Consider the following 97,139-nt stretch of genomic DNA (forward strand, 5'->3'; position numbering starts at 1 on the left):
GACCGCGTTGAAGTCGCGATGGCTGTACTGCACGCCGCTCGCCCCGCGCCAGCCGCCACGGTCGTTCTGGGCCAGCTCGATCCGGCTTTCGACGCCCTGGTTGGTGAAGATGGTACCGACCTCTTCGCCCTCGAACTCGGTGTGCTTGTAATCGGCAAAGCCGGCACGGATGCGCAGCTTGTCGAAGAATCCGTCGCCCAGCTCAACCTCGCCGCGCAGGTCGGCGCGCCATTGCTTCATGCCGATGGTGACGGGCCCCTCGCCATGGTCGTGGCCGCCCTCTTCGTCCTCGCCGCCATGATCATGCGCGGTGTCGGGGCGATCGGGCACGCCGTAATCGGTGTCGAAATAGCCGATCGAAATACCGAGCTGACCGCCGTCGTTGATCAGCGACAGCCCGCCCCCGGCGGTCCAGGTCTCGCTCTGCGTGTTGTCGATCTTGCCGCGCTTGTTCGCCTGGGCGGTGAGTTCGGCCGCTTCGTCGGCATGGCCATCCTCGATCGCATGCTCGGCAAGGTGGAGCAGGTCGCCGCGAATGTCGGGAGCGTAGACGAAGCCGCCGCTGCGCGTATCGCCGGTCTTGCGCCAGCTGCCGTCGACATGCGCGACGATCTGCGGGCTCAGCGCGACGTCGATCGAGCTGCCGATATTGCGGTCGTTCGCCGCGGTCGCATAACCGCCGATCGCGTCGACATGGACATGGTCGGCAGGGACCTTGCGCGGGATGCGGCGGTCGAACAGGTTGACCGCGCCGCCGATCGCCTGGCTGCCGAACAGCAGCACGGCGGGGCCGCGCAGGATTTCGACGCGCTCGACTGTCAGCGGGTCGATCGTCACGGCATGGTCGGCCGAGGTGTTGGAGGCATCGATCGATCCGATGCCGTCGGTCAGGATTTTCACGCGCTCGCCCGAAAAGCCGCGAAGGACGGGACGCGATGCGCCGGGGGAAAAGCTGGTCGCCGACACACCCGGTTGCCGGGTGAGCGTGTCGCCGATCTGGCCGCGGATGTCGCGCGCCAGCTCGTCTCCTTCCACCACCGACACATTGCCGAGGATGTCGAGGCTGCGGACATAGGGCGCCGTGACGACGATCGCATCGCCCGTGTGGACGTCGTCGTCGCTCGCACCGTCCTGCGCGAAGGCGGGGGCGGACAGCATCAGGGCGAGGGTCAGCGAGGCGGAGGGGAGAAGGCGCATGCGGGGGAAGTTCCTGTTGCTTGGGGTCGGGCTGTGCGGGGCGCAGTAATGATATACTGTTACAAAAGCAAGCCTCGCGCCGAGGCCGGGGCGGGCGTTGGTCGGCGCTGGTGCCCCGTTGGTCGACAAAGACAGGGCTTGGCCGCGGCAAGCGAAGCTGTCTTGCGATGCCCGGTGCGCAGCCTTAGATCAGGGGCATGATCATTGCGGAAAACAGCCTGGAGCTGATCGGCAACACGCCGCTGGTGCTGCTCAGGGGGCCGAGCGAAGCGACCGGCTGCGAAATCTGGGGCAAGTGCGAATATGCCAACCCCGGCGGATCGGTGAAGGATCGCGCCGCGCTCTACATCGTCCGCGATGCCGAGGGGAACGGCAGCCTGCGCCCCGGCGGCACGATCGTCGAGGGGACGGCGGGCAACACCGGCATCGGCCTCGCGCTCGTGGGCAATGCGCTCGGCTACAAGACGATCATCGTCATGCCCGACAACCAGAGCGCCGAGAAGATGGCGACGATCCGCGCCCTCGGGGCCGAGCTGGTGCTCGTGCCGCCCGCGCCCTTCGCCAACCCCGGCCATTTCGTCCACACCTCGCGCCGCATCGCCGAGGAAACCGACAATGCGATCTGGGCCAACCAGTTCGACAATATCGCCAACCGCAAATCGCACATCTTCGGCACCGCCGAGGAAATCTGGGAGCAGATGGACGGGCGGATCGACGGCTTCACCTGCGCCGCGGGGACCGGCGGCACCATCGCGGGAACCGGGCTGGGGCTGAAAGCGAAGGACGAAAAGATCACCGTCGCGCTGACCGACCCGCACGGCGCCGGCCTCTATAATTATTACCAGTGCGGCGAACTGAAGCCCGAAGGGTCGAGCGTGGCCGAGGGAATCGGTCAGAACCGCATCACCGCCAACCTCGAAGGCGCGCCGATCGACACCCAGTTCCGCATCTCCGACGCCGAGGGGCTGGCGGTCGTGCGCCAGTTGCTCGACGAGGAGGGGCTGTGCCTCGGCCTGTCGTCAGGGATCAACGTCGCGGGCGCGATGGCGCTCGCGCGCCAGCTCGGTCCGGGCAAGCGCATTGCAACCATCTTGTGCGACAGCGGGTTTCGCTATCTCTCGACGCTCTACAATCCCGAATGGCTGGCGAGCAAAGGGCTGGCGGAGGACATCGCGTGAAACGGACGACCGATGGCTTGATCGAAACGGCGGCGGCGGGCACGGTGGTTGCCGCGGCGCCTCCCGTCCACGATACGATGCGGCGGCTTCAGATCGGTGTCGCCGGATTGCTGACCGTGCTGCTGCTCGTCGGCCTCGCCGGACTGATCGGCGAGCGGGCGCGCGAAAAAGCGGCGGCCGAGGCGCCGGCGGAAACCCAGGTCAAGATGCCGGGCGATCCTTCCAAGACGCCGAGCGCCCCGCTCGAGGAACTGGGCGTCCAGCCAGTGTCGAAGGACGAGAATGAGGCGGTGGCGGTGAAGGTGCCGCAGGCGGCGCCGACCGTGCCCGACCTCCAGCCCGACCCCGAATTGCAGCGCGCGCGCCAAGCCAATCAAGCCAAAAGGTGATCGCACGCCTGCGTCCGCTCGGCATCGCGGCGCTGCTTCTCCTGCTGGCGTGGTTCGCCGGCGGCCAGCGCCCGCTCGGCCGCGTCGATCCGGCGCTGGCGCTGCCGCTGCTTCTCTTGCCCATGCTCGCGCTCGGCTGGTGGCAGCGGGGCGAGCCGCGCGCGGCGCGGCAGCGCGCGATCCTCGCAACACTGCTCGCCGTTGCCGTGGGGCAGGGGTTGTTCGCCTGGCTGCTGGCGGGCCGCGCGGGGTGGGGGCAGATCGCGCTTGTGCTGGTCGTCGGCGCCGCGGCCGGCTGGCTGTCCGACGCGCTCGTTCAGCGGCGGACCTGGGCGCGTGCGCTGCGTGTCGCGGTCGCGGCGGTCGTACTCGCCGCCTGGTTCGTCGTGGGGCATGCCCTGCTCGCGCGCCTCTATCGCGCGCCCGCGCCATCGACCGACGCGCCCGTCGTGACGATGCTCACCGGCCTCCCGCTGCGCTGGTCCGGGGATGATCTGACCACGATGATCGCCGCGGGCGCGCAGGAGGATCCCGCGCTTGCGCGGATCGAGGCGGCGGGGCCGGTGCGGCTCGTCGATAGCCTCGCCGACCATGTTCCGCCGCCCGGCGGCACCTTGCTCCTCGCGCATCCGCGCGCCCTCGCGCCGCGCGACCTCATTGCGGTCGACGCCTTCGTGCGCGGCGGCGGGCGGGCGGTGATCCTTGCCGACGCGCTGTCGGGCTGGCCGGTCGAGCGACCGCTCGGCGATCCGCGCAATCCGCCGGTGACCAGCCTGCTCACGCCGCTGCTCGACCATTGGGGCATCACGCTCGGCGCCGCGCCGGTCGGCGAGACGGCGGCGCGGGCCTATGACGTCGGTGGCGCGCGGCTCCGGCTGTTCAGCGCCGGGCGCTTCGAGCGGCTTCCCCCGACCTGCGCCGCCTTCGCCGGCGGCCGCGTCGCGCAGTGCAGGATCGGCGCGGGCGAGGCGTGGCTGGTCGGCGACGCCGACCTGCTCTTCGCGCCGCTGTGGCGGCCGGCGGTGCCGGGCGCCGACCATCTGCGCCGCGCCGACACGATGGAATGGCTCGACGCGCGGCTGCGCGGGGCTGGCGCGGAAAGGGCGCTGCTGCACCCGCTCTGGATCCGCGCGCGCCAGCCATGATGACTTTGGGCTGACCTCCCCGCGTCATTGCGAGGAGCCGCCGGCGACCAAGCAGTCTCCAGCTATCGTCCCGCCGTGCCGATAGCTGGAGATTGCTCCGCTCCGCTCGCAATGACGGTCCCGTTGATGCCCCAATAGCAGCGTCCGCCTCGCCCCATTCCACCCCGATTTGCACCTCCTCGCACGGCGCGCGCGGGGATGACCGGCCCTGTATGCCCCCCATTTCGATGCGTTTTTGCGGTGAATAGGGGCTAGATTCCCTAATTTACCCTAATTTTCCCCTTTTCACCCCGATCCATAGTTGATAGGCAGGAATCGGAGAGGGGCAATCTCCGCCTGAGTCTTTCGCTTCGGAATCCCGTGATTCCGGCGTCAGGAAAGTATTGCCCGGTGGCGCGAGAACGGGGGCGACAGCGATGGCGATTGTGACGCCCGGCCGATACTCGGGCACCAACTTCGCCGCGATCGATGGCAAGGGACGCATCGCCGTCCCCTCGCAGTTCCGCAACAATGTGCCCCTCAATGCGGACGGTCAGCGCGTGCTTTGGGTCGGTTTCCATGAGAAGCTGCCCTGTCTGGTCGCCTATGGCCAGGACCAGTACGACCGCCTCTCCGACGAGATCGAGCGCGACCGCGCCGCCGCGCTCGCGCGCAATCTCGACTTCGACGAGGATGAGGCGTTCAAGCAGCGCTTCAGCTATACCGAGGCCTATGCGCTCGACGACAGCGGGCGCTTCCTCCCCAATTTCACCGCGCGCGACCGCGTCGGCGACGCCGGCGCGACCGCCTTCGTCGGCTCGGGCCGGCGCTTCGAAATCTGGTGGCTGCCGACGCTCGCCGACTGCGCCGAGGCTGATCCGGTGCTCCGGCGCCTCGCCGGCAATTGGGCCGAGACCAAGGGGAAGGGCCGCAAATGAGCGAGCTTCCCCGCGACCCCCGCCATGATCCCGTGCTTCGCGAAGAGGTCATCGCCGCGCTCGCCATCGTTCCCGGCGAGCGCCACGTCGACGCGACCTTCGGCGCCGGCGGCTACACCCGCGCGATGCTCGCGGCGGGAGCCGACGTCGTCGCCTGCGACCGCGATCCCGATGCGATCGCCGAGGGGCAGGCGCTGGTCGAAGAAGCGGGCGGCAAGCTGACGCTGGTGCGCGGCCGCTTCGGCGAGATCGACCGGCTGCTCGGCGAACGCGGTATCGACGCGGTCGACGGCATCGTCTTCGACATCGGCGTATCGTCGATGCAGCTCGATCGCGACGAACGCGGCTTTTCCTTCCAGAAGGACGGTCCGCTCGACATGCGCATGGCGCAGGAGGGCGAAAGCGCCGCCGACTGGCTCAACCGCGCCGACGAGGGAGAGATCGCCGACGTCCTCTATCATTATGGCGACGAGCGCCAGTCGCGCCGCGTCGCGCGCGCGATCGTCGCCGCGCGGCCGCTGTCGCGCACCGGCGAGCTCGCGGCGGTGATCCGCAAGGCGCTGCGCCACCCCCCCGGCGCGCCCAAGGACCCGGCGACGAAGAGCTTTCAGGCGATCCGCATCCACATCAACGGCGAGCTCGACGAGCTGAAGGCTGGCCTTGACGCGGCGGAACGGCTGCTGCGCCCCGGCGGCCGCCTCGCGGTGGTCAGCTTCCACAGCACCGAGGATCGCATCGTGAAGACTTTCCTGCGCGAACGCAGCGGTGGCGATGTCCGCGCGTCGCGCCACCGGCCCGCGCTCGCCCCTCCGGCGCGGGCCGCAACTTTCGACACCCCGGCGCGCAAGGTGCGCCCGGGCAAGGCCGAGGAGGCGCGTAACCCGCGCGCCCGCTCGGCGACGCTGCGTAGCGCGGTTCGCACCGCGGCGCCCGCCTGGTCGGGCGGCAAGACGGCAAAGGAGGCGATGTCATGTTGATGGCGGCTCGCAAGCTCCAGGGAATCGGCCTGGTGCTTCTCGTTCTGGTCTTCGCGATGATGCTCTATCCCGTGTCGCTCAAGGTGGCGGCGACGCGCAGCGAGCTCGCGCAGATCAACAAGCAGATCGCCGGCGCGCGCGATAATATCCGCTACCTCGAATCCGAACTCGCGGTGCGCGCCTCGATGCGCCAGCTCGAACAGTGGAACGCCGAGAGCTTCGGCTATTCGGCGCCGACCGCCGACCAGTATCTGTCGAGCGAGCGCCAGCTCGCCTCGCTCGACCGCCTGCCGCGCGCGCGCGGCGCCAACGACGTTGCGCCGGTGTTGATGGCGATGGTCAGCCCGGTCGGCACGCCCGCCGCCGAGGCGGCGCCGCCGGCTGCCGCCGTGGCGGACAAGCCCGCTCCGAAGCCTGCGGCGTCGAAGCCCACCGTGTCCAAACCCGCGGCGTCCAAGCCGATCCAGCTCGCGCAGGCCGACACCCGCGCCGGCATCCGCTCCGACACGGCGCCGCGGATGGCGCCGAGCCGCCGCCACGAGCAACTGCGGATGATCGAGGATCAGCTCCTCTCCGATTCGACCCTCGCGGCGCTGAAACGCGGCGCGGCGGCGGAAGCCGGGGGAGGGCGCTAAGACGCGATGAACACGCTGGTCGTCCGTCCGGCAAGGGTGCGCACCGCGGGCGTGCGGCAGCAGATATTGCTGACCGCGCAGCAGCGGCTGATGATCCTGATGCTGCTGTTCATGGCGGCCTTTTTCCTCGTGTCGGCGCGGCTCCTCACTTTCGCGCTGTTCGACACCGCGTCGGGGCATCGTTCGGCCTCGACCGCCTTCGTGCCCGCGCGCGCCGATATCGTCGATCGCAACGGCGTGCCGCTCGCGCGGACGATCGACGGCTATTCGATCCGCGTCGTGCCGTCGAAGCTGCTCAACGACCCGCAATATCTGGCGACCGAGCTCCACCGCATCTTTCCCGACATGCCGCGCGAGGAACTGCTCGCGAAGCTGACCGGGCCGCGCGCCACCTATATCCGCCGCCGTGCGCTGCCCGATCAGGTCGCGGCGGTGAACGCGATCGGCGATATCGGCTTCGATTTCCCGCGCGAAAAGGAGCGCCTCTATCCGCAGCTGACCCTCGCCGCGCACGTGCTCGGCTTCATCAACGCCGACGGCGAGGGCGTCACCGGGGTCGAAGGCGCGTTCGAAAACCGGCTGACCGACAAGGCGACCCGCGCCGAGCCGCTGACGCTGTCGATCGACGCGCGCGTCCAGGGCGTGCTCGAAAGCGAGCTGGGGTCGGCGGTCACCAATCTCGAGGCGATCGGCGGCGCTGGCATCATCCTCGATGTCCACACCGGCGAAGTGCTCGCGATGACCTCGCTGCCCACCTACAATCCCAACAAGCTGGTCGGCGGCAACATGGCCGCGCGGCGCAACGCGGTGACCTATAATCTCTACGAGCTCGGATCGACTTTCAAGCCGCTGACGATCGGCGCCGCGATCGACAATGGCGTCGTCACCAGCATGGCGAAGCGCTACGACGCGACAAAGCCGCTGGCGATCGCGGGATTCCGCATCCGCGATTCGCACATGATGAACCGCTGGCTCAACGTCCCCGAAACGCTGATCCACAGCTCGAACATCGTCACCGCGCAGATCGGCGACCAGCTCGGCCGCGAGAAGATGGAAGAACTGTTCCGCAGCCTCGAATTCGATGGGCGTCCGCATATCGAACTCAAGGAGCGCGCCTTCCCGCTGTGGCCGAGGGACTGGGGCCGCGTCACCACGATGACGACGAGCTACGGCCACGGCATCGCGGTCACCCCGCTGCACCTCGCCAGCGCCTATGCCGCGCTCGTCAACGGCGGTATCTGGCGCCCCGCGACCCTGCTCAAGCTGGGCGACAAGGCGCCGCCGGAGGGCCGCCGCGTGTTCAAGGCGTCGACCAGCGCGCGGATGCGCCAGCTTCTGCGCCTGATCGTCTCGGACGGCACCGGCCGCAACGCCGACGCGCCGGGCTTCCGCGTCGGCGGCAAGACGGGCAGCGCCGAAAAGCCCGGCGCCGGGGGCTATCGCCGCCACTCGCTCGTCTCGACCTTTTCGGCGGCCTTCCCGATGGACAATCCGCGCTACGTGGTCCTGGTCATGATCGATGAGCCCAAGGGCAACGCCTTCAGCTCGGGTCAGCGCACCGCGGGTTATACCGCGGCGCCGGTGGTCAAGCAGGTGGTGATGCGCGCGGGACCGATGCTCGGCGTCTTCCCCGACGAAAGCCGCGACGTCGACGTGTCCGAACTGACGCCGCTGCTGTGGAAGAACGGGAAAGAGGACTGATGCGTCTCGCGGCGCTGCTCGACACCCCGGCCCCTCTCGACGCCGACCCCGTGGTCACCGGCCTCGCCATCGACCATCGCAAGGTCGCGCCCGGAACGATCTTCGGCGCCTTCGTCGGCGAAAAATTCAACGGCGAGGATTTCATTCCCGCCGCTATCGAAGCGGGGGCGATCGCCGTCGTCGCGCGGCCCGAGGCGAAGGTCGAGGGCGCGGTGCACATCGCCGACGCCAATCCACGCCGCGCCTTCGCGCATATCGCGGCACGTTTCTTCCACCGCTTTCCCGCGACCTGTGTCGCGGTCACCGGCACCAACGGCAAGACCTCGACGGTCGAGATGACGCGCCAGCTCTGGCGGATGGCGGGGTTCCATGCCGCCTCGGTCGGCACGCTCGGCATCACCACCTCGAACGACAGCGCCTCGACCGGGCTGACGACGCCCGACATCGTCACCTTCCTGTCGAACATGTCAGGCCTCGCCGCCGAGGGCGTGACCCATGCGGCGTTCGAAGCCTCCAGCCACGGCCTCGACCAGTATCGCACCGAGGGACTGCCGGTGAAGGCCGCGGCCTTCACCAATCTCAGCCACGACCATCTCGATTATCATGGCGACATGTACGCCTATCTGGCCGCCAAGATGCGCCTGTTCCGTGAAGTCGTCGACCCCGACGGCGCGGCGGTGATCTGGGCCGACGACATGATGTGGTCGCCCGCGGCCGAATATGAGGCGGAACAGCGCGGCCTTCGCATCATGACCGTGGGTCGCGAGGGCAGCGCGCTGCGCCTCGTCTCGTGTGAGCCGACGCAACTCGGCCAGTCGCTGCTGATTCAGGCGGGACCGCTGGCGCAGAAGGTCACGCTGCCGCTGATCGGCGCCTACCAAGCGGCGAATGCGCTGGTCGCGGCGGGGCTCGTCATCGCGACGGGCGGCGATATCCAGCAGACGCTCGCCAATCTCGCGCGGCTCCAGCCGGTGCGCGGGCGGCTCGAACGCGCAGCGATCACCCGCGCAGGCGCGCCCGTCTATGTCGACTATGCCCACACCCCCGATGCCATAGAGGCGGCGCTCGACGCGCTGCGCCCGCACGCGAGCGGGCGGCTGATCCTGGTGTTCGGGGCGGGCGGCGACCGCGACAAGGACAAGCGCCCCGAAATGGGCCGGGTCGCGGCGGCCAAGGCCGATGTGCTGATCATCACCGACGACAATCCGCGCGGCGAAGACCCCGCCGTCATCCGCGCAGCCATCGCCGAGGGCGCGCCGGGCGCACGCGAGATCGGCGACCGCCGCGCCGCGATCGCCGCCGCGATCGCCGAGGCGCGCGCCGACGACATCGTCTGCATCGCCGGCAAGGGCCACGAACAGGGCCAGATCGTCGGTGCGGGCGCCGACATGCGCGTCATCCCCTTCGACGACGTCGCGGTCGCGCGCGAGGCCGCGGCATGACCCCGCTGTGGACCGCGCGCGCCATCGCGGCGGCGATGGGCGGGACGGCGAGCGCCGACTTCACCGTGCAGGGCGTCGCTTTCGATTCGCGCGAGGTGACGAAGGGCGACCTGTTCGTCGCGATGAAGGGCGAGGCGACCGACGGCCACCAGTTCATCGACAAGGCGATCGCGGCGGGCGCGGCGGGCATCGTCTGCGAAACCGCGATCGACCATCCGCACGTCCGCGTCGCCGACAGCGCCGCGGCGCTGAACGCGCTCGGCGTCGCATCGCGCGCGCGCAGCCATGGCCGGATCATCGGCGTCACCGGATCGGCGGGGAAGACGGGCACGAAGGAGGCGCTGTTCGCCGCGCTCGACCGCTTCCGCCCCGGCAAGGCGCACCGGTCGGTCAAGAGCTACAACAATCATGTCGGCGTGCCATTGAGCCTCGCGCGCATGCCCTCGACCGCCGATTTCGGCATATTCGAAATGGGGATGAACCACGCCGGCGAGCTCGCCGCGCTGACCCGGATGGTGCGCCCGCACGTCGCCATCGTCACCACGATCGCGCCCGCGCACATGGAATATTTCGGCAACGAAGAAGCGATCGCCGACGCGAAAGGCGAGATTTTCGAGGGGCTCGAACCCGGCGGCACCGCGATCATCCCCTTCGACAGCCCGCATTATGCACGCTTGCGCGCCAAGGCGGAGAAGCACGCGGCGCATGTCGTCAGCTTTGGTCTCGGCGAGGGCGCCGACGTGCGCGCGGTCGACTGGCTGCCCGACGGGCAGGGGGGATCGCTCGTCACCGCACAGGTTCAGGATGCGCTGCTCTGCTTCACCATCGCGCAGGCGGGCGCGCACTGGGTGTCGAACGCGCTGGCGGTGCTCGCGGCGGTCAAGGCGGTCGGCGGCGATCTGCCGGCGGCGGGGCTCGCCTTCGCCGAAATGGCGGGGCTCGCGGGGCGCGGCGCGCGGCACCGGATCGCGGTCGAGGGCGGGGCGATCCTGCTGATCGACGAAAGCTACAACGCCAACCCGGCCTCCATGGCGGCGACGATCGGCCAGCTCGGCAGCGAATCCGCGGGCCGCAAGGTCGCGATTCTCGGCGCCATGAAGGAGCTTGGCAGCGGCGGAGAAGCGTATCACGCCGGCCTGGCCGCTCCGCTCGTCGCAGCCGGGGTGCAATTCGCCCTGCTTGTCGGCGAAGAGATGGCGCCGCTCGCCAAAGCGCTTGAGGGGCGCATCGATTTCGCGCATGTGCCCGCCCACTCGGCCGCCACCGCGCGGCTGGGAGACGTGATCCGCGCCGGCGATGTCGTGCTGGTCAAGGGATCGAACAGTGTCGGCCTGTCGCATGTCGTGACCGCGCTGACCAACGGGGACTATTGATGCTATATTGGCTGGCGGAATGGCTTGGCTTTCCGGGGGCGCTCAACCTCATTCGCTATCTGAGCTTCCGTTCGGGAGCGGCGGTGGCGACCGCGCTGATCATCGGGCTGTGGATCGGCCCGCGCTTCATCCTGATGCTGCGGATGCGGCAGGGGAAGGGCCAGCCGATCCGCGACGACGGGCCGCAGAGCCATCTCGCGAAAAAGGGCACGCCGACGATGGGCGGGCTGATGATCCTGATCGCGCTGATGATCTCGGCGCTCCTGTGGATGGACCTTTCCAACCGCTTCGTCTGGGCGTGCATCTTCGTGACCGGGGGCTTCGCGGCGGTCGGCTTCATGGACGATCTCGACAAGGTGACCAAGGCCAGCCACCGCGGGATTCCGGGGCGGGTGCGGCTGCTGCTCGAATTCGTGATCGCCGGAATCGCGGTGCTGCTGATCGTCTCGCGCACCGGCACCGACCTCTATCTGCCGTTCCTGAGCGACGCCTATATCCCGCTCGGCCCGCTCTATTATGTCTTCGCGATGGTGCTGATCGTCGGCTTCGGCAATGCGGTCAATCTGACCGACGGGCTCGACGGGCTCGCGACCTTCCCGGTGATCATCGCCAGCCTTGCCTTCCTCGTCATCGTCTATCTCTCGGGCAACGCGAAGTTCGCGGGCTATCTCGGCATCCCGCACGTCCCCGGCGCGGGCGAGCTCGCGATCTTCGCCGCGGCGATCATCGGCGCCTGCCTCGCCTTCCTGTGGTTCAACGCGCCCCCCGCCGCCGTCTTCATGGGCGATACCGGCAGCCTTGCCTTGGGCGGCGCGCTCGCGACGATCGCGGTGACCGCGCAGCACGAGCTGGTGCTCGTCCTCGTCGGCGGGCTGTTCGTGGTCGAGGCGCTGTCGGTGATCATCCAGGTCTTCTGGTACAAAAGAACCGGCAAGCGCGTCTTTCGCATGGCGCCGATCCACCATCACTTCGAGCAATTGGGCTGGCCCGAATCCACCGTGGTCATCCGCTTCTGGATCGTCTCGATCGTCCTCGCGCTCGCGGGGCTCGCGACCTTGAAACTGCGGTGATCACCTCGCGCGCCTTTGCCGGTCGCCGCTACGCGGTGCTGGGACTGGCGCGCTCGGGGCTCGCGACCGTCGAGGCGCTGGTCGCCAGCGGCGCCGGCGTCACCGCGTGGGACACGCGCGAGGAGGCGCGCGACGAGGCGATGGCGCTCGGCGCCGACATCGGCGATCCGCTCGCGATCGACCTCATCGGTTTCGCGGGCGTCGTCGTCTCGCCCGGAGTGCCGCTCAACCGCCACCCGATCGCCGCCCATGCGCGCGCGGCGCATGTGCCGGTGATCGGCGATATCGAGCTGTTCGCCGAAGCGCGCGCCGAACTGCCGCCGCACCGCGTCGTCGGCATCACCGGCACCAACGGCAAGTCGACGGTGACCGCGCTCGTCACCCATATGCTCGAAAGCGCAGGGGTTCCCGCGCTGATGGGCGGCAACATCGGCCTGCCGATCCTCGCGCGCGATCCGCTCCCAGAGGGCGGGGTCTATGTGCTCGAACTGTCGAGCTACCAGATCGACCTCGCGCACAGCCTCGCCTGCGACGTCGCGGTGCTCACCAACATCACCCCCGACCATCTCGACCGCTACGACGATTTCGCGGGCTATGCGGCGTCGAAGGCGCGGCTGTTCAGCCTTCAGCACCGCGATCAGGTCGCGATCGTCGCGACCGACGACGACCGCTCGAAGATGGTCGCGAGCCACGTCAATCACCGCCTCTTCCGCGTCTCGGCAAAGGATGTCGACCCCGCCGACCAGGCGCGCTGGCCCGCGCTGCAGGGCCCGCACAACGCCCAGAACGCGGTGTGCGCGATCGCGGTGTGCCGCGTGCTCGGGCTCGATGATGCGGCGATCGAACGCGGGCTCGCGACCTATCACGCGCTCCCGCACCGAATGGAATTGGTCGGCGAAGTCGCTGGCGTCCGCTGGTTCAACGACAGCAAGGCGACCAACGCGGCTTCCGCTGCACCGGCGCTGGCGGCCTTTCCGCCGGCGCCGGACCAGCGTTTGCACTGGATCGCCGGCGGACAGGCGAAGGGCGACGGGCTGGAGGCGTGCCGCCCCTGGTTCGGCCACGTCAAGCGCGCCTATCTGATCGGCGAGGCGATGGAGGGTTTCGCCGCGGAGATCGGCGATGCGCTTCCCGTCGACCGCGCCGGCGACCTCGCGACCGCGGTCGCCCATGCGGCGGCGGTTGCCGAACCGGGGGACATCGTCCTCCTCTCGCCCGCCTGCGCCTCGTTCGACCAGTATAAGGATTATGAAGCGCGCGGCGACCAGTTCCGCGCGATCGTCAGGGCGCTCGGGGCATGAGCGGGGGGATGAACGATATGGACCGGGCAAGCGAACGGCCGATCATCGCGACCACGCGCAGCATCAAGCGCCGCGGGCCGCGCCTCAGCCGCGCCGACCGCACCCCGCTCGGCCTCTGGTTCTGGGAAATCGACCGGGTGCTGCTGCTGCTCGTCTCGATGCTGATCGCGATCGGCCTCGTCGCCGTCGCCGCCGCTTCGCCGGTCGCGGCGCAAAAGCTGTCGACGACCACCGCCAGCCTCGACCCGCTCTATTATTTCTATCGCCAGCTCATGTGGGTGATCGTCGGCGTGCCGGTGATGCTCGCCATCTCGATGCTGCCCAAGGCGCAGGCGCGCCGCTTCGCCATCTACGGCACGCTGACCTTCCTCGCCCTGCTCTTTCTCGTGCCGCTGATCGGCGCGTCGGTGAACGGCGCGCAGCGCTGGATCGGCAGCGGCATGTTCCGGCTCCAGCCGTCGGAGTTCCTGAAGCCCTTCTTCGCCGTTTCGCTCGCGTGGGTTCTCTCGCTCCGCCTCCACGACCAGAGCCTGCCCGTCGTGCCGCTGTCCTTCGTGCTGACCGGCGTGATCGCGGTGCTGCTGATGGGCCAGCCCGACCTCGGCCAGACGATCATCTTCGCCGCGACCTGGTTCGTCCTCGTGCTCGTCGCCGGCCTGTCGATGCGGATCATGGCGGGGCTCGGCGTCGCGGGGCTCGTCGGGCTGGTCCTCGCCTATTTCTTCTACCCGGTCGCGCAGCAGCGCATCAACATCTGGCTCTTTGCGGAGGGCGACAGCTTCCAGGTCGACAAGGCGCACGCGACGCTCACCGCCGGCGGGCTGATCGGCACCGGCCCCGGCGCGGGGCTCGCCAAGTTCCAGCTTCCCGAGGCGCATACCGACTATATCTTCTCGGTGATCGGCGAGGAGTTCGGGATCATCGCCTGCATCGCGATCGCCATCCTCTATCTCGCGATCATCGTCCGCGTGCTCGTCCGCCTGCTCGACGAGGAGGACAGCTTCCTGATCCTCGCGGTCTGCGGCCTCGTCGCGCAGTTCGGCGGCCAGGCGGTGATCAATATGGCGGTGAACACCCAGCTTTTCCCGTCGAAAGGGATGACGCTGCCGTTCATCAGCTATGGCGGTTCGTCGATGCTCGCGCTGTCGATCGGCATGGGTTTGCTCTTGTCGCTGACCCGGCGGAACCCCTATGCGGCGCGCGTGTCGATGACCCGCAACTGGAACAAGAAATGACGGCCCCGAAATGACCGCGACCCGCCACTTCCTCCTCGCCGCCGGCGGCACCGGCGGCCATATGCTGCCCGCCTACGCGCTGGCGGGCGAATTGATCGCGCGCGGCCACCGCGTCGCGCTGGTCAGCGACGACCGCGGCCTCAAGATCCCCGGCGCGCCGGCGGAGCTCGAAACGCATGTCCTGCCCGCCGGGCGCGTCGCCGGCGGACCGGTCGGCTGGGTCAAGGCGGCGCTCGCGATCCGCAAGGGGCGCCGGCAGGCGATCGAGCTGATCCGCAGCTTCGATCCGGCCGTCGTCGTCGGCTTCGGCGGCTACCCCTCGCTCCCCAGCCTGCTCGCCGCGCGCGCGACGAAGACGCCGAGCGTGATCCACGAGCAGAATGCGGTGCTCGGCCGCACCAACCGGCTGATGGCACGCCAGGTCGACGGAATCGCGGTCGCCTATCGCAACATCCACCGCTTCCCCGCCAAATGCGAAATGAAGCGCCACCTGACCGGCAATCCGGTGCGCGAGGAGATCGTCGCGATCCGCGACGAGGGCTTCCCGCCGCTGCCCGAGGACGGCATCTTCCGCCTGCTCGTTGTCGGCGGCAGCCTCGGTGCGACGGTGCTCAGCGAGGTCGTGCCCGCCGCGATCGCGATGCTGCCGCGCGCGCTGCTCGACCGGCTGCAGATCGTCCAGCAGGCGCGCGAGGCCGATATCGAAGCGGTGCGCGCGCGCTATGCCGAGCTCGGCGTCGCCGCCGAATGCGCGCCCTATATCGCCGACTTCCCCGACCGGCTGCGCTGGGCGCACCTCGTCATCGCGCGCGCCGGCGCCTCGACGGTGGCCGAGCTCGCCTGCGCCGGGCGCCCCGCGATCTTCGTGCCCTATCCGCACGCGATGGACGACCACCAAAGCTATAATGTCGTCGATCTCGTCGAGGCGGGCGGCGCGCAATCCTTCGCGCAGGCCGAATTCACCCCCGCCCATGTCGCGAAGCAGCTCCAGCGCATGGCGCTCGAACCCGGCGCGATCGAGGCGGCGGCGGACAATGCCGCGAGCTGCGGTCTGCCCAACGCGACGCGCGATCTCGCCGACCTCGTCGAAAGCTTCGTGCCGCCGCCGCTGATGGACGTGATCCGCGTCGGCGCCAGCGCGCAGCGATCGGCCGCGAGCGGCATCGCCGCGGCGCGACGGGAGGCCGAGTGATGCGCGGCGTCGCGACCGACATCGGCGTCATCCATTTCATCGGCATCGGCGGCATCGGCATGTCGGGCATCGCAGAGGTGATGCACAATCTGGGCTATCAGGTGCAGGGCAGCGACATCGCCGACAGCTACGTCGTCGAGGGCCTCAGGGAGCGCGGGATCAAGGTCGCGATCGGCCATGCGGCGGAGAATGTCGAGGGCGTGGCGGTCGTCGTCACCTCGACCGCGGTCAAGCGCGGCAACCCCGAGGTCGAGGCCGCGCTCGCGCACCGCATCCCGATCGTCCGCCGCGCCGAGATGCTCGCCGAGCTGATGCGGCTCAAATCGACCGTCGCGATCGCGGGGACGCACGGCAAGACGACGACGACCAGCCTCGTCGCCGCGCTGCTCGACGCGGGCGGGATCGACCCCACCGTGATCAACGGCGGCATCATCAACAATTACGGCTCGAACGCGCGCCTCGGCGCCAGCGACTGGATGGTGGTCGAGGCCGACGAGAGCGACGGCAGCTTCCTGCGTCTCGACGGCACGATCGCGGTCGTCACCAACATCGATCCCGAGCATCTCGATCACTATGGCAGCTTCGACGCGATCAAGGCCGCCTTCGTCGAGTTCATCGAGAATGTGCCCTTCTATGGCGCGGCGATGCTCTGCCTCGACCATCCCGAGGTGCAGGCGATCATCCCGCGCATCCGCGACCGCCGTATCGTCACCTATGGCTTCTCCGCCCAGGCCGACGTGCGCGGCACCAATGTGACGCCCGGCCCCGACGGCAACCGCTTCGACGTCGTCGTGCGCGACCGCGACGGCAATAGCCGGACGATCCAAGGCATCCACCTGCCGATGTCGGGCCGCCACAATGTCCAGAACGCGCTCGCCGCGATCGCGGTGGCGCTGCACATGGGGGTCAGCGACGACAGGATCGCGTCGGGCTTCAGCGGCTTCGCCGGGGTCAAGCGCCGCTTCACCAAGGTCGGCGAGATCGCTGCCGAAGGCGGTGTCGTCACCGTGATCGACGATTACGCCCATCATCCGGTCGAAATCCGTGCCGTCCTCTCCGCCGCGCGCGAAGGGGCAGGGGCGGGGCGCGTCGTCGCCGTCGTCCAGCCGCACCGCTTCACCCGCCTGCGCGATCACATGGACGACTTCCAGCAGGCGTTCAACGACGCCGACATGGTCCTCGCGCTCCCCGTCTATGCCGCGGGCGAGGCGCCGATCGAGGGCATATCGTCGGACGCGCTCGCCCAGGGCCTGCGCGACCGCGGTCACCGCCACGCCTCGACCGTCGCCGACGCCGCCGCGCTCGCCTCGACCGTCGCCGATGCGATCCGCTCGGGCGCCATCGGCGCGGGCGACAGGATCATCTGCCTCGGCGCGGGGGATATCACGAAGGTCGCGGCGGGACTGGCGAGCGCGGTGGAGGCGGCGAAGTGAGCCTCTCATTCATCCGTCATGCTGAACTTGTTTCAGCATCCATGGCCTGCTCTCTCGGTTGGCGCGGCGCGAGTTTCGACGTCCAGCCATGGACCCTGAAACAAGTTCAGGGTGACGAAGAAATGGACGGTTGCGCGAGATGACCACCCAAACCCTCCCTACCGTCCGCGGTAAGCTCACCCCCCGAGCCCCGCTCGCCCCGCTTGTGTGGTTCAAGTCGGGCGGCCCCGCCGACTGGCTGTTCGAGCCGAAGGACGCCGACGACCTCGCCCATTTCCTGCGCGACCTCGACCCCGCCGTCCCCGTCATGGCGCTCGGTCTCGGCTCGAACCTCATCGTCCGCGACGGCGGCTTTCCGGGCGTCGTCGTCCGGCTCGGCAAGGCGTTCGCCACGGTCGAAGCCCTCGACGCCACGACGCTGCGCTGCGGTGGCGGCGCGTCGGGTATCCTCGTCTCCTCGACCGCGCGTGACGCCGGGGTCGCGGGGATGGAGTTCCTGCGCTCGATCCCCGGCACCGTCGGCGGCTTCGTGCGCATGAACGGCGGCGCCTATGGCAGCGAGGTCAAGGACATATTGGTCGAGGCTGAGGTGGTGCTGCGTTCGGGCGAGCGCCGCACGCTCGCGCTCGCCGATCTCGGCTACACCTATCGCCACAGCGAATTGCCCGAAGGCGCGGTCGTGATCGGTGCGACCTTCCGCGGTCGTCGGGGCGAACCGCAGGCGATCCAGGCCGAAATGGACCGCATCTCGGCCAGTCGCGAAGCCTCGCAGCCGCTGCGCTCGAAAACCGGCGGCTCGACCTTCAAGAACCCCGAGGGGCACAAGGCGTGGCAGCTTGTCGACGAGGCCGGGTGCCGCGGTTTCGCAGTCGGCGGCGCGCAGGTCAGCGAGAAGCATACCAATTTCCTGATCAACACCGGCGATGCGACGAGCGCCGATATTGAGGCGCTGGGCGAGGAAGTCCGCCGCCGGGTCAAGGCGAAGAGCGGCGTCGAACTGCAATGGGAGATTCAACGCGTGGGAGTGGCGACGTGAATGCTGATCCTGCCCTTACCGAATATGAAGCCAGGCTGCTTCAGAATATCGAAAATCACGGCTGCCAGGTGACTTACGTTTTTGACCCAACGGGTGAGCATAAGTCGTTCTCCTATTCGGCCGGATTGCCGATTTCGATTGGTCAGCCTGACGTGATCGTCTTCGGGCTGTCGAAGGAGCTGATGCATTTCATGATAAACGAAGTGGCAGCTCAGTACCGTAAGGGCCTTGAACTTTTCGAAGGCCAAATCATTGAAGGGTTAATCGAAGGCTATCCCTGTGTTGCTCGCCGGGTGTTGAGCGAAAATATCGAGGATTACTTCAGTTCGGCGATGTGGGTGCATGGGCGCGCGTTGGGCAGGCCAATGGACGTGGCATTTCAGCTCGTATGGCCCGGTGTTGAACAGCGCCTTTTTCCGTGGGAGGAAGGCTGCGATGAGGCTGTTATTGCTGCGCAACCTCCCCTTTACACGCAGAGGATGAATTCATGACCCGCGGCCCCTGGCATGTCGCCGTTCTGATGGGCGGCTGGTCGGCCGAGCGCGAGGTGTCGCTGATGAGCGGCAAGGGCATCGCCGACGCGCTCGAATCGCGCGGGCACCGGGTCACGCGCATCGACATGGACCGCGACGTCGCGCTGCGGCTCGCCGAGGCGAAACCCGACATCGTGTTCAACGCGCTCCACGGCGTCCCCGGCGAGGACGGGACGGTGCAGGGGATGCTCGACCTGATGGGCCTCAAATACACTCACAGCGGGCTCGTCACCTCGGTGATCGCGATCGACAAGGAGTTGACGAAGCAGGCGCTTGTGCCGCATGGAATCCCGATGCCAACGGGGGTGATGGTCGACAGCGAAAGCCTGTTTTCAGCCGACCCCTTGCCGCGCCCCTATGTCCTCAAGCCCGTCAACGAAGGCTCGTCGGTCGGGGTCGCGATCGTCAAGGACGACAGCAATTACGGCAACCCGATCGCGCGGGGCGCCGTCGGCCCGTGGCAAGAGTTCGACCGCCTGCTCGCCGAACCCTTCATCAAGGGACGCGAGCTCACCGTCGCGGTGCTCGGCGATCGGGCGCTCGGGGTGACCGAGCTGCGCGTCAAATCGGGCTTCTACGACTATGACGCCAAATATACCGAAGGGCTCACCCAGCATGTCTGCCCGGCCGACGTGCCGGCGGAGATCGCAGAACGGATGAAGAGCCTCGCGGTCGAGGCGCACCGCCTGCTCGGCTGCAAGGGCGCCTCGCGCTCCGACTTCCGCTGGGACGACGAGCACGGCCTCGCCGGCATCTTCCTGCTCGAGGTCAACACCCAGCCCGGCATGACCCCGCTGAGCCTCGTTCCCGAACAGGCTCGCGCCATCGGCATGGACTATGCCGAACTCGTCGAACGCATCGTGGAGGAAGCGTTATGAGCAGCACGCGGATCAAGCGCGCCAAGGCGCCGCCGCGCCGCCCGGCGCGCGGATCGAAGAAGCGCCGGACGGTCAGGACGTCGCGGGTCGACGCGATCATCAACGCGCTGCCGATCAGCCCGCAGGCGCTCCAGCGCGTCGCCAACTGGACGATCGGCCTCAGCCTCGCCGGCGTCCTCGCGGTTGGCGCGCACGCGACGGGCGTAACGCAGAAGGTGCAGGAGGAATGGGCGCAGGCGGTCGGCCGCGCGGGCTTCCAGGTCAAGAAGGTCGAGGTGGTCGGCGCCGAACGGATCGACCGGCTCAAGGTCTACGATATCGCGCTCGCGCAGAAGGACCGCTCGATGGCCGCGGTCGACCTTCAGGATGTCCGCCACGACCTGATGAAATATGGCTGGATCAAGGACGCGCGCGTGTCGCGGCGGCTGCCCGACACGCTCGTCGTCGACATCGTCGAGCGCACCCCGGCGGCGATCTGGCAGAATGGCGGGCGCCTGTCGCTGATCGACGAAAAGGGCGTCGTGCTCGAACCGGTGTCGGTCGCGACGATGCCCGACCTGCCGCTCGTCATCGGACCAAAGGCGAACCAGCGCTCGCAGGATCTCGACCGCCTGCTCGCCGAGGCGAGCAGCCTCAAGGAGTTGCTCGCGGGCGCGACCTGGGTCGGCAACCGCCGCTGGGATCTCCGCTTCCGCAGCGGGGAAACGCTGTCGCTGCCCGAGGGCGAGGCCGAGGCGAAGGCGGCACTCGCCAAGTTCGCGCATATGGACGGCGCCAACCGGCTGCTCGGCCGCGGCATATTGCGTTTCGACATGCGCGATCCCGGGCGTTTCGTGCTACGCCTGCCGCACGAGGGCCAGGTGGCGCCCGCGAAGCTCGACGCCGCGCGCGAGGCCGCCGACGCCCTCGCCGCGAGCACCGCGAACGAAGGATAGGAACCGTATAGCATGGCGCCGCCGCGCATCGAGAAGATCATCACCGCGCTCGATGTCGGGTCGTGGAAGGTCTGCGCCCTGATCGCGGGCCAGACCGCCGACGGCCAGCTCCACGTCCTCGGCACCGGTCAGCGCGAAAGCCGCGGGGTCCAGCGCGGCTATGTCGCCGACATGGAGCAGACCGAGCATATCGTGCGCGAGGCGATCGAACAGGCCGAGCGGATCGCGGGGCTCAACATCGACGACGTCTGGGTCGCTTTCTCCGCCGGCGGCCTCGTCAGCGACGTCGCGCCGATCGAAAGCGAACTCGGCGGGCACCGCATCGAGCAGGAGGATGTCGACGACCTTCTCGCCGCCGGCCGCGCGGGCATCGATCCCGAGGGGCGGATGATCCTTCACGCCCAGCCCGCGCTCTACACGCTCGACGGGCTCACCGGGGTCAAGAACCCGATCGGTCTCCACGCCGACCGTCTTGGCGTCGACATCCACATCATCATGGCCGACGGCGCGCCGGTGCGGAACCTGGAGGCGGCGGTGCGCCAGGCGCATCTCGACGTCAATGCGGTCGTCGCCTCGCCGATCGCGGCGGGGCTCGCGTGCCTCTCCGAAGAGGAACGCGACCTCGGCGTTGCGCTCGTCGAACTCGGCGCGGCGGTGACCACCGTGTCGCTCTACGCCGGCGGGATGCTCGTCGAAATGGTGTCGCTGCCCTTCGGCGCGACCGACATCACCGACGACATCGCCTCGGCCTTCGGAATCAGGCGAAGCCAGGCGCAGCGGCTGCAAAGCTTCTACGGCTCGGCCTCGGCGAGCCCGCGCGACAATAACGAGATCATCGAACTCGATCCCGGCGCGCCCGCGGGCAGCGAGTCCCCACGCATCACCCGCGCCCAGCTCGTCTCGGTCATCCGCCAGCGCCTCGACGCGATGATGGGGGAGATCGGCCGGACGCTGAAGGACCTCCATTTCGTCGGCCCGATCGGCCGCCAGGTCGTGCTCGTCGGCGGCGGCGCCGACCTCAAGGGCATCGCCGACTATACGCAGAGCGCGCTCGGCCGCGCCGCCCGCATCGGGCGACCGCGCGGCTTGCACGGCTTGCCCGATGCCCATTCGGGACCGGCTTTCGCGACGCTCGCGGGTCTGGTTCTCTATGCCGCGTCCGACCCGGTCGACCTGCGCGATCTGCCGACGATGGCGCAGGATATCTATCGCCCCAAGGGCGCTTCGATCCTGCAACGACTGGTCACGGCATTGAAAAGCAGCTTTTGACGGCAGCACGACGAAAAGGTTAATTTTTTGGGTGATTCCAGCGTCACAATAGTGCAATGCGGTGGCAGGAATCCGGGCGGCGGGACCACCGCCCGTTTGGGTCGCATGGTGAGGCAAGCGGCAGAGGTTCGCCGCTGCAGGGAGATAGTTTGATGAGCATCGATATTGGCCCGCCGCAGGTCGATGAATTGAAGCCGCGCATCGCGGTCATCGGCGTCGGCGGCGCGGGGGGCAATGCCATCGCCAACATGATCGCCGCCCGCGTCGAGGGCGTCGATTTCGTCGTCGCGAACACTGACGCGCAGGCGCTCAACGCATCGCCGGCCGAGCGCCGCATCCAACTCGGCACGCAGATCACCCAGGGCCTCGGCGCGGGTTCGCGGCCCGAGGTTGGGCGCGCCGCGGCCGAGGAAAGCATCGCGCAGGTCGAAGAGGCGCTCAACGGCGCGCACATGTGCTTCGTCGCGGCCGGCATGGGCGGCGGCACCGGCACCGGCGCGGCGCCGGTCATCGCCAAGGCGGCGCGCGACCGCGGCATCCTGACCGTGGGCGTCGTCACCAAGCCCTTCACCTTCGAAGGCCAGCGCCGCATGCGCTCCGCCGACGCCGGCATCGCCGAGCTGCAGGACCATGTCGACACGCTGATTGTCATCCCGAACCAGAATCTCTTCCTCGTCGCCAATCCGAACACGACCTTCAAGGAAGCGTTCAGCATGGCCGACGAGGTGCTCCAGCAGGGCGTGCGCGGCATCACCGACCTGATGGTCATGCCCGGCCTCATCAACCTCGACTTCGCCGACGTGCGCAGCGTGATGCGCGAAATGGGCAAGGCGATGATGGGCACCGGCGAGGCCGAGGGCGATGGCCGGGCGCTCGAAGCGGCGCAAAAGGCGATCGCCAACCCGCTGCTTGACGGCGTGTCGATGGCGGGCGCCAAGGGCGTGATCGTGTCGATCGTCGGCGGCGAGGACATGCGCCTGATGGAAGTCGACGAGGCCGCGAACCATATCCGCGAACTCGTCGATCCCGACGCCAACATCATCTGGGGCAGCGCCTTCAACGAGAATCTCGAGGGCAAGATCCGCGTCTCGGTCGTCGCGACCGGCATCGACGGCACGGGCGAATCCGCCGCCGCGGCGCCCGCGACGCGCAGCTTCTCCTTCGCGCCCGCGCGAACCGCCGCGCCCGCACCCGCGCCCGCGGCTCCCGTCGTCGAAGAGACGATCGAGCCGGCGGTGTCCGAAACGCCCGTCGTTTCGGCGCCCGAAGCCGAGGAAGACAGCGACCCGGCGCCGGGCTTCTCGCTCGGTGCGCATGCCGAGCCCGAAGCGCCGCACGCCGATGGGACGGCCGAGGCCGAGGAAGAGCCGATGGAACTGTCCGAGGTCGCGGCGACCTACGACGACACCGCCGACGAACTCATCCTGGGCGAGCCCGAAGCACCGGTCGCCGCCTATCAGCCGGCGCCCGCGGCCGCAGCCGCCGAACCGGGGCCGGCGCGCGCCGTCGGCGGCGGCACGCTGTTCGAGCGCATGTCGCGTCTGTCGCGCGGCTCGGCATCGCCCGACGGCGATGACGACAAGGACAAGGACGACGGGGTCGATATTCCGCGCTTCCTGGGCCGGCAGAACAACCAGTAACAGGGCTCTTGGGCGGCCGCACACGGCGGGCGGCCCGGAAACGGGATGATGGGCCCATGTGGCGATCGCAAATGACGGCAAGGCCGCGACGCGCACGGCATGGCGCGTTCGCGCTGCTGTTGCTGTCGGCGGTCGCCGCCACCCCGGCGCAGGCGATGCAGGCGGCGCAGCCCGACGCCGCGACGCGCGCCGCGATGGACAGGCGCACCGCGGCGCGGACGATGCTGTCGTCGGCGCTCGGCCGCATCGCCGCCAATGCGAGCGATACCGGCGCGCTGCTCGACGCCGGGCGCGCCTCGATCGACCTCGAGGATTATCGCGCCGCGCTCGGCTTCCTCGTCCGCGCCGAACAGGCGGCGCCGCGCGACGGCGCGGTGAAGGCCGCGCTCGGGTCTGTGATGGTCCATATGGAAAACCCGACCCGCGCGCTCGACTATTTCGGCGAGGCGCAGTTGCTCGGCGCCCCCGAGCGACTGTTCCTTGCCGACCGCGGGCTAGCGCGCGACCTTTTGGGGCAACAGGATGCCGCGCAGCGGGATTATCAGATGGCGCTGTCGATCGCCCCGAATGAAGAGGTGACGCGGCGCTACGCGCTGTCGCTCGGGATCAGCGGCGACGCCGACCGCGCGATCCAGATGCTCGGCCCGCAGCTTCGCCAGTCCGATCGCGGCGCTTGGCGGCTGCGCGCGATGATCCTGGCGATGAACGATCGCGACAAGGAGGCGACCGAGATCGTCAACGCGACGATGCCCGCCGCGCTCGCGCAGAATATCCTGCCCTATCTGACCCGGATGGACCGTCTCAATCCGGCGCAGCAGGCCGCCGCCGCCCATTTCGGGCGCTTTCCGGCCGGCGAGCTGGGGCCGGCGCGCAAACCGGTGCAGGTCGCCTCGGCCACGCCGCGGACTCCGGACAGCGGCGCGCGCCGCGGATCGACGAGCCGCCGCCCCGCGGCCGTCGCGCCCGCGCCGACCCCGGCGCCGACGCCAGCGCCCGTCGCGGTGCGGCGCACGCCCGCTCCGATGCCGGCACCCACGCCCGCCCCGGCGGCGGCGCTGCCTCAGCCCAAACCCGCGCCGTCACCGCCCGCCGCGGCTTCGCCGCCCCCCGCGCCGACCCCGGCTCCCACGCCACCGGTTCGCACGGCCACGGCACAGCCCGCGCCGATCGGGGTGGCGATCCGGCGCGATTCGGGGCCCATCGGGCCCGGCTTCTCGATCGCCGACATGGGAAGCGGCGCGGCGCCCGCCGCGGCCGCGCCGGCCCCTGCGCCCGCGCCGGCCACAGCCGTATCCGCGCCAGCCCCGGCGCCCGCCGCCGCGGCGCCGCTCGCCTCGCTCGCCGATATCGTCAGCTCGATCGAAATCCCGCCCGAGGAGATGGCACCCTCCGACAATGCCGTTGGCGCCGCCACGCTCGCCAAGCTGCTCGAAGACAAGCGCAAGGCGGAAGCTGCCGAAGAGGCGAAGCGCGCGAAGGAAGAGGCGGCCGCCAAGGCGAGGGCCGAAGCCGACGCCAAGGCGAAGGCCGAGGCCGACAAGAAGAAGGCGAACCCCGCGCGTATCTGGGTCCAGATCGCGACCGGATCGAACCCCAAGGCGTTGGCGTTCGATTATAATCGCTTCGCCAAGCGCAATGCCGCGCTGTTCAAGGGCAAGTCGGGGTCGACCGCCGAATGGGGCCAGACCCGCCGCCTGCTCGTCGGCCCGTTCAAGGACCGCACGGCGGCGCAGGACTGGCTCGCCGATTACAAGAAGGCGGAGGGCGACGGCTTCCTGTTCAACAGCGAGGCGGGCGAAGCCGTCGATCCCGTCAAGTGACCGGCGCTGAAACCAGCACCAATCCTCCCCGTGGCGAAGCCATGGGGAGGGGGACCGCCCGCGTAGCGGGTGGTGGAGGGGCGGCGACGGAGCGTTGTTGCCCCTCCGTCAGCCCTTCGGGCTGCCACCTCCCCATCGCTGCGCGACAGGGAGGATCTGAATGTCGCTGATTCCCAACTGCGCCAGCGACCCGGCGCATTCGCGGGGCCGCCGCCACGAGGAACCGGGCCGCGTCGTGCGCGGGCCGCGCGACGCGTTCCACCGCGACCGCGACCGGATCATCCACTCGATCGCTTTCCGCCGCCTGCGCCACAAGACGCAGGTGTTCGTTGCGCCCGACGGCGATCATTACCGCGTCCGGCTGACCCACAGCATCGAGGTCGCGCAGATCGGCCGCGGCATCGCGCGCGCGCTCGAGCTCAACGAGGATCTGACCGAGGCGCTCTGCCTCGCGCACGACATCGGCCACCCGCCCTTCGGGCACGCGGGCGAGGATGCGCTGAAGGCCGCGATGCGGACGCATGGCGGCTTCGACCATAATGGCCACACGCTGCGCACGCTCGCGCGGCTCGAATGCCCCTATCCGCGCTTCGACGGCCTCAACCTGACGTGGGAGACGCTCGAGGGGCTCGCCAAGCATAATGGTCCCGTCCGCCATCCCGGCTGGGCGCTCGCCGACATCGACGCCGAATTTCCGCTCGACCTCGCGAGCCACGCCAGCCTCGAGGCGCAGGTCGCGGCGGTCGCCGACGACATCGCCTATGACAATCACGATATCGACGATGGGCTGCGCGCGGGCCTGCTCGACCTCGACCAGCTGATGGCGCAGCCCTTCGTCGCCGCCAATTTCGCAGGGGTCGAGCGGCGCTTTCCCGGCGCCGCGCGCGAGCGGATGCTGCGCGAACTGGTGCGCGACCAGATCGGGGTGATGGTCAACGACGTGATCGCGACGACTGCGGCGAATATCGCCGACGCCGGGGTCGCGAGCTCCGCCGAAGTCCGCGCCGCCGGGCGCACTCTCGGCGGTTTTTCGCCCGACCTCGCGCGACAGGAACGCGACCTCAAGCGCTTCATGTACGCCAATCTCTATCATCACCCGTCGCAGCTCGCGGCGGCCGGGGCGGCGCAGGAGGTCGTCGGCCACCTCTTCGCCGCCTATGCCGACGACCCGTGTCGCATGGGTGACGACTGGGCTTCGCGTCTGCCCGACGGCGATGCGGCGATCGTCCGCCACATCGGCGACTATATCGCCGGCATGACCGACCGCTTCGCGATCGACCGCTATGCCGAGATTTTCGGGCGCGATGCGGTGCCCGAGCCGCTCAGGCATGTGTGACGACCGGACCCAAAGCCCTCCCCGAACAGACTATATCGATTGCCAACAGGGTTGCGTTCAGCCGACTCCCTTTTTCTCGTCACCCTGAACTTGTTTCAGGGTCCATGGCCTGCCTTTGCATTGGGCGCGGCGTCGAAGGAGAGATCTGGCCATGGATGCTGAAACAAGTTCAGCATGACGAAGGTGGGAGTGGGGGGGCTCGAAAACGACCCCATCTTCGCAATCGACCCTCGTGAAGAGGAGGGGTGATTGGAGCGCGGGAACTCTCGTCTTCGCGCGGGAACACGGATAGGATGGCGGGATGGGTGACAATATCCTCCTCGTCGGCGCCACCGGCCTCGTCGGCCGCAGCGTGATCGCAGAGGCGGGCGAGCTGGCGCTGACCGTGCTTGCGCGGCGCGACGTCGACGACCTGCCCGAACGCCACGCGCTCCTCGTCGCGCCGCCCCAGCGCTGGCCTGATATCATCGCCGCCGAGCGGCCCGCGGTGCTGATATCCTGCCTCGGCACCACGATCCGTGCGGCGGGATCGCAGGCGGCGTTTCGCGCGGTCGACCACGATCTGATCCTCTCCGCCGCGCGCGGGGCGCGGCTCGGCGGCGCGGCGCGGATGATCGTCGTCAGCTCGGTCGGCGCCTCGGCGAAGAGCGGCAATTTCTATCTCAGGACCAAGGGCGAGACCGAGGCGGGGCTGCGCGCGCTCGGCTTCGACCGGCTCGATGTTCTGCGTCCCGGCTTGCTCACCGGCGACCGGCCGGGCCCGGCGCGGCTGGGGGAGGGGATCGCGATGGCGGCGGCGTCCTTCACCGATGCGCTGCTCCACGGCTCGCTGCGCCGTTACCGGTCGATTCCCGCCGAAACGGTCGCGAAGGCGATCGTCGCGCTCGCATCCCGCCGCGAAAGCGGCATCCATGTTCACGAAAACGACGCGATCCGCGCGCTCGCCGATTGACTCTGCGAAGGGCCCCCGCCAAGGCTCGGGCGTCTGCCGGAGCTCGAAAGGGATTCGGCCGGCCGCGCGGGAGAGCGCGGGGAGCGGAGTGATCCGCGCCTCGCCACCGAAGGAGCAACCGCCCCGGAAACTCTCAGGTTCGCAGGACCGCGCGGGCTGGAACGGACACTCTGGAAAGCGTCATGGTCCGCCATGGCCACCGAAGGGGTAACTCCATGATTCATGGAGGAAAACTCTCAGGTTCCCGTGACAGAGGGGGCATGGCGACAAGGCGGCATCGGGCCGCGTCTTGCCGTGCCAACGACGGGAGTGCGATATGCGCGACGATGAAGACGATACGGGCGAAGCTGCGGTCGAAACCGCCACCCTGCCGCTCGACGCCTGGCACCGCGCGAAGGGCGCGCGGATGGTCGAATTCGCCGGCTATTGGATGCCGATCCAATATGAAGGCATCATGGCCGAGCATCAGTGGACCCGCGCGAATGCGGGCCTGTTCGACGTCAGCCACATGGGCCAGCTCATCCTCAGCGGCGAAGGCGTCGCCGAGGCGCTCGAAACGCTCGTCCCCGGCGACATTTCGGCGCTCAAGCCCGGCCGCATGCGCTATTCGCTGCTGCTCGCCGAGGATGGCGGCATCCTCGACGACCTGATGATCACCGGCGGCGACCACGAACTTTACATGGTCGTCAACGGCGCGGTGAAATGGGACGATATCGCCCATCTGCGCGAACATCTGCCCGACGCGATCGGGCTCAACCATATGGACGAGCAAGCGCTGCTTGCGCTGCAGGGGCCGAAGGCGGCCGCGGCGCTCGAACGGCTGGTTCCCGGCGTCGGCGCGCTGGTGTTCATGCAGGCCGGCGGCTTCGACTGGAACGGCGTCCCGCTCGGCATCAGCCGGTCGGGCTATACCGGCGAGGACGGGTTCGAGATTTCGGTGCCCGCGGCGCATGTCGGCGCGCTCGCCGACGCGCTCTGCGCGATGGAGGAGGTGAAGCCGATCGGCCTCGGCGCGCGCGATTCGCTGCGGCTCGAGGCGGGGCTTCCGCTCTACGGGCACGACCTCGATCCCGCGACCGATCCCGTCGAGGGCGATCTGGGCTTCGCGATATCGAAGCGCCGCCGCGAGGAAGGCGGCTTTCCCGGCGCCGCGCGCATCCTCGGCCATCTCGCTGACGGAGCCCCGCGCAAGCGCGTCGGGCTGCTCGTCGATGGCAAGCTGCCGGTGCGCGAGGGCGCGAAGCTGTTCGACGGCGAAACCGAAATCGGGGTCGCGACCTCGGGCGGCTTCGCCCCCAGCGTCGGCGCGCCGATCGCCATGGGCTATGTGCCCACCGGCCTGTCCGCGCCCGGCACCGCGATCGCCGCCGAGGTGCGCGGCAAGCGGGTGCCCTGCACCGTCGCCGCCATGCCGTTCGTTCCGCACAAATATGTCCGCAAACAGGGAGCCTGACGATGCCGCGTTACTATACCGAAGAGCATGAATGGATCGACGTCGACGGCGACGTCGCGACGGTTGGGATCACCGACTTCGCGCAGGGCCAGCTCGGCGACATCGTCTTCGTCGAAGTGCCCGACACCGGCGCCCAGCTCAGCGCGGGCGGCGACGCCGCGGTCGTCGAATCGGTGAAGGCGGCGAGCGACGTCTACGCTCCCGTCGACGGCGTGGTGACCGAGGGCAATGGCCAGCTCGAGGAGGACCCCGCGCTCGTCAACAGCGATCCCGAGGGCGAAGGCTGGTTCTTCCGCATGACGCTGTCCGACAAGGGCCAGCTCGACGGGCTGATGAATGCCGCCGCCTACAAGGAATTCTGCGACAGCCTGTAATTCACGCCCCTCCCGGCCGCGGGAGGGGGGAGATAGGTCCATGACGTCTCTCGCCATCCTGTCGATTGGGCTCGCGCCATGACCGCCGCCGCGCCTGCGCTCGCCGGCTGCCGGCCGATGGTCGCGACCGCGATCTATGCCGGCGCGCAGGGCGGCTATGTGCGCGCGATGCTCGCGCTGTCGATGGCGGCGGCGGCGCGCTCGCTGCCGCTCCGCTTCGAGTTCATCCTGCACGAGGCGCAGATCCACCGCGCGCGCGACATGCTGGCGAACATCTTCCTGCAGAGCGACTGCACGCATCTGCTGTTCGTCGACGACGATGTCGATTTCGGCGCCGACGATGTGTTCGCGATGATCGCGGCGATGGCGGCGCGCGAGGATTGCGCGATCCTCGGCGCGCCGGTGCCGCGCCGCGTCGTCAACTGGGCGCAGGTGGCGCGCGCCGCCGATCGCGGGCTGGCGCGGGACAATCCCGCCGATCTCGCGGGCTATGCCGGCGATTTCGCGTTGAGCTTCCTCAACCCCGGCCAGTCTTTCGCGCTCAATGAGCTGGTCGAGCTGACGCAGCTGGGCGCCGCCTTCATGCTGGTGCGGCGCGACGTGATCGAGACGCTGTGCGCGCGCCATCCCGAGCTCGCCTTTCGCGTCGATGCGCGCGACCGGCAGAATGCGCGGGTTGCCGAGGAGGTGCACGGGCTGTTCATGCCGATGATCGAGCCCGAGAGCCGCCGGCAACTGTCCGAGGACTACGCCTTCTGCCACCGCGCGCGCGCCGCGGGTTTCCGCATCTGGCTCGCGCCCTGGGTCCGCACGACGCACAGCGGACCTGCGACCTTCCGCGGATCGCTCGCCGATCTCGCCCCGCTTTTTTCCGACAACCCCGTTTCTTCGCCGGAGTAATTCATGCGCTACCTGCCCCTCACTCCCGACGATCGCGGCGCGATGCTCGCGGCCGTCGGCGCGTCGTCGATCGACGATCTGTTCAGCGACGTTCCCGAAGCGGCGCGGCTCGACGGCCCCATCGCCGGGCTGGCGATGCACGCCAGCGAACTCGCGGTCGAGCGCCATATGGCGGCGCTGGCGCGGCAGAACCGCGCCGCGGGCGACGGTCCCTTCTTCCTCGGCGCGGGCGCCTATCGCCACCATGTCCCCGCCAGCGTCGATCATCTGATCCAGCGCGGCGAGTTCCTGACCGCCTACACGCCCTATCAGCCCGAGATCGCGCAGGGCACGCTGCAGATGCTGTTCGAGTTCCAGACGCAGGTCGCGCGCCTGTTCGGCACCGACGTCGCCAATGCGTCGATGTACGACGGCTCGACCGCGTGCTGGGAAGCGATCGTGATGGCGCGGCGCGTGACGCGGCGCGGCAAGGCTTTGCTCTCGACGGGGCTGCATCCGCATTATCGCAGCGTCGCGCGGACGATGGCGAACTATACCGGCGACGTGCTGGTCGACGGCGACCCGAGCCTCGAAGCCGGCACCGACTGGGCCGCGCTCGCCGCGGCGGTCGACAAGGAGACGAGCTGTGTCGTCGTCCAATATCCCGACATCCTCGGCCGCATCGACGACATGCGCGCCCTCGCCGCCGCGTGCCAGGCGGCCGGCGCGCTGCTGATCGCGGTGGTCACCGAACCCGTCGCGCTCGGCCTCATCCAGTCGCCCGGCGAGATGGGCGCCGACATCGTGGTGGGCGAGGGGCAGTCGATCGGCGTCGGGCTCCAGTTCGGCGGCCCTTACGTGGGCCTCTTCGCCTGCAAGGCCAAATATGTCCGCCAGATGCCGGGGCGCCTGTGCGGCGAGACGGTCGACGCGAACGGCAAGCGCGGCTTCGTGCTGACGCTCTCGACCCGCGAGCAGCATATCCGCCGCGAGAAGGCGACGAGCAATATCTGCACCAACTCAGGGCTTTGCGCGCTGGCCTTCAGCATCCACATGACCCTGCTCGGCGAAGCCGGCCTCCGCCAGCTCGCCGCGATCAACCATGGCCGGGCGAAAGCGGCGGCGACCGAACTCGCGAAAGTTCCTGGCGTGTCGGTGATGAACGGCGGCTTCTTCAACGAGTTCACGCTGATCCTGCCGAAGGCGGCGCGGCCCGTCATCCATCAGCTCGCCGAGAAGGGCGTGCTCGGCGGCGTGTCGCTCGGCCGCCTCTACCCCGACAATGACGGCCTCGCGAACGGCCTCGTCGTCGCGGTGACCGAAACCGTGACCGAAGAGGATATCGCCGCCTTTGCCGCGGCGCTGAAGGAGGTGCTGGCATGACCACGCTCAACCGCGCCGGATGGCGCCCCGAAATGAACGCCGGCGGTGCCGACGATAATGTGACCTTCACCGGCAACCGCGCGCTGATGCTCGAAGAACCGCTCGTGTTCGAGATCGGTTCGACCGAAACCACCGGGGTCGACTTCGACGAGGAGGCGCCCGCGGCCGATCTCGGCGCGCTCGCGCGTTCGGCCCCGATCGGCCTGCCGGGGCTCAGCGAGGGCGAAACGGTGCGCCACTATACGCGCCTGTCGCGGCAGAATTACGCGATCGACCTCGGCCTCTTCCCGCTCGGAAGCTGCACGATGAAGCACAACCCGCGCCTCAATGAAAAGGTCGCGCGGATGCCGGGCTTCGCCGACGCGCATCCGCTGCAGCCGCAGGAGACGGTGCAGGGCGCCTATGCGGTGATCCACGAACTCGCCGCATGGCTGGTGACGCTGACCGGCATGCACAGCGTCGCGATGTCGCCCAAGGCCGGCGCGCATGGCGAGCTTTGCGGCATCCTCTGCATCAAGGCGGCGCTCGAGGCGCGCGGCGAGGACCGGCGCGTGCTGCTCGTCCCCGAAAGCGCGCACGGCACCAACCCCGCGACCGCGGCCTTCGCGGGTTTCAGCGTCGAGGATATTCCCGCGACCGAAGAGGGCCGCGTCGACCTCGCGGCGCTCAAGGCGCGGCTCGGCCCCGACGTCGCGGGGGTGATGATCACCAACCCCAACACCTGCGGCCTCTTCGAGCGCGACCTGAAGGCGATTTCGGACGCGGTTCATGCGGCGGGCGGCTATGTCTATTGCGACGGCGCGAACTTCAACGCGATCGTCGGGCGCGTGCGCCCCGGCGACCTCGGCGTCGACGCGATGCACATCAACCTCCACAAGACCTTCTCGACCCCGCACGGCGGCGGCGGGCCGGGCTCGGGCCCCGTCGTGCTGTCGGAGGCGCTCGCACCCTATGCGCCGCTGCCCTTCGTGACGAGGGACGGCGAACGTTTCCGCCTGATCGAAGAGGAAAGCGCGGGCGAGGATCATCCCGACACCTTCGGCCGCATGACGGCTTTCCACGGCCAGATGGGCATGTTCACCCGCGCGCTGACCTATATCCTCAGCCACGGCGCCGACGGGCTGAAGCAGGTCGCCGAGGATGCGGTGCTCAACGCCAACTATGTGCTGCGCAATCTGGAGGATGTGCTCGACGCGCCCTTCGCGGCGTCGGGCCCGTGCATGCACGAGGCGCTGTTCAGCGACAAGGGGCTCGCCGAGGGCTTCTCGACGCTCGACATCGCCAAGGGGCTGATCGACGAGGGCTATCACCCGATGACGGTCTATTTCCCGCTCGTCGTCCACGGCGCGATGCTGGTCGAACCGACCGAGACCGAATCGAAGGCGGTGCTCGACCAGTTCATCGGCGCGCTGCGCAGCATCGCGTTGCGCGCCCGCAACGGCGACCCGGCGCTCAAGTCGGCGCCGCATTTCGCGCCGCGCGCGCGCCTCGACGAGACGCTGGCGGCGCGCAAGCCCATCCTGACGTGGAGCGACGCCAACTGATCGTCATTGCGAGCGTAGCGAAGCAATCCAGAGTCGCGTAAACCACTCTGGATTGCTTCGCTGCGCTCGCAATGACGGGAAATGGACGATGATATGAACTGGGAAAGCCTCTATTTGCTGGCGAATGGTTGGGCTTTGATCGGCTGGCTCGCGCTCGCCTTCGCCCCGCGTAGTCCGCGTATCCTGTCGGCGATTCTCTACGCCGGCGTCGCGCTGCTCTGCCTCGTCTATGCGGTGACGATCATCGGCTTCCTGACCGGCGGCATCGATCCCGGCGGGGCGGCGGGGGGCGATTTCACCTCGCTCGCGGGCGTGATGAAGCTGTTCGATACCCCCGGCGGCGCGACGCTTGGCTGGACGCATTATCTGGCCTTCGACCTGTTCGTCGGGATGTGGATCGCGCGCGACGCCGACCAGAAGGGATTCGGGCGGATCGTCCAGCTTCCCTTCCTGTTCCTGACGCTGATGGCGGGGCCGGTCGGGCTGCTTGGCTGGCTGGTGGTGCGCGAGCGTCGGGCGCGGGCGCTCGCGAAGGCGAGATGAGCCCCGAGCCCTGGATGCCCGAGGACGGCGGGCGCGAGGCGAAGCGCCACGCTCCCGCGACGCTGCGCAACCGCGACGCGATCGCCGCGACGCTCGCCGAATGGCTGCCGCCGACGGGCCGGGTGCTCGAAGTGGCGAGCGGATCGGGCGAGCATATCGTCCATTTCGCCGCCGCCTTCCCGGCGCTCGACTGGCAGCCGAGCGACCCCGATCCCGACGCTCTCGTCTCGATCGCGGCATGGAGCGCCGAGGCGGGGCTCGCGAATGTCGCGCCGCCGCTCCGGCTCGACGCCGCCACCTCCGGCTGGCCGGTCGCGCGCGCCGATGCGCTGCTCTGCATCAACATGGTGCATATCAGCCCGTGGAGCGCGACGCTGGGTCTCCTCGCGGGGGCGGCGCGCATCCTGCCTTCGGGCGCGCCGCTGATCCTCTACGGCCCCTATGTCGAACCCGGGGTGCCGACCGCGCCGAGCAATATCGCGTTCGACGCCAGCCTGCGCGCCCGCAACCCCGAATGGGGGCTGCGCGACCTCGATGCGGTGAAGGCCGCCGCGCGCGACGCGGGCCTCGCTTTTGCCGCGTGGCAGGCGATGCCCGCCAATAATCTGATGCTCCTCTTCCGCCGCAGCTGACGTTCCGCTTGCCGATGGCGGTCGCGCGCGCTTAGCTTGCGAAGCGTCGCGCTTGCCAAGTCGCCGAGTCTGTTGTTATCAGGCCTGAGAATAGCGCAAAGACGCCGGGAGAGATGGACATGAGCGATACCGCCGACCTGCTGACCTTCGACGAATTCATCACCCATTGGGCGAAGGCGCGGCCCGACCGCGTCGCGATGCGCGAGGAAGACCGGGTGATGAGCTATGGTGAGCTCGAAGAGCGCACCGCGCGCGTCGCGAGCGCGCTGCTCGCGGCGGGGCTGCGGAAGGGCGACCGCATCGCGTGGATCGGCAAGAACAGCGATCTCTATTTCACCCTCTTCTTCGGCGCGGCCCGCGCGGGCGTCGTGATGGCGCCGATCGGCTGGCGCCTCGCGCCGACAGAATGGGCGTTCATTGTTAACGACACGCGCGCGAAGATCGTCTTCACCGGCCCCGGTTTCGACACCGCGGCCGAACAGCTCGCGGGCAAGCTCGACCATGACCCGAAGATCGTCGGCGCCGACGCCGCTCGCGCGATGATCGACGCCGCGCCGCGCGCCGCCTTCGCGCCGTCGGGGCCGGACGATGCGGTGCTCCAGCTCTATACCTCGGGCACCACGGGCAACCCCAAGGGGGCGGTGCTCACCAACACCAACCTCTTCGCGCTGCGCAAGAATTCGGCCGATCTCGACCTGCCCTATACAAGGTGGGAGGATGACGAGGCGGTGCTCGTCGCGATGCCCTGCGCGCATATCGGCGGCACCGGGCTCGGCATCATGGCGCTCGCGGCGGGGCTGCCCGGCGTGGTGCTCGCCGAATTCAATCCCGACGGCGTGTTCGACGCGGTCGAGCATCATGGCGTGACGCGCTTCTTCATCGTTCCGGCGGCGCTGCAGATGCTGCTGCTCCATCCGCGCTGCGCGAGCGTCGACTATAGCCGGCTCAAATATATCCTCTACGGCGCCGCGCCGATCCCGCTCGACCTTCTGCGCCAGTGCATCAAGATGTTCGGGGCGCAGTTCATCCAGGCCTATGGGATGACCGAGACGACGGGCACCATCTGCATGCTGCCGCCCGAGGATCACGACCCCGAAGGCAACAAGCGGATGCGTTCGGCGGGCAAGCCGCTGCCCGGCGTCGAGATCAAGGTGCTGGGGCCCGACGGCAACGAGGTGCCGACGGGCGAGGTGGGCGAGGTCGTCACCCGCTCGTCGAACAACATGCAGGGATATTGGAACCTGCCCGACGCGACCGCGAAGACGATGACGGAGGGCGGCTGGATCCACACCGGCGACGCGGGCTACATGGACGAGGACGGCTATCTCTATATCCACGACCGGATGAAGGACATGATCATCTCGGGCGGCGAGAATGTCTATCCGGCCGAGGTCGAGAGCGCGATCTACGGACATCCCGCGGTGCAGGAGGTCGCGGTGATCGGCATTCCGGACGCCAAATGGGGCGAGACGGTGAAGGCGGTCGTCGTCGCCAAGCCGGGCATGACGATCGAGGAGCGCGATATCATCGCCTGGGCCCGCGAACGCATCGCCGCCTTCAAGGCTCCGCGCAGCGTCGACGTGATCGAGGCGCTGCCGCGCAACGCCTCGGGCAAGATCCTCCGCAAGGACCTCCGCGAGCCCTATTGGGATGGCTATGAGCGGATGGTGAACTAGGCGGCCGCCGGCCGGAAGCGGCCATACCTTCTCCCCTCCCTTCCAGGGAGGGGCTGGGGGTGGGTAGCCGCCGAAGGCGGCGTTCTTTCGTAGGCTCGCTCCGCTCGCGCACCCACCCCTAACCCCTCCCTAAAAGGGAGGGGAATGGCTCAAATCCACTCCGAAACAATCCTGCATACTGACTCGCGATTTTTCGCTGTCCTACAAAGCATTGCCGCGATAGCGTCGATCCATGATCATCGTGCGCAGCCCCGCCCGTTCCCCCGCGCCCGGCAGACGATTTTCGTCCACGGGTATTATTATACCGGAGGGGAGTGACAAGTTTGACAACTTAGGACGGTCCGCATGCTGAGCGTCGAAACCCACGAAGCCTCGCCCTGGCCCGACGGACTCGACTGGGAGGGCCGCGCGTCGGAGGCGGTTGCCGCGGCGTTGGCGTTGACGCCCTATGCGGCGCTCGCCGACGCGGCGCCGCTGGTCGAGGTGGCGGTGCGGCTGACCGGCGATGACGAGGTGCAGGCGCTCAACCGGGACTTTCGCGGCAAGGACAAGCCGACCAACGTGCTCTCCTTCCCGCAGGTGCAGGCCGACCTGCTCGAAGGCCTGTCGAACAGCGACGATGGCGAAATCCTCCTCGGCGACATCGTTCTCGCGCGCGAGACCTGCGCGCGCGAGGCGGAGGAGAAGGGGGTGCCGCTTGCCGATCACGCGACCCATCTGATCGTCCACGGCACGCTCCATCTCGTCGGTTACGACCATATGGACGACGCGAGCGCGGCGGCGATGGAGGCGCTCGAGGTGAAAGCGCTTGCGTCGCTGGGCATCGGCAATCCATATGGCGACGAGCATTAAGGAAGGACGCACAGCGCATCATGCCCGACGAGCAGGGATCTTCGAGCCGATCGGAAGAGGACAGTAGGTCCGGCCTGCTGGCCGGCCTCAGGACATTGCTGTTCGGGGGCGACAAGGAACCGTCGCTGCGCGAGCAGATCGAAGAGGTCATCGACGAGGCCGAGGAAGATGGCGACGAGCGTCGCGGCGGCAGCATTGTCGGCGACCTGTCGCCGATCGAGCGCAAGATGCTGCGCAACCTCCTCCATTTCGGCGAGCAGACGGTCGACGACGTCGCGGTTCCGCGCGCCGACATCATCGCGATCGCGGAGAGCGCGAGCTTCGAGGATATCGTCGCGCTGTTCGCCGAGGCGGGGCACAGCCGCCTGCCGGTCTATCGCGAAACGCTCGACGAGGTCGTCGGGATGATCCACGTCAAGGACGTCTTCGCGGTGCTCGCCGAAGGACGCACGCCGCCGCCGCTGCTCGACCTGATCCGCCAGCCGCTTTACGTCCCGCAGTCGATGGGGGTGCTCGACCTGCTCGCCGACATGCGCGCGCAGCGCACCCATCTCGCGATCGTGATCGACGAATATTCGGGGACCGAGGGTCTCGTCACGATCGAGGATCTGGTCGAGGAGATCGTCGGCGAGATCGAGGACGAGCATGACGACGAGCCCGTCGTCCTCTTCGCGCCGGGCGAGAATGGCTGCTGGGAGGCCGACGCGCGCGCCGAGCTCGACGACATCGGCGAAGCGATCGACCCGCGGCTCGCCGAGATCGAGGAGGATGTCGACACCGTCGGCGGTCTCGCCGCCGTGCTCGCGGGCCATGTGCCCGAGGTCGGCGAGATCCTCGTCCACCCGAGCGGCTGGCGGATCGAGGTGACCGAGGCCGACGAACGCCGCGTCCACCACCTCCGCCTGCATCCGCCGGTCGAGGTCGATCTGGAGGCCTCGCCGGCGCGCGGCGAGGAGTTCTAGAAGCGCGGGCTCGACCCGCTCCGCCGATTGCCTTTGGCGGGCGATGCGATTAGCGCAGGCGCAATGGACGTTTCCGATCTCCGCATCGCGCTGTTCAGCGGCAACTACAACATGACCGTCGACGGCGCGAACAAGGCGCTCAACCGGCTCGTCGGCTATCTGCTGGGGCAGGGGGCGGCGGTGCGCGTCTATTCGCCGACCGTCGAAAATCCCGATTTCGCGCCGACCGGCGACCTCGTCAGCGTGCCGTCGATGGCGATCCCCGGCCGCAGCGAATACCGCATCCCGCTGTCGCTGTCGGGCCGGGTGCGCGAGGATCTGGCGATGTTCGCCCCCAACATCCTCCACATCTCCAGCCCCGACCGCGTCTCTCGGCAGGCGGCGGCGTGGGCGCGGCGGCGGCGCATCCCGGTCGCCTGTTCGGTCCACACGCGCTTCGAAACCTATTTCCGCTACTACAACCTCTCCTTCCTCGAACCGCTCGTCGTCGCCTGGCTGCGCAAGCTCTATCGCAAGTGCGACGCGCTGATCGCCCCGTCGGAGAGCTTCGCGCAGGTGCTGCGCGAACAGCGGATGAACTATGACATCGGCATCTGGACGCGCGGGGTCGAGCGCGACGTCTTCAACCCCGGCCGGCGCGATGGAAGCTGGCGCCAGTCGTGGGGCATCGCAGACGACGTCCCCGCGATCGTCTTTCTCGGCCGGCTGGTGATGGAAAAGGGGCTCGACGTCTTCGCCGACACGATCGACGTGCTGCGCCGCCGCGGCGTGCCGCACGAGGTGGTGGTGATCGGCGAGGGGCCCGCGGGCGACTGGTTCGAATCGCGGCTGCCGCGCGCCAAGTTCGTCGGTTTCCAGGGCGGCGAGAATCTGGCGCGCGCGCTGGCTTCGTGCGACATGCTGTTCAACCCGTCGGTGACCGAGACTTTCGGCAATGTGACCTTGGAGGCGATGGCGTGCGGGCTCCCCGTGGTCGCGGCGCGCGCGACGGGCAGCGCGAGCATCGTCAAGCACGGCCAGACGGGCTATCTGGTCGCGCCGGGTTCGATCGGCCTGTTCGCCGACGATCTCGAGCATTATTGCCGCGACCCGCAGTTGCGCGCCGCGCACGGCGCCGCGGCGCTCGCCGAAAGCGCCTCCTATCAGTGGGATGCGATCAACCAGGCCGTCGCCGACACCTATCTGCGCCTGATCCGCCAGAAACAGCGACGGCCCTGACGCCATGGCCGCGGACCTGTTCGGCGACGACGCGCCGGCGCCTTCCGGCAGCGGTGCGGCAGGACCGGTGCCGCTCGCCGAGCGACTGCGCCCGAAGAGCCTCGACGAGGTGGTCGGTCAAGAGCATCTGACCGGCCCCGACGGCGCGATCGGTCGCATGGTCGCGGCGGGACAGCTGTCGTCGATCATCCTCTGGGGGCCGCCCGGAACCGGCAAGACGACGATCGCGCGCCTGCTTGCCGAGGCAGTGGGGATGCGCTTCGCGCCGCTGTCGGCGGTCTTCTCGGGCGTCGCCGACCTCAAGAAGGCCTTTGCCGATGCCGAGAAGATGGCGGCGGCGGGCAAGCGCACGCTGCTTTTCGTCGACGAGATTCACCGCTTCAATCGCGCCCAGCAGGACGGCTTCCTGCCCTTCGTCGAGCGCGGCACGGTGGTGCTCGTCGGCGCGACCACCGAAAACCCGAGCTTCGCGCTGAACGCCGCGCTCTTGAGCCGCGCGCAGGTGCTCGTACTGCACCGGCTGGACGAGGCCGCGCTCGCAACGCTGGTCGAGCGCGCCGAGCTCGAGGTCGGGCGGCCGCTGCCGGTGACGGACGAGGCACGCACCGCGCTGATCACCAGCGCCGACGGCGACGGCCGCTTCCTGCTCAACCAGGTCGAGACACTGTTCGCGGCCGCGATCGACGCGCCGCTCGACCCCGCCGAGCTCGCGCAATTCCTGCACCGCCGGATGCCGGTCTATGACAAGGATCGCGACGGCCACTACAATCTCATCTCGGCGTTGCACAAGGCGATGCGCGGCTCGGACCCGCAGGCCTCGCTCTACTGGCTCGCGCGGATGCTCGTCGCGGGCGAGGAGCCGCTCTACGTGCTTCGCCGCATCACCCGTTTCGCGAGCGAGGATATCGGGCTCGCCGACCCGCAGGCGCTCGTCCAATGCATCGCCGCGAAGGACGCCTATCAGTTCCTCGGATCGCCCGAAGGCGAACTCGCGATCGTGCAGGCGTGCCTCTATTGCGCGACGGCGCCCAAGTCGAACGCGGCCTATGCGGCGCAGAAGGCGGCATGGGCGGCGGCGCGCGACACGGGCAGCCTGGCGCCGCCCGCGAACATCCTCAACGCGCCGACGAAGCTGATGAAGGATCTCGGCTACGGCGCGGGCTACAGCTACGACCATGATGCGCCCGAAGGCTTTTCGGGCGACAATTACTGGCCCGACGAAATGGATCCGGCGACCTTCTATCATCCCGTCGACCGCGGCTTCGAAAAGCGTATCGCCGAGCGGCTCGCCTGGTGGGATGCGCGGCGGCAAGGGCGCGGGGAGGGGGGCTAATGCCGCGTTTCGACAGCTGGGACGACGTCATCGCCTTCGCCTGCGCGCTGCCCGACGTCGAAATGGCGCCCTTCTATGGAACGCCCTGCCCGAAGGTGAATGGCAAGGCCTTCGTCTCGCCGGGGCGCGAGGCGGACAGCTTCCACGTCATGGCGCCGCACGAGGAGAAGGAGATGCTCCTCGAAACCGATCCCGGCATCTTCTGGCAGACGCCGCACTACGAAGGTTGGCCGGGTCTGCTCGTGCGCTATGGTGCGCCCGATGCCGACCGGGTCGCCGACGTCGTCCGCCGCGCTTGGTGGGACCGCGCGAAAAAGGCGCAGCGCGCCGCCTTCGGCCCGCGCCCCTAGCCCGGATAGCGTTCGAAGCTCGGCATCTGGTCGAGCCTTTCCATCCAGCCGATACGCTCGGCGGTCTGGATCTGCACCTGCGCCGGGATCAGGTCGGGGTCGTCGAGCGTCGCGGTCTGGACATCGATCTGGCCGGGGAAGACCTGTTCGTTAGTGTAGAAGAGCCCGGTTCCGCAGTCGCCGCAGAAATGGCGGCGGCCATGTTCGGACGAAGCGTAGATCTTCGGCGTTCCGCTCACGTCGAGCGCATCCCGGGCGACCATGCCCCAGCCGACCAGTGGTGCGCCCGCGTGACGGCGGCAGTCCTGGCAATGGCAGAGCGCGTGATGTTCGACCGCGGTCGGCATCGAATAGCGGATGGCGCCGCAATGGCATCTGCCGGCGGCGCGGGTGGGCGTGTCGGTCATGGGTGTCTCCTCGGGAATCGAAGGGGGAACATATCATAAACATGGGTCAAGCCAAACCCCCGATCGAAGGCTCAGGGTTAACGGGAAATTAGGCAGGTTCTGGCAAAGCCTGCCGCGGCAATGGCGAGGCGAGATGGCGATTTCGTATAATCCAGTGGCGCCCGGCGCCGATGGCCTCCTGTGGGTGGCCCGACCGGCCATGGCGCTCATGGCGGCCGCGGCGCTGCTCGTCGCGCTGTGTGGCGGCAGCGCCAATCTTTCGCTTTTCTATCTGGCGCGTCAGGATCTGTGGCTGCTGGCGGCTGCGATATTGTCGCTGCTGTTCTGCATCCGGCGCCTCGGTTCCGCTGGCCATCTGCCGGCGATGCCGCGGCATCGCGCGCTACTGCTCGGCGCGGGGCTCGCGTTGGCCGCCTATGCCGGCCACTATCTGATCCTGTCGGGATATGATCTCAGCCGCGACGAACAGATGGCGAACTTCGACGCCGCGATCTTCGCGCGCGGCGAGCTGGTCGCGCCGCTGGCCGGAATCTGGCGCGACCATGCCGATGCGCTCAACACGATGTTCATGTATCCGACCGGGCAAAGCGCGGCCTGGGTTTCGGCCTATCTTCCGCTCAACGCCGTCCTGCGTGCGCTGTTCGCGCTGGCGGGCGACGCGGCGCTGACCGGGCCGGCGATGACCGGGCTTGGCGCGCTGGCGCTGTGGGGATGCGCGCGCCGTATCTGGCCGGACCATCGCGAAGCTCCGACCGTCGCGGTCCTGCTCTATCTCGGGTCGGGGCAGGTGCTGTTCAACGGCATGACGGCCTATGCGATGCCGGCGCACCTCGCGCTCAATCTGTGCTGGCTCTGGTTCTTTCTGCGCCGAACGATATGGGCCGACGTCGCGGCGCTGAGCGTGGGCTTCGTTGCGGTCGGATTGCATCAGCCGATCATGCACCCGATGTTCGCCGCGCCGATCCTGTTCCTGCTGGTGCTGGAACGCGATTGGCGGCGCGCTGCCTTCTATCTTGTCGGATATGCCGCGATCGGGGCGTTCTGGGCGTGGTGGCCGGGCTTCATCTGGACGCTGGTGGAGGCCAGTCCGCTCGCTCCGCGCGCCGATGGCGTCGATTTCTGGACCCGGCTGCTGCTCGCCATCGAAAAGAGCGATACCCTTCGCTTCGCGAATATGGGGGCCAATCTGCTCCGTTTCGCCGCATGGCAGCATCTGCTTCTGCTGCCGCTGCTGCTGCTCGGGCTGCGGGCTGTTCGGCGCGACCGCTTGGCGGCGGCGCTCGCGGGCGGCATCGGACTGACGCTGGCGGTGATGGCGGTGATCCTGCCCTATCAGGGGCATGGGTTCGGCTATCGCTATCTGCACGGACTGATCGGGAACGCGATCCTGCTCGCGGTTTTCGGCTGGGTCGCCCTCGGCGAACGCCTCGCACCGTGGCGGCCGCTGCTGATGCGCAGCACCATCGCCGGACTTCTCGTCCTGCTTCCGATCCAGGCGTGGATGGCGCACGGCTTCTACGCCCCTTTTGCCAAGGCCTCGGCGCGGATCGACGCCAGCAATGCCGATTATGTGGTGGTTGGCGGGAGCGACGCCCCCTTTGCTGCCGATCTCGTGATCAATCCGCCCTTTCTCGAAAGACGCCCGATACGCCTGCTGCGCGAGGAGATAGACCCCGCGCTGATAGGCTCTCTTTGTACCTCTTCCGTGCGGGTCGGGGTGGTCGATGCGAAAGTGCTAGGGCCGATCGCCGCCTATTTCGATGTGCCGGCATCCGCCGGGACGACCGCCCCGCGCGTGCTCGCCGGTGAATGGCGGCGTGCTGGCTGTTCCGTCTCGGCCGTGCGGGAAGCGCCATGATCGCCGCGGGGCCGAAAACCATGCTTCAAAAGCCAGATTTATCGAGTTGTTAACCACAAGTTCCTAAACCCGGTTCGAACGGATTAGTGGGGAGCCTCCATGTATCAGCAGCGGGCCGAAGTGCTGGCATTCGAACAAGCACAAGCGCTGAAGCTGGGCGTCACTATCGTCATGCCCTGCCTCAATGAAACGATCAGTCTGCCGCATTGCATCGCAAACGCGCGGGATGCGTTGCGGATGATCGAGGACCATTTCGGCCTCTCGGGAGAGATTGTCATTGCCGACAATGGGTCGACCGATGGCAGCCAGGCGCTCGCCGAATCGCTGGGCGCGCGTGTCGTGCCCGTCGCGCGGCGCGGCTATGGCGCGGCGCTGATCGGGGGCTGCCGGGCGGCCTATGGCGACTATATTCTGATGGGCGACTGCGACGGCAGCTATGATTTCACCGAAGGCGTGGCGATGGTCGGCAAGCTGATAGACGGCCACGATCTGTGCATGGGCTCGCGCTTCGACGGCGGAATCGCACCCGGCGCCATGCCGTGGAAGAACCGCTATATCGGCAATCCGGCGCTGACCGGCATCCTCAATCTTTTCTTCCGGTCGGGGATCAACGATGCGCATTGCGGGCTGCGCGCGATCAGTCGCGAGGCGTTCGACCAACTCGGCCTCGCGGGCGAAGGCATGGAATTCGCCAGCGAAATGGTCATCAAGGCCTCGCTGAGGCGGCTGAAAATAACGCAGCTTCCCGCGACCCTGTCGGTCGATCTGCGCGACCGCGCTCCGCATCTGCGCCCGTGGCGCGATGGCTGGCGACATCTCCGCTACCTGTTGATGCTGAGCCCGACTTGGGTGTTCGGTGTGCCGGCGATGCTGGCGATCGGTGTCGGTGCGCTGATTTTCCTGCTAGCCTTTGCACGCCTCGCCGGGCTGTCCACCATTCCCGACTGGTTTGGTCCCGGATGGGCGCTTGTCGCGACAACTCTGGTCGGTATCGGTCATATGGCGCTCATTATCGCGCTCGCCTCGCATCTCTATGGTGTGCGTTCGGGTTATCGCCGGACCCGTCCGCTATTGCGGCGCATGTCGAGGTGGCTCACGCTCGAAACGATGCTGATCGCTGGCCTCGCCACGGCAGCTATGGGCCTCATGGGCTGCATCGCGGTCGGCAGCTACTGGTCGGCTAACGATTTTGTCGGACTGCCCTCGCTGCTTCCGCTCGCTCTCGCATGCGCGACGCTTGCCGTTGGGCTCCAGACCGCCTTTGGTGGCTTCCTGATGGCGATTATCGGTGGGCATGTTGCCGATTTCGGCGCGAACACATGACCAGCCATGTTGAAGCAACCCGCCGGTTGCGCCCACATATCTTCGATACCGACTGGATGATGCTTCGCGGATTGACCCGCGCCATTACAAGCCATCTTTCGGAGCGATTGAACCGCGGTCAGCGCTTGCTCGACTTTGGTTGCGGGGTGATGCCCTATCGCGCCCTGGTTGAAGAACGGGGTGCCATCTATCTCGGTGCGGATTTTGGCGGCAACGCGATGGTGTCGATCATGCCGGATGGATCGCTGGATGCCGTTGCGGATGCCAGCGTCGATATTGTGCTGTCGGTCCAGGTGCTCGAGCATGTCCGCGATCTCGACCGCTATTTTGCCGAAATCGATCGCGTCCTCAAACCCGATGGCACGCTGTTGTTGTCGACGCACGGCACCTGGCTCTTTCACCCGCACCCCGAGGATCACCGCCGTTGGACTCGCACGGGCCTCGCGCATGATATCGAAACACGCGGATTTCGGGTCGAGGCAGTCGAATCGATCGTGGGCCCGCTGGCGACCACCACGATGATCCGGCTGACCGGTTTCGCATTCTTCCTGCGCCGCATTCCTGTCGTCGGCAGCGCCGCCGCCGGGTTATTGGCGGTCGTCATGAACGCGCGTGGATGGATCGAGGACAGGCTGACGCCGTGTGGCATCCGCGATGACAATGGCTGTGTCTATCTGACCCTTTGCAGGAAAGCGGGGCGATGACGCGCACGGGGGAAGCTATCCGTTACAGCGTCGTTTCAGGCATCTGCTTTGTGCTCGGCTTGACGCTCATCCCCGCATTTGCATCCTATGGTCTGCATTACGCCATAGCGACGATATTCGCCTTTGTAATCGTCGTGCTGGTCGGCTTTCTGTTGCATTGCTATTGGACCTTCAGCGTCGAACGCAGCATGGCCGCCTTCTCACGCTATCTGGGCGCGATGCTGGTCAACTTGCCCCTGACCATATTGCTCATCGGGGCCGGACACGACGGGTTCGGGCTCACGGTGCCGACGGCTACGGTGGTGGCCTCGGCGCTCCTGTTCCTCTGGAACTACATTGCCGTGAAATGGGCGGTGCGTCGCGTGCCGACGGGAGACATGTCATGAGTTTTCGCGACAGGCTGAGCCGAATGTACGACCGCGTCGCAAACAGTGCGCCGGTAGTCGACCGCCGGCTCGCCGATATCGATGCTGAGACCCGCGCCATCTTTCGCGCGGTATCCGATTTCACGATGACTTCGCCCGAGCGTATCGCCGCCGTCTGCGACGCGGTACGCTATGTGACGCGCGCAAAGATCGCCGGAGCCTATGTGGAGTGCGGTGTATGGCGCGGTGGCAGCAGCATGGCAGCGGCGCGGGGCTTGATGGAAGCCGGCGACCGGACCCGCGACCTTTATCTTTTCGACACCTTTGAAGGCATGTCGGAACCGTCGCGACATGATCGTCGCGCCGAGGACGATACGTCTGCCTTGGTGCTTCTGGATCGGGCCAGCGCCACCGATAAAATCTGGTGCCGCGCCTCGCTCGAAGATGTGAAGGCGAATATGGCGTCGACCGGTTACCCGGCCGAAAAGGTGCATCTGTGCAGAGGCAAAGTGGAAGATACGCTGCCGGGGCAAGCTCCCGACGAAATCGCCATCCTAAGGCTCGATACCGATTGGTATGAATCGACCCGCCACGAACTCGAGCATTTATATCCGCGCCTGGCAGTAGGCGGCGTACTGATCATCGACGACTACGGCTATTGGGCCGGCGCGCGAAAGGCGGTCGATGATTATTTCGTCGATCGACCGCTCCTGCTCAACCGTATCGATCAGACGGGACGCATGGCGGTCAAAACCCAGGCATGACGGAGGGGGCCGGAATGCCGTGAAGATCTTGATCGTCAGCCCCTATTTCGAAGAGCAGGGCGGTGGTGTCGAGCGCGTTGCCGCACGCAGCGGTGAGGCATTGGCTGCGGCAGGACACGTCTGCCGCTGGGCGGCTGCCGTGGCGGGCCCGGTGGGCGGCCTCCCTCGTCCCGAACATATTCCGCTTGCGGCATGGGACGGACTGAGCCGGATAACGGGCGCGCCGCTGCCCTTTCTGTTTCCCACGGCGTTCCGGCGGCTAGGCCGGGCAGTTCGCGAAGCCGACGCGGTGATTATCCATGATGCGCTCTACCTTTCGTCCATCGCAACCATGATCTTTGCACGGGCTATCGGCCGTCCCGTCGTGCTGGTTCAGCATATCGGTCTTGTCACCTATCGCAATCCGCTGCTCCGCACAGCAATGCGGATCGCCAACCGGTTGGTCGCGCGACCGATGCTGCGCGCTGCGCGCCGCGCCATCTTCATTAGCGCCGCGGTGCGCGATCAGTTCGGTGATGTTGCCTGGCGCGAACCACCCCTCCTGCTATTCAACGGGCTGGAGGCCGAGCGTTTCGGCCTGCCGTGCGCAAGCCGTCGCGCGCGCATCCGGGGTGAATTGGGTATAACGGACAAGCAATCTGTGTTGCTGTTTGTCGGTCGCTTTGTTGAGAAGAAAGGCTTGTCTGTGCTGCGCAGGCTGGCGGCGTCGTTGCCCAATCATCATGTCCTGCTGGCTGGAGCCGGACCGATCGAACCCCGGGCGTGGCAATTGGCGAATATCGATTGCATCGGGCCGGTCGACCGCGATCGCCTCGCCGACCTCTACGCCGCAGCGGACGCGTTGGTGCTGCCGAGTCACGGTGAAGGTTATCCTCTCGTGGTGCAGGAAGCGTTGGCGTGCGGCCTGACGGTCTTCGCGGGCCTCGACAGTGCGCGAGCGGATCCGGGTGCCGCAAAGTTCATTCACGGCATCGAAGTCACGCCCGACAATTCCAAGGTCACGGCCGATCGCTTCGCGGCGGCTATTCGAAGGTCATCGCTCGAGCGCAATGCCGCCGCATCCGCCCATGCGCTCGCGACATATAGTTGGTCGACTATGGCGCGCTCTATCGCTTGCGAGCTTGAGGAGCGACCGTAGTTCCGATTCGAGCGGAAGGGGTGTCGCTCAATTCCCCAGATCAACCCCATATTGCTCCGCCCACGCCTGATATTGTCCGCGCGGGTTCGCGGCGGGGCGGGCGAGGATGGCGGGCATATCCTGGCGCAATGCGCCGAGGTCGAGCGAACGGATCATCGCCTTGACCGGGCCGACCCCGGCGGGGGTGATCGAGAGCCGGTCGATGCCGAGGCCGAGCAGCGCCATCGCTTCCAGCGGACGTCCCGCCATTTCGCCGCATACGCCGAGGGTGACTTTGCTGCCCGACATCAACTTCACGACGCGCGCGAGATAGCGCATCACCGTCGGCGATAGCCAGTCATAGCGTTCGGCGAGCCGCGGATGGGCGCGGTCGGCGGCGAACAGGAACTGCGTGAGGTCGTTGGTCCCGATCGACAGGAAGTCGAGGTGCGGCAGCATCAGGTCGAGCGTTTCGACGAGCCCCGGAACCTCGAGCATCGCGCCGTAACGGATCGCGGCCGGCAACTTCTTGCCGCGGCTCGCGAGCCACGCGCGCTGGCCGACGAACAGGGCGCGCGCCGCCTCATATTCCCAGGGCTCGGACACCATCGGGAACATCACGTTCAGCGTGCGCCCCGCGGCCGCCTCCATGAGTGCGCGCGCCTGCACCTTCAAAAGCCCTTCGCGTTCGAGCGCGAGGCGCAGCGCGCGCCAGCCCATCGCGGGATTTTCCTCCTGCGCGCTTTCCTCCATGTTCATATAGGGCAGCGCCTTGTCGCCGCCGATATCGACCGTGCGAAAGATGACCGGCCGGTCGCCCGCCGCGTCGAGCACGTCGCGATAGAGGCGCTGCTGGCGCTCGCGCTGGGGGAGCGTCGCCGATACGAGGAACTGGAATTCGGTGCGGAACAGCCCGATACCGCGGGCGCCGGTCAGGTCGAGCGCGGCGACATCTTCGCGAAGACCCGCGTTGATCATCAGGTCGATCGGCACGCCGTCCTTGGTGACCGCGGGCAGGTCGCGCAGCGCGGCGAGGTTCGCGCGGCGCTTCTGCGAAATTTCGAGCTTCGCGTCGAACGCGTCGAGCATCGCTGTGGTCGGCCGCACCTGGACCGTGCCGGCGGCGGCGTCGAGCAGCAGCAGGTCGCCTTCGCGGATCGAAGTGCGTACGTCGCGGACGCGGCCGAGGACCGGCACCCCCATCGCGCGTGCGACGATGATGACGTGCGCGGTGAGCGATCCTTCCTCGAGCACGACGCCCTTCAATCGGCGGCGATCATATTCGAGCAGTTCGGCGGGGCCGAGGTTGCGGGCGATCAGGATCGAATCCTGCCGCAGGCCCATTTGCGCCGCGGTGCCCATCTGGCCCGATACGATGCGGATCAGCCGGTTCGACAGATCCTCCAAGTCGTGCATGCGGTCGCGCAGCAGCGGGTCGTCGATCTGGCGCATCCGCATTCGGGTGCGCTGCTGAACGCGCTCGATCGCCGCTTCGGCGGTCAGGCCGCTGTCGATCGCCTCGTTGATGCGCCGCGACCAGCCCTCGTCATAGGCGAACATCTTGTAGGTTTCGAGCACCTCCTCATGTTCGCCGCCGATGCCGAATTCGGCCTGGCTCGCCATGCGGTCGATCTGCTCGCGCATCTTGTCGAACGCGGCGTAGACGCGGTGGCGCTCGGCCTCGATATCGTCGGCGACGGTGTGCTCGATGGTGATCCGCGGCTGGTGGAACACCGCGATGCCCTGGCCCATGCCGTCGACGAGCTTCTGTCCGGTCAGCCGCTGCGCCGACTGGTCGGCGGCCGCGGCGTCGATCCGTGCGGTAGTGTCGACGAGATCGGCATTGGCGATCAATTCGGAGAGCACCATCGCCACTGTCTGCAGCGTCTCGATCTCGATCTCTTCGTAGCGCCGCGGGTCGCTGTGCTGGACGCAGAGCACGCCCACGGCCTGCTCGCGCCGGATGATCGGCACCCCGGCGAAGCTGTGGAACAGTTCCTCGCCCGTTTCGGGGCGATAGGAAAAGTCGGGATGCGCGGCCGCCTCGTCGAGGTTCAGCGTTTCGATCTGCTCGGCGATCGTGCCGACCAGCCCTTCGCCCAGCGCGAGGCGGGTAACGTGCACGGCTTCCTGCTTGAGGCCGCGGGTCGCATAGAGTTCGAGCGAGCCGTCGCGCAGCAGGTAGATCGAGCAGACTTCGCTGTCGAGGCATTCGCCGATGATGCCGACGACCTGGTTGAGCTTGCTCTGCGCGTTGGTGCGCGCCGCCATCACCTCGTGCAGCCGGGTCAGGATGTTGCGGGCTGACTGGGCGGCGGTCGAGGGCGGGAGGGGGGCATTGGTCATCTTGACGACTGCTAACAGATGCTTTGGCCCAGCGCCATCGCCCGCCGCGATATTCGGCACTCTATCCGGAAAAGGGGCGGGCGCGTCAGCCTGCGGGTGCCGCCGGTCCCGCCGCGGTCGTCGTCGCGGCAGCCGGATCGACGGGGCCGACCGGCGAGGGGCCGATCGGCGCGGCGGGGGCTGCCGGCACTGGCGTCGCGGTAGCGGGCGTGCCGAACAGGGGCGTGGTCACCGGCGGCGGCGCGTATTTGGCGTCCCAGGCTGCGGCGTCCGACTGATATTTGGCATAGGCCTCATAGAAATCGAGGAAGGGCTGGTCGAGCCGCGCGAGTTGAGCCGGTGCCTGATCGACTACCTGTGCGGTCGGCGTGGTCGAGACGAGCTGTGCCACCTCGTTGGCGCGCGCGCAGAATTCACGCTGTGCGGGCGGCTGGGCGAAATAGTTGAACAGCTGGGTCGACAGCTTGTCGCGCGCCGCGGTGCCGTTGGTGCCGTTTTCCTTGCCAAGATCCTTGATCACGGTCTTCTCGGTCGAGCGGATCGTCTTGACGTGGGTCTTGATGATATTGTTGTAGGCGGCGACCAGCGTCGCTTCCTCGAGCCCGCGGCAGCCGATCGCGGCGACGTTCAGCGCGATCTTGAGCTGCCAGAAGGCGCGGTCGCCGGTAATATTGCTGTTCGCGGTCACGAAGCGGCCGTCGAGCCCGCGCATCGGCAGGATCTGGGTCGCCGACGCCTGGCCCGGGGGGATCGGGCGCGGCGGCACGATGATGACGACGGGCTCGGGGGGCGGGGGCGGCGGCGGCGGTGGAGGCTTGGGCGCGCAGGCAGCAACGCTCGCCAACAATCCCACAGCAATGATTTTACGCGACAAATTCATCATATTCTCCCCAGCCGCAGCAACATGCGGCGTCAACCCCGAGTGTGCAAGGCGGTTTCGGCTTGTTGCACCAAAGCCGCGATGATGTCGGCGACCCTCTCTTCCTGCGTTACCATACCGACAGATTGCCCTGCCATTAACGATCCGCCCTCGACGTCGCCGTCGATCACCGCGCGGCGCAGCGCGCCGGCCCAATAATGCTCGATCTGGAGCTGCGCCTCCGCCATGTCGACATCGCCCGCGTCGAGCAGGTTCGCGACTTCGCGCTGCTTGGCGGTAAAGGCCTCGGTGCCGTTGTTCTTGAGCGCGCGCACCGGGATGACGGGCAGGCGCGGGTCGATCTGCACGCTGGCGATCGCGTCGCGCGCGGAAGCGCGGATGAACGCTTTCTTGAACGCGGGATGCGCGATGCTTTCGGTCGCGCAGACGAAGCGGGTGCCGAGCTGGACCCCCGACGCGCCCATTTCGAGGTAACCCGCGATCGCCTCGCCGCGGCCGATGCCGCCGGCGACGAAGATCGGCAGTTCGGACGCGAGTTCGGGCAGGATTTCCTGCGCGAGAACGCTCGTCGACACCGGGCCGATATGCCCGCCCGCCTCCATGCCCTCGATGACCAGCGCATCGACGCCCGAGCGCATCAATTTCTTCGCGAGCGCGAGCGTCGGCGCGAAGCAGATGACCTTGGCGCCCGACGCCTTGATCGCCTCGAGGCTCCCCTTGGGCGGCAGGCCGCCGGCGAGCACGACATGGCCGACGCCGTGCTTCGCGCACACCTCGATCAGCTCGAAGAGCTGCGGGTGCATGGTGATCAGGTTGACGCCGAAGTTGCGCGTCGCGAGCGCCTTGGTCGCCGCGATTTCGGCATCGAGAAGCTCGGGCGTCATCGCGCCGCAGGCGATGACGCCGAAGCCGCCGGCGTTGCTGATCGCGCTGACCAGATGGCGTTCCGAGACCCAGCTCATCGCGCCGCAAAGAATGGCGTAATCGCTGCCGAGAAGCTCGGTTCCGCGCGCCATCAGATCGTTAATTTTGCTCATCATCAGCGCCTTTGCCAGCACATGCGCGCGGGCGCAATGGATTGCCGCCGCGGCGGGCGCGCCGATGGACGAAAAGCGATCCGCTCGGTTCGGCGCGCCAATTCGTCCTTTGAGCGCAGAAAGCAAAACAATCATTGTCAACTAAAACAGTTGGCATATGCTCCGGCGGCGAATCCACCAACGAAAGGAAGCCGTATGCCCACCAACGACCAGACCGCGAGTGCGCGCGAAGCCGTGCCGCGCGCGATCCAGACGGTGCTCGACGCGCTCGACAAGCTGCGCTTCGGCGCCATCCAGCTCACCGTTCATGAAGGGAAACTGGTGCAGGTCGATGTGACCGAGCGCCACCGCTACCCGAACTGACCAGGGCCTCCCGACGGGGGCACGTCCCCCCAATACTGCCGCAGACCGGACCACCGGATGTGGCAATTTTCTTTGCAACAGGAAATTGCCATGACTGCCAAATATCCTTCCGCGCGCCGCCGCATAACGGCCGCATCCCTGACATTGCCGCTGATCCTCGCCTTCGCCGCCCAGTCCGCGGCGGCCGACGAAACGAGCGCCGACACGGCCGCGACCACCGCCGACGCCCCGGAACAGGTCGAGGGCGGCAGCTACGGCGGCGACATCGTGGTCACCGCGCGCCGCCGCGCCGAAACCGCGCAGGACGTGCCGATCGCCATCTCGGTGGTCGCGGGCGACCAGATCGACAACACCGGCAGCTTCAATGTCGGGCGGCTCCAGCAGCTTGCGCCGACGCTGCAATTCTATTCGTCCAACCCGCGCAACTCGGCGGTCAACATCCGCGGCATCGGGGCGCCCTTCGGCCTGACCAACGACGGCATCGAACAGGGGGTCGGCATCTATGTCGACGACGTCTATTACGCGCGCGTCGCCTCCGCGACCTTCGACTTCCTCGACGTCGCGCAGATCGAGGTGCTGCGCGGGCCGCAAGGCACGCTCTATGGCAAGAACACCACCGCCGGGGCGATCAACATCACGACCAACCAGCCGACCTTCGATTTCGAGGGCAAGGCCGAGCTCAGCATCGGCAATCTCAATTTCAAGCAGGCGAAGGCCGCCATCTCGGGCCCGCTGACGAGCAATCTGGCGGCGCGGATCGCGGTCTCGGCGACCAGCCGCCGCGGCACGCTCTATAATGTGACGACCGACCGCTGGGTCCAGAGTCAGGACAATATCGGCCTGCGCGGCCAATTGCTGTGGCGGCCGACCGACAATCTCGACGTCACGCTGACCGGCGACTGGAACAAGCAGGACGCGGTGTGCTGCGGATCGGTCTTCGTCCGCACCGGCGAGACGCAGCGCCCGCTGAACCGTCAGTTCGCGGCGCTCGCGGCGGCGCAGGGCTATGTCGTGCCGAGCACCAATCCCTATGACCGGCTGACCGACCTCGACGCCAATCTCAATGCCGGCAACGAGATCGGCGGGGTCGCGCTGCGGGTGAAGTGGGACGTGGGGCCAGGAACGCTGACCTCGGTCACCGCGTGGCGCTATTGGGACTGGCAGCCCGAGAACGACCGCGACTTCACCGGCCTGCCGATCGTCACCAAGTCGCAGAACCCGTCGCAGCAGAACCAGTATACGCAGGAGCTGCGCTATAATTATTCGGGCGAGCGTTTCGATTTCGTGGTGGGCGGTTTCGCCTTCCACCAGCGGATCGACACGCAGGGGACCGAGCAGCATGGGCCGGCGTCGAGCCGCTGGACGATCAACCCGTCGAATCCGCTGTCGAACGACCCCTCGGTGCTCGACGGGCTGACCGCGATCAACACCCAATATCTGAAGAACACCAGCCTCGCGCTGTTCGGGCAATTGAGCTGGAAGCTGTCCGACAGCTTCACGATCCAGCCCGGCGTGCGGCTGAACTATGACAAGAAGAACGGCTATTATCAGCGGCTCGTCTATGCCGGCGACGGTTCGGCGGTGACCGCCGACCTGACCGATCCGGTGTCGGTCGCGCGGCTCGCGGTTTTCAGCCCGCAGGAATATGCACCCTCGTTCAGCGACTGGAACTTCAGCTACGACCTGACCGCGACCTGGAAGGCGGCGCCCGACATCCTGCTTTACGCGACCTATGCGAAGACGTTCAAATCGGGCGGCATCAACCAGAATGGCGTGCCGAACGGCGCCGACGGCAGTCCGCTGCTCGCCGCCGCGACGATCAAGCCCGAGTCCGTCCAGCATTATGAAGCGGGGGCGAAGGCCGAATTCTGGGACCGGCGCGGCACCTTCAACCTGTCGATCTTCCGCACCGACATCAAAAATTATCAGGCCAATGTGAACAACGGCCAATTCGGCGTGCTGCGCGGCTATCTCGCCAACGCCGGCAAGGTGCGGACGCAGGGGGTCGAGGCGGATTTCTCGATCCGGCCGAGCGAGCGGTTCCGCGCCTATGCCAACGGCGCCTATACCGACGCCAAATATGTCCGCTTCGTCGACGCGCCGTGCCCGCCCGAGCTGTCGGGCGGCAGCAGCAGCCCGGCGAATTGCGACATTTCGGGGCAGCGCCTGCCCGGAGTGTCGAAATGGGCCCTTTCCTATGGCGCGGAGATCAATGCCCCGGCCAAATTGCTCGGGCAGGACGGGCAGGTCTATCTGGGCTATGACGGCAGCTACCGGTCGAACTTTTCATCGAATGCGTCGGCGTCGGCCTATACGTGGATCGACGGCTATTCGCTGTCGAACTTCCGCGCGGGCTTTCGGACCGAGGCGGGGCTCGACGTCTATGCGTGGGTCCGCAACGCCTTTGACCAGAAATATCTCGAGCAATTGTTCATGGGGCCGGGGAACACCGGCCTGATCACCGGCCTCCCGGGCGATCCGCGCACCTGGGGCGGGACGATCAAGGCGCGCTTCTAAGGGGCATAAAATGAGGCAATTATGTATTTTAGAAACCCGCTTGCGCCGGCTTCCGGCCGGTAGCGGCCATAGATCCTCCCTGCGGCGCAGCCGTGGGGAGGGGGACCGCCGAAGGCGGTGGAGGGGCCGCGAGCGCCAGCGAGCGCTTCGCGCTCGGCCCCTCCGTCAGCCGCTTTGCGGCTGCCACCTCCCCATCGCTGCGCGACAGGGAGGATCATAAGCGTCCGCTCCCCACCCCAAAGTCGACGTCTCGCTTGCGTTTGCAATCGGCACAATCCTCAAAAAAGAGGCCGCTCCGGCCGGGGCGGCCCCTTTTATTCCTGCAGCCGCGTCAGCGCTGCTGGTTCGGATTGCGATCCTGCTGATCGCGGCGGGGCTGCTCGCCCTGCTGGCGATCCTGGCCGCCCTGCTGTTGCTGGTGCTGGCGATCGCGATCCTGCTGGCGGTTCTGGCCCTGCTGTTGCTGTTTGTTGGGCATTTCACTACTCCTGCAAGTGCCGCAGGCATGCCGTCATGTCGCGGCACAGGGTCAACCCGCGGGCAGGAGCGGGAGTTCCCCCGCTGCGACGGCCCGTGGCCCCATCGCGGTCGCCGCGCCGCCCACTGATCGGCCCGCTCAATCACTCAATCCACCTTATTCGGTTTTTCTGAAACGCCGCGCCGTGCCTATTCTCCGTCCGTCGAAGCGAAAGGATGGATCCCATCGACTCACGTTCGCCCGCGCCGACGCCCTTTCGTGGCCGCCGCCGCGCCGTCATGCGCGGGTCATCCTGCCGCGCCATCCGTTTCAACGATATCGAGAGAGGAGAGACTGCATGAACGCCGAGACCCCCGTGGACCCCGCCAAGGGCTGTCCGATCAGCCACGACCGGTTCCGTTCGCTGCTCGGGCGGACGAACAAGGACTGGTGGCCCGACGCGCTGCCGGTCGAGATCCTGCACCAGGGCGGCGTTTCGCCCGACCCGATGGGCGAGGATTTCGATTACGCCGCGGCGTTCCGCTCGCTCGACTATCAGGCGGTGAAGGACGACCTCGTCGCGCTGATGACCGACAGCAAGCCGTGGTGGCCCGCCGATTATGGCCATTATGGCCCCTTCTTCATCCGCATGGCGTGGCACGCCGCGGGCACCTATCGCACCGCCGACGGCCGCGGCGGCGCCAATGCCGGGCAGCAGCGCTTCGCCCCGCTCAACAGCTGGCCCGACAATGGCAATCTCGACAAGGCGCGCCGCCTGTTGTGGCCGGTGAAGCAGAAATACGGCAGCAAGATCAGCTGGGCCGACCTGTTCATCCTCGCCGGCAACGTCGCGATCGAATCGATGGGCGGGCCGGTGTTCGGCTTCGGCGGCGGCCGCAAGGACGTCTATGAGGCCGAGCGCGATATCTATTGGGGCGCCGAGGACCAATGGGTCAACGAAGGCGTGCAGACGCGCATCGACCCCGAAAAGCAGATGGACCTCGAAAACCCGCTCGCGGCGATCCAGATGGGGCTGATCTACGTCAACCCCGAAGGGCCTGGCGGCAATCCCGATCCGCTGCAGTCGGCGCGCGACATCAAGATCACCTTCGAACGCATGGCGATGAGCCATGAGGAGACGGTGGCGTTGACCGCGGGCGGCCACACCTTCGGCAAGGCGCACGGCGCGGGCGATGCGAGCCTGGTCGGGGCGGCGCCCGAAAACGGCGACATCACGCTCATGGGCCTCGGCTGGTCGTCGAGCTTCGAGACCGGAGTGGGCGCGCACGCGATCACCAGCGGCCTCGAAGGCGCGTGGGTCAACACGCCCACCGAATGGTCGGAGAATTTCTTCCGCCTGCTCCTCGACTATGATTACGAGCTGGTGAAGAGCCCGGCCGGCGCCCAGCAGTGGCAGCCGATCAACCAGAAGGAAGAGGACATGGCCCCCGACGCCCATAATCCGGGCAGACGCGTGCCGACGATGATGACCACCGCCGACATGGCGCTGAAGATGGACCCCGAACTCCGCCAATATTCGGAGAAGTTCCGGAACGACCATGAAGCGTTCAAGGACGCTTTCGCGCGCGCCTGGTTCAAGCTCTGCCATCGCGACATGGGGCCGAAGGGCCGCTATCTCGGCCCCGAAGTGCCAGCCGAGGACCTGATCTGGCAGGACCCGGTTCCCGCGGGAAGCAAGCCCTCCGACGCCGATGTCGCCGCCTTCAAGACCGCGATCCTCGGCTCTGGGCTCAGCGTCGGTGAACTCGTCAAGGCGGCCTGGGCTTCGGCCTCGACCTTCCGCAAGACCGACTTCCGCGGCGGCGCCAACGGCGCGCGCGTCCGCCTGTCGCCGCAGAAGGACTGGGCGGTCAACGATCCGGCTGAGCTGTCGAAGGTGCTCGCCAAGATCGACGAACTGCGCGGATCGCTGTCGATGGCCGACGCGATCGTGCTTGCCGGCTCGGCGGCGGTCGAAAAGGCGGCGAAGGACGCGGGCTTCAACGTCAGCGTTCCTTTCACCGGCGGCCGCGGCGACGCGACGCAGGAGTGGACCGACGTCGAGAGCTTCGAGGTGATGGAGCCCCGGGCCGACGGCTTCCGCAACTATCTGGCGACCAAGCATCGGGTGAAGACCGAAGAGCTGCTGCTCGACCGCGCGTCGCTGCTCGGCCTGTCGGCGCCCGAAATGACGGTGCTCGTCGGCGGATTGCGCGTCCTCGGCGCCAACCAGGGCGGCAGCAAGCATGGCGTGTTCACCAGCCGGGTGGGCCAGCTCACCAACGACTTCTTCGTCAATCTGCTCGATATGGACACGATCTGGGAGGTCGTCGACACCAGCGGCGACGAGGAGTTCATCGGCTATGACCGCGGCGGGCGCCAGGAACGCTGGCGCGCCACGCGCACCGACCTGATCTTCGGCTCCAACTCGCAGCTCCGCGCGACGGCCGAGGTTTATGCCGAGAAGGGCCATGAGGAGAAGTTCGTGAAGGACTTCGTCAAGGCGTGGGTCAAGGTGATGAACGCCGACCGCTTCGATCTGGCCTGATCTGCGGGCTCGCCGGTCCCGCATCACGCCGCGGGACCGGCGGCTGCCGCCAGGGCGGGGAGTCGCGGGTCCGCCTTCGGGGGCATCATGGGCCCGGTGGCACGCCGGCGCAGGGATCGCTTGGGAATCTCAAAGTTCAGGAAAGTTCAGCCTATCGCATCCCCCGTCCGGGCCTTGATGCGTGCTGGACGCGCCAGGCACGCCTTGCTGTGACTGCGCGCGCAAGCGGGACCGCCATCGCTTTGTCGACCAAATGAAAGAGCCGGACAAAGCTGGCACAGCCGAATAATGTAGGAAAGGCCTATTTGCAGCCGATGTCCGCTTTGGAGTGGGGAGTGGACGTTGAGGGCAGCGCGCTTTGTCCCCTCCCGCAAGCGGGAGGGGCAGCGAGGCTTGCGGACTTGTCCGCTAGCCGCAGCGGGGTGGGCACACCGCACCGTTGCGGCCCACCCCCAACCCCTCCCGCAAGCGGGAGGGGGGAAGAACGTCCGCAACTGGTCGACAACGACCCTCTCCCGCATCGTCATCCCGGACTTGATCCGGGATCCATAGCTGCGCCGTCGTCGTGGATCCCGGATCAAGTCCGGGATGACGATTAAAATAATGTCGTTTTCCGGTCGGGAACGGGTCAGCGCCTCCTTCTATGTTTACACCGTCAATTTCCCCTTGACGCGCGGCCTTCGCAATGTTTACAATGATAACATTGAATATGCGAAAGGACGAAATCATGAAACCGTTGCTCTATGCCGTGGGCCCGCTGGTTTTCGACTCGCTGGGGGTGATCGTCTTCGCGGTGCTGCTGGCGTTCCATGTCGACCTGATCGTCGCGACGGCCGCCGGCACTGTGGCCGCCTGCGCCGTGGTGCTGTTCGAGATCGCCCGCGGCCGCGCGGTCGCCGCGCTGCAGTGGATCAGCCTGGCGATGGTGCTCTTCTCGGCAGCGGCGACGATGCTGACCGGCGATCCCCGCTTCGTGATGGTCAAGCCGTCGATCGTCTATCTGATCGTCGGCGCGGCGATGCTGCGCCGCGGGTGGATGAACCGCTATATCCCGCCCGCGGACCTGCCGCTGGTCGGCGACGTGATGGAGCGCTTCGGCTTCGTCTGGGCGGGGCTGATGTTCGCGACCGCGGCCGCGAACCTCGTCATCGCCTATGCCTTCACGCCCTGGTGGCCGGCGTTCATCGGTATCTTCCCACTCGCGTCGAAGGCGCTGCTCTTCGCGGTGCATTTCACGATCGTCCAGCTCGTCGGCCGCGCGCGGACGCGCCGCCGGAACGGCGGCGAAGCGCCGGCAGCGCGGCGCCTCGTAGCGGAATAGGGGGCGCACGACTTCCCCTCCGGCCGGAAAATGGCTATTCCGGAACGGGTTGAGGGGGGAGCGGACGTTGAGGGGTTTCGGTTGGTGGGTCGGGCTGGCGATAGCCGCCCTGGTGTGGACGGCGCCGGCGCGCGCCGAGTGGTTCGAGGTCCGCACCGATCATTTCGTGCTGGTGACCGATGGCGATGAAACGGCCGCGCGCGATTTCGCGACCCGGCTCGAGCGGTTCGACGGCGCGCTGCGGCAGCTGTACGGCATCGCGGACAATCCCGACCTCCACAGCCGGCCGGTCGCCATCTATGCGCTCGATCCGCGGCTATTCTTCGATGTCTGCCGCTGTCCGGGGGTGCTCGGCTATTATTCGGGGCCGCTCGCCGGGCCGCGGATCATCGGGATCAGCGATCCGAAGGCCGATCGCAGGCTGAAGCTCGGCGATCTCCATTCGCAGGCGCTGATGCTGCACGAGTACAGCCATCATTTCATGCTGACCAATTTCCCCGGCGCCTATCCCTATTGGTATGTCGAGGGCTTCGCCGAATTCAACGCCAACGTGGATTTCGGGGAGGATGGATCGATCGTCCTCGGCTATCCGGCCAATTATCGCGGATCGGCGCTGCTGGGCGGTTCGAACCTGCCGTTGCGCCGGCTCGTCGCGCCCGAGCAATATGGTTTCGGTGACAATGTCGATCTGACTTATGGAAGAGCCTGGCTGCTCACCCATTATCTGATGCTGCGCCCCGAGCGCTCCGGTCAGCTGAACCGCTATCTCGCCGCGATCCGCGCCGGCAAGTCGAGCCTCGTCGCGGCCAAGGACGCTTTCGGGGATTTCGATACGCTCGATCGCGAACTCGACGCCTATATGAAAGGCGCCCTGGCGCCGCCCCTCCGCATTCCAGCGGCATCGGCCCCGCCGAAGGTCGCGCTGCGCCGGCTGACGGCGGGCGAGGAGGATGTTCTTCCGGCGTGGCTGACCATGAAGGACGGCGTCGCCAAGGGCTATCGCAAGGGCTATGCGCTGAAGGCCGAGCGCGCTGCGCGGAAACATCCCGACGATGCGGTCGCGCAGGCGATGGCCGCGGAAGTCAGCTTCATGGCCGATCGCTTTGCGGAGGCGGAGGCCCTCGCCGATCGAGCCCTGGAGCTCGACCCGAAATCGGATCGGGCGTTGTTGCTGAAGGGACGTCTCGCGACGCAGAAGGCGATCGAGGGCGCGCCCAAGGATTCCGCTGGCTGGGCCGCGGGGCGCGAATGGTTCGTTCGGGCCAATCGCGCCGATCCGCAATCGGTCGAGGCCTTTTATCGCTATTTCGGCAGCTATGCCTGGGCGGGGAAGGCCGTCCCCGCGGGGGCGGTACAGGGACTGATCCGCGCTTCGATACTGGCGCCCGAAAACGAGCAGGTCGCCGTATCGCTGGCGCTGCAGAAATTGCGCGAGGGCGACGGGGCGGCGGCCCGATCGCTGCTGATTCCGCTGGCGTCGGCGCCGCACCGGCCGCGCGACGACAATGTTGCGCAGTCGATCATCGGCCAGATCGACGGCGGCAAGACGCAGGATGCGATCACCGCGCTCGCGGCCCTCGAGGTGAAGGCACGAGGCCGCTATTGAAGGGGTCGTCCGTCAGTTGAAGGGGTCGTCCGTCAGTCGGCGGCGTCGAGGCCGTAGGCGGTGTGGAGGACGCGAACCGCGAGTTCGGTTTCATCCTCGTCGATCAGCACGCTGACCTTGATCTCGCTGGTCGAGATCGCCTGGATGTTGATGCCCCTGTCCGCGAGCGCGCGGAACATCGTGCTCGCGACCCCCGCGTGGCTCTTCATCCCGACGCCGACGACGCTGATCTTCGCGACCTTGTCGTCGCTGAGAATGCGGTTGAAGCCGATCTTCTCCTTCGCGCCTTCGAGCAGGTCGATCGAGCGCAGGAGGTCGGTCGCGGGGACGGTGAAGGTCACGTCGGTCTCGCCCTTGTCGCGGCCGACGTTCTGGATGATCATGTCGACATTGATCCCCGCCGCGGCGAGGGGGCCGAAGATGTTCGCGACGCCGCCCGGCTTGTCGGGCACGCGGGTGACGATGATCTTCGCTTCATTCTTGTCGTGGGCGATGCCGGTGATCAGCTGCCGTTCCATCTGATGTTCCTCTATTTCCTCGTCGCTGACGATCATCGTGCCCCGCTTCGGCGCTTCGTCGCCCTCGACGAAGCTCGAAAGCACCTGCACGCGCACGCCTTCCTTCATCGCGAGCCCGACCGAGCGCGTCTGGAGCACCTTGGCGCCGACGCTGGCGAGTTCGAGCATTTCCTCATAGGTCACATAGTCGAGCTTGCGCGCGCGCGCGACGATGCGGGGATCGGTGGTGTAGACGCCGTCAACATCGGTGTAGATGTCGCAGCGATCGGCCTTCAGCGCCGCCGCCACGGCGACCGCGCTGGTGTCCGATCCGCCGCGGCCGAGCGTCGCGACGCGGCCGTCGTCCATCAGGCCCTGGAAGCCCGGGATCACCGCGACCTCGCCCTTGGCCATCGCCGCGCCGAGCGCGCCGGTGTCGATGTTCGCGATGCGCGCGCGGGCGTGCGCTTCCTCGGTGCGGATCGGGAGCTGCCAGCCGAGCCAGCTGCGCGCCGGGGTGCCCATCGCCTGCAGCGTGAGCGCGAGGAGGCCCGAGGTGACCTGCTCGCCCGCCGCGACGACGACGTCATATTCGGCGGGGTCGTAGCGCGGGTTCGCCTCGCGGCAGAAACCGACGAGCCGGTCGGTCTCGCCCGCCATCGCGGAGACGACGACCGCGACCTCGTTGCCCTGCGCGACCTCGCGCGCGACGAGTTTTGCGACGGTGCGAATCCGCTCGGTGCCCGCCATCGACGTGCCCCCGAATTTCATCACGATCCGCGCCATGTCGCCCCGCTTTCCTGTGCTGGTTTCAGCCGCAACTTTTCGAAGATTTCCGCGGCGCGCCGCTGTTACGGAAGGGGGGAGGCGAAGGCAAGGCGATGATGTCCCCGCTGCGATATATTTTCTTGCCCGCGCCCAACGAAAGGCGCGGATCCACACCGCGGGATGGCGCGCCGCGGCAATTTTCTTGCGCCGGCGGGCGGGCGGTGCCACATCCTGCCGCATGAACGCCGCGACGATCAACCCGCACGAAGCCGCTCATTTCGGCGCGCTCGCCGCCGACTGGTGGGACCCGCACGGCTCGTCGGCGATGCTCCACAAGCTCAATCCCGTGCGCCTGTCCTATATTCGCGACCAGATCGACGCGCACTGGCATGTCGACGCGCGCGAGCGGCACCCGCTCGCGGGGCGGCGCGCGCTCGACGTCGGTTGCGGCGCGGGACTGCTCGCCGAGCCATTGGCACGGCTGGGCGCCGCGGTGACGGGGGTCGATGCGGCGCCCGAGAATATCGCGGCAGCGCGGGATCATGCTGCGGGGCAGGGGTTGGCGATCGCCTATCATGCGGGCGAGCTGGCGGCGCTGCCGCCCGCGACCTTCGACCTCGTCACCTCGATGGAGGTGGTCGAGCATGTCGCCGATCCCGCCGCCTTCGTCGCCGAACTCGCCGCGCGGCTCGCGCCGGGCGGGTTGATGATCCTTTCGACGCCCAACCGGACGGTCGCCTCGAAGCTGCTGCTGGTCGAGGCGGCCGAGCGCGTCGGCGCGATACCGCGCGGGACGCACGACTGGGACCGCTTCCTGCGGCCCGAGGAGTTGATCGCGCTGCTCGAAAGCGCGGGGCTGGCGGTGATCGACCGCACCGGACTGTCGCCCTCGCCGGCGCGGGGGTTCAAGCTCGGCGGCAGCGAGGCGCTCAACTATCTGATCGCGGCGCGGCACGCGGGATGAGCGGCGGCCGCGACCCGCGCGTCGACGCCTATATCGCGAAAGCTCAGCCCTTCGCGCAGACCATCCTGACCCATATGCGCGCGCTGGTGCACAAGCACGCGCCGGATGCCGCCGAGACGCTGAAATGGGGCGTGCCGCATTTCGTGTTGAACGGGCAGAATCTGGCGGGCATGGCGGCGTTCAAGGGCCATGCGACCTTCGGTTTCTGGCGCGACGAGGAGGTCACCGGCGCGGCGCGCAAGGAGGGGGCGATGGGCAGCTTCGGGCGGCTCGCCTCGCTCGCCGATCTGCCCGACGACAAGGCGCTCGCGGCGATGATCGCGAAGGCGGTGGCGCTGGCGGGCGAGGGCAAGCCGAAGCGGGCGAAGGCGGCGGCCAAGCCGGCGCTCGACCTGCCCGCCGACCTGGGGGCGGCGTTGAAGGCGAATGGCGCCGCCCAAGGCCATTGGGACGCCTTTTCGCCCGGCAAGCGGCGCGACTATATCGAATGGGTGCTCGAGGCGAAGCGCGAGGAAACGCGCGTCAAGCGGATCGAAACGATCGTCGCGCAGGTCGCCGAGGGCAAGGACCGGAACTGGAAGTATAAGGGCTGCTGAGCGCGAGGCGGCATTAAAACACACCGCATCCCCGAGCGAAGACGAGGGGCTCGTTCGAGCGAAGCGAGAATCAGATACGTCGCAGCCTCGACTTCGCTCGGCATAGCCCCTCGTCTTCGCTCGGGGATGCGGATTTATGTCGGTTTAGAAATCGACATCCTCGTAATATTTCGGCGGCGACACGATCTCCATCCGCTCCGCCAGCAGCGGGCGGAAGCTCGGGCGCGATTTCAGGCCCGAATACCAGCCCTTGGTCTGTTCGTGGCCGGTCCAGTCGATGCCGCCGAGATAGTCGGCGACCGAGATATGCGCCGCGGCGGCGAGGTCGGCGAGGCTCATCGTCGCACCGGCGAGCCAGGTGCGGTGGTCGATCAGATAGTCGACATAGTCGAGATGGTTGTTCGCGGCCTTCATCGCCTCGCGCAGCGCGCCGCCGTCGGGCGGCTGGCGGTGGACGATGCGCTTCTGCATCCGCTCGAACAGCAGCGGGCCGGTGACCTCATAATAGAAATCCTGGTCGAACCAGGCGACGAGGCGGCGGATTTCGGCGCGGTTGGCCGCCGTGCCGTTGATCATCGCCTTGCCCTCGACGGTTTCCTCGAAATATTCGGCGATCGCGGCGCTGTCGATGAGCACCTGACCGCGTTCCTGGTCGACCATCACCGGGGTGCGGCCCGCCGGGTTGAGGTCGATGAACTCGTCGCGGCGCTCCCACGGCGATTCGCGCAGCAGTTCGTAGCCCACGCCCTTTTCGCCGAGCAAAAGCCGAATCTTGCGCGAAAAGGGACACAAGGGGAATTGGTAGAGTTGCCACATGGGTTCGGCATAGCGGCAGCGGGGCCGCGCGCGCAACGGCTATGGCGCCCAATAAACAGGGACTGTCCCTATTTATCCACCAAAGGGATCAGCGCCGCGCGGCGTCGCGCTCGCGTTCCCACTGCGCGGCCATGTCGCGCGCCATGTCCTTGAGCACGGGGGCGTAGGCGGCCATCGCGGCGGCCATGTGACCCGCTATGCGCGTGCCGGCGCGGACGTCGCTGCCGAGGCGTTCGCCATAATCGGGGTCGCGGCCGGCGAGTTCGCCGAGCGTCGCGTCGGGCGGGATGTAGGCGGCGTCGGATTCGGGATCGGCGCGCGCGACCGCTTCGGCGAGCGGGCCGACGTTGAGCCGCATCAGCGCGTCGACGAGCGCGGTGACCGTGTCGGCCATGCGATCCTGCGCGACCGGGTCGCCAAGCACCGCGGCGGCGGTATCGCCGTCGGCGGCGAAGGCTGGAAGCGGCGCGGCGAGCGCGAGCAGGGGGAGGGCGATCAGGGGCAGGCGGCGGGTCATGGCAGCATCTTTCCATAAGGACGTGAGGCTATTAAGCCGCGCCCTTTACGCGATGGACGCTTTCACTGCGCTGAACGCTGCCACATGTGCGATGAGACGCGCCGGCGGTGCGGCGAACCAACTCATCGCCAATGCCTTGTTCCGTCATTGCGAGCGAAGCGAAGCAATCCAGGGCGGTCTATGCCTGCCCTGGATTGCTTCGCTTCGCTCGCAATGACGAAAGGGGTTGGCCCACTCTTCCCCCGAAGAAGGGAAGATCGACGCTACTCCGCGGCCACCACCCCGATCTCGGCGTCGCTCAAGGGCTGGGCCAGGCGGGGGAGCATTTCCTTGGGGCAGATTTGCCAGAACTGGCCCTTGCGAAGGTCCCAGTCGGCGAGGATCTCGGCCGACCATTTGCTGCCCGTCGCCTGCGCGTGGTCGGCGATCAGCTCCTTCAGCACCGCTTCCCAATGCGCGCTTTCCAGGCGCTGCCAGACGATCGATTCACCGTTGGCGCGGCGCTCGAAGGCGTCGTCGGTGTCGAGCACGAAGGCCATGCCGCCGGTCATCCCGGCGCCGAAGTTCGAGCCGACGGGGCCGAGGATCACCGCGGTGCCGCCGGTCATATATTCGCAGCCGTTCGCGCCGCAGCCCTCGACCACGACGTTCGCGCCCGAGTTGCGCACCGCGAAGCGCTCGCCCGCCTGCCCCGCCGCGAGCAGCGTGCCCGCTGTCGCGCCGTAAAGGACGGTGTTGCCGACGATGCTGTTGTGCTGGCTGACGAGCGGGCTCGACACGGTGGGCCGCACGATGATGCGCCCGCCCGACAGGCCCTTGCCGACATAGTCGTTGGCGTCGCCGAACACCTCGAGCGTGATGCCCTGGCACAGGAAGGCGCCGAGCGACTGGCCCGCGGTGCCGCGCAGGCGGATCTCGACATGGCCCTGCGCGAGGCCGGTCATGCCGAAGCGCTGCGTGACCTCGGCCGACAGACGGGTGCCGACCGCGCGGTGCGTGTTGCGGACATTATAGGTGAGCTGCATCCGCTCTCCGCGCTCGAACAGCGGCTTCGCGTCGTTCAATATCTGCGCGTCGAGGCTGTCGGGCACCGGGTTGCGGAAATTCGGCCCCTTCGACCGGCGCTCCTCGTCGGGCGCGTCGACCTTGGCGAGAATCGGATTGAGGTCGAGATCGTCGAGATGCTCGGCGCCGCGGCTGACCTGGCGGAGCAGCTCGGTGCGGCCGATCACCTCGTCGAGGCTGCGGCAGCCGAGCTTGGCGAGAATCTCGCGCACCTCCTCGGCGATGAAGGTCATCAGGTTGATCACCTTCTCCGGGCTGCCGGTGAACTTCGCGCGCAGTTTCTCATCCTGCGTGCAGACGCCGACCGGGCAGGTGTTCGAATGGCACTGGCGCACCATGATGCAGCCCATCGCGACCAGGCTCAATGTCCCGATGCCATATTCCTCGGCGCCCAAAATGGCGGCGATCACGATGTCGCGTCCGGTCTTGAGCCCGCCGTCGGTGCGGAGGCGAATGCGGTGGCGCAGACCGTTGAGCGTCAGCACCTGGTTGACTTCGCTGAGGCCCATTTCCCACGGGGTGCCGGCATATTTGACGCTCGTCTGGGGCGAGGCGCCGGTGCCGCCGGTGTTGCCCGAGACAAGGATCACATCGGCGTGGGCTTTGGCGACGCCCGCCGCGACGGTGCCGATGCCCGCCGAGCTCACGAGCTTGACGCAGACGCGCGCGCGGGGGTTGATCTGCTTGAGGTCGTAGATGAGCTGCGCCAGATCCTCGATCGAATAGATGTCGTGGTGCGGCGGCGGGCTGATCAGCATCACCCCCGGCGTCGCGTGGCGCAGGCGGGCGATGAATTCGGTGACCTTGAAGCCGGGAAGCTGCCCCCCCTCGCCGGGCTTCGCGCCCTGCGCGACCTTGATCTCGATCTCGTCGCAGGCGCCGAGATATTCGGCGGTGACGCCGAAACGGCCGCTCGCGATCTGCTTGATGTTGCTGTTGGCGTTGTCGCCGTTCGCATAGGGGCGATAGCGTTCGCTCGCTTCGCCGCCTTCGCCCGACACCGCCTTGGCGCCGATGCGGTTCATCGCGATCGCCAGCGTCTCGTGCGCCTCGGGCGACAGCGCGCCCAGCGACATGCCGGGGGTGACGAAGCGCTTGCGGATCTCGGTGATCGCCTCGACGCTGTCGAGCGCCACGCCCTGCGCGGGGAAGTTGAACTCCATCAGGTCGCGCAGATACACGGGCGGCAGGTCGGCGACCCCGCGCGCGAACTGCAGATAGGTCGAATAGCTGTCGGTCGCGACCGCGGTCTGGAGGAGGTGCATGAGCTGCGCCGAATAGGCGTGCGTCTCGCCGCCCGCGCGCTGGCGATAGAAGCCGCCGACGGGGAGGGTGGTGACGCGCGCGTCGAACGCCGCCTCGTGCTTCTCGGTCGCGTTGATGAACAGCGATTGATAGCCTTCGCCCGAAATCTTCGCCGGCATGCCGGGGAAGAGATCGTTGACCAGCGCGCGCGACAGCCCGACCGCCTCGAAATTATAGCCGCCGCGATAGCTGGAGATCACCGCGATCCCCATCTTTGCCATGATCTTCAAAAGCCCGTCGTCGATCGCCTTGCGGAAGCGCTTGCGGCAGTCGTCGAGGCCGAGCTCGCCGAACAGCCCGCGCGCCTGACGGTCGGCGATCGCGGCTTCGGCGAGATAGGCGTGGACCGTGGTCGCGCCGACGCCGATCAGCACCGCGAACGCATGCGTGTCGAGCACTTCGGCCGAGCGGACGTTGACCGAGGCGTAGCTGCGCAGGCCTTTTCTCACAAGATGGGTGTGGACCGCCGCGGCGGCGAGCACCATCGCGACCCCGACGCGGTCTTCGCCGATATTCTGGTCGGAAAGGAACAGCTCGCTGCGCCCGGCGCGCACCGCATCCTCCGCCTCGCGGCGGATGCGCGCGATCGCGTCGCGCAGCGCCGAGGCGTCGCCGCCGACGGGGAAGGTGCAGTCGATGTCGGCGATCGCGTCGCCGAAATAGGCGCGCAGCCGGTCCCAGTCGTCGCCGACGAGCACCGGCGAATCCATGACGAGGACATGCTCGCTCTGCCCCTTTTCATCGAGGATGTTGGCGAGGTTGGCGAAGCGCGTCTTCAGGCTCATCACATGCCGTTCGCGCAGGCTGTCGATCGGCGGGTTGGTGACCTGGCTGAAATTCTGGCGGAAGAATTGCGCGACGTGGCGCGGCTTGTCCGAAATGACCGCGAGCGGCGTGTCGTCGCCCATCGATCCGACGGCCTCCTTCGCGTCCTCGACCATCGGCGAGAGGATCAGTTCCATATCCTCCATCGTCAGCCCGGCCGCGACCTGGCGGCGCAGCAGCTCGCTGCGTTCCCAGGCTGCAAGGCTCGACTTCCCGCCCTTGGGCAGGTCGGCCATGGTGCGGAAACCCCTGACCCGTGCGGGATAATCCTGCGCGCCCGCGATCCGGTCCTTGATCGCGCGGTCGTCGTAGAGCGTGCCTTGGTCGAGGTCGACCGCGATCATCTGGCCGGGGCCGAGGCGGCCCTTCTTGCGGATGCTCGCCTCGGGCAGCAGCACCATCCCGCTTTCGGAGCCGACGACGAGCAGATTGTCGGCGGTCAGCGTATAGCGCAGCGGACGGAGCGCGTTGCGGTCCATCCCCGCGACCGCCCAGCGCCCATCGGTCATCGCGAGCGCGGCGGGGCCGTCCCACGGCTCCATGACGCTGGCGAGATAGGCGTACATCGCCTTGTGCGCGTCGGGCGCGTCGGGGTCGCTTTCCCACGCCTCGGGCACGAGGATCAGCTTCGCGGTCGGCGCGTCGCGGCCGGCGCGGCACAGCGTCTCGAACACCGCGTCGAGCGCCGCCGTGTCCGACGCACCCGCCGGGATCACCGGCTTGATGTCCTCCGAATGCTCACCGAAGGCGAGGCTCGCCATCTTGATCTCGTGGCTCTTCATCCAGTTCCGGTTGCCGCGGATCGTGTTGATCTCGCCATTGTGGGCGAGGCAGCGGAAGGGCTGGGCGAGCCACCATTGCGGGAAGGTGTTGGTCGAGTAGCGCTGGTGGAAGATCGCGACCCGGCTTTCGAACAGCTTGTTCGCGAGGTCGGGGTAGAAATCCGCGAGGCTCTCGGCGAGGAACAGCCCCTTGTAGATGATCGAGCGCGCCGACAGGCTGCAGATATAGAAGTCGGCGATCTGCGCCGCGATCACTTTTTTCTCGATGCGGCGGCGGACGAGATAGAGCTGCTTTTCGAATTCGGCGACCGACTGTTCGTCGGGAAGCGGCCCCGCGATCATGATCTGCTCGATCTCGGGGCGCGTGCGCTGCGCCTTGTCGCCGATCACCGACACGTCGACCGGCACCTGGCGCCAGCCGTAGATGGTATAGCCCGCCTCGATGATCTCGGTCTCGACGATCGTGCGGCATTCCTCCTGCGCGCCCAGATCGGTGCGCGGCAGGAAGATCATGCCGACGGCGAGGCGGTTCGGGCGCACCTTGTGCCCCGATGCCGCGATCGCGTCGTCGAAGAAGCGTTCGGGAAGGTCGACATGGATCCCCGCCCCGTCGCCGGTCTTGCCGTCGGCATCGACCGCGCCGCGGTGCCACACCGCGCGCAGCGCCTCGATCGCGGCCTCGACGACGCGGCGCGACGCCTTGCCGTCGGTCGCCGCGACCATGCCGACGCCGCAGGCATCGGATTCGAGGTCGGGACGATAGAGGCCCTCGGCGGCAAGCCGCGCGTGTTCGGGGGTGGGGAAATGGGTCATGTCTTCGTTCCTGGCGGGACCTCGTCACCCCGGCGGAGACCGGGGCGACGAGGGGTCCTTAGTCTGTTGATGGCGTCTTCTTGCGGGCGTTGGCGACCGCCTCTTCCTGCGCGTCGAACGCGGCCGAGGAGGCGTTGCTGGCAGCCTCTTCGAGCTGCTCGACCCGCTGGCGGTCGGCTTCCGACCAATTGCCGCGGTCATAGGCGGGGTCGTCGATCGCGGCATCGGCGGCGGCTGCCGCCGCATCCGCCGCATCGGCGGCCACGGCCGCTTCGGCCCCATCGGCCGCGGCGTCAGCGGCCTCGTCCGAGCCGCTCCAATCGTCGCTCGGCGCGGCTTCGACGGCTTCGGTTTCGGTCGCCGCCTCGCTCCACATGTCGCGATTGTCCTTCAGCGTCTGGACGTCGACCTTCATCAGCTTGGCGAGCTTGTTCATCTCGGTATCGCTGAGGTCGGCGAGCCCCTTTTCCTTGGGCAGCTCCTTGAGCTGGCCCTCGATCGTCGGCGCGCGGTCGATGAACTTGGTGACCAGCGGCGGGACCGCCTTCATCATCGCCAGCATCACCTCGGGATCGGCCTGCAGCGCGAGCGATTCGCCAGCGTAGGACTGTCCCGCCGGGGTCGCGAAGAAGGCGTTGAGCTCGGTGAGCTGGCCGGCCGAGAATTTGCGGGCATAGGCCTTGGCGAGCCCTGCGCGCATCGGCGGCTCGAGGTCGGCGAGCGCCTCGCTGATCAGCGGCCTGATCACCTTCATCACCTGATCCTCGCGCTCCTTGCGGTGCGGGTCGAACAGGTCGGCGACGGCATTTTTGGTGTCGGCGTCGAGCGCCGCGATCCGGTCGCTTTCGACCCCGGTCTTGATCGACAGCGACAGGTCCGAATTGCCGCCCGTTTCCTCCAGGATGGTGCGCAGCATCTTGCCGTACAGATTGTCCATCATCTTTTCGAGGCTGCCATCGGGGATCAGCGCGGCGGTCGTGCGCTCCGCCAGCGTCAGGCGCGCGGGCTCGATCGGCGGCAGATCGCTGGTGTCGAACATCTTCTCGACGAGCGCGATCGCCGCGTCCATTTCCTTCTGCATCTTCGCCTTGGCGTTGGCGAGCGCCGCCTCGGTTTCTGCATCGGCCGGCGTCGCGGCGTCCTGAGCGACGGTTTCGGCGGCGGGCGCTTCCTGCGCCAAGACGGCGGCGGGAAGGGGCGCGGCGAGCATCGCGCCGGCCAGCAACATAGTCCTGAATTTGTTGGTCATCTCGATATCCCTGTCTCTGTTCGCTCAGGATTGCGGCGCGGCTTCGGTCGCGACGCCGGCGGCTTCCAGTTCTTTGCGCAGCCGCTCGAGTTCCTGGGGCAGCCGCTCCATACCGGTCGCCATCGACTGACGCTGCCATGCGGCGATATCGGGATCGGACATGATCTTCAGCGACTCGGCCATGTAGATGCGACCCGTCGGCGTGCGAAAGAAGGTCTCGATTTCGCCGAGCTGCGCCACGGTGAAGCGGCGGGCGTAGGCGCGGGCCATCGCGTCGAACAGGCCGGGCAACTGGGCGTCGATCTGCTGCGCCGTCAGCTGCTGCTGGCGCTCGACGAATCGGTCAAAGACCGCCTTGGCCTTTGGATTGGCGGCGAACCCCTCGGTGCCGAAATGCTGCTGGATGCCCGCCGAGATGTTCGCCATCGTCACCGCGACGAGTTGCCCCATCATTTCCTTGCGCTGGGCGGCCGGCATCATCACCTCGATCAGGCTATCCGCGGCGGCGATCCGACCGGGCGCGAGCGTTTCCGCCGCGGATGCGGCGGCGGGGGCCGCCTCCTGCGCGTGGAGCGGCGACGCGGCGAGCGCAGCGGCGAGCAGCATATATTTCCAGGTCGACATATGGTGATTCCTTCCCCTGTTGGTCAGGCGGCCTTCTTTTCGCTTTTTGCTTTCGCCTTCAACCATTTCGACATTTGTTCGCTGACATCGCGCCCGTCGCGGATGCCCCAGACGACCAGGCTGGCGCCGCGGACGATGTCGCCCGCGGCGAAGACGCCCGACAGGCTGGTCATCATCGTCTGGTGATCGACGCGCAGCGTGCCCCAGCGCGTGACGCTGAGATCGGGCGAACCGAAGAGGTGCGGCAGCTCCTCGGGGTCGAAGCCCAGGGCCTTGATCACCATGTCGGCGGGGAGGTCGAAGGCGCGGCCCGGGTCGGGCTCGGGGCTGCGGCGGCCGCTGGCGTCGGGGGCGCCGAGGCGCATCCCCTTGACCGCGACCTCCTTGACCGATGTGCCGGCGGTGAAGCGTTCGGGAGCGGAGAGCCAGACGAACTCGACGCCTTCCTCCTCGGCATTGGCGACCTCGCGCTGCGAGCCCGGCATATTCTCTCGGTCGCGGCGATAGAGGCATTTGACCGACTTCGCGCCCTGACGCACCGCGGTGCGGACGCAGTCCATCGCGGTGTCGCCGCCGCCGATCACGACGACGTGCTTGCCCGCCGCATCGAGGCGACCGTCCTCGAATTCGGGGACGGCGTCGCCGAAGCCCTTGCGGTTCGAGGCGATCAGATAGTCGAGCGCGGCGACGACGCCCGCGGCCTCGTTGCCCGGCACATTGATCTCGCGCGCCTTGTAGACGCCGGTGGCGATCAGGATCGCGTCGTGCTTCGCGCGGAGCTGGTCGAGCGTCGCGTCGCCGCCGACTTCGAAGCCGAGGTGGAAGTGGATGCCGCTGGCCGCGAGCCGCTCGACGCGGCGCATCACCACATCCTTCTCGAGCTTGAAGCCGGGGATGCCATAGGTGAGCAGCCCGCCGGCGCGGTCGTGGCGATCGTAGACATGCACCTCATGCCCCTCGACGCGCAGATATTCGGCCGCCGTCAGCCCCGCGGGCCCGGCGCCGATGATGCCGATGGACTGGCCCGTCGCGGGGCCGGCATGAACCGGCTCGACCCAGCCTTCGGCCCAGGCGGTGTCGGTGATATATTTCTCGACGCTGCCGATCGTCACCGCGCCGTGGCCCGAAAATTCGATCACGCAATTGCCCTCGCACAGCCGGTCCTGCGGGCAGATGCGGCCGCAGATCTCGGGCATGGTCGAGGTCGCGTTGCTGAGCTCATAGGCCTCGCGCAGCCGCCCCTCGGCGGTCAGGCGCAGCCAGTCGGGGATATGGTTGTGCAGCGGGCAATGCACCGAGCAATAGGGAACGCCGCACTGCGAGCAGCGCGCCGCCTGCGCGTCGGCGTCGGGCGCGGCGTAGCGTTCGGCGATCTCCCGGAAATCGCGCGCGCGCTCTTCGGGCGAGCGCTTGTCGGGGTAGGATTGTTCGCGCCCCACAAATTGGAGCATGCGGTCGGCAGCCATGCAAATTTCCCTTCGTTGGAAGGTCGGATGCAGGACGCGCCGCGCGCTGTCACGGACGAAATGCCGTATAGGACAATATTATTGACATAAATTTTGGGTCTGTCAGACCGCTAAGGTATCTTGCGCAATTATCTTTCGCGATTTAGTCCTATATCGGACCTATCTCATGGCGAGCCAGACCAGCGCCGCGCCGCCGACGATGATTCGGTACCAGGCGAAAGGCGCGAAGCCATAGCGGGTGACGACCGCGAGGAAGGCCTTGATCACCGCCCAGGCGACGACGAAGGAAACCAGCGCCCCCACCGCGATCAGCCCGAGGTCGCCCGTCGTGATCGCGTCGCGATGCTTGAAGAGCTGGAGCACGGTCGCCCCCGTCAGCGTCGGCAGCGCGAGGAAGAAGCTGAACTCGGCGGCGGTCTTGCGATCGACGCCGAGCGACATCGCGCCCATGATCGTCGCGCCCGAGCGGCTGACCCCGGGGATCATCGCGAGGCACTGGACGAGGCCGACGAGGATCGACTGGCGCGTCGTCAGTGCGGCGACTCCGCCGCTCTCCTTCGGTTTGGCGAAGCGCTCGACGAGCAATATGCCGAAACCGCCGATCACCAGCGCCCAGGCGACGACGACGGCGTTTTCGAGCAGCAGCTCGATCTGGTCGCCGAAAGCGAGCCCGAGGATCACGGCGGGGAAGAAGGCGAGGAGCAGGTTGCGCACGAAGGCGATGGCGACGGGATCGCGGCGGAACAGGCCGACGAACATGTCCCAGAAGAGGTGGCGATAGAGGACGACGATCGCGAGGATCGCGCCGGGCTGGATCGCGATGTTGAAGATCGCCCATTTCGACGCGTCATAGCCGAGCAGCTCGGTCGCGAGGATCAGGTGCCCGGTCGAGGAGACGGGCAGGAATTCGGTCAGCCCCTCGACGATGCCGAGGATGATCGCGGTCAGCCAGATCAACGGGGTGCTCCTTTGGCGGCGGCGCAGCGGACGGGGCAGGGCAGGGTCATGCGCGAATCCTGATGGGGAAAGATAGGCGAAAGGGCGCCCGACGCATGCCGGACGCCCTGTCCTGAAACGCTCTTATGCCGCGGCCGGCGCTTTTGCCAAGCGGCGCGAAAGCCGCAGGTCGCCGCTGCGGCTCACTGCGCCGCAATCTCGGCGAAGCGGCCGTGGCGGCGATATTGCACGAGCCAGCCCTCGGCGATCGAAGCGAGCGAGGCCGGCGCGATGCCGAGCGCCGCGAGTCCTTCGGCGTCGGGCGCGACGACATTCTCCGATTGCAGCATCAGCCACTGGTCCTTGGTGATCGGCGCGCCGGGCGCCCAGCCAAGCCCGCTCGCGAGCGCCGAAGCGACGGCGTCTGGCACGTCGACGAACAGCCGCCTGCGCCCGGTGGTGTCGGCGATCCAGCGCAGCAGCGCCGCCATCGTCAGCACCTGCGGCCCGCCGAGCTCGAAGGTGCGGCCCGCGGCGGAAGCCTCGAGCGCCGCGACCACCGCGTCGGCGACGTCGCCGACATAGACCGGCTGGAATTTTGCCGCGGGGGCGATCACCGGGATGGCCGGCGACAGGCGGATCATCGCGGCGAAGCGATTGATGAAATGATCCTCGCGGCCGAAGACGATCGAAGGGCGCAGGATGACGGCGCCTGGGAAAGCCGCGCGCACCGCCGCCTCGCCGTCGCCCTTGCTGCGGCCATAGGCCGAGGCGCTCGCCGGGTCGGCGCCGATCGCCGAGAGATGGATGAGAGCACGCACGCCGGTCGCCCTCGCCGCCGCCGCGACATGGCCGGCGCCGTCGGCCTGCACGGCCTGCATATCGTCGAAGCTGCCGGCGAGGTTGATCACCGCGTCGCTGCCCGCGACCGCGCGCGCGACGCTCGCCGCGTCGCGGACGTCGGCGGCGACGAACTGCGTCTGGCCGAGCCCGCCGAGCGGCTTCAGGAAGGTCGCGGCGCGCGGCTTGCGCTGCGCGACGCGAACCCGCGCGCCGCGGGCGAGCAGCCTCTGCACGACATAGCGCCCGATAAAGCCGCCGCCGCCCAGCACCGTGATCAATTGCCCATCGAGGTTCCGCATGTCGTCCGTCCGTGATTCTGTCCCGGCGCCGCGCGCCGCTGGGCTTCCCATGCCGCGAAGCGCCGGATGGAGCAAGGGGCGACGCCGCCCCCGCCGACGCAAAACGCCCGCCCCGGAAGAAAATATGCGGCATCGCCCCCAGCGCGGTTGACAAGCAACAGCCCCCACCGCTAAGCGCCCGCTCCTACCCCGTGCCCAGATGGCGGAATTGGTAGACGCACCAGCTTCAGGTGCTGGCGATCGCAAGGTCGTGGAGGTTCGAGTCCTCTTCTGGGCACCAGTGACCTTTCCGGCAACGTCCGGGAACGTCCAGCAAGCGGCTGGTTTTCCACCGTTTTTCGATGAGAATCGCTGAATGGAATCCAGGCTGATCCAGCCGGAACCATCAGCGTACCATCAGCTTTGATGGTGTTTTTGATGGTTCCGGTCAGCCTCTTGCAGGTGAAACCATCATGACGCTTACCCACATCCAGATTTCGAACGCCAAGCCCGCAGAAAAGGCCTATAAAATGGCCGATAGCGATGCCCTATATCTCGTGGTCAGACCGAGCGGAGCAAAGGTCTGGCGAATGAACTATCGTCACCTGGGCCGACAAAAGACTCTCTACTTCGGTTCGTGGCCTGATATTGGAATTGCTTCCGCTCGGGAACTGCGCGACGCAGCGCGAAAGCTGCTTCTTGCAGGGCTCGATCCGGCCGCGGAAAAGAAGGTCGAACGGATCACCCGAAAGATCGCCGAGGACAACACGTTCAAGACGATCGCAGAGGAATGGCTGGCGAAAAACGAACGGGAAGAGCGCGCGGCCGTCACGCTTCGCAAAATTCGCTGGCTCCTCGATATCGCCAATCCACTGATCGGCAGCCGTCCGATCTCGAAAATCACGCCCCAGGAGGTTCTGGCCGTACTCCGTAAGGTCGAGGCCAATGGACGGTATGAAAGTGCGCGTCGGATGCGCAGCGTGATCAGCAGGGTCTTCCGATACGCGATCGCCACCGCAAGGGCGGACCGTGATCTTGCGGCTGACTTGCGCGGCGCGCTCACGGCTCCGAAGGTAAAGCACCACGCCGCGATCACGACCCGCAAGGAAACAGGGGCGCTCCTGCGCGCTATCGAAGGATATGCTGGTCACGAAATCACGGCAATTGCGCTGCGACTGACGCCGCATGTCTTCGTGAGGCCGGGCGAACTGCGACAGGCGGAATGGACGGAGATCGATGTCGAGGACGCGGTGTGGACGATCCCGGCCGACAAGATGAAAATGCGCCGTCAGCATTGTGTCCCGCTGTCCAGGCAGGTTCTCGAAATGCTTGAAGCGCTGCACGGCCTCACGGGCCATGGGCAATTTCTGTTCCCCTCATTTCGAACTTCCCGGCGGTGCATGTCCGAGAATACGGTGAGCGCGGCCCTTCGGCGTCTCGGCTATAGCCGCGAGGAGATGACGGCGCATGGCTTCCGTTCGACAGCCGCGACTCTTCTCAACCAGATGGGCATGTGGCATCCCGATGCGATCGAGAGGCAGCTCGCGCATCTGGATGCAAACGCGACGCGGCGAATCTACACGCGCGGCGAATATTGGGATGAGCGTGTGCGCATGATGCAGCACTGGTCGGACTATCTCGACCAGCTCCGCGATGGCGCACAGATTGTGCGGCCATCTTTTCAGAGGGGCGGCCGAATGACTGCCTAGCGCGCTCAGGTTTTGCGGTAGTACGTTCATATATTTATGTATATTTTATGAGGTAACGATCATAAATTTACGATCAAAATATCTTGATATGTTCATATTTATATATACATCTTAGGCTCATCAGGACATATATATATGAACGAAGATCAGGCCGCCCTTGCCCGCAAGCAACTCGAAAGACGTTTCGCGCCCTTGCGCGAAACGTCTTTTGCCGTGCCCCCAAGAGGCTGGATAAAGGCAATACGCGAAGCTCTGGGCATGACGGTCCGCCAGCTTGCCGCTCGTATGGGAACATCGATTTCGCGCATTCCCGTGATTGAGAAGGCCGAAGTCAGCGGATCCACCACGATTAAGACGCTGCGTCAGGCGGCTGAGGCAATGAACTGCACTTTCGTTTATGCCTTCGTACCGACGAAGCCGCTTGATGATATCCTGCGCGACCGCGCGAAGCAGAAAGCGAGCAAGGATATTGCGCGGCTGGACCATACCATGCGGCTGGAAAATCAGGCCCTGCTCAAAGCCGATCTCGACGAAGAACAGCGGCGCATGATCGAACTCATTCTATCCGGCTCCTTGCGCGGCCTGTGGGATGATGAATGACAGATAAGCTGTTTAACGATGACGACGACGCCAACACGCCGCTGACCGCCGAGGAGCGCGAACAACTCATCCCGTCCTATATCACCATGCGGCATGAGCTGAATGAAGCCGAACAGATCAATATCAGGCAAGCTTTACGATGGGTGATGAGCCGGAAGCGGGATATTCTCGATCAGGATTTCATGAACCAGCTTCACAAACGCATGTTCGGAGACGTGTGGCGTTGGGCCGGGCAGTATCGCACCACGCCGCGCAACATTGGCGTCGATGCTTACAGAATCCCCATGGACCTTCGTCAACTGATCGACGACACGCGATATTGGGTCGAGCATGGAACCTACCCACCCGATGAAATTGCCGTCCGATTCAGCCACCGGCTCGTTGCCATCCATCCTTTCCCGAACGGCAATGGCCGTTTTTCGCGTATGGTCGGCGACATGCTGGCGGTCCAACTCGGATGTACACCGTTTACATGGGGAAGCGTTGGCCTGGTCAATGCCAGCGAAACGAGAGCAGCTTATGTTGCCGCACTTAAAGTAGCCGATAGCCATGATATCGGGCCATTGTTGCTCTTTGCACGATCATAGCTAGATAGCCAGCATGTGACTCCGCATGGACCAAGCGATCAATAGCTGCTCCGACGCGAGCTACACGGTGGGAACGAAAATTTGGGACCCTCTTTTCGAGCGGTGGCGCAACCGATTATGCGCTGGTTAGGGCTTTCAGACTTTTATATGGGATCAGCGTAGATCGGCCGACCTTGACGGTTTCAAGGTCGCCGGACTCGATGAGTTCGTAAATCCTGGATCGACTGATTCCGGTGAGCTTGACGGCAGTGGAAATCCGTACCGTAAGGGGCTCGATAAATACGATCTCAACCGGAGTGTCATCGGAATCCCGCATCTTTCATGTCCTCGCAACGAGACATTTTTGCGCGCGGTTCCAACGCAGCTTTCGCCCGCTCAAGCATGGTCGGCGGCACGATTTTCACAAGGAGGAGGGCACGTAGCTACCGGTCGGCGGCATTCCCGCGCCGCGGGGCCACAGACTAATGCCGCAGCCAAGCGGAGCGAGGAGGAAAAGAGGGGGTTATTGCGTATCCGTCCTGATGAAGAGGCTTGCCATGCCTGCAGGGTTTTCAACGTCTCGCAAGCCAGAACTCGAAGTCGCCGGGGCCGTTCTTGTGCGCCGCTTCGGCGGGACTTGGTCTGGCGATTCTGGCATGTGCCGCTGCCCTGCTCATGAGGATAAAACCCCGAGCCTGTCGGTCAGGATTGGCGAAACACGACTTTTGTTCAAATGCTTTGCCGGCTGCGATATTTCCGATGTGCTCCGGGCGCTTCGCCGCGACGGTCTGAACGCCCTCGACGCACGTGACGGCAGGGGGGCGCCATCCTCCCTCCCTAAAGAATGGCTACAGCAGCGTGCCCGTGACCTGTGGGGCATTGGTCGGCCAATAAACTGGACAATCGCGGAGACCTATTTGCGGAACAGGTCGATCGATATTGCACCTAACTGCCTGCGGTTCGCTCCCCGAACGCCTCTCGGCAAGGGCCGACTGGCCGTGTTTCGACCGGCGATGCTCGCCGCGGTAACCGATGACTCGGGATTGTTGGCCGTCCAACGGACCTTCCTTGATGGCAGGGGCCGACGCGCGCGCGACCTCCGGCACCCTCGCAGATTGCTCGGTCACCCCCGCACAGGTGCGGTTCGACTCGCGCCGGCCGCTTATACACTCGGAATTGCCGAGGGCGTCGAGACAGCGATCTCGGCGATGATCCTCCTCGGCATCCCGGTCTGGGCCGCACTCGGCAATGAGCGCATCCCACAAATTACTATTCCAGAATCGGTGTCGCGTCTCATCCTGTTGCCCGACAACGACCGTGCCGGCCGCCTCGCCGTGCCGCTCGCCGTGAAGGCGCACGCGGTGCCCGGACGACGCATCGATACGATCTGGCCATGGAACGGCCGAAACGACTGGAACGATGTCCTCAGGCAAGGAGGGAAGGGAGTGGGGGACTGGCGGCGCCGAGCGGCCTGAATGGTCGGGCTTCCGCCGCCAGGAGACTGATTATGTCATTTCCCATCGTATACGCGCCTGCGCGCAACTGCGTCCCTTCGCCGCTCAACGTCAGGACCGAAAGCGATCCCGATGCCGACGCAGAACTGGAGGCGATGATCGGCGAGGCCGGCTTCGTGCTCCAGAATTTGATTGGTACGGCAGTCAAGCGCAAGAAGGACCACTACAGCATCTTCGGCGGCGGTCGGCGCCTCGAGCGCGTGCACGTCCTGATCGAAAAGGGGCGGCTCCCGGACGACTTCAAGATTCCGGTCATGGTGATGCCGGACGCGAAGCGTGCCATCGAGTTCAGCTACGCCGAGAATAACAAGCTCCCGATGACCGCCGCGGACGAGTGCATGGCGTTCAAGAACATGATCGAGAAGGAGGACAAGACTGCGGCCCAGGTCGCGGCGCGCTTCGGCAAAACCGAGCGCTTCGTGCTCGGCCGCGTCCGTCTCGCCGATCTCCACGAGACGATCTTCGATGCGCTGCGCAAGGGCGAAATCACCCTCGAAATTGCAAAGGCCTATGGCAGCACCTCGGATACGGCTCGCCAATCCCGCGTCTTCGAGCAATATCGCGACAGCTATTACCGCAACGACCCGTACACCATCCGGCGTGAGCTCGCCGCCGGCAGCTACCGGGGCGGCGACCCGAAAGCGCTGCTCGTCGGCCGCGATGCCTATGTCGAGGCGGGCGGGCGGATCGACTCTGACCTCTTTTCCGACAGTGCATCCGAGAACTGGATCGATGGCGACGTCCTCGACCGCCTCGCTGATGAGAAGCTGGCTGCGGAAGCCGAAGCGATCCGGGCGCGCGAGGGCTTCGCGGAAATTCGCGCGGTCCCGATGACGCGCATCTCGTTCGCGGATTATGACGGCCTCCGCCCGGTCCGCGGCGAGATTCCTGAACCGACCGCAGAGGAGGTAGCGCGCTGCGCCGAAATCGAAGCTGAGATGAACATGATCGCCGAATCTGCCGACGAGAGTGATGACGGCATCACCGAGGACGAGGAACAGCGGTATCGCGAACTTGAATCCGAACTGAGCGGCATCCAGAATCGACCGGCGGTCTTGACCGACGACCAAAAGGCCGCGGCACTTGCCTTCCTCGTCATCGGCGAAGATGGCCAGCCGCGTGTGCACCATCAGGCCTACATGGTGCCGACCGAGGCCGACGAAGACATCGATGGCGACGATAATAGCGACGCCGAGACCGACGGCTCTGTCTCGGCGAAACCGGCAATGAGCCAACGACTCATCGACGAGCTCGCAACGATGAAGGCGGAACTGCTTCGTGTCCATGTCGCAAGCGATCCCCGCTTTGCGCTCGATCTCGGAACCTTCGTGATGGTCGATGCGGCTTTACGGCGCTACGCTTCCGATCTCGCCAGCGACCTTCGCGCCGATGCCGCGCCGTCGCGTGTCATTGGCTTCGAAAGCGGATCGCTCGCGGCTGACGAATGGGCCAAGCTCGAAGAGGGGCTCGATCGAAGCTGGGTCCAGCCGAACATCGGCGTCGCCGGGCGCTACGATGCCTTCTGCGCGCTCGGCGAAGAAGCGCGTGCGGCTTGGCTCGCTTGGGCGATCGCCCGGACGATCCATGCGGTGCCCATGAAAGATTCCGCCAGCGGTTTCGTCGATCATCTCGGTCGCAAGCTCAAGATCGATGTCGCCGCCTGGTGGCGCCCGACCGCGAAGAATTATTTCAAGCGGCTCACCAAGAGCTCCATCATCGACCTCTTTCAGGAGATCGGCGGCAGCGAGCTCAGCCAGCGCTACGGGGCGTCGAAGAAGAACCTGCTCGCCTCTTCGGCTGAACAGCTCTTCGCCGGGAACATCATCGTCGAGGCGGACGTCAAGGAAAAGGCGCTTGCCTGGCTGCCTGACGCCATGCGCTTCGAGCATCCGGTCGCCGAGCCGGTGAACGATGATGGCGAAGACGAAACGAGCGGCACCGTCGAACCCGAGGCGGCGGGCGATCCCGCCGATGATACCCACGAGGACGAGCCGCTCTCCGACGCGGCCTAATCTCGCTCTTCGATTTTATGGGGTCGCGGTCCTGCGCCGCGGCCCCTTTTCTTATGCCCCCATTCCAGTCGGGAGGAGAGGGGGAGGGGCGATGGCAGCGGGGGCGTGTTGCTCCCGAACCTCTTCAGGAGAATTGCCATGACCCTTCCGCTTCTGAAGCTCGCTGAAACCCCGGGCACCGAGGCCCGGGAAAAAGCCGAACGCCTTTATGGCGTCGCCCGCGCACTGCGCGACCGGCTCGCCGATCCGCAATCCGTGACCCGCTCGCTGCTCAAGCGCCTGATGGTGGAAGCGTTCCGCGGCTCCGATGCCGACGGGCGCTGGTCGATGCGCGATGCCTATGACGCGCTCGAAGCCGCGCAGGCATCGGACACGCTCGTGCCCGATGATGACCCGAACCCGGACTGGGGGCCCGAAGACGAATTCGCGGATATCCTCGCGTTCGAGAAGGCGCTGCCGACCCAGACCTATCGCAGCGAGCACCAGGTCGATATGCAGCAGTTCAGCACGCCGGCGGCGCTGTCCTGGCTCGCGGCCCGAGCGGCGGCGGTCACTGCTGGCGATCATGTGCTCGAACCGTCGGCAGGTACCGGCATGCTTGCGGCGCGCGCGATCGCCGCGGGCGCGAGCGCTTCGCTCAACGAGCGCGATCCCTGCCGGGCGGCGCTGCTTTCCCTCGTGACGGGCCGCCCAGTCACGACCCATGACGCCGAGTTCATCAACGACCGGCTGCCGACGGATGTTCGGCCGACAATTGTCCTGATCAACCCGCCCTTCAGCCGCAGCGAGGGGCGCGGCCAAGATCGCCATGCCGGAGCGCGCCATCTTCGCTCCGCGCTGCTGCGTCTTGCCGAGGGCGGACGCTGCGTCGCGATCATGTCGCCGACCTTCGCGCACGATGCGAGCGGCGCGAGCGGCTATGTCTCCGTCGCCGAAATTGCCCGCCCGCGCGTCGAGATCACGATTCTCGGCCGTCCCTATGCGAAGCATGGCACCAGCGTCGCCGTCCGCCTGATCGTCTTCGACAAGGGCTGGATCGGCCAAACCGAGCGCCACACGGTCGACACCATCGCGGCGGCGCTGCCCATCGTGCTCGCGGCTCCGGCGCGGCTTGACCCATCCGACGAACCGCCCCCGGCGTCCCCGGCGGTAATCCCGATGCGTCCCGCGCTGAGGCCTTCGTCGTCCTCACTCTTCTCCGGCCTCGCTGGCCCCAGGATCATCGCACCCTCGCGGATCGCCGCGACCGATGATCTAGCGCAGCCGCTCGCCTATTCGGTCCGCGACGCGCCGCTCCCTGTCGGCGATCCGGTCGGTATCTATGCGCCTTGGCGGCTCGCCCGCATCGATATTCCAGGCGCGAAGCCCCACCCCGACGATCTCGTGGAATCGCTCGCCATGGCGTCGGTTCTGCCCCCGATCCCCCAATATCGCCCGCTTTTCCAGAAGCGGGCAAGCGAGGCGCTGTCAGACGCCCAGCTCGAAGCGATCATTTACGCAGGCGATGCCTTCTCGCGCGACCTCTCGGGCCGGTTCGTCACCAACACGGCAGGCGACTTGCTGATCGAGGACCCCGAAGGCCGCCCCTATCGCATGGGCTTCTTCATCGGGGACGGGACGGGCGTCGGCAAGGGCCGTGAAGGCGCCGCAATTATCCGGGACCAATGGAACTGCGGCAATCAGCGCGCCATGTGGATCTCGAAGGGCGCGACGCTCCTCGAAGATGCCCGGCGCGACTGGAGCGCGCTCGGCGGGCTTCCAATCGACGTCCAGCCGCTCGACGCCTTTCCGCTTGGTCAGCCGATCGGCATGGCGAGTGGCATCCTCTTCCTCACCTATGCGACGCTCCGGTCCCAGCGCCACGACCAATGCTCGCGCCTGCAGCAGATTCTCGAGTGGACGGGCGCCGGGTTCGAAGGCGTGATCCTCTTCGATGAATCCCATTCGATGGGCAACGCCGCCGGGACCAAGGACGAGTACCGGCAAGCCAAGGGATCCGAGCAGGGCCTCGCCGGGGTCCGCCTGCAAAATGCGCTGCCGCGCGCCCGCGTTGTCTATGAATCGGCGACCGGCGCCACCAAGCCCGAAAATTTGAGTTACGCGTCGCGGCTCGGGCTCTGGGGTCCCGGTACGGCGTTTGCCAATCGCGACGGCTTTCTCGCCGCGATGACCGACGGCGGCATCGCCGCGATGGAAATCGTCGCCCGCGATCTCAAGTCCATGGGTCTCTACACCGCCCGGGCGCTCAGTTTCGCCGGCGTCGAATATGACCCGCTCGAGCATCAGCTCACGCCGGACCAGATCGACATCTACGACGCCTATGCCGATGCATGGGCGATCATTCACCAGAACCTCGACGAGGTTCTGAAGGCGTCGAACATCGTCGACCGCATTTCGGGGCAGACGATGAACGCCCAGGCCAAGGGATCGGCGCTGAGCCGGTTCGAAAGCGCGAAGCAGCGGTTCTTCTCGCAGGTCCTGATCGCGATGAAGATGCCGACGCTCGTTCGCGCGATCGAGGATGAACTCGCCGCGGGCCATGTCGCCGTCGTTCAGCTCACCAGTACCGCCGAGGCAATACTCGACCGCCGCCTGGCTGACCTGTCACCCGAAGAACGGGCGAACCTCTCGATCGATGTCTCCCCACTCGACACCATGGTCGATTATCTGAAGACCGCCTTCCCAACCCGGCAAATGCGCGCCTTTCGCGCGACCGATGGGTCAATGCGCTCCGAGCCAATGCTCGATGACGACGGCAACGGTGTCCTGTGCCAGGAAGCGGTCGCCGCGCGCGACGATTTGATCGAGCGGCTCTGCTCGATGCCGCCTGTTCCGGCTGCGCTCGACTTTCTCATCGTACATTTCGGCACCGACATGGTTTCCGAGGTCACGGGGCGCACGCGGCGGATTGTCGTTGATGGGCAGGGCCGGCAGAAGGTCGAGCGTCGCACGTCCAGTTCCAACATCGCCGAGACCGACAACTTCATGTCGGGGCGAAAGCCCATCCTCGTCTTTTCCGAGGCGGGTGGCACGGGGCGGTCCTACCACGCTGACCTGGACTGCCCGACCGCGCGCAAGCGGCGCATCCACTTCCTGCTCGAACCCGGATGGCGCGCCGACATCGCGATCCAGGGCCTCGGTCGCACCCACCGCACCTACCAATCCATGCCGCCGGTGTTCCGCCCGGTCACGACCAACTGCAAGGGTGAACGCCGCTTTATCAGCACGATCGCGCGCCGTCTCGACACGCTGGGCGCGCTCACGCGCGGCCAACGCCAGACAGGCGGCCAGAACCTGTTCGATCCCGCCGATAATCTCGAAAGCAGCTATGCCCGCGAGGCCCTGACCCAGTGGTATCACCTCCTCCACGCCGGCAAGCTCGCGAGCGTCAGCCTCGAGAAATTCCAGATCATCACAGGCCTGAAGCTTGTCGATGAGCATGGCACCTTGCTCGACAAGCTGCCGCCGATCCAGCGCTGGCTCAACCGCATCCTCGCGCTCAGGATCGCGACCCAGAACGCGGTTTTCGAGGAATATATGGGGCTCATACAGGCCCGCGTCGACGCAGCGCGCGAAGCCGGAACGCTCGACCTCGGCGTCGAAGCGATCCGGGCCGAGCGTATCGTTCAGATCTCGGAGCGCGTGCTCAGGAAAGACCCGGTATCCGGCGCCGAAACGCGTTTGCTCCGCCTCGAGCTTCATCTGAAGCCGCACGTCACCGGATGGACGCGCCTCGACAAGATCTGGGGAAGCTCCGACGACGTGCGATATCTGCGGAACAGCCGTTCGGGGCGCGTCGCCGTTTGCGTTCCATCCTGGTCGATCACCGACGACGAGGGGCGCCCCGTCAAGATGCTGGAGCTTGTCCGGCCGACGGGTTCCAATCGTATCCAACTCGCCGAACTTTGGCACACCTTCTGGAAAGAGGTCGATCACGATAGCTTCAAAAGCTTCTGGGAAGCAGAGGTGTCCGAAGCGCTCGATAAGGTCGATATTGACACGATCAGCGTCGCGACCGGCCTCCTTTTGCCCGTCTGGAACAAGCTGCCGCAAGACGATGTCCGCGTCTGGCGGATCGATGACGCGGCGGGAACGTCCATCCTCGGACGCATCGTGATGCCCACCGCGCTCGAGAAACTGGAGTCCGCCTTCGGTCTTGAGTCCTCGATCAAACTCACGCCCGATGAACTGATCGAGGCGGCGCGTGGCGGCGATGGCGCACTGATCCCGGGCCTCCATGGCGCGCGCCTCGTTTCCACGATGGTGAACAGTAGCCGGCGCTTCGAGGTCCGGGATTTCCAGCCACAGGACCGCGAATGGCTGAAGGCGCGCGGTCTGTTCAGCGAGGTGATCCAGTACAAGACGCGGCTCTTCCTGCCTGTCGAGAAGGCCGACGAGGTCCTCGCCGCGATCATCGCCGAGCGGCCGCAGTGAATCCCGAATCCACGAAGGGGGCCATGATGTCCGACTTCTATCCACTGGTCGATCAGGACTTTGTCGACCGCTTCAACACGGCTCTCACCGCGCTCGGGAGCTCGGCCAGCATTGCAGTCACGACCTTGCCGACCGACGGCACGGTCTTCGAGCTCCTGGACGACGAAAGCGATTTCCTGATCCTCGTCCCCTCGAACGCCACACCTGAAATCGTCAGCCTGACCTATCGCCTGTACGAAATAGGCGTCCGGCAAGGGCGGTGCGCCGGCGAAGCACTCGCATGGTCGAAGCTTCGCAGCCTCATCGGCGCTGCCGAATGCGGCCCCCAGTCACCGCCATAGTTTGCGTGCTGGGCCAATTTACAGGCGAAAAGGGGGGAGTGGGGGGGGGCTCGGTGTGGCGGCGGAATTGTCCGCAGGGCCATCGAGACGATGGAGGTTCCCATGACAGACCGTGCATCCGCGATCATTCGGATCGGCGGGGCGATCAGGAGCGATCTGATCGAGCCGCTGATCGACGCCATAGCGTGCGACCATGGAATGCTCGACTGGGTTGGAGCGACCGTCGATGCGTCCCACATTGTCGATGGCCAAGCCCTCGAAATCTGCGCCCATGGCCTGGTTGGCGGGCAATTCGATCAGGTCGAGGATTTCTGCACCCACCACGGCATTCCTTTTGTTCGCAATTCGGATCCGTGTGTCGGCGCGTTCAGCGCTCAGCGTGCCGTCTATACCGGCGAGGGCGATCCGCTATATTTCGACACCAACGGGTCGGACCATGTTCTCATGAGCCGGACCGAGTTGAATGGGCTCGGATCCATAGCCGCGGCCGACGCCTGGTTCGAAATTGCCGCATTCGTTCCGCCTCCGATTTCGATCGCTTCCGCGCCGGAAGAGCAGGGACCGTGGAGCCGCCGCGCCGGTCATCCGTTAGCCGACTGGAAATACGAGATCTCAAACGATGACACGCGTCTCGGCTATCTGGACTGGATTGCCGCCCGCGAAGCGAATGAGACCGGTGATACGATGCCAAGAGCCGAAGCCGTCGCCCCGGATGTTCCGCAACTCTATCTCCACCTCTATCATGGTCGCAAAGATCCCGATGAGAACCTCGAAGACTGGGGCAGTGATGGACCCGTCATCGGGCCGCTCGCTTATGTCCACACCACCTATATGTGTGACGTCAAATTTGCTGCCACACCTGAAGTGATGGACCGCTACTTCCCGGCGGTGATGTCCGATTGGCGGGCGCGAGGATTGTCGAACGTCGTCGGCCCGCTGTGCGATTGGCGCCTCACCATCTTCAACGATTATGTCGAGCATGACGGGGTCTACTACGGCGACTGGACGGTGTTTACTGCTACTCCCAGCGAGTTGAAGCGGCAGCCGCCAAGGCCACGGAGCCAGCGTGATGGCACGACGTCCGTCGACGTCCATGTTTGAAGGTTCATCGTTTCGGCGTCTGTGGATGGTTGAAAGCGTTCCCAATATGCCCTATATGAAACTCACTAAACTAGGAGCGCCGACATGTCTCGCACAGCCAGTATGGCCGCTATCGATGTAGATCGCATCCTGCGTGACCGCATCCTGGCAAGCGCCGACCGGATCATCAAGATGATGCCAGCTGCCGCCAAGACGGCGGCGATTGGCAGCATCGACGTCCCCGCGCTTGTCCTGAATATCGCGCGCGGCATTCCGTCGGTCGAAGCCGGCGATCCGGAACAGGCGGAAGAGATTACCCGGGCCATCGCCTTCAAACGGCGACTGATCGAAGCCGCAGGTGGAGCTTTCGATGCCGAAGCAGTTCGCAATCTGCTCGGACACAAGACAGTGCAGGCCGTCTACAAGGCCGCCCGGGACCGTCGCCTCCTCATGATCGATGACAATGGTGCCAAGCTGTTTCCGGCATTCCAGTTCGATGGCAATGCCATCCTCCCGGCGATTCCCCGCGTTCTCGGTGCTGCACCCGGGGCGAGCGGCTGGGCGGTCCTCCAGTATCTGGTGAGCGGCGACGACGGTCTGGGCGACGCGCGGCCGATCGACCTCCTAAGGGGCAATCAAGACGATGTCGATCGTGTCGTGCGTGTCGCCCAAACACTCGACGACTGACAATGGCGGCAAAATCGATGATGCCGGTGGCGACGATCGCTGCCGGACGGACGCTGCACCGTGTTCATGGCAAATCCGTCGACGCGCGCTGGTATGGCCGCAAGGACGCGTCCTGGCGCTGGGACGATCCCGACGGACAATTCGGCGTTCTTTATCTTGGGAAAACACTGGTTGGCCCGTTCGCGGAAAGCCTGCTGCGGAAGCCCGCTGACCGGGACCTGTTATGGGACCGTGTCGAGCAGAAGCGCGCGGCTACGTTCAAGACCAGACGAACACTACGCCTTGCCAAGCTGCATGGCCCCGGTCTCGCCTGGTTTCAGACCACCGCTGCCGGCGTAGCGGCCGATTTCGATCCGGTCACCAATCCTGGTGGTTACGACATTACGCAACGGATTTCCGCGATCGTTTATACCGAGACGGCGTTCGATGGCATCCAGTATAGGTCGCGCTTCGACACGGACGAACTTTGCATCGCATTGTTCGAGCGAGCGGATCCCGCAATCGACCTGACCGGTGAGAATCTGCAGATCGACAAGGGCTGGGTCCGCAAGATCCTCAAACCGCGTGGATTCGAACTCATAGAATTCTAGATCCACCGTCGATCCCGGTTGCGCGTTGAGCTACATATTTTGCAGTGGATTTTTCACTTTTGCGAGAAACCGCGCAGGAAATGAACCGCCGAGCGCGGACGTTCGAGGCGGATACCCAGCATTTCAAATTCATTCCTGTTCCCGGAACCTCACCACGCCGGCGTATCGCGCTCGCCGGGCAATCGACTTCGATCCAGACAGCGCAAAAAAATGCGGCGACCATCGAAGCTGACCGCCCAGCGCGATAATTGTTCCGACAACAGTGTCACGGTCTTCGACGACTATCCTGGCCGAGGAGAAGATGTCGATCCGCCCGTCCGAATCGACCTCAGAGGCGACGAATGATTGTCGGCTTAGCGCCCTATTCTGTTGAAGAAGTCGCCCGGCGGACTGCGGAGGGTGGAAGCGGACGGGAGGCGAACGGCCTCCCCACCTTGATCAGGCGGTGGCGAGGTGCTGGATCGGGAAGATCTTTGCCATTTTCCGGAGGTTTTGGGCCGCGGCGGCGAGGTGGAACTCGTCACGGGCACCATTGGGGCCGCGCAGACGCAAGCGGTCCAGTTTCAGGATGCGCTTGAGGTGGGCGAACAGCATTTCGACCTTCTTCCGCTCTCTGCTCGACACAAGATAGGCGTCGGTTGTCGCGATATCGCGGGCCATGTCGCGCGCGCCTTCGTGGATTGAACGCGTGATCTTGCGGGCTGGCGCATTGGGCGTGCATTGCGGCTTCAGAGCACAGCCTTCGCAGTCGTGCTGACGCGCGCGGTAGCGGATGGAGCCGTCCTTATCGATCCCGGTGCGCGGTGTACTGAAGTTGCGATTAGACCGCCGCAAGTGGTTGCCACCCGGGCAGATATAGCTGTCGTCGTCATAATCATAGATGAAGTCGACGCGCTCGAAGCTGCTGTCATTGCGACCGGATTTTTCGAACACGGGGATATGCGGCTCGATGCCTTTCTCTTCCACCAGCCACGCCAGGTTCGCGGCGGAACCATAGGCTGCGTCCGCTACAAGCCGATGCGGCCAGATGCCGAAGCGCTCCTGCGTCCGGTCGATCATTCTTCGCCCGGTCCATCGTCATCAGCTGGGAAATAGCAATGCCGCCGCGCGGTAGCTCGAAATCGGCTATCTCCACGGTCCGCTGCATCGGCCTCGCTCCCTCCCTTCGGCGCATTGGTCAGGCAGGTACGCGTGACCTACATTTCGATCCAAAGGTGATCGATGAGGATTGGCGCTAGGCCAGGCTTCCGGACATGGTTGGACTGCAGAGCGGCAAGACGCGCTCCGGCGTCATGGTCGTGCAATGTGATCTTGTCGCTTTCGGACCATCCTTCCACCGGCTCCGCCACAATGCCGTCGATCCAACTGTCGAGCTGCGTTCGCCAGAAGACACAATCTTCGGCCTGCAAGTACCCGATCATCGCCGCGCGATTGTGTGCAGCCCCATGGTGGCCCGCCTTGAAACGCTGGATTCCGCCCGCGCTGCTGAAACGGCTGATCAGATATTCGCGCTCGTCGCGGTCAGAGCCAGGAGGCGTGGGGAGGCGCTTGCATTCCACGGGCAGTAGGGTCTGATACTCGGTGTACGCCCGCCCTTCGATCCATATGACATCGCCGCAGGGCGCGACGGCGAGATCGATTGCGCGATTGCCGTTGGTTTCGTCGGGCTCCTCGCGCCGGAACTGAAGAAAATCCCATCCCGGAGCGTGCCGTGTCAGGCTGGCGAGGCGCGCGCAGAGTTGCGCGGTCAACTTCGTCTCCCCTGTCGCCGTTTCGCGCGCAGGATCGTCGCGCCATCCCGGAAGGGCATCGCGTAGGAAGCGGATCAGGGATGAGAACCATTCGCCGGGAAGATGCACGCCGGCGTCAAGCGAACCCGCATGACCAACGCTTTCACCGTCGTCGGCCAGCATATCAGAAACCCTGGCCTCGCAGATCGGCGAGAACATCGTCGGCATCGCGGAGCGCGACCGATCGGGTCCAGAAACGGTGCCGGTCGGGTTTGAGCAGAAAAACGAATTCCTTGTCGTACAGTCGCGTAATCCGCGTGATCGTCAGGCTCGAGCCCCGCCGCTCGCGCAACAAGCTGTCGAGTTTGATGCGTAGTTCATCGGCACCCGTCCAATCGACTTGGCCATCACCGAAGGCAAAGGCCCGGCAAATAGCGCCGGACCATTTTTGTGCGGGAAGCGGGCGCAGCGGCGTGCGCGAATAGATCGCATTCAACTGCCGCGTGAACACCTTGTCGAAGGCTTCAAGGGCCGCTGGCGGGGCTGCCTGCATGACGGCGGAACCCGTACCAAGCCGAATGAAATCGCGCTGATGCTCGACGATGTCTTCAGCAATGATCCTTTCGTTATCGCTGAGATCCAGATTCCCGCTTTCGGGATAGGGTAGGGCAAGCACGTCTGCGTTTAGGATCGCCGTCGCACGCTGCGTAAACAGGCGGGGGCTGATGCCCGCGATATAGGCTCGCAGGGCTACCGACTCCCGTTCAAGCCATTCGCCAATCGCCGCGAGTTGAGGGAGCTGACCGCGTGGTGCCGCAAGGCCGACGATCTCGTGTTTATAGGTTAGATAGTGACCCGTCCACATCCCGTGGTGCAGATCTTCATGCTCTTTGATGAGCAGGAGCGGCGGCGTAAATCGGCGCTCCGTCTTCGTATCCTTGATTGGTTGCTTGGGCACGACGGCAAGATTGCTCGTGTCGAGACCGGCGCTGGATAGCGCGCTGGTGGGAAGGAGCGGTTTGCCGATGAGATGGTTGGCGGGGCGCGAGATACCCTTCTGTCCCGCAATATAGCCTTCGCCGAAATCCCATTGCCGCTGTTCGGCGAATTGTCGCAGCGTAGGATAGGTGCGCAGCCGCTTGATCAGATCGTGCGCCCGGCTGCCCCCCAGCAGATTGGCCCGCCAGATGTCCCGCGACTGTTGAGCATCGATGTTGCTGATCCAGTGAAGATCGTAATAATCAATGTCGAATCCCTGCTCTGCGGTCGCCCGGCCGTTGCGCCGGAAAGCTGCGTGCAGGAGGCGGCCGTCGACTTCGGGATCTTCCGCCTCTGCGATTACGACGACAATCTTCGGATCGGCGTTTCCCTTTTTGAACAGTCCCCGGACGGATACAAAGTCCAATAGCTCGCGGACACGCCAGGTTTTGAAGAACGCTTGGCGGACCGAATGGGCATTCTGGTTGTACAGGAACCCCGACGGCTCGATCATTGCGAGAATGCCGCCTTTAGTCGCCATCGCCATGGCTTCGTGGAGGAACAGGTAGGCGAGCTGCTTGTCGGCGAGGGGGCCGTACTCCTTCGTATACGACGCGGCGCAATCGCGAGCACCCTTGGTCGTCAGCGACGAGGCGAAGGGCGGGTTGCCGACAATGATCGCGACCTTCTGCGCGATAAGGCCATTTTTCTTTGCGTCGAAAAAGCAGCTCCAATGGAGCGTCTCGCCGGCAAGGCGTGGGAAGAGCTTCACGCTGGCGCGAATATCCTCGGGCTTCAAGGCGTCGCATAGGCTGAGGCAGAGGCTGAATGCTGCGAGCTCGACCGCACCTTCCTCGAGATCGACGCCATGAATGCGCTGGAGCAGCCCGCGAAGAGTTTCCACGCCGGGATGCACCCATCCGTTGCGCGAACGCCAATGGAGCACGAGCCGCTTGTACGCCTCGACGAGGAAAACGCCCGAACCGCATGCCGGATCGAGGATGACTCCGTCGCTTTCCATCAGCGCGTCGATCCGATCCCAATCGAGAACCTCCTCGAGCATCAGTCGAACAAGCGCCGGCGGCGTGTAGATGGAGCTGGCCTCGTCTTTCACGAAGAGCTGGTAGATGTTGCTGATCAGCTCGACCGGCAGGTCTCGGAACGAATAAAGGCGCCAGAAGCTGAGCTGGCCGGTTTCATCTTCATAGCCCTGCACCAATCGCGCATAGCGGGCGAGATCGGAAGTTTTGGCCAAGGCGGCGCGTTCGCTGTCGCGAAGTCGGAAGACATGGCCGTTGAATCTTGCCTCAAGCGCTTCGAGCAGCCTGATCAGCGCCGGACCGTCGGCAAGGACCTCGAAGAAGCGAGAGGCACCGGGCAGGGCGCTCGCGAAATCATGGGGGAGCAAGACCAGTCGCTCTTCGAGATATGCGATCAGCAGTGACAGGATGAGCAGCCGGCGGCGCAGCGCCGGGTCAAGCAATTCGCTGTCCGAAAGCTGTATGGCGAGCGCGCGGACCCCGGCGACCAGTTTGCGGTGAGCCGACTTGGTCGCGGACAGCATGAGCAGGCATGCGTCGGGGTCATCCCAGATCGCGCCATTGCGGATTCGCTGCGCGTCCCACCAGACATCTTGCTCCGCGATCGCCGCGCCCAATTCCAGCGTGCGGATCGGATTGCATATCGGACGATCGTCCGTACCGACGAAATCCGGCTGGTGTGCGCAGCGAAACAACTGGATGACGCCCGGTCCTGCGCGATAGACCAGCGGCACGCCGCCCCAGCTCCATAGTCGCTTGTGGAGTTCGGCAAATCTTGTGTCGTCGGGATGATCCTTGGTGTCGAAGACGAACGCCTGCGCGACCGGGGTCCGTCCTTGTCGCTGCGCCTCGAAGAAGACCGCGCGTGCCCCATAACTGGCCGCACGCTCGATCATGGCTACGACATCCGGATTCTGCCCTTCGCGATCGAACGAGGCAACCGGAACCAATCCTTCGACGGCCGGGACGTCCCCGCGGCCGATCGAAAACAGCCATTCGGCGCCAGCGAACGCCGCATCGGGCGCGTGCACTGTCATCGCCGGAGTCCGGTCAGCCGCGACGGCGCCGTCAGCATCACTTCTGCCGCTTTTTCTTCGTTAGCGCGAAGCCTTCCTTGAGAAGGTCTGTCATCGTCATGCCTTGCGCGACAGCGAACCCTTTGAAGTCCTTCTTGAAGTCGGCGCTCACCTTGAAATTGAGCGATTTGTTTTCGCCATCCGTGGCACCATCGTCTACGATCTGCTTGTCGACCATCAGGCGAACCTCCCCACTGCGGACCGCCGTGGGCCGTGCGCATCTGGTGGAGAAATACAGAAATCGGCCTTTCTTGCAATCCACAAATGTGGATTGCAAGAAATCTGGATATCCAGAAATCAGGAACCTGGGAATGGTGAGCACGCGTCGTCCTCGAATTCGGTCTCCGATTCAAATGTCGCAATAGAACAAATAAGGAACAAATGCACCAAGCAATCCGCGTGGGTGCAAATTGTGACTAAGGATGCGTTGGGTTTTCTTCCTTTCACCGGCTGTGCGGAATGGCGGGGAGGCGAATGCGCCTGCATCGGGGCCTACCTCGGGTCGCGCGCGCCAAACGGCTGCAAGTAAGGTGCATTGGGGTGGCCGCACTGCGCTCAGCATTTCTCCGCGTCCGCTTTCAAAGATTCGTGACCGAAAGCGGCCTGACCGCAAACGTTGAGAGTTTCGGACGCCGCCAGGCGTCAGAAAGTCTTCGGTGCACCGGCCAGTGGCGGCGGATTGCACTTCAATCCGCCGCCGATCGGTTTGATCAGTCGAATTTGACCAAATTCAGAGCAGGGAGCGGTCCGCCCGGGAACTGGACGAGGCGTCCGCCGGTCGCGAGCGAGCCGAGATCGATCCCGGCAAAGCCGAGCCGGTCGATCAGCGCGCCGACCTTGGCCTTGGCCGGGGCATCGTCGCCTGAGTAGAAGAGCACGCGATGGCCACCTTCACTGGCCGGATCGCGCGAGACGAGATGCGGCTGAAGGTGGTTGAATGCCTTCACCACCCGGGCGCCCGGCACCATGTCGGCGAACACTTCTGATGACGCACGCCCTCCAAGGTCGAAAGGCTTGAATAGCGGCGCTTCGATCGGGTTGTTGGTGTCGACGACGATGCGGCCGCCAAAGTCGGGCAGGTCGGCGAGCGCGGCCGGAAGCTTCGACCAGTTCACCGCGACGAAGACGATATCCTTCGCGGCGGCTTCCTCGCGCGTTCCGGCGGTGATCGCCGGACCGATGGCCGCGACGACCTCGGCGAGGCTCTCGGGGCCACGGCGGTTGGCGAGCGTCGCCGGGATATCCTTGTTCGCGAGCGCGGTGGCGATGGCGCGGCCGATGTTGCCGGCGCCGATGATGCCGATGCTGGGCATGACGATAGTCCTTTCTGGTCGGGTCAGGCGGTCAAGCCGCCGTCGGCGACGATGTCGGCGCCGGTGACGAAGGCGGCTTCGTCGCTGGCCAGGAAGGCGACGATGCTGGCGATTTCAGCCGGCTGGCCATAGCGGCCGATTGCCATGCCGGGACCGACGATCGCGGCGACGGGGCCGTCGGCGGGGTTCATGTCGGTGTCGGTCGGGCCGGGGTGGACGGTGTTGACCGTGATCCCCTTGGGCCCGAGATCGCGCGCGAGGCTGCGGTTGAAGCCGGTGATCGCGCCCTTGGTCAGCGTATAGACCGACGCGGTTGGAAAGGCGGCGTAGCGCGTCATCGACGAACCGATGTGGATGATGCGGCCGCCCACTTTCATGCGCCGCGCGGCTTCCTGTGTCGCGACGAAGACGCCGGTGACGTTGACCGCGAGCATGCGCTCATAATCCTCGAACCGGAACTCTTCGATCGGCGCGTTGACCGCGACGCCGGCATTGTTGACGAGGATATCGATGCCGCCGAAGGCTTCGACGGTCTGGATGACCGCGGCGCGAACGGCGTCGGGGTCGCCCGCATCGGCGGCAATGGCGATGGCCTTCCCGCCCGCGGCTTCGATCTCGGCGACAACGCTCGCCGCGCTGTCGGGCGACGCGCTGTAGGTGATGGCGACCGCCGCGCCGTCGGCGGCGAGGCGGCGCGCGATGGCGGCGCCGATCGAGCGCGAGCCGCCGGTGACAAGGGCGGTTTTGCCCGTGAGGTTCTGGCTAGCTTTGGTCATGGTCTGCACTCCTTGTTGTGGGGTGAGACCAAGATGGCGCAATGTTTATGGCTCGATTAGTCGGTAATGATTTGCTATATATTCAATCATTGATTGAAAATGGAAACGCTCGCCAATCTTATATCCTTTGTGCGCAGCGCCGAGCTGGGCAGCTTTTCCGAAGCGGCGCGCCGGCTGGCGCTGACCCCGGCGGCGGTGAGCCGCAACGTCACGATGCTCGAACGCAATCTGGGGGTGCGGCTCTTCCACCGGTCGACGCGCAGGTTGACGCTGACCGAGGCGGGGGAAGCCTTTCGCCTCGCGATTGCGGGAAGCCTCGACGACATCCAGGCGGCGATCGCGGGGATTGCTTCGGACAGCGGGGAACCGGCGGGGGTGCTGAAGGTCAGTATGGCGCCGACCTTTGGCGTTATGCACCTGCTGCCGATGCTGCCCGCCTTCCTCGCGCGTTATCCCCGCATCCGGCCCGAATGGCATTTCGAGAATCGGCCGGTCGACATTGTTGCCGAGGGTTATGATGCGGCGATCGGGGGCGGCTTCGACCTGTCGCCGGGAGTCGTGGCGCGGGCCCTGGCGCCCGCGCATATCGTCGCGGTCGCATCGCCCGCCTATATGGCGGGCCGCGTCGCGCCGGGCGATCCTGCCGGACTGGTCGAGTTTGAAGGCATCGTCATGCGCTCGCTCCAGTCGGGGCGCATCCGCCACTGGATGATGCGCGATGCGGTCGGGAACGAGAGCGCGGCGACATTGCGTGAGGATATCGTCGTCAACGATCCCGCCGCGATGCGCGAAGTCGCGCGGCTCGGGCTCGGTGTCGCGCTTCTCGCGATGCCCGATGTGCTGCCGGAACTCGAGAGTGGTAAGCTGGTGCGGCTGGTCCCACGCTGGTACGCCGACGCGGGTGCGATCTCGGTCTATTATGCGTCGCGCACGCTGCTTCCCGGCAAGACGCGCGCGTTCGTCGATTGGGTCGCCGATGTTTTCAAACGCGAGCGGCTGGCCGAACGGTTTGCGGGTAGCTTGGGTAGTTAACGCTCAGTCCCGGAAAGTCTGCTTCTCGATGCTGGCTAGATAAAAGCTGCACGACCGCAACCGGTCAGAATTGCTTCAAAAGCAGCCCCGTGAGCGATTGACCAGCTTGACCGTTTGGCGGTGGCAGCGGGAACGGCCACTTTACCGCCCCGGCATCGAATGACGCTCTATCCTGAATTCGGATCGATCTCGACCGTCTGGACTGATCGTCGGCTTCCCTGCTTCAGAGGTGGAAAGGGGGTGAGGGCGGAGTGCGTCCGAAGGCTGATCGGCCTTCTGCGTAACCCAGCCAATCAAGGAGAGCCACCATGGCCACGCTTGCACCCACGACCGATCATCCCGTTTCCGGCGCCTATCGTGTCGATATTTCCCGCGGCCGAAATATCGGGCGCGTATCTTCTGAATGGTTCTCGCGGCCCGACGATGAGCGCTATCTTTCGCTGACCGAGCTTTACGCGGCCGTTCGTACCCGCGCCGACCGCTCCACGGCGCGCGTCGTGGATAGCAAGGAGATTCGCGTCGAGGCGCGCAGCGACAGCCCCGAACGCCTCTCGCTCATCGTTCCCGGTGAAGAACGGCCCGTTGCCCCGACCAACTGGTCGTTCGGACAGCTTTGCAGCCTTGTCAGTGCGCCCGCATCCTATCTGCGCGAACTGCCTGCGGCGCTCGCGGGGATCAACCTCCAGCACGGGCTCGTCGCGCACCGGGCCGAGCAGGTCAAACTCTACCAGACCCACGATGGTCGGAACGAATTACGCGCTGCCACCGGTCCTGACTATGGCCGTTATCTGAACAGTCAACCTGTCTCACCGACGGTTCACTGATCCATTCATCGCACCGCTGAGCAGCCGGACGCCCCTTCATTTGGGCGATGCCGAAGCGTGCTCGCGTGATCTCGAGGAGCTTTCACATGGCATATCG

82 protein-coding genes, 1 tRNA gene, 1 pseudogene and 2 riboswitches (1 of these 86 cut by a window edge) are annotated in these 97,139 nt (G+C 66.4%); of the genes and pseudogenes, 62 read left to right on the forward strand and 22 right to left on the reverse strand.

Features of this window, described 5'->3' with window-relative positions; genetic code table 11:
* Nucleotides 1-1,197, reverse strand: the 5' portion of a protein-coding gene (locus CD928_RS07275) for a TonB-dependent receptor (RefSeq protein ID WP_095386446.1). It extends 921 nt beyond the left edge of the window; 1,197 of the gene's 2,118 nt are visible here — the first part of the coding sequence; it begins with the start codon at nucleotides 1,195-1,197; its stop codon lies off the left edge, out of view.
* A gap of 197 nt (nucleotides 1,198-1,394) precedes the next feature.
* On the opposite strand from CD928_RS07275, the gene CD928_RS07280 reads away from it, so the two are divergent.
* The 36 genes from CD928_RS07280 (at nucleotide 1,395) to CD928_RS07455 (ending at nucleotide 40,783) form a co-directional block, all read left to right on the forward strand.
* Nucleotides 1,395-2,375, forward strand: coding sequence for a cysteine synthase A (locus CD928_RS07280; protein ID WP_095386447.1), 981 nt, complete (start codon nucleotides 1,395-1,397; stop codon nucleotides 2,373-2,375).
* Nucleotides 2,372-2,764, forward strand: a complete 393-nt coding sequence (locus tag CD928_RS07285; protein ID WP_095386448.1) for a hypothetical protein — start codon at nucleotides 2,372-2,374, stop codon at nucleotides 2,762-2,764. Before CD928_RS07280 ends, CD928_RS07285 begins: the two co-directional genes overlap by 4 nt.
* Nucleotides 2,761-3,909 carry a hypothetical protein gene (locus CD928_RS07290; protein ID WP_095386449.1) on the forward strand — a complete coding sequence of 383 codons (1,149 nt, stop codon included), beginning with the start codon at nucleotides 2,761-2,763 and terminating at the stop codon, nucleotides 3,907-3,909. Before CD928_RS07285 ends, CD928_RS07290 begins: the two co-directional genes overlap by 4 nt.
* 416 nt (nucleotides 3,910-4,325) lie before the next feature.
* A complete protein-coding gene (locus CD928_RS07295; RefSeq protein WP_095386450.1) occupies nucleotides 4,326-4,826 on the forward strand; it encodes a division/cell wall cluster transcriptional repressor MraZ in 501 nt (166 codons plus the stop codon).
* The gene (rsmH, locus tag CD928_RS07300; protein WP_095386451.1) at nucleotides 4,823-5,803 is read left to right on the forward strand and encodes a 16S rRNA (cytosine(1402)-N(4))-methyltransferase RsmH; all 981 of its coding nucleotides are present in this window, start codon (nucleotides 4,823-4,825) and stop codon (nucleotides 5,801-5,803) included. Before CD928_RS07295 ends, rsmH begins: the two co-directional genes overlap by 4 nt.
* Nucleotides 5,797-6,438: a hypothetical protein gene (locus CD928_RS07305; protein WP_176473495.1), complete on the forward strand. Its 642-nt coding sequence runs from the start codon at nucleotides 5,797-5,799 to the stop codon at nucleotides 6,436-6,438. The genes rsmH and CD928_RS07305 overlap by 7 nt, the downstream gene beginning before the upstream one ends.
* A 6-nt stretch (nucleotides 6,439-6,444) precedes the next feature.
* A complete protein-coding gene (locus CD928_RS07310) occupies nucleotides 6,445-8,139 on the forward strand; it encodes a penicillin-binding protein 2 (RefSeq protein ID WP_095386453.1) in 1,695 nt (564 codons plus the stop codon).
* Nucleotides 8,139-9,581, forward strand: a complete 1,443-nt coding sequence (locus CD928_RS07315) for a UDP-N-acetylmuramoyl-L-alanyl-D-glutamate--2,6-diaminopimelate ligase (RefSeq protein ID WP_095386454.1) — start codon at nucleotides 8,139-8,141, stop codon at nucleotides 9,579-9,581. Before CD928_RS07310 ends, CD928_RS07315 begins: the two co-directional genes overlap by 1 nt.
* A complete protein-coding gene (murF, locus tag CD928_RS07320; RefSeq protein WP_095386455.1) occupies nucleotides 9,578-10,954 on the forward strand; it encodes a UDP-N-acetylmuramoyl-tripeptide--D-alanyl-D-alanine ligase in 1,377 nt (458 codons plus the stop codon). Before CD928_RS07315 ends, murF begins: the two co-directional genes overlap by 4 nt.
* Nucleotides 10,954-12,024 (forward strand): phospho-N-acetylmuramoyl-pentapeptide-transferase, encoded by a 1,071-nt coding sequence (gene mraY, locus CD928_RS07325; RefSeq protein ID WP_095386456.1) that lies wholly within the window; start codon nucleotides 10,954-10,956, stop codon nucleotides 12,022-12,024. Before murF ends, mraY begins: the two co-directional genes overlap by 1 nt.
* A complete protein-coding gene (murD, locus tag CD928_RS07330; RefSeq protein ID WP_095386457.1) occupies nucleotides 12,021-13,325 on the forward strand; it encodes a UDP-N-acetylmuramoyl-L-alanine--D-glutamate ligase in 1,305 nt (434 codons plus the stop codon). Before mraY ends, murD begins: the two co-directional genes overlap by 4 nt.
* Nucleotides 13,322-14,560 carry an FtsW/RodA/SpoVE family cell cycle protein gene (locus CD928_RS07335; RefSeq protein WP_095386458.1) on the forward strand — a complete coding sequence of 413 codons (1,239 nt, stop codon included), beginning with the start codon at nucleotides 13,322-13,324 and terminating at the stop codon, nucleotides 14,558-14,560. Before murD ends, CD928_RS07335 begins: the two co-directional genes overlap by 4 nt.
* A 10-nt stretch (nucleotides 14,561-14,570) precedes the next feature.
* A complete protein-coding gene (gene murG, locus CD928_RS07340; RefSeq protein ID WP_095386459.1) occupies nucleotides 14,571-15,752 on the forward strand; it encodes an undecaprenyldiphospho-muramoylpentapeptide beta-N-acetylglucosaminyltransferase in 1,182 nt (393 codons plus the stop codon).
* Nucleotides 15,752-17,185 (forward strand): UDP-N-acetylmuramate--L-alanine ligase, encoded by a 1,434-nt coding sequence (murC, locus tag CD928_RS07345; protein WP_095386460.1) that lies wholly within the window; start codon nucleotides 15,752-15,754, stop codon nucleotides 17,183-17,185. The genes murG and murC overlap by 1 nt, the downstream gene beginning before the upstream one ends.
* A 139-nt stretch (nucleotides 17,186-17,324) precedes the next feature.
* A complete protein-coding gene (murB, locus tag CD928_RS07350; RefSeq protein ID WP_095386520.1) occupies nucleotides 17,325-18,221 on the forward strand; it encodes a UDP-N-acetylmuramate dehydrogenase in 897 nt (298 codons plus the stop codon).
* Nucleotides 18,218-18,712 (forward strand): DUF4262 domain-containing protein, encoded by a 495-nt coding sequence (locus tag CD928_RS07355; protein ID WP_176473496.1) that lies wholly within the window; start codon nucleotides 18,218-18,220, stop codon nucleotides 18,710-18,712. Before murB ends, CD928_RS07355 begins: the two co-directional genes overlap by 4 nt.
* Nucleotides 18,709-19,632: a D-alanine--D-alanine ligase gene (locus CD928_RS07360; RefSeq protein WP_095386462.1), complete on the forward strand. Its 924-nt coding sequence runs from the start codon at nucleotides 18,709-18,711 to the stop codon at nucleotides 19,630-19,632. Before CD928_RS07355 ends, CD928_RS07360 begins: the two co-directional genes overlap by 4 nt.
* Complete coding sequence (locus CD928_RS07365) at nucleotides 19,629-20,567, forward strand: cell division protein FtsQ/DivIB (RefSeq protein WP_095386463.1); 939 nt, start codon at nucleotides 19,629-19,631, stop codon at nucleotides 20,565-20,567. Before CD928_RS07360 ends, CD928_RS07365 begins: the two co-directional genes overlap by 4 nt.
* 12 nt (nucleotides 20,568-20,579) lie before the next feature.
* Nucleotides 20,580-21,836 (forward strand): cell division protein FtsA, encoded by a 1,257-nt coding sequence (gene ftsA / locus CD928_RS07370; protein ID WP_095386464.1) that lies wholly within the window; start codon nucleotides 20,580-20,582, stop codon nucleotides 21,834-21,836.
* A 152-nt stretch (nucleotides 21,837-21,988) separates the two neighbouring features.
* A complete protein-coding gene (gene ftsZ, locus CD928_RS07375; protein WP_095386465.1) occupies nucleotides 21,989-23,476 on the forward strand; it encodes a cell division protein FtsZ in 1,488 nt (495 codons plus the stop codon).
* A 71-nt stretch (nucleotides 23,477-23,547) separates the two neighbouring features.
* The gene (locus CD928_RS07380; protein ID WP_255247074.1) at nucleotides 23,548-25,296 is read left to right on the forward strand and encodes a tetratricopeptide repeat protein; all 1,749 of its coding nucleotides are present in this window, start codon (nucleotides 23,548-23,550) and stop codon (nucleotides 25,294-25,296) included.
* Nucleotides 25,297-25,456: 160 nt separating this feature from the next.
* Complete coding sequence (locus CD928_RS07385; RefSeq protein ID WP_095386467.1) at nucleotides 25,457-26,632, forward strand: deoxyguanosinetriphosphate triphosphohydrolase; 1,176 nt, start codon at nucleotides 25,457-25,459, stop codon at nucleotides 26,630-26,632.
* 301 nt (nucleotides 26,633-26,933) lie between these two features.
* Nucleotides 26,934-27,584, forward strand: a complete 651-nt coding sequence (locus CD928_RS07390) for an NAD-dependent dehydratase (protein WP_095386468.1) — start codon at nucleotides 26,934-26,936, stop codon at nucleotides 27,582-27,584.
* A gap of 57 nt (nucleotides 27,585-27,641) precedes the next feature.
* Nucleotides 27,642-27,744: riboswitch (glycine riboswitch) on the forward strand.
* A riboswitch (glycine riboswitch) is annotated at nucleotides 27,745-27,847 on the forward strand.
* A 53-nt stretch (nucleotides 27,848-27,900) separates the two neighbouring features.
* Nucleotides 27,901-29,037, forward strand: coding sequence for a glycine cleavage system aminomethyltransferase GcvT (gene gcvT, locus CD928_RS07395; protein ID WP_095386469.1), 1,137 nt, complete (start codon nucleotides 27,901-27,903; stop codon nucleotides 29,035-29,037).
* Between the two features lie 2 nt (nucleotides 29,038-29,039).
* Entirely contained in the window at nucleotides 29,040-29,411 is a 372-nt protein-coding gene (gene gcvH, locus CD928_RS07400; protein WP_095386470.1) for a glycine cleavage system protein GcvH, read from the forward strand.
* A 78-nt stretch (nucleotides 29,412-29,489) separates the two neighbouring features.
* On the forward strand, nucleotides 29,490-30,311 hold the full coding sequence (locus CD928_RS07405) for a glycosyltransferase family 2 protein (RefSeq protein WP_095386471.1): 822 nt from the start codon (nucleotides 29,490-29,492) through the stop codon (nucleotides 30,309-30,311).
* A 3-nt stretch (nucleotides 30,312-30,314) separates the two neighbouring features.
* A complete protein-coding gene (gene gcvPA, locus CD928_RS07410; protein ID WP_095386472.1) occupies nucleotides 30,315-31,673 on the forward strand; it encodes an aminomethyl-transferring glycine dehydrogenase subunit GcvPA in 1,359 nt (452 codons plus the stop codon).
* Complete coding sequence (gcvPB, locus tag CD928_RS07415) at nucleotides 31,670-33,217, forward strand: aminomethyl-transferring glycine dehydrogenase subunit GcvPB (RefSeq protein WP_095386473.1); 1,548 nt, start codon at nucleotides 31,670-31,672, stop codon at nucleotides 33,215-33,217. The genes gcvPA and gcvPB overlap by 4 nt, the downstream gene beginning before the upstream one ends.
* Before the next feature lie 81 nt (nucleotides 33,218-33,298).
* Nucleotides 33,299-33,760: an ABA4-like family protein gene (locus tag CD928_RS07420; RefSeq protein WP_255247075.1), complete on the forward strand. Its 462-nt coding sequence runs from the start codon at nucleotides 33,299-33,301 to the stop codon at nucleotides 33,758-33,760.
* On the forward strand, nucleotides 33,757-34,392 hold the full coding sequence (locus tag CD928_RS07425; protein WP_095386474.1) for a DUF938 domain-containing protein: 636 nt from the start codon (nucleotides 33,757-33,759) through the stop codon (nucleotides 34,390-34,392). Before CD928_RS07420 ends, CD928_RS07425 begins: the two co-directional genes overlap by 4 nt.
* A 119-nt stretch (nucleotides 34,393-34,511) precedes the next feature.
* Nucleotides 34,512-36,068: a fatty acid--CoA ligase gene (locus CD928_RS07430; protein WP_095386522.1), complete on the forward strand. Its 1,557-nt coding sequence runs from the start codon at nucleotides 34,512-34,514 to the stop codon at nucleotides 36,066-36,068.
* Nucleotides 36,069-36,413: 345 nt separating this feature from the next.
* Nucleotides 36,414-36,920, forward strand: a complete 507-nt coding sequence (gene ybeY / locus CD928_RS07435) for an rRNA maturation RNase YbeY (RefSeq protein ID WP_095386475.1) — start codon at nucleotides 36,414-36,416, stop codon at nucleotides 36,918-36,920.
* A gap of 20 nt (nucleotides 36,921-36,940) precedes the next feature.
* On the forward strand, nucleotides 36,941-37,882 hold the full coding sequence (locus CD928_RS07440) for a hemolysin family protein (protein WP_095386476.1): 942 nt from the start codon (nucleotides 36,941-36,943) through the stop codon (nucleotides 37,880-37,882).
* A 63-nt stretch (nucleotides 37,883-37,945) separates the two neighbouring features.
* Nucleotides 37,946-39,100 (forward strand): glycosyltransferase family 1 protein, encoded by a 1,155-nt coding sequence (locus CD928_RS07445; RefSeq protein WP_095386477.1) that lies wholly within the window; start codon nucleotides 37,946-37,948, stop codon nucleotides 39,098-39,100.
* Nucleotides 39,101-39,104: 4 nt separating this feature from the next.
* Nucleotides 39,105-40,433, forward strand: a complete 1,329-nt coding sequence (locus CD928_RS07450; protein ID WP_095386478.1) for a replication-associated recombination protein A — start codon at nucleotides 39,105-39,107, stop codon at nucleotides 40,431-40,433.
* Nucleotides 40,433-40,783: an MmcQ/YjbR family DNA-binding protein gene (locus CD928_RS07455; protein WP_095386479.1), complete on the forward strand. Its 351-nt coding sequence runs from the start codon at nucleotides 40,433-40,435 to the stop codon at nucleotides 40,781-40,783. The genes CD928_RS07450 and CD928_RS07455 overlap by 1 nt, the downstream gene beginning before the upstream one ends.
* Here the strand turns inward: CD928_RS07455 and CD928_RS07460 are convergent.
* A complete protein-coding gene (locus CD928_RS07460) occupies nucleotides 40,780-41,190 on the reverse strand; it encodes a GFA family protein (RefSeq protein ID WP_095386480.1) in 411 nt (136 codons plus the stop codon). The genes CD928_RS07455 and CD928_RS07460 overlap by 4 nt on opposite strands.
* 133 nt (nucleotides 41,191-41,323) lie before the next feature.
* Between CD928_RS07460 and CD928_RS07465 the strand changes: the two genes are divergently transcribed.
* The 6 genes from CD928_RS07465 to CD928_RS07490 all read left to right on the forward strand — a co-directional run bounded on the left by CD928_RS07465 (nucleotide 41,324) and on the right by CD928_RS07490 (nucleotide 47,342).
* Entirely contained in the window at nucleotides 41,324-43,048 is a 1,725-nt protein-coding gene (locus tag CD928_RS07465) for a hypothetical protein (protein WP_095386481.1), read from the forward strand.
* 99 nt (nucleotides 43,049-43,147) lie between these two features.
* Nucleotides 43,148-44,371 carry a glycosyltransferase family 2 protein gene (locus CD928_RS07470; RefSeq protein WP_095386482.1) on the forward strand — a complete coding sequence of 408 codons (1,224 nt, stop codon included), beginning with the start codon at nucleotides 43,148-43,150 and terminating at the stop codon, nucleotides 44,369-44,371.
* On the forward strand, nucleotides 44,368-45,075 hold the full coding sequence (locus CD928_RS07475) for a class I SAM-dependent methyltransferase (RefSeq protein WP_176473497.1): 708 nt from the start codon (nucleotides 44,368-44,370) through the stop codon (nucleotides 45,073-45,075). Before CD928_RS07470 ends, CD928_RS07475 begins: the two co-directional genes overlap by 4 nt.
* The gene (locus CD928_RS07480) at nucleotides 45,072-45,461 is read left to right on the forward strand and encodes a GtrA family protein (protein WP_095386483.1); all 390 of its coding nucleotides are present in this window, start codon (nucleotides 45,072-45,074) and stop codon (nucleotides 45,459-45,461) included. Before CD928_RS07475 ends, CD928_RS07480 begins: the two co-directional genes overlap by 4 nt.
* The gene (locus CD928_RS07485) at nucleotides 45,458-46,204 is read left to right on the forward strand and encodes a TylF/MycF/NovP-related O-methyltransferase (RefSeq protein WP_217983739.1); all 747 of its coding nucleotides are present in this window, start codon (nucleotides 45,458-45,460) and stop codon (nucleotides 46,202-46,204) included. The genes CD928_RS07480 and CD928_RS07485 overlap by 4 nt, the downstream gene beginning before the upstream one ends.
* A 19-nt stretch (nucleotides 46,205-46,223) precedes the next feature.
* Nucleotides 46,224-47,342: a glycosyltransferase family 4 protein gene (locus CD928_RS07490; protein ID WP_176473498.1), complete on the forward strand. Its 1,119-nt coding sequence runs from the start codon at nucleotides 46,224-46,226 to the stop codon at nucleotides 47,340-47,342.
* A gap of 27 nt (nucleotides 47,343-47,369) precedes the next feature.
* Here the strand turns inward: CD928_RS07490 and ptsP are convergent, their stop codons facing one another.
* From ptsP to CD928_RS07505, 3 genes are all read right to left on the reverse strand, one after another.
* On the reverse strand, nucleotides 47,370-49,667 hold the full coding sequence (ptsP, locus tag CD928_RS07495; RefSeq protein WP_095386524.1) for a phosphoenolpyruvate--protein phosphotransferase: 2,298 nt from the start codon (nucleotides 49,665-49,667) through the stop codon (nucleotides 47,370-47,372).
* An 85-nt stretch (nucleotides 49,668-49,752) separates the two neighbouring features.
* Nucleotides 49,753-50,547, reverse strand: a complete 795-nt coding sequence (locus tag CD928_RS07500; RefSeq protein WP_255247076.1) for a hypothetical protein — start codon at nucleotides 50,545-50,547, stop codon at nucleotides 49,753-49,755.
* A gap of 32 nt (nucleotides 50,548-50,579) precedes the next feature.
* Entirely contained in the window at nucleotides 50,580-51,590 is a 1,011-nt protein-coding gene (locus tag CD928_RS07505; RefSeq protein ID WP_176473501.1) for a nitronate monooxygenase family protein, read from the reverse strand.
* 189 nt (nucleotides 51,591-51,779) lie between these two features.
* On the opposite strand from CD928_RS07505, the gene CD928_RS07510 reads away from it, so the two are divergent.
* Both CD928_RS07510 and CD928_RS07515 read left to right on the forward strand, forming a co-directional pair.
* On the forward strand, nucleotides 51,780-51,947 hold the full coding sequence (locus CD928_RS07510; protein ID WP_095386486.1) for a YezD family protein: 168 nt from the start codon (nucleotides 51,780-51,782) through the stop codon (nucleotides 51,945-51,947).
* A gap of 90 nt (nucleotides 51,948-52,037) precedes the next feature.
* On the forward strand, nucleotides 52,038-54,464 hold the full coding sequence (locus CD928_RS07515) for a TonB-dependent receptor (protein ID WP_095386487.1): 2,427 nt from the start codon (nucleotides 52,038-52,040) through the stop codon (nucleotides 54,462-54,464).
* Nucleotides 54,465-54,795: 331 nt separating this feature from the next.
* Here the strand turns inward: CD928_RS07515 and CD928_RS23360 are convergent, their stop codons facing one another.
* Entirely contained in the window at nucleotides 54,796-54,942 is a 147-nt protein-coding gene (locus CD928_RS23360; protein ID WP_176473499.1) for a hypothetical protein, read from the reverse strand.
* Between the two features lie 337 nt (nucleotides 54,943-55,279).
* Here CD928_RS23360 and katG point away from each other — a divergent pair, with 337 nt between their 5' ends.
* The 3 genes from katG (at nucleotide 55,280) to CD928_RS07530 (ending at nucleotide 60,396) form a co-directional block, all read left to right on the forward strand.
* Entirely contained in the window at nucleotides 55,280-57,469 is a 2,190-nt protein-coding gene (gene katG, locus CD928_RS07520; protein ID WP_095386488.1) for a catalase/peroxidase HPI, read from the forward strand.
* A gap of 727 nt (nucleotides 57,470-58,196) precedes the next feature.
* Nucleotides 58,197-58,790 (forward strand): septation protein IspZ, encoded by a 594-nt coding sequence (locus CD928_RS07525; protein ID WP_095386526.1) that lies wholly within the window; start codon nucleotides 58,197-58,199, stop codon nucleotides 58,788-58,790.
* Nucleotides 58,791-58,857: 67 nt separating this feature from the next.
* On the forward strand, nucleotides 58,858-60,396 hold the full coding sequence (locus CD928_RS07530; RefSeq protein ID WP_141237119.1) for a lipopolysaccharide assembly protein LapB: 1,539 nt from the start codon (nucleotides 58,858-58,860) through the stop codon (nucleotides 60,394-60,396).
* Between the two features lie 32 nt (nucleotides 60,397-60,428).
* On the opposite strand, the gene CD928_RS07535 is transcribed toward CD928_RS07530, so the two are convergent.
* Nucleotides 60,429-61,679, reverse strand: coding sequence for an aspartate kinase (locus CD928_RS07535; protein WP_095386490.1), 1,251 nt, complete (start codon nucleotides 61,677-61,679; stop codon nucleotides 60,429-60,431).
* A gap of 220 nt (nucleotides 61,680-61,899) precedes the next feature.
* Here CD928_RS07535 and ubiG point away from each other — a divergent pair, with 220 nt between their 5' ends.
* Together ubiG and CD928_RS07545 are read left to right on the forward strand one after the other, a co-directional pair.
* Entirely contained in the window at nucleotides 61,900-62,625 is a 726-nt protein-coding gene (gene ubiG, locus CD928_RS07540; protein WP_095386491.1) for a bifunctional 2-polyprenyl-6-hydroxyphenol methylase/3-demethylubiquinol 3-O-methyltransferase UbiG, read from the forward strand.
* Nucleotides 62,622-63,221 (forward strand): YdeI family protein, encoded by a 600-nt coding sequence (locus CD928_RS07545; RefSeq protein ID WP_095386492.1) that lies wholly within the window; start codon nucleotides 62,622-62,624, stop codon nucleotides 63,219-63,221. The genes ubiG and CD928_RS07545 overlap by 4 nt, the downstream gene beginning before the upstream one ends.
* A 144-nt stretch (nucleotides 63,222-63,365) precedes the next feature.
* Here CD928_RS07545 and CD928_RS07550 read toward each other — a convergent pair whose 3' ends face one another.
* The 8 genes from CD928_RS07550 to CD928_RS07585 form a co-directional block, all read right to left on the reverse strand.
* Nucleotides 63,366-64,037: a glutathione S-transferase family protein gene (locus CD928_RS07550; protein WP_095386493.1), complete on the reverse strand. Its 672-nt coding sequence runs from the start codon at nucleotides 64,035-64,037 to the stop codon at nucleotides 63,366-63,368.
* Between the two features lie 88 nt (nucleotides 64,038-64,125).
* Nucleotides 64,126-64,554, reverse strand: coding sequence for a hypothetical protein (locus CD928_RS07555; RefSeq protein WP_095386494.1), 429 nt, complete (start codon nucleotides 64,552-64,554; stop codon nucleotides 64,126-64,128).
* 263 nt (nucleotides 64,555-64,817) lie between these two features.
* The gene (gltB, locus tag CD928_RS07560; protein WP_095386495.1) at nucleotides 64,818-69,344 is read right to left on the reverse strand and encodes a glutamate synthase large subunit; all 4,527 of its coding nucleotides are present in this window, start codon (nucleotides 69,342-69,344) and stop codon (nucleotides 64,818-64,820) included.
* 58 nt (nucleotides 69,345-69,402) lie between these two features.
* Nucleotides 69,403-70,593, reverse strand: a complete 1,191-nt coding sequence (locus CD928_RS07565; RefSeq protein WP_095386496.1) for a DUF2059 domain-containing protein — start codon at nucleotides 70,591-70,593, stop codon at nucleotides 69,403-69,405.
* A 24-nt stretch (nucleotides 70,594-70,617) separates the two neighbouring features.
* Nucleotides 70,618-71,217: a DUF2059 domain-containing protein gene (locus CD928_RS07570; protein ID WP_176473500.1), complete on the reverse strand. Its 600-nt coding sequence runs from the start codon at nucleotides 71,215-71,217 to the stop codon at nucleotides 70,618-70,620.
* Nucleotides 71,218-71,240: 23 nt separating this feature from the next.
* Entirely contained in the window at nucleotides 71,241-72,683 is a 1,443-nt protein-coding gene (locus tag CD928_RS07575; RefSeq protein ID WP_095386498.1) for an NAD(P)-dependent oxidoreductase, read from the reverse strand.
* A gap of 159 nt (nucleotides 72,684-72,842) precedes the next feature.
* Nucleotides 72,843-73,640: an undecaprenyl-diphosphate phosphatase gene (locus CD928_RS07580; RefSeq protein ID WP_095386499.1), complete on the reverse strand. Its 798-nt coding sequence runs from the start codon at nucleotides 73,638-73,640 to the stop codon at nucleotides 72,843-72,845.
* Nucleotides 73,641-73,822: 182 nt separating this feature from the next.
* The gene (locus CD928_RS07585) at nucleotides 73,823-74,761 is read right to left on the reverse strand and encodes a complex I NDUFA9 subunit family protein (RefSeq protein ID WP_095386500.1); all 939 of its coding nucleotides are present in this window, start codon (nucleotides 74,759-74,761) and stop codon (nucleotides 73,823-73,825) included.
* Between the two features lie 193 nt (nucleotides 74,762-74,954).
* Between CD928_RS07585 and CD928_RS07590 the strand changes: the two genes are divergently transcribed.
* The 4 genes from CD928_RS07590 (at nucleotide 74,955) to CD928_RS07605 (ending at nucleotide 77,636) form a co-directional block, all read left to right on the forward strand.
* Nucleotides 74,955-75,041 (forward strand) — tRNA-Leu (locus CD928_RS07590).
* A 172-nt stretch (nucleotides 75,042-75,213) separates the two neighbouring features.
* Nucleotides 75,214-76,449, forward strand: coding sequence for an integrase arm-type DNA-binding domain-containing protein (locus CD928_RS07595; RefSeq protein ID WP_062900461.1), 1,236 nt, complete (start codon nucleotides 75,214-75,216; stop codon nucleotides 76,447-76,449).
* 135 nt (nucleotides 76,450-76,584) lie between these two features.
* Nucleotides 76,585-77,049: a mobile mystery protein A gene (locus tag CD928_RS07600; protein ID WP_062900460.1), complete on the forward strand. Its 465-nt coding sequence runs from the start codon at nucleotides 76,585-76,587 to the stop codon at nucleotides 77,047-77,049.
* Nucleotides 77,046-77,636 carry a mobile mystery protein B gene (locus CD928_RS07605; RefSeq protein WP_062900459.1) on the forward strand — a complete coding sequence of 197 codons (591 nt, stop codon included), beginning with the start codon at nucleotides 77,046-77,048 and terminating at the stop codon, nucleotides 77,634-77,636. Before CD928_RS07600 ends, CD928_RS07605 begins: the two co-directional genes overlap by 4 nt.
* 115 nt (nucleotides 77,637-77,751) lie before the next feature.
* Here the strand turns inward: CD928_RS07605 and CD928_RS07610 are convergent, their stop codons facing one another.
* Nucleotides 77,752-77,952, reverse strand: a complete 201-nt coding sequence (locus CD928_RS07610; protein WP_062900458.1) for a helix-turn-helix domain-containing protein — start codon at nucleotides 77,950-77,952, stop codon at nucleotides 77,752-77,754.
* A gap of 205 nt (nucleotides 77,953-78,157) precedes the next feature.
* Here CD928_RS07610 and CD928_RS07615 point away from each other — a divergent pair, with 205 nt between their 5' ends.
* The 7 genes from CD928_RS07615 (at nucleotide 78,158) to CD928_RS07645 (ending at nucleotide 88,273) form a co-directional block, all read left to right on the forward strand.
* Nucleotides 78,158-79,090, forward strand: coding sequence for a toprim domain-containing protein (locus tag CD928_RS07615; protein ID WP_223181169.1), 933 nt, complete (start codon nucleotides 78,158-78,160; stop codon nucleotides 79,088-79,090).
* A 32-nt stretch (nucleotides 79,091-79,122) separates the two neighbouring features.
* Nucleotides 79,123-81,141 (forward strand): ParB/RepB/Spo0J family partition protein, encoded by a 2,019-nt coding sequence (locus CD928_RS07620; protein ID WP_095386501.1) that lies wholly within the window; start codon nucleotides 79,123-79,125, stop codon nucleotides 81,139-81,141.
* 138 nt (nucleotides 81,142-81,279) lie between these two features.
* Nucleotides 81,280-85,575, forward strand: coding sequence for a strawberry notch family protein (locus CD928_RS07625; protein WP_062900456.1), 4,296 nt, complete (start codon nucleotides 81,280-81,282; stop codon nucleotides 85,573-85,575).
* Between the two features lie 26 nt (nucleotides 85,576-85,601).
* Nucleotides 85,602-85,916 (forward strand): hypothetical protein, encoded by a 315-nt coding sequence (locus CD928_RS07630; protein ID WP_062902943.1) that lies wholly within the window; start codon nucleotides 85,602-85,604, stop codon nucleotides 85,914-85,916.
* Between the two features lie 102 nt (nucleotides 85,917-86,018).
* Nucleotides 86,019-87,017 (forward strand): hypothetical protein, encoded by a 999-nt coding sequence (locus CD928_RS07635; protein WP_120216964.1) that lies wholly within the window; start codon nucleotides 86,019-86,021, stop codon nucleotides 87,015-87,017.
* Nucleotides 87,018-87,101: 84 nt separating this feature from the next.
* Complete coding sequence (locus CD928_RS07640) at nucleotides 87,102-87,683, forward strand: hypothetical protein (protein WP_062900454.1); 582 nt, start codon at nucleotides 87,102-87,104, stop codon at nucleotides 87,681-87,683.
* Nucleotides 87,684-87,685: 2 nt separating this feature from the next.
* Entirely contained in the window at nucleotides 87,686-88,273 is a 588-nt protein-coding gene (locus CD928_RS07645; protein WP_062900453.1) for an RES family NAD+ phosphorylase, read from the forward strand.
* Between the two features lie 438 nt (nucleotides 88,274-88,711).
* Here the strand turns inward: CD928_RS07645 and CD928_RS07650 are convergent.
* From CD928_RS07650 to CD928_RS07675, 6 genes and pseudogenes are all read right to left on the reverse strand, one after another.
* Nucleotides 88,712-89,338: pseudogene (locus CD928_RS07650) on the reverse strand (transposase); the annotation flags it as partial.
* A gap of 131 nt (nucleotides 89,339-89,469) precedes the next feature.
* Nucleotides 89,470-90,186: a hypothetical protein gene (locus CD928_RS07655; RefSeq protein WP_062900452.1), complete on the reverse strand. Its 717-nt coding sequence runs from the start codon at nucleotides 90,184-90,186 to the stop codon at nucleotides 89,470-89,472.
* A gap of 1 nt (nucleotide 90,187) precedes the next feature.
* The gene (locus CD928_RS07660; protein WP_062900451.1) at nucleotides 90,188-93,058 is read right to left on the reverse strand and encodes a class I SAM-dependent DNA methyltransferase; all 2,871 of its coding nucleotides are present in this window, start codon (nucleotides 93,056-93,058) and stop codon (nucleotides 90,188-90,190) included.
* A 37-nt stretch (nucleotides 93,059-93,095) separates the two neighbouring features.
* Nucleotides 93,096-93,275: a hypothetical protein gene (locus CD928_RS07665; protein WP_062900450.1), complete on the reverse strand. Its 180-nt coding sequence runs from the start codon at nucleotides 93,273-93,275 to the stop codon at nucleotides 93,096-93,098.
* A gap of 532 nt (nucleotides 93,276-93,807) precedes the next feature.
* On the reverse strand, nucleotides 93,808-94,410 hold the full coding sequence (locus tag CD928_RS07670; protein ID WP_062900449.1) for an NADPH-dependent F420 reductase: 603 nt from the start codon (nucleotides 94,408-94,410) through the stop codon (nucleotides 93,808-93,810).
* A gap of 23 nt (nucleotides 94,411-94,433) precedes the next feature.
* Entirely contained in the window at nucleotides 94,434-95,186 is a 753-nt protein-coding gene (locus CD928_RS07675; RefSeq protein WP_062902942.1) for a 3-oxoacyl-ACP reductase family protein, read from the reverse strand.
* Between the two features lie 99 nt (nucleotides 95,187-95,285).
* Between CD928_RS07675 and CD928_RS07680 the strand changes: the two genes are divergently transcribed.
* Together CD928_RS07680 and CD928_RS07685 are read left to right on the forward strand one after the other, a co-directional pair.
* Nucleotides 95,286-96,218 (forward strand): LysR family transcriptional regulator, encoded by a 933-nt coding sequence (locus CD928_RS07680; protein WP_062900448.1) that lies wholly within the window; start codon nucleotides 95,286-95,288, stop codon nucleotides 96,216-96,218.
* 308 nt (nucleotides 96,219-96,526) lie between these two features.
* Complete coding sequence (locus tag CD928_RS07685; RefSeq protein ID WP_095386502.1) at nucleotides 96,527-97,042, forward strand: hypothetical protein; 516 nt, start codon at nucleotides 96,527-96,529, stop codon at nucleotides 97,040-97,042.
* The last annotated feature ends 97 nt before the right edge of the window (nucleotides 97,043-97,139 follow it).

The sequence above is a fragment of the Sphingopyxis sp. GW247-27LB genome (assembly GCF_002277025.1).
GTDB lineage: Bacteria > Pseudomonadota > Alphaproteobacteria > Sphingomonadales > Sphingomonadaceae > Sphingopyxis.

Bases quoted from the DNA above. Each gene is read 5' to 3' on its own strand.
- CD928_RS07295 (WP_095386450.1), top strand. From the start codon at position 4,326: ATGGCGATTGTGACGCCCGGCCGATACTCGGGCACCAACTTCGCCGCG.
- ybeY (WP_095386475.1), top strand. From the start codon at position 36,414: ATGCTGAGCGTCGAAACCCACGAAGCCTCGCCCTGGCCCGACGGACTC.
- CD928_RS07385 (WP_095386467.1), top strand. From the start codon at position 25,457: ATGTCGCTGATTCCCAACTGCGCCAGCGACCCGGCGCATTCGCGGGGC.
- CD928_RS07610 (WP_062900458.1), bottom strand. From the start codon at position 77,952: ATGCGGGATTCCGATGACACTCCGGTTGAGATCGTATTTATCGAGCCC.
- CD928_RS07425 (WP_095386474.1), top strand. From the start codon at position 33,757: ATGAGCCCCGAGCCCTGGATGCCCGAGGACGGCGGGCGCGAGGCGAAG.
- CD928_RS07510 (WP_095386486.1), top strand. From the start codon at position 51,780: ATGCCCACCAACGACCAGACCGCGAGTGCGCGCGAAGCCGTGCCGCGC.
- CD928_RS07465 (WP_095386481.1), top strand. From the start codon at position 41,324: ATGGCGATTTCGTATAATCCAGTGGCGCCCGGCGCCGATGGCCTCCTG.
- CD928_RS07335 (WP_095386458.1), top strand. From the start codon at position 13,322: ATGAGCGGGGGGATGAACGATATGGACCGGGCAAGCGAACGGCCGATC.
- CD928_RS07430 (WP_095386522.1), top strand. From the start codon at position 34,512: ATGAGCGATACCGCCGACCTGCTGACCTTCGACGAATTCATCACCCAT.
- murF (WP_095386455.1), top strand. From the start codon at position 9,578: ATGACCCCGCTGTGGACCGCGCGCGCCATCGCGGCGGCGATGGGCGGG.
- CD928_RS07565 (WP_095386496.1), bottom strand. From the start codon at position 70,593: ATGACCAACAAATTCAGGACTATGTTGCTGGCCGGCGCGATGCTCGCC.
- ftsA (WP_095386464.1), top strand. From the start codon at position 20,580: ATGGCGCCGCCGCGCATCGAGAAGATCATCACCGCGCTCGATGTCGGG.
- CD928_RS07420 (WP_255247075.1), top strand. From the start codon at position 33,299: ATGGACGATGATATGAACTGGGAAAGCCTCTATTTGCTGGCGAATGGT.
- CD928_RS07600 (WP_062900460.1), top strand. From the start codon at position 76,585: ATGAACGAAGATCAGGCCGCCCTTGCCCGCAAGCAACTCGAAAGACGT.
- CD928_RS07680 (WP_062900448.1), top strand. From the start codon at position 95,286: ATGGAAACGCTCGCCAATCTTATATCCTTTGTGCGCAGCGCCGAGCTG.
- katG (WP_095386488.1), top strand. From the start codon at position 55,280: ATGAACGCCGAGACCCCCGTGGACCCCGCCAAGGGCTGTCCGATCAGC.
- gcvH (WP_095386470.1), top strand. From the start codon at position 29,040: ATGCCGCGTTACTATACCGAAGAGCATGAATGGATCGACGTCGACGGC.
- gcvPA (WP_095386472.1), top strand. From the start codon at position 30,315: ATGCGCTACCTGCCCCTCACTCCCGACGATCGCGGCGCGATGCTCGCG.
- ftsZ (WP_095386465.1), top strand. From the start codon at position 21,989: ATGAGCATCGATATTGGCCCGCCGCAGGTCGATGAATTGAAGCCGCGC.
- CD928_RS07675 (WP_062902942.1), bottom strand. From the start codon at position 95,186: ATGACCAAAGCTAGCCAGAACCTCACGGGCAAAACCGCCCTTGTCACC.
- CD928_RS07535 (WP_095386490.1), bottom strand. From the start codon at position 61,679: ATGGCGCGGATCGTGATGAAATTCGGGGGCACGTCGATGGCGGGCACC.
- CD928_RS07405 (WP_095386471.1), top strand. From the start codon at position 29,490: ATGACCGCCGCCGCGCCTGCGCTCGCCGGCTGCCGGCCGATGGTCGCG.
- CD928_RS07630 (WP_062902943.1), top strand. From the start codon at position 85,602: ATGTCCGACTTCTATCCACTGGTCGATCAGGACTTTGTCGACCGCTTC.
- CD928_RS07545 (WP_095386492.1), top strand. From the start codon at position 62,622: ATGAGCGGCGGCCGCGACCCGCGCGTCGACGCCTATATCGCGAAAGCT.
- CD928_RS07670 (WP_062900449.1), bottom strand. From the start codon at position 94,410: ATGCCCAGCATCGGCATCATCGGCGCCGGCAACATCGGCCGCGCCATC.
- gcvPB (WP_095386473.1), top strand. From the start codon at position 31,670: ATGACCACGCTCAACCGCGCCGGATGGCGCCCCGAAATGAACGCCGGC.
- CD928_RS07620 (WP_095386501.1), top strand. From the start codon at position 79,123: ATGTCATTTCCCATCGTATACGCGCCTGCGCGCAACTGCGTCCCTTCG.
- CD928_RS07485 (WP_217983739.1), top strand. From the start codon at position 45,458: ATGAGTTTTCGCGACAGGCTGAGCCGAATGTACGACCGCGTCGCAAAC.
- murB (WP_095386520.1), top strand. From the start codon at position 17,325: ATGACCACCCAAACCCTCCCTACCGTCCGCGGTAAGCTCACCCCCCGA.
- ptsP (WP_095386524.1), bottom strand. From the start codon at position 49,667: ATGACCAATGCCCCCCTCCCGCCCTCGACCGCCGCCCAGTCAGCCCGC.
- CD928_RS07445 (WP_095386477.1), top strand. From the start codon at position 37,946: ATGGACGTTTCCGATCTCCGCATCGCGCTGTTCAGCGGCAACTACAAC.
- CD928_RS07645 (WP_062900453.1), top strand. From the start codon at position 87,686: ATGGCGGCAAAATCGATGATGCCGGTGGCGACGATCGCTGCCGGACGG.
- CD928_RS07460 (WP_095386480.1), bottom strand. From the start codon at position 41,190: ATGACCGACACGCCCACCCGCGCCGCCGGCAGATGCCATTGCGGCGCC.
- CD928_RS07310 (WP_095386453.1), top strand. From the start codon at position 6,445: ATGAACACGCTGGTCGTCCGTCCGGCAAGGGTGCGCACCGCGGGCGTG.
- CD928_RS07380 (WP_255247074.1), top strand. From the start codon at position 23,548: ATGACGGCAAGGCCGCGACGCGCACGGCATGGCGCGTTCGCGCTGCTG.
- CD928_RS07625 (WP_062900456.1), top strand. From the start codon at position 81,280: ATGACCCTTCCGCTTCTGAAGCTCGCTGAAACCCCGGGCACCGAGGCC.
- CD928_RS07685 (WP_095386502.1), top strand. From the start codon at position 96,527: ATGGCCACGCTTGCACCCACGACCGATCATCCCGTTTCCGGCGCCTAT.
- CD928_RS07525 (WP_095386526.1), top strand. From the start codon at position 58,197: ATGAAACCGTTGCTCTATGCCGTGGGCCCGCTGGTTTTCGACTCGCTG.
- CD928_RS07605 (WP_062900459.1), top strand. From the start codon at position 77,046: ATGACAGATAAGCTGTTTAACGATGACGACGACGCCAACACGCCGCTG.
- CD928_RS07575 (WP_095386498.1), bottom strand. From the start codon at position 72,683: ATGGCTGCCGACCGCATGCTCCAATTTGTGGGGCGCGAACAATCCTAC.
- CD928_RS07665 (WP_062900450.1), bottom strand. From the start codon at position 93,275: ATGGTCGACAAGCAGATCGTAGACGATGGTGCCACGGATGGCGAAAAC.
- CD928_RS07550 (WP_095386493.1), bottom strand. From the start codon at position 64,037: ATGTGGCAACTCTACCAATTCCCCTTGTGTCCCTTTTCGCGCAAGATT.
- CD928_RS07475 (WP_176473497.1), top strand. From the start codon at position 44,368: ATGACCAGCCATGTTGAAGCAACCCGCCGGTTGCGCCCACATATCTTC.
- CD928_RS07360 (WP_095386462.1), top strand. From the start codon at position 18,709: ATGACCCGCGGCCCCTGGCATGTCGCCGTTCTGATGGGCGGCTGGTCG.
- CD928_RS07365 (WP_095386463.1), top strand. From the start codon at position 19,629: ATGAGCAGCACGCGGATCAAGCGCGCCAAGGCGCCGCCGCGCCGCCCG.
- mraY (WP_095386456.1), top strand. From the start codon at position 10,954: ATGCTATATTGGCTGGCGGAATGGCTTGGCTTTCCGGGGGCGCTCAAC.
- CD928_RS07555 (WP_095386494.1), bottom strand. From the start codon at position 64,554: ATGACCCGCCGCCTGCCCCTGATCGCCCTCCCCCTGCTCGCGCTCGCC.
- CD928_RS07455 (WP_095386479.1), top strand. From the start codon at position 40,433: ATGCCGCGTTTCGACAGCTGGGACGACGTCATCGCCTTCGCCTGCGCG.
- gcvT (WP_095386469.1), top strand. From the start codon at position 27,901: ATGCGCGACGATGAAGACGATACGGGCGAAGCTGCGGTCGAAACCGCC.
- CD928_RS07500 (WP_255247076.1), bottom strand. From the start codon at position 50,547: ATGAATTTGTCGCGTAAAATCATTGCTGTGGGATTGTTGGCGAGCGTT.
- CD928_RS07280 (WP_095386447.1), top strand. From the start codon at position 1,395: ATGATCATTGCGGAAAACAGCCTGGAGCTGATCGGCAACACGCCGCTG.
- CD928_RS07595 (WP_062900461.1), top strand. From the start codon at position 75,214: ATGACGCTTACCCACATCCAGATTTCGAACGCCAAGCCCGCAGAAAAG.
- murG (WP_095386459.1), top strand. From the start codon at position 14,571: ATGACCGCGACCCGCCACTTCCTCCTCGCCGCCGGCGGCACCGGCGGC.
- CD928_RS07390 (WP_095386468.1), top strand. From the start codon at position 26,934: ATGGGTGACAATATCCTCCTCGTCGGCGCCACCGGCCTCGTCGGCCGC.
- CD928_RS07515 (WP_095386487.1), top strand. From the start codon at position 52,038: ATGACTGCCAAATATCCTTCCGCGCGCCGCCGCATAACGGCCGCATCC.
- gltB (WP_095386495.1), bottom strand. From the start codon at position 69,344: ATGACCCATTTCCCCACCCCCGAACACGCGCGGCTTGCCGCCGAGGGC.
- ubiG (WP_095386491.1), top strand. From the start codon at position 61,900: ATGAACGCCGCGACGATCAACCCGCACGAAGCCGCTCATTTCGGCGCG.
- CD928_RS07470 (WP_095386482.1), top strand. From the start codon at position 43,148: ATGTATCAGCAGCGGGCCGAAGTGCTGGCATTCGAACAAGCACAAGCG.
- CD928_RS07640 (WP_062900454.1), top strand. From the start codon at position 87,102: ATGTCTCGCACAGCCAGTATGGCCGCTATCGATGTAGATCGCATCCTG.
- CD928_RS07305 (WP_176473495.1), top strand. From the start codon at position 5,797: ATGTTGATGGCGGCTCGCAAGCTCCAGGGAATCGGCCTGGTGCTTCTC.
- CD928_RS07635 (WP_120216964.1), top strand. From the start codon at position 86,019: ATGACAGACCGTGCATCCGCGATCATTCGGATCGGCGGGGCGATCAGG.
- CD928_RS07585 (WP_095386500.1), bottom strand. From the start codon at position 74,761: ATGCGGAACCTCGATGGGCAATTGATCACGGTGCTGGGCGGCGGCGGC.
- CD928_RS07615 (WP_223181169.1), top strand. From the start codon at position 78,158: ATGAAGAGGCTTGCCATGCCTGCAGGGTTTTCAACGTCTCGCAAGCCA.
- CD928_RS07440 (WP_095386476.1), top strand. From the start codon at position 36,941: ATGCCCGACGAGCAGGGATCTTCGAGCCGATCGGAAGAGGACAGTAGG.
- CD928_RS23360 (WP_176473499.1), bottom strand. From the start codon at position 54,942: ATGCCCAACAAACAGCAACAGCAGGGCCAGAACCGCCAGCAGGATCGC.
- murC (WP_095386460.1), top strand. From the start codon at position 15,752: ATGCGCGGCGTCGCGACCGACATCGGCGTCATCCATTTCATCGGCATC.
- CD928_RS07480 (WP_095386483.1), top strand. From the start codon at position 45,072: ATGACGCGCACGGGGGAAGCTATCCGTTACAGCGTCGTTTCAGGCATC.
- CD928_RS07660 (WP_062900451.1), bottom strand. From the start codon at position 93,058: ATGACAGTGCACGCGCCCGATGCGGCGTTCGCTGGCGCCGAATGGCTG.
- CD928_RS07570 (WP_176473500.1), bottom strand. From the start codon at position 71,217: ATGTCGACCTGGAAATATATGCTGCTCGCCGCTGCGCTCGCCGCGTCG.
- CD928_RS07450 (WP_095386478.1), top strand. From the start codon at position 39,105: ATGGCCGCGGACCTGTTCGGCGACGACGCGCCGGCGCCTTCCGGCAGC.
- CD928_RS07655 (WP_062900452.1), bottom strand. From the start codon at position 90,186: ATGCTGGCCGACGACGGTGAAAGCGTTGGTCATGCGGGTTCGCTTGAC.
- rsmH (WP_095386451.1), top strand. From the start codon at position 4,823: ATGAGCGAGCTTCCCCGCGACCCCCGCCATGATCCCGTGCTTCGCGAA.
- CD928_RS07315 (WP_095386454.1), top strand. From the start codon at position 8,139: ATGCGTCTCGCGGCGCTGCTCGACACCCCGGCCCCTCTCGACGCCGAC.